Annotated in this window: 94 protein-coding genes (2 of these 94 running past the window's edge); 49 read left to right on the top strand and 45 right to left on the bottom strand. The window is 43.0% G+C overall.

The window, feature by feature from the left end:
* Positions 1-1,639, bottom strand: the 5' portion of a protein-coding gene (gene glnE / locus IPZ60_RS09435; RefSeq protein WP_194197537.1) for a bifunctional [glutamate--ammonia ligase]-adenylyl-L-tyrosine phosphorylase/[glutamate--ammonia-ligase] adenylyltransferase. It extends 1,229 nt beyond the left edge of the window; only the first 1,639 of its 2,868 coding nucleotides appear in the window; it begins with the start codon at positions 1,637-1,639; its stop codon lies beyond the left edge, outside the window.
* 217 nt (positions 1,640-1,856) lie between these two features.
* On the opposite strand from glnE, the gene tusD reads away from it, so the two are divergent.
* The 4 genes from tusD (at position 1,857) to IPZ60_RS09415 (ending at position 3,399) form a co-directional block, all read left to right on the top strand.
* Positions 1,857-2,273: a sulfurtransferase complex subunit TusD gene (gene tusD, locus IPZ60_RS09430; protein ID WP_194197536.1), complete on the top strand. Its 417-nt coding sequence runs from the start codon at positions 1,857-1,859 to the stop codon at positions 2,271-2,273.
* A gap of 88 nt (positions 2,274-2,361) precedes the next feature.
* On the top strand, positions 2,362-2,685 hold the full coding sequence (locus IPZ60_RS09425; RefSeq protein ID WP_194197535.1) for a hypothetical protein: 324 nt from the start codon (positions 2,362-2,364) through the stop codon (positions 2,683-2,685).
* 22 nt (positions 2,686-2,707) lie between these two features.
* Positions 2,708-3,037 carry a hypothetical protein gene (locus IPZ60_RS09420; protein WP_110922924.1) on the top strand — a complete coding sequence of 110 codons (330 nt, stop codon included), beginning with the start codon at positions 2,708-2,710 and terminating at the stop codon, positions 3,035-3,037.
* 29 nt (positions 3,038-3,066) lie between these two features.
* Positions 3,067-3,399, top strand: coding sequence for a TusE/DsrC/DsvC family sulfur relay protein (locus tag IPZ60_RS09415; protein ID WP_227669323.1), 333 nt, complete (start codon positions 3,067-3,069; stop codon positions 3,397-3,399).
* Positions 3,400-3,595: 196 nt separating this feature from the next.
* On the opposite strand, the gene IPZ60_RS09410 is transcribed toward IPZ60_RS09415, so the two are convergent.
* Positions 3,596-4,168 carry a tRNA (cytidine(34)-2'-O)-methyltransferase gene (locus tag IPZ60_RS09410; RefSeq protein WP_194197533.1) on the bottom strand — a complete coding sequence of 191 codons (573 nt, stop codon included), beginning with the start codon at positions 4,166-4,168 and terminating at the stop codon, positions 3,596-3,598.
* 260 nt (positions 4,169-4,428) lie between these two features.
* Between IPZ60_RS09410 and IPZ60_RS09405 the strand changes: the two genes are divergently transcribed.
* On the top strand, positions 4,429-4,569 hold the full coding sequence (locus IPZ60_RS09405) for an entericidin A/B family lipoprotein (protein ID WP_068035587.1): 141 nt from the start codon (positions 4,429-4,431) through the stop codon (positions 4,567-4,569).
* 108 nt (positions 4,570-4,677) lie between these two features.
* On the opposite strand, the gene hemW is transcribed toward IPZ60_RS09405, so the two are convergent.
* The gene (gene hemW / locus IPZ60_RS09400; protein WP_194197532.1) at positions 4,678-6,006 is read right to left on the bottom strand and encodes a radical SAM family heme chaperone HemW; all 1,329 of its coding nucleotides are present in this window, start codon (positions 6,004-6,006) and stop codon (positions 4,678-4,680) included.
* Between the two features lie 236 nt (positions 6,007-6,242).
* On the opposite strand from hemW, the gene IPZ60_RS09395 reads away from it, so the two are divergent.
* From IPZ60_RS09395 to accC, 4 genes are all read left to right on the top strand, one after another.
* Positions 6,243-6,716 (top strand): EVE domain-containing protein, encoded by a 474-nt coding sequence (locus tag IPZ60_RS09395; RefSeq protein ID WP_194197531.1) that lies wholly within the window; start codon positions 6,243-6,245, stop codon positions 6,714-6,716.
* Positions 6,717-7,066: 350 nt separating this feature from the next.
* The gene (locus IPZ60_RS09390) at positions 7,067-8,434 is read left to right on the top strand and encodes an MATE family efflux transporter (protein WP_194197530.1); all 1,368 of its coding nucleotides are present in this window, start codon (positions 7,067-7,069) and stop codon (positions 8,432-8,434) included.
* 358 nt (positions 8,435-8,792) lie between these two features.
* Entirely contained in the window at positions 8,793-9,221 is a 429-nt protein-coding gene (gene accB, locus IPZ60_RS09385) for an acetyl-CoA carboxylase biotin carboxyl carrier protein (protein ID WP_110922931.1), read from the top strand.
* 156 nt (positions 9,222-9,377) lie between these two features.
* Positions 9,378-10,739 (top strand): acetyl-CoA carboxylase biotin carboxylase subunit, encoded by a 1,362-nt coding sequence (gene accC / locus IPZ60_RS09380; RefSeq protein WP_110922932.1) that lies wholly within the window; start codon positions 9,378-9,380, stop codon positions 10,737-10,739.
* A 172-nt stretch (positions 10,740-10,911) separates the two neighbouring features.
* Here the strand turns inward: accC and IPZ60_RS09375 are convergent, their stop codons facing one another.
* Both IPZ60_RS09375 and leuA read right to left on the bottom strand, forming a co-directional pair.
* Positions 10,912-11,532 carry a hypothetical protein gene (locus IPZ60_RS09375; protein WP_194197529.1) on the bottom strand — a complete coding sequence of 207 codons (621 nt, stop codon included), beginning with the start codon at positions 11,530-11,532 and terminating at the stop codon, positions 10,912-10,914.
* Between the two features lie 361 nt (positions 11,533-11,893).
* Complete coding sequence (gene leuA / locus IPZ60_RS09370) at positions 11,894-13,681, bottom strand: 2-isopropylmalate synthase (RefSeq protein WP_194197528.1); 1,788 nt, start codon at positions 13,679-13,681, stop codon at positions 11,894-11,896.
* A 217-nt stretch (positions 13,682-13,898) separates the two neighbouring features.
* Here leuA and IPZ60_RS09365 point away from each other — a divergent pair, with 217 nt between their 5' ends.
* Positions 13,899-14,387 (top strand): Lrp/AsnC family transcriptional regulator, encoded by a 489-nt coding sequence (locus IPZ60_RS09365; protein WP_194197527.1) that lies wholly within the window; start codon positions 13,899-13,901, stop codon positions 14,385-14,387.
* Between the two features lie 177 nt (positions 14,388-14,564).
* On the opposite strand, the gene IPZ60_RS09360 is transcribed toward IPZ60_RS09365, so the two are convergent.
* The 4 genes from IPZ60_RS09360 to IPZ60_RS09345 all read right to left on the bottom strand — a co-directional run bounded on the left by IPZ60_RS09360 (position 14,565) and on the right by IPZ60_RS09345 (position 19,691).
* Positions 14,565-15,878 (bottom strand): AarF/ABC1/UbiB kinase family protein, encoded by a 1,314-nt coding sequence (locus IPZ60_RS09360; RefSeq protein WP_194197526.1) that lies wholly within the window; start codon positions 15,876-15,878, stop codon positions 14,565-14,567.
* Positions 15,879-15,968: 90 nt separating this feature from the next.
* Complete coding sequence (locus tag IPZ60_RS09355; RefSeq protein ID WP_194197525.1) at positions 15,969-16,763, bottom strand: HesA/MoeB/ThiF family protein; 795 nt, start codon at positions 16,761-16,763, stop codon at positions 15,969-15,971.
* A gap of 53 nt (positions 16,764-16,816) precedes the next feature.
* Positions 16,817-17,713, bottom strand: coding sequence for a peptide chain release factor N(5)-glutamine methyltransferase (gene prmC, locus IPZ60_RS09350; protein ID WP_194197524.1), 897 nt, complete (start codon positions 17,711-17,713; stop codon positions 16,817-16,819).
* Between the two features lie 55 nt (positions 17,714-17,768).
* The gene (locus IPZ60_RS09345) at positions 17,769-19,691 is read right to left on the bottom strand and encodes an MFS transporter (RefSeq protein ID WP_194197523.1); all 1,923 of its coding nucleotides are present in this window, start codon (positions 19,689-19,691) and stop codon (positions 17,769-17,771) included.
* 801 nt (positions 19,692-20,492) lie between these two features.
* Here IPZ60_RS09345 and katG point away from each other — a divergent pair.
* Positions 20,493-22,670 (top strand): catalase/peroxidase HPI, encoded by a 2,178-nt coding sequence (katG, locus tag IPZ60_RS09340; RefSeq protein WP_194197619.1) that lies wholly within the window; start codon positions 20,493-20,495, stop codon positions 22,668-22,670.
* Positions 22,671-23,008: 338 nt separating this feature from the next.
* Positions 23,009-23,938, top strand: a complete 930-nt coding sequence (locus IPZ60_RS09335; RefSeq protein WP_194197522.1) for a LysR substrate-binding domain-containing protein — start codon at positions 23,009-23,011, stop codon at positions 23,936-23,938.
* A gap of 175 nt (positions 23,939-24,113) precedes the next feature.
* On the opposite strand, the gene IPZ60_RS09330 is transcribed toward IPZ60_RS09335, so the two are convergent.
* Together IPZ60_RS09330 and IPZ60_RS09325 are read right to left on the bottom strand one after the other, a co-directional pair.
* On the bottom strand, positions 24,114-24,947 hold the full coding sequence (locus IPZ60_RS09330; protein ID WP_194197521.1) for a hypothetical protein: 834 nt from the start codon (positions 24,945-24,947) through the stop codon (positions 24,114-24,116).
* Positions 24,944-26,635, bottom strand: a complete 1,692-nt coding sequence (locus tag IPZ60_RS09325; protein WP_194197520.1) for a zinc ribbon domain-containing protein — start codon at positions 26,633-26,635, stop codon at positions 24,944-24,946. Before IPZ60_RS09325 ends, IPZ60_RS09330 begins: the two co-directional genes overlap by 4 nt.
* 435 nt (positions 26,636-27,070) lie before the next feature.
* Here IPZ60_RS09325 and IPZ60_RS09320 point away from each other — a divergent pair, with 435 nt between their 5' ends.
* Complete coding sequence (locus IPZ60_RS09320) at positions 27,071-28,072, top strand: LLM class flavin-dependent oxidoreductase (RefSeq protein WP_194197519.1); 1,002 nt, start codon at positions 27,071-27,073, stop codon at positions 28,070-28,072.
* Positions 28,073-28,120: 48 nt separating this feature from the next.
* Positions 28,121-28,273 (top strand): hypothetical protein, encoded by a 153-nt coding sequence (locus IPZ60_RS09315; RefSeq protein ID WP_194197518.1) that lies wholly within the window; start codon positions 28,121-28,123, stop codon positions 28,271-28,273.
* Positions 28,274-28,379: 106 nt separating this feature from the next.
* On the opposite strand, the gene IPZ60_RS09310 is transcribed toward IPZ60_RS09315, so the two are convergent.
* The 6 genes from IPZ60_RS09310 to ispF all read right to left on the bottom strand — a co-directional run bounded on the left by IPZ60_RS09310 (position 28,380) and on the right by ispF (position 34,703).
* Complete coding sequence (locus tag IPZ60_RS09310; protein WP_194197517.1) at positions 28,380-29,411, bottom strand: ornithine cyclodeaminase family protein; 1,032 nt, start codon at positions 29,409-29,411, stop codon at positions 28,380-28,382.
* Between the two features lie 67 nt (positions 29,412-29,478).
* On the bottom strand, positions 29,479-30,438 hold the full coding sequence (locus IPZ60_RS09305) for an AEC family transporter (protein WP_194197516.1): 960 nt from the start codon (positions 30,436-30,438) through the stop codon (positions 29,479-29,481).
* A 259-nt stretch (positions 30,439-30,697) separates the two neighbouring features.
* Positions 30,698-32,593, bottom strand: a complete 1,896-nt coding sequence (gene mnmG, locus IPZ60_RS09300; protein WP_194197515.1) for a tRNA uridine-5-carboxymethylaminomethyl(34) synthesis enzyme MnmG — start codon at positions 32,591-32,593, stop codon at positions 30,698-30,700.
* A gap of 328 nt (positions 32,594-32,921) precedes the next feature.
* Complete coding sequence (locus IPZ60_RS09295; protein WP_194197514.1) at positions 32,922-33,452, bottom strand: hypothetical protein; 531 nt, start codon at positions 33,450-33,452, stop codon at positions 32,922-32,924.
* 276 nt (positions 33,453-33,728) lie between these two features.
* Entirely contained in the window at positions 33,729-34,079 is a 351-nt protein-coding gene (gene grxD, locus IPZ60_RS09290; RefSeq protein ID WP_110922946.1) for a Grx4 family monothiol glutaredoxin, read from the bottom strand.
* A 123-nt stretch (positions 34,080-34,202) separates the two neighbouring features.
* The gene (gene ispF / locus IPZ60_RS09285) at positions 34,203-34,703 is read right to left on the bottom strand and encodes a 2-C-methyl-D-erythritol 2,4-cyclodiphosphate synthase (RefSeq protein ID WP_194197513.1); all 501 of its coding nucleotides are present in this window, start codon (positions 34,701-34,703) and stop codon (positions 34,203-34,205) included.
* Positions 34,704-34,989: 286 nt separating this feature from the next.
* On the opposite strand from ispF, the gene mnmA reads away from it, so the two are divergent.
* From mnmA to IPZ60_RS09270, 3 genes are all read left to right on the top strand, one after another.
* Entirely contained in the window at positions 34,990-36,216 is a 1,227-nt protein-coding gene (gene mnmA, locus IPZ60_RS09280; RefSeq protein ID WP_194197512.1) for a tRNA 2-thiouridine(34) synthase MnmA, read from the top strand.
* Between the two features lie 112 nt (positions 36,217-36,328).
* Positions 36,329-37,732: an adenylosuccinate lyase gene (purB, locus tag IPZ60_RS09275; protein WP_194197511.1), complete on the top strand. Its 1,404-nt coding sequence runs from the start codon at positions 36,329-36,331 to the stop codon at positions 37,730-37,732.
* Between the two features lie 40 nt (positions 37,733-37,772).
* A complete protein-coding gene (locus IPZ60_RS09270) occupies positions 37,773-38,411 on the top strand; it encodes a DUF2238 domain-containing protein (protein ID WP_194197510.1) in 639 nt (212 codons plus the stop codon).
* A gap of 25 nt (positions 38,412-38,436) precedes the next feature.
* Here the strand turns inward: IPZ60_RS09270 and IPZ60_RS09265 are convergent, their stop codons facing one another.
* Positions 38,437-38,622, bottom strand: a complete 186-nt coding sequence (locus IPZ60_RS09265) for an NF038104 family lipoprotein (RefSeq protein ID WP_194197509.1) — start codon at positions 38,620-38,622, stop codon at positions 38,437-38,439.
* 148 nt (positions 38,623-38,770) lie between these two features.
* On the opposite strand from IPZ60_RS09265, the gene IPZ60_RS09260 reads away from it, so the two are divergent.
* Positions 38,771-39,943 (top strand): cupin domain-containing protein, encoded by a 1,173-nt coding sequence (locus tag IPZ60_RS09260; protein ID WP_194197508.1) that lies wholly within the window; start codon positions 38,771-38,773, stop codon positions 39,941-39,943.
* A 211-nt stretch (positions 39,944-40,154) separates the two neighbouring features.
* Here the strand turns inward: IPZ60_RS09260 and guaD are convergent, their stop codons facing one another.
* The 8 genes from guaD to IPZ60_RS09220 form a co-directional block, all read right to left on the bottom strand.
* Positions 40,155-41,597 carry a guanine deaminase gene (gene guaD, locus IPZ60_RS09255; protein WP_194197507.1) on the bottom strand — a complete coding sequence of 481 codons (1,443 nt, stop codon included), beginning with the start codon at positions 41,595-41,597 and terminating at the stop codon, positions 40,155-40,157.
* Positions 41,598-41,825: 228 nt separating this feature from the next.
* Positions 41,826-42,911, bottom strand: coding sequence for an XdhC family protein (locus IPZ60_RS09250; protein ID WP_320108729.1), 1,086 nt, complete (start codon positions 42,909-42,911; stop codon positions 41,826-41,828).
* Positions 42,904-45,474, bottom strand: coding sequence for a xanthine dehydrogenase molybdopterin binding subunit (xdhB, locus tag IPZ60_RS09245; protein WP_194197506.1), 2,571 nt, complete (start codon positions 45,472-45,474; stop codon positions 42,904-42,906). The genes IPZ60_RS09250 and xdhB overlap by 8 nt, the downstream gene beginning before the upstream one ends.
* 223 nt (positions 45,475-45,697) lie before the next feature.
* Entirely contained in the window at positions 45,698-47,326 is a 1,629-nt protein-coding gene (locus tag IPZ60_RS09240) for a xanthine dehydrogenase small subunit (RefSeq protein WP_194197505.1), read from the bottom strand.
* Between the two features lie 148 nt (positions 47,327-47,474).
* Complete coding sequence (locus tag IPZ60_RS09235) at positions 47,475-48,836, bottom strand: nucleobase:cation symporter-2 family protein (protein WP_320108728.1); 1,362 nt, start codon at positions 48,834-48,836, stop codon at positions 47,475-47,477.
* A gap of 361 nt (positions 48,837-49,197) precedes the next feature.
* Positions 49,198-49,887, bottom strand: a complete 690-nt coding sequence (locus IPZ60_RS09230; protein ID WP_194197503.1) for a 1-pyrroline-5-carboxylate dehydrogenase — start codon at positions 49,885-49,887, stop codon at positions 49,198-49,200.
* An 11-nt stretch (positions 49,888-49,898) separates the two neighbouring features.
* Positions 49,899-53,150 (bottom strand): bifunctional proline dehydrogenase/L-glutamate gamma-semialdehyde dehydrogenase PutA, encoded by a 3,252-nt coding sequence (gene putA / locus IPZ60_RS09225; RefSeq protein ID WP_194197502.1) that lies wholly within the window; start codon positions 53,148-53,150, stop codon positions 49,899-49,901.
* Between the two features lie 787 nt (positions 53,151-53,937).
* A complete protein-coding gene (locus IPZ60_RS09220) occupies positions 53,938-55,233 on the bottom strand; it encodes an NCS2 family permease (RefSeq protein ID WP_194197501.1) in 1,296 nt (431 codons plus the stop codon).
* A gap of 487 nt (positions 55,234-55,720) precedes the next feature.
* Here IPZ60_RS09220 and tolQ point away from each other — a divergent pair, with 487 nt between their 5' ends.
* The 4 genes from tolQ to IPZ60_RS09200 all read left to right on the top strand — a co-directional run bounded on the left by tolQ (position 55,721) and on the right by IPZ60_RS09200 (position 59,405).
* The gene (gene tolQ, locus IPZ60_RS09215) at positions 55,721-56,434 is read left to right on the top strand and encodes a protein TolQ (protein ID WP_194197500.1); all 714 of its coding nucleotides are present in this window, start codon (positions 55,721-55,723) and stop codon (positions 56,432-56,434) included.
* Between the two features lie 13 nt (positions 56,435-56,447).
* Positions 56,448-56,906 (top strand): protein TolR, encoded by a 459-nt coding sequence (tolR, locus tag IPZ60_RS09210; RefSeq protein ID WP_194197499.1) that lies wholly within the window; start codon positions 56,448-56,450, stop codon positions 56,904-56,906.
* Positions 56,907-56,978: 72 nt separating this feature from the next.
* Positions 56,979-57,962 (top strand): cell envelope integrity protein TolA, encoded by a 984-nt coding sequence (locus IPZ60_RS09205; RefSeq protein WP_227669313.1) that lies wholly within the window; start codon positions 56,979-56,981, stop codon positions 57,960-57,962.
* Positions 57,963-58,103: 141 nt separating this feature from the next.
* Complete coding sequence (locus IPZ60_RS09200) at positions 58,104-59,405, top strand: translocation protein TolB (protein WP_227669312.1); 1,302 nt, start codon at positions 58,104-58,106, stop codon at positions 59,403-59,405.
* Between the two features lie 434 nt (positions 59,406-59,839).
* Here the strand turns inward: IPZ60_RS09200 and IPZ60_RS09195 are convergent, their stop codons facing one another.
* A complete protein-coding gene (locus tag IPZ60_RS09195; protein ID WP_194197498.1) occupies positions 59,840-60,451 on the bottom strand; it encodes a flavodoxin family protein in 612 nt (203 codons plus the stop codon).
* A 490-nt stretch (positions 60,452-60,941) separates the two neighbouring features.
* On the opposite strand from IPZ60_RS09195, the gene IPZ60_RS09190 reads away from it, so the two are divergent.
* Positions 60,942-62,198, top strand: coding sequence for a YeeE/YedE family protein (locus tag IPZ60_RS09190; protein WP_194197497.1), 1,257 nt, complete (start codon positions 60,942-60,944; stop codon positions 62,196-62,198).
* Positions 62,199-62,331: 133 nt separating this feature from the next.
* On the opposite strand, the gene IPZ60_RS09185 is transcribed toward IPZ60_RS09190, so the two are convergent.
* Both IPZ60_RS09185 and IPZ60_RS09180 read right to left on the bottom strand, forming a co-directional pair.
* Positions 62,332-63,243, bottom strand: coding sequence for a polyphenol oxidase family protein (locus IPZ60_RS09185; RefSeq protein WP_194197496.1), 912 nt, complete (start codon positions 63,241-63,243; stop codon positions 62,332-62,334).
* 223 nt (positions 63,244-63,466) lie between these two features.
* Positions 63,467-64,711: an RluA family pseudouridine synthase gene (locus tag IPZ60_RS09180; RefSeq protein ID WP_227669311.1), complete on the bottom strand. Its 1,245-nt coding sequence runs from the start codon at positions 64,709-64,711 to the stop codon at positions 63,467-63,469.
* Between the two features lie 820 nt (positions 64,712-65,531).
* On the opposite strand from IPZ60_RS09180, the gene IPZ60_RS09175 reads away from it, so the two are divergent.
* The 15 genes from IPZ60_RS09175 to yfaE all read left to right on the top strand — a co-directional run bounded on the left by IPZ60_RS09175 (position 65,532) and on the right by yfaE (position 81,922).
* Positions 65,532-66,623 carry an outer membrane protein assembly factor BamD gene (locus IPZ60_RS09175; RefSeq protein WP_194197495.1) on the top strand — a complete coding sequence of 364 codons (1,092 nt, stop codon included), beginning with the start codon at positions 65,532-65,534 and terminating at the stop codon, positions 66,621-66,623.
* A gap of 206 nt (positions 66,624-66,829) precedes the next feature.
* A complete protein-coding gene (locus IPZ60_RS09170; protein ID WP_194197494.1) occupies positions 66,830-68,989 on the top strand; it encodes a DNA primase in 2,160 nt (719 codons plus the stop codon).
* A gap of 505 nt (positions 68,990-69,494) precedes the next feature.
* Positions 69,495-71,414: an RNA polymerase sigma factor RpoD gene (gene rpoD, locus IPZ60_RS09165; RefSeq protein ID WP_194197493.1), complete on the top strand. Its 1,920-nt coding sequence runs from the start codon at positions 69,495-69,497 to the stop codon at positions 71,412-71,414.
* Positions 71,415-71,738: 324 nt separating this feature from the next.
* Positions 71,739-72,182 (top strand): MarR family winged helix-turn-helix transcriptional regulator, encoded by a 444-nt coding sequence (locus tag IPZ60_RS09160; protein WP_227669310.1) that lies wholly within the window; start codon positions 71,739-71,741, stop codon positions 72,180-72,182.
* 16 nt (positions 72,183-72,198) lie between these two features.
* Complete coding sequence (locus IPZ60_RS09155) at positions 72,199-72,993, top strand: siderophore-interacting protein (protein WP_194197492.1); 795 nt, start codon at positions 72,199-72,201, stop codon at positions 72,991-72,993.
* 33 nt (positions 72,994-73,026) lie between these two features.
* Entirely contained in the window at positions 73,027-73,527 is a 501-nt protein-coding gene (locus IPZ60_RS09150) for a DUF2798 domain-containing protein (RefSeq protein ID WP_194197491.1), read from the top strand.
* A gap of 273 nt (positions 73,528-73,800) precedes the next feature.
* Positions 73,801-74,727 carry a bestrophin family protein gene (locus tag IPZ60_RS09145; RefSeq protein WP_194197490.1) on the top strand — a complete coding sequence of 309 codons (927 nt, stop codon included), beginning with the start codon at positions 73,801-73,803 and terminating at the stop codon, positions 74,725-74,727.
* Positions 74,728-74,883: 156 nt separating this feature from the next.
* A complete protein-coding gene (locus IPZ60_RS09140; RefSeq protein ID WP_370463026.1) occupies positions 74,884-75,270 on the top strand; it encodes a YbeD family protein in 387 nt (128 codons plus the stop codon).
* A 528-nt stretch (positions 75,271-75,798) separates the two neighbouring features.
* The gene (nrdA, locus tag IPZ60_RS09135) at positions 75,799-78,075 is read left to right on the top strand and encodes a class 1a ribonucleoside-diphosphate reductase subunit alpha (RefSeq protein WP_194197489.1); all 2,277 of its coding nucleotides are present in this window, start codon (positions 75,799-75,801) and stop codon (positions 78,073-78,075) included.
* Between the two features lie 372 nt (positions 78,076-78,447).
* Positions 78,448-78,675, top strand: a complete 228-nt coding sequence (locus IPZ60_RS09130) for a hypothetical protein (RefSeq protein ID WP_194197488.1) — start codon at positions 78,448-78,450, stop codon at positions 78,673-78,675.
* Positions 78,676-78,762: 87 nt separating this feature from the next.
* On the top strand, positions 78,763-79,674 hold the full coding sequence (locus IPZ60_RS09125) for a hypothetical protein (protein ID WP_194197487.1): 912 nt from the start codon (positions 78,763-78,765) through the stop codon (positions 79,672-79,674).
* A 7-nt stretch (positions 79,675-79,681) separates the two neighbouring features.
* On the top strand, positions 79,682-79,921 hold the full coding sequence (locus IPZ60_RS09120; RefSeq protein ID WP_194197486.1) for a hypothetical protein: 240 nt from the start codon (positions 79,682-79,684) through the stop codon (positions 79,919-79,921).
* A gap of 34 nt (positions 79,922-79,955) precedes the next feature.
* Entirely contained in the window at positions 79,956-80,327 is a 372-nt protein-coding gene (locus IPZ60_RS09115; protein WP_194197485.1) for a hypothetical protein, read from the top strand.
* 67 nt (positions 80,328-80,394) lie between these two features.
* Positions 80,395-81,528 (top strand): class Ia ribonucleoside-diphosphate reductase subunit beta, encoded by a 1,134-nt coding sequence (nrdB, locus tag IPZ60_RS09110; RefSeq protein WP_110922984.1) that lies wholly within the window; start codon positions 80,395-80,397, stop codon positions 81,526-81,528.
* A gap of 127 nt (positions 81,529-81,655) precedes the next feature.
* Entirely contained in the window at positions 81,656-81,922 is a 267-nt protein-coding gene (gene yfaE, locus IPZ60_RS09105; protein ID WP_110922985.1) for a class I ribonucleotide reductase maintenance protein YfaE, read from the top strand.
* A gap of 99 nt (positions 81,923-82,021) precedes the next feature.
* Here yfaE and IPZ60_RS09100 read toward each other — a convergent pair whose 3' ends face one another.
* The gene (locus tag IPZ60_RS09100; protein ID WP_194197484.1) at positions 82,022-83,341 is read right to left on the bottom strand and encodes a S1C family serine protease; all 1,320 of its coding nucleotides are present in this window, start codon (positions 83,339-83,341) and stop codon (positions 82,022-82,024) included.
* A 309-nt stretch (positions 83,342-83,650) separates the two neighbouring features.
* Here IPZ60_RS09100 and IPZ60_RS09095 point away from each other — a divergent pair, with 309 nt between their 5' ends.
* A complete protein-coding gene (locus IPZ60_RS09095) occupies positions 83,651-84,475 on the top strand; it encodes a Nif3-like dinuclear metal center hexameric protein (RefSeq protein ID WP_194197483.1) in 825 nt (274 codons plus the stop codon).
* 1,020 nt (positions 84,476-85,495) lie between these two features.
* Positions 85,496-86,704 (top strand): transglycosylase SLT domain-containing protein, encoded by a 1,209-nt coding sequence (locus IPZ60_RS09090; protein ID WP_194197482.1) that lies wholly within the window; start codon positions 85,496-85,498, stop codon positions 86,702-86,704.
* A gap of 147 nt (positions 86,705-86,851) precedes the next feature.
* Here the strand turns inward: IPZ60_RS09090 and IPZ60_RS09085 are convergent, their stop codons facing one another.
* From IPZ60_RS09085 to IPZ60_RS09075, 3 genes are all read right to left on the bottom strand, one after another.
* The gene (locus tag IPZ60_RS09085) at positions 86,852-89,836 is read right to left on the bottom strand and encodes a LysM peptidoglycan-binding domain-containing protein (RefSeq protein WP_194197481.1); all 2,985 of its coding nucleotides are present in this window, start codon (positions 89,834-89,836) and stop codon (positions 86,852-86,854) included.
* Between the two features lie 386 nt (positions 89,837-90,222).
* Positions 90,223-90,717 (bottom strand): hypothetical protein, encoded by a 495-nt coding sequence (locus IPZ60_RS09080; RefSeq protein ID WP_194197480.1) that lies wholly within the window; start codon positions 90,715-90,717, stop codon positions 90,223-90,225.
* A gap of 538 nt (positions 90,718-91,255) precedes the next feature.
* Positions 91,256-92,407, bottom strand: coding sequence for a hemolysin family protein (locus tag IPZ60_RS09075; protein WP_370463028.1), 1,152 nt, complete (start codon positions 92,405-92,407; stop codon positions 91,256-91,258).
* Between the two features lie 710 nt (positions 92,408-93,117).
* Between IPZ60_RS09075 and yajC the strand changes: the two genes are divergently transcribed.
* The 6 genes from yajC to IPZ60_RS09045 all read left to right on the top strand — a co-directional run bounded on the left by yajC (position 93,118) and on the right by IPZ60_RS09045 (position 99,833).
* On the top strand, positions 93,118-93,444 hold the full coding sequence (gene yajC / locus IPZ60_RS09070) for a preprotein translocase subunit YajC (protein WP_110922992.1): 327 nt from the start codon (positions 93,118-93,120) through the stop codon (positions 93,442-93,444).
* A 319-nt stretch (positions 93,445-93,763) separates the two neighbouring features.
* On the top strand, positions 93,764-95,641 hold the full coding sequence (gene secD / locus IPZ60_RS09065; RefSeq protein WP_194197479.1) for a protein translocase subunit SecD: 1,878 nt from the start codon (positions 93,764-93,766) through the stop codon (positions 95,639-95,641).
* 9 nt (positions 95,642-95,650) lie between these two features.
* Positions 95,651-96,910, top strand: a complete 1,260-nt coding sequence (gene secF, locus IPZ60_RS09060; RefSeq protein WP_194197478.1) for a protein translocase subunit SecF — start codon at positions 95,651-95,653, stop codon at positions 96,908-96,910.
* Between the two features lie 303 nt (positions 96,911-97,213).
* Positions 97,214-98,632, top strand: a complete 1,419-nt coding sequence (locus IPZ60_RS09055; RefSeq protein WP_194197477.1) for an MATE family efflux transporter — start codon at positions 97,214-97,216, stop codon at positions 98,630-98,632.
* Positions 98,633-98,734: 102 nt separating this feature from the next.
* Complete coding sequence (locus IPZ60_RS09050) at positions 98,735-99,484, top strand: AzlC family ABC transporter permease (protein WP_370463025.1); 750 nt, start codon at positions 98,735-98,737, stop codon at positions 99,482-99,484.
* Positions 99,474-99,833, top strand: coding sequence for an AzlD domain-containing protein (locus IPZ60_RS09045; RefSeq protein WP_194197476.1), 360 nt, complete (start codon positions 99,474-99,476; stop codon positions 99,831-99,833). Before IPZ60_RS09050 ends, IPZ60_RS09045 begins: the two co-directional genes overlap by 11 nt.
* Positions 99,834-99,968: 135 nt before the next feature.
* Here the strand turns inward: IPZ60_RS09045 and purF are convergent, their stop codons facing one another.
* The 9 genes from purF to IPZ60_RS09000 form a co-directional block, all read right to left on the bottom strand.
* A complete protein-coding gene (gene purF / locus IPZ60_RS09040) occupies positions 99,969-101,504 on the bottom strand; it encodes an amidophosphoribosyltransferase (protein ID WP_194197475.1) in 1,536 nt (511 codons plus the stop codon).
* Positions 101,505-101,829: 325 nt separating this feature from the next.
* Entirely contained in the window at positions 101,830-102,327 is a 498-nt protein-coding gene (locus IPZ60_RS09035; RefSeq protein WP_110922998.1) for a CvpA family protein, read from the bottom strand.
* Positions 102,328-102,431: 104 nt separating this feature from the next.
* Positions 102,432-103,466, bottom strand: a complete 1,035-nt coding sequence (locus IPZ60_RS09030) for a quinone-dependent dihydroorotate dehydrogenase (protein WP_110922999.1) — start codon at positions 103,464-103,466, stop codon at positions 102,432-102,434.
* Positions 103,467-103,624: 158 nt separating this feature from the next.
* Complete coding sequence (locus tag IPZ60_RS09025) at positions 103,625-104,185, bottom strand: hypothetical protein (RefSeq protein ID WP_227669309.1); 561 nt, start codon at positions 104,183-104,185, stop codon at positions 103,625-103,627.
* Between the two features lie 365 nt (positions 104,186-104,550).
* On the bottom strand, positions 104,551-105,009 hold the full coding sequence (locus tag IPZ60_RS09020) for a histidine phosphatase family protein (protein WP_194197474.1): 459 nt from the start codon (positions 105,007-105,009) through the stop codon (positions 104,551-104,553).
* 84 nt (positions 105,010-105,093) lie between these two features.
* The gene (locus tag IPZ60_RS09015) at positions 105,094-106,389 is read right to left on the bottom strand and encodes an NAD(P)H-dependent glycerol-3-phosphate dehydrogenase (RefSeq protein WP_194197473.1); all 1,296 of its coding nucleotides are present in this window, start codon (positions 106,387-106,389) and stop codon (positions 105,094-105,096) included.
* Between the two features lie 114 nt (positions 106,390-106,503).
* Positions 106,504-107,088, bottom strand: coding sequence for a nitroreductase (locus tag IPZ60_RS09010; protein WP_370463027.1), 585 nt, complete (start codon positions 107,086-107,088; stop codon positions 106,504-106,506).
* A 271-nt stretch (positions 107,089-107,359) separates the two neighbouring features.
* On the bottom strand, positions 107,360-108,460 hold the full coding sequence (gene zapE / locus IPZ60_RS09005) for a cell division protein ZapE (RefSeq protein WP_194197471.1): 1,101 nt from the start codon (positions 108,458-108,460) through the stop codon (positions 107,360-107,362).
* 128 nt (positions 108,461-108,588) lie between these two features.
* Positions 108,589-109,248: an alpha/beta hydrolase gene (locus tag IPZ60_RS09000; RefSeq protein WP_194197470.1), complete on the bottom strand. Its 660-nt coding sequence runs from the start codon at positions 109,246-109,248 to the stop codon at positions 108,589-108,591.
* 378 nt (positions 109,249-109,626) lie between these two features.
* Between IPZ60_RS09000 and IPZ60_RS08995 the strand changes: the two genes are divergently transcribed.
* The 3 genes from IPZ60_RS08995 to xseB all read left to right on the top strand — a co-directional run bounded on the left by IPZ60_RS08995 (position 109,627) and on the right by xseB (position 112,083).
* Complete coding sequence (locus tag IPZ60_RS08995) at positions 109,627-109,995, top strand: hypothetical protein (RefSeq protein WP_194197469.1); 369 nt, start codon at positions 109,627-109,629, stop codon at positions 109,993-109,995.
* A gap of 235 nt (positions 109,996-110,230) precedes the next feature.
* Positions 110,231-111,775 carry an exodeoxyribonuclease VII large subunit gene (gene xseA, locus IPZ60_RS08990; protein ID WP_194197468.1) on the top strand — a complete coding sequence of 515 codons (1,545 nt, stop codon included), beginning with the start codon at positions 110,231-110,233 and terminating at the stop codon, positions 111,773-111,775.
* Between the two features lie 62 nt (positions 111,776-111,837).
* Positions 111,838-112,083 carry an exodeoxyribonuclease VII small subunit gene (gene xseB, locus IPZ60_RS08985; protein ID WP_110923007.1) on the top strand — a complete coding sequence of 82 codons (246 nt, stop codon included), beginning with the start codon at positions 111,838-111,840 and terminating at the stop codon, positions 112,081-112,083.
* A 7-nt stretch (positions 112,084-112,090) separates the two neighbouring features.
* On the opposite strand, the gene pncB is transcribed toward xseB, so the two are convergent.
* The 3 genes from pncB to IPZ60_RS08970 all read right to left on the bottom strand — a co-directional run.
* On the bottom strand, positions 112,091-113,317 hold the full coding sequence (gene pncB, locus IPZ60_RS08980; protein ID WP_194197467.1) for a nicotinate phosphoribosyltransferase: 1,227 nt from the start codon (positions 113,315-113,317) through the stop codon (positions 112,091-112,093).
* A gap of 215 nt (positions 113,318-113,532) precedes the next feature.
* Complete coding sequence (locus IPZ60_RS08975) at positions 113,533-114,447, bottom strand: ATP-binding cassette domain-containing protein (protein ID WP_194197466.1); 915 nt, start codon at positions 114,445-114,447, stop codon at positions 113,533-113,535.
* 79 nt (positions 114,448-114,526) lie between these two features.
* Positions 114,527-115,343: the 3' end of a glycine betaine ABC transporter substrate-binding protein gene (locus IPZ60_RS08970; protein WP_194197465.1), read on the bottom strand. The gene runs 1,139 nt beyond the window's last position; 817 of the gene's 1,956 nt are visible here — the last part of the coding sequence; its start codon lies off the right edge, out of view; it ends in the stop codon at positions 114,527-114,529.

Here is a 115,343-nt window from a genome sequence, read left to right as displayed (position 1 = left end):
TGGGGTTTTCTGCGATCATCACTAAGTAGATGGAACGACGACAAATCGCTTCAAGCAACGAGATAAGACGAGGCAACGCTGTATTCGCAAGTTGCTGCTGGTCCTGATGTGCCAACAGCGCGTGGACGATGACAGGATACGCATCATCTAGACGTTCTCTGGCTTCTTCACTTAAGTTGGCAACCAATTTTGACTGCCAAAAATTATCTAATAGATCTCGATTTTTTTCCGTGAGTACGTTGTCCAGTCGTGCAATCTGCTCATCAAGATCTTTTGGCTCAAGGCTAGCATCTTCCTGATCCGGCACTTGACGTTCGGTGACCATGCGCTCGAATGGAACATTTACATTATTTCGATGCTGATTGAGCGTGTTGAGTAGCGCAGCCCAGTCCTCGAACCCAAGTGTGATAGCCAGATTATATTGCCACTGTGTATCATGTGGTAAGCGCTGGGTCTGCTGATCATTAATCGCCTGAATCGCATGTTCAAGCCGGCGCAAAAACCGATACGCGGCTTGTAATTTCTTATAGGTCTCAAGCTCCAAATATTTAAGTTTATATAGTACCTTCATCGCGTCCAAACAGGATTTAATCTGCAGCTGAGGATGTCTTCCGCCATAAATCAACTGAAACGCTTGTACGATGAACTCAATATCTCTGATACCGCCTGCACCAAGCTTAATATTGTCTAAATCTTCACGCTGTGCCACTTGGTTTTGAATGAGAGACTTCATTTCTCTTAGTGCCGAAAAAGCACTGTAGTCGACATAGTAGCGAAAAACGAATGGCCTGATGAGCGCTTGTAACTCATCATAGAATGGCTGCTCTAACTGCCCGACTACGCGGGCTTTTAGCCAAGCAAAACGTTCCCATGCGCGGCCATGTTGAGAAAAGTATTTTTGCAGCGCTGACAAATGAATAGCCAAGTCGCTACCATCTCCCCACGGACGTAGACGCATATCCACGCGAAAGACAAAACCATCAGCCGTTGTATGATCAAGCAATTTAATAATGCCTTGACCCAATCGAGTCATAAAGCGCTTGTTGTCTATGCTACGAGTACCTTTGGCCTTATCACCATTGGTTTCACCACGTGCTTGATGGACAAAAATGAGATCGATATCACTAGATAAATTTAGCTCATGGGCACCAAGTTTTCCCATAGCCATGATGGCCATATCGTCGATTTGCACATTACCTTTGGCATCAATAAAAGTTGGTTCGCCATACTGCTTGATCAGATGCTGATAGGTATAATCTTTGGCAAAAGAGATACAACCCCCTGCAAACTCAGAGAGTTCATCAGTCAACTGCTCAAGTGAGATCAGCTGTAAGGCATCTTGCCAGATCCAACGCATCATCAGTAGAGTACGCAAATCACGTAATCCTTTCATTACCTTGTCTTCATCAGCGATCTGATAGTTCTCATCCAAAGTATAGTCTTGTATCAGATCATCGATTTGCTGGCGCGTTAAGGTATGATCTAATGGGTAGCTGCGCAAAAAAGTTTGGCATGAGACCGTACGGCTCTCCCAAATTTGATAAGCAAACTCACTCGCCGTCTGCAATACTTGCAGCTGCTCTACTGTAGGCTGATTATCTGTACCATGGGTCTCGCGTGAAGGCATAGCAGGTAACATAGGTAAATAAACTCCTTACATGGAATGATAAGACTACGTGAACCTAGCGCATAATATTAGCGTTTTTTCTTACGAGGTAGTCACCGAATCTGACAACCATACTAATATATGCCAGTATTTATGATAAAACCACTTTTAATCACACTGACGCGCTTTGCTTTTGAGCGCTTTATGGTAGCATAAACACCTTTAGCATTGACGATCGACAAGAATCCTTATGACAACCATGCCTCCTTTACTTCTGATTACCGCTGATCCCAGTCATCCACTTGGCTCTCTAGCGCTACGTTATGCTCGTGCTTATCTTAAAAACACTTCCAGCAAAGAAAATGCGAATAGCAGTGAAACGTTAAATGTCTTTTTTTATGGAGATGCTGCCCATACTGCCAACCGCCTACGCTGGCAGTCCGCAGAGCAAGTTGATTTGACCAAAGAATGGCAAAACCTTGCCGAGCAGTATCAATTATCGCTACCCGTCTGCGTCAGTACTGCTCTCAGTCGCGGGATTAGTGACACGGATAATAGCTCACGCCATCAGCTAAATGGTGACAATCTTGCAACAGGATTTTCGCTGGTCGGACTGAGTGAGCTTGCGATGATGATGCAAGAAGACTGCCGCCTGATTCAATTTTGACAACGCACCGTTTTGAGATATTTTGGCTTGGAAGATATGATTGCAAAGACGACAATCATCACGCAAGTAATCAGATTAGGATTTAACCATGAAATTATTAATTCAGTTGCATACGCCGACTGAAATGGCCAGCTATGAGGGCTGCGCACTTGCGCTAACGCTAGCGACCTTTGGTCATGACGTACAATTATATTTGGATGCACCTGTTTTTGGCCTATTGATGCAGTCTGAATCGCGTTTGCATGGCATGATTCAGTCACTTGAGCTATACGACATGCCAGCAGCTTGGCTGCCTGATGATGTATTCAGTGGTTGGGTCACGGGCATGCTGCCAACAGATTTGGCATCACAACTGACGTTGATACCAGAAGTCGTTAACTCACAAGACTTTGAGCAAATACTGACCTTTTAATTGAGCAGATAGGAAGAACCAAATGGCAACGTTATATCAATTGCATAGTCCAATGGATACACTGAGACGCGGTATTGACGAGATGTCACGCACGTGGCGCACTGGTGATAGCATTTTACTGCTAGGCACTACTGTTGCCTTTATCGACTGGTTGGACGCTTATTTGGGCGATATTGAGATTGATGGTATTGCTGGTATTTATGCACTCGCCGATGATGTCGCGCAGCTGACGACCAATACGACTCTCAAGCTTAATTTAGAGGCCAAATTGAGTAGAATATTGACAGACAACGAGTGGGTCGAACTGACTCAAGACACACAATTTGATAAAGTCGTGACCATTGCCTTATGAATAATGATAACGCTACTACCCCTGCCGTAATGCCTAGTAATACTGAAGTCAGTGTTGAATTAGATCAAGATGGTCATCTGTGTGATCATACTATCTGGACACCTAATATCGCACAGCAACTGGCCGACACGTTAGACGTCCAGTTGGAAGCTGAGCATTTTCAGATTTTACAACAAGTACGGGCGTTTTTTGCTAAATTCAATCATGCGCCAGCCACGCGCCCGCTGATTAAATGGCTGCAGAAAACCTTGCCTGAGCACGATATCAGTAATCAAAAACTACAGCAGCTATTTAAGACAGGTTTGGTCGCCCGCCATGTCAATCGTCTATCAGGCCTACCGAAGCCACCCAATTGTTTGTAATGGATGACTAACCACCATATCAAGTCACTCTGAACGTCGTTCTGAACAAAGCTACCTACCAAAAACACCTACTACTGGGGTGATTTTTTTCGCTTACTATGTTTGTTGCAAACAAAATCTGTTAAAAACTCATTCCTCTGTCCATAAAAGCACATTATAAAAGGAAGAGGTCCAACTATAATCAGCAAAAACAACGCTATTTAGGATCATATACCGTCAAGGTCTCATAACCGACACTACGTCCTTCATCACCAGCGAAGCCTTGCTGGCGCCATATCTCATATAGACATATCGCAACGCTGTTGGATAGGTTCAGACTGCGCGAATCAGCTAGCATAGGCAATCTTAACCAATTATCAGCACCAATATCTTCGCGTATATCATCTGCCAGACCTGCCGTTTCAGAACCAAATACCAATGCAATATTAGGCATCTGCTTAGGTATATGCGCGCCCTCTAAATTTTCACTAGTTTGTAGACCATTAAAGTCATAATCATAAAATGGTTTGCTCAACTTGGTAGTCAATGCTGTAACCACATGGCAATCAGCGACATTCAATGCCTCTCTTGCTGCTGTCCAGTCCTCATGTACTTGCAGATGTGCATATTCATGATAATCCAAACCTGCACGGCGGAGCTTCTTGTCATCAAGCTCAAACCCTAAAGGTCTGACTAAATGTAGCTGTGCCCCGCTATTGGCACACAAACGAATGATATTGCCCGTATTACTGGGCATTTTAGGGGCTACCAACACAATATGGATGGTCATACTAACTCCGTCAGTGGTCGAAACTTATTATTTGTGTTTATCATCGATAAGTAATCGAAAGTTACAGTTTACTGCCAATAATTACATTTTGATACTGTGCACCGTTTTTAACTTTCACTATGATGGCTGTAACGGATAGAGAGATGGTTATTACCTATAATTATCTCTCTATCTAATTAACCTTCAGTGAGTGTTAAGCATTACGCTTGGCATCGCTGTTATTATTTTTAACACTTCATTTATTTTTTGAGGATACTATTATGAAAAAAGTAATCATCGCATCTTTGACCGCTATGTTTGTACTAACTGGTTGTAACACTTTTAAAGGTCTAGGCCAAGACGTATCAAGCGCTGGTAATGCTGTTAGTGGTAGTGCTCAAGAAGTTCAAAACAAAATCTAAGTATTAATACGTTAGATATTTAAAAGGCTTATCATTTATTTGGTAAGCCTTTTTTTATTCCTTTATTTAATGCTTATCATGCTTTTGCACTACCATTGAAATATAGTGCTATAAAAACTCTCGTAATATCTGATTGAGATAACGCTGCCCTAATTCTGTTGGCTGTAACCGCTCAGCACTGTCTATCAACAGACCTTGAGCCACGAGCTTGTCTACTGATAAGGCAATACTCTTAGCGCTTAATCCTGTTCTCTCTTGAAACAATGACCAAGCTACCCCGCCATGTAGGCGCAGCGCATTTAGCATAAACTCACTGACCAGCTCATCATTATCAATTTCTTGCCAGCCCACCATCTTTGGGGTATTTTGGCTTGCGATAGATTGCTCATTAGCCTCTAAATGCCCTACATAGTCTTTCGGCAATCGCGACTTACTAAAACGATAAATGCCAGACTTTATTAACAGCTCGCTCTTTAGTGCTTTATTCGTTTCTGCTGTTTCGCTAGCTTTGTGATGCATCGTCGCTTTATGACTAATTGTCACTTTGCCATGCGCCCCAGCCCCAATAGCCAGATAATCCCCAAATTGCCAATAGTTGACATTGTGGCGGCAGGGCTTATCTAACTCCCCTGCCCAAGCAGACACTTCATAATTGTTATAGCCCAATTGTTGCAATAGTGCTTGACCCGCTTGTTCAATATCTGCCAAATTGTCTTCGTCTGGCAAAATAGGCTGACTACGATAAAACACGGTATTGGGCTCAATCGTCAGCTGATACCAAGAGATATGTGTCGCCCCTGCATCATGCGCCATTTGAATATCATCCAATGCTTCACTCATCGTTTGCTTCGGCAGCCCATGCATCAGATCGACATTGACGCGCTCAAAGCCAGCAGCACGTGCAGCATGAATGGCAGATAGGGCTTGAGCAGGATCGTGTATGCGTCCAAGCGTGGTCAACTTATCAGCAGCAAAGCTCTGTACACCAATCGACAGACGATTGATACCGACGTCTAGGTATTGAGCAAAGGGTGCATGCTCTAGCGTGCCAGGATTGGCTTCCATGGTCACTTCTATATCATCAGCGAATGTAAAGGTATTGCGTAAGCTAGCAAATAGTCGTCGATACTGTGCAATCGGTAATAGTGATGGCGTGCCTCCGCCGATAAATATTGAACTAATATCGCGCCCTTGGGCTAGTGATTGCTGCATGCTTGCATCTAGCAGCAGTGTATCTACGTATTCGTCATACATCGATATCTGACTGTCTATCGGTAGCTCATGCGAGTTAAAGTCGCAATAGGGACATTTTTTTACACACCATGGAATATGAATATATAGTGCTAATGGAATGGCACTCACTGCTATTTCACTAACAGTAAAGTCATTAGAGGTATCAGTGTGCTGTGAATCGTTAACGATATTGATATTTGACATAAAAGGATTTATCTATAAATGCGTTGCTGCTGTCATTAGCAGAAAGTAGCGCTAGGATAACGCCTAAATTCAGTAAAAAAAAGACTCTCTTAAAGAAAATCACTTCAATAACAAAACCAGTAACAAACACTCATGTTAACTACATTCTCTTATTGGCAAAATAGCTACTATTACCATCGGTTAACGGCTGGTGACAACGCCCCTAACAAAACCATAATAATTAACTGGATAAAAATATGGCTTACTGGTTGATGAAATCTAATCCAAAGTTTTTTGGTATTGAGGACTTGCAGCGTTTGAAAACGGACCGTTGGGATGGCGTACGTAATTATCGTGCCCGCAACTTTATGCGCGATGACATGAAAGTCGGTGACCAAGTTATTTTTTATCATTCTAGCGCCAAACCATCAGGTGTGGCTGGCATCATGACGATTAGCAAAGCGGGCTACCCTGATCCAACCCAGTTTCATCCTGAACATCGCCATTACGATCCTATTGCCACCGAAGATGAGCCACGCTGGTATATGGTAGATGTCAAATTTGAGCATGCCTTTACTGATGTCATACCACTACTAGATCTTAAGTTTTTGCCAGCGCTTGAAGATTCATTGTTACTTAAAAAAGGCTGTCAGCAGTTGACGGTTATTCCGCTAGAGCCAAAGCATTGGCAAGCGATTATGGACATAGCAGAGACACTGGATCTAATATAAAAGCGCATACTTTCCTTTCTTTATAGTTGTCTTGTATCCACCGTCAATGCGCGCCTCTGAAACATTGACATTATAGCCTAGCTTCTTTACCATCTTATTTATTTATGACCTGTCAATCCACCCTTTGGATTGACGGGTTATTTTTATTTTAGTGCCGTCACTTTTTTTCATACTCTATCTATCTACTTATGCAACATTATAGGCTTGCTCATATTATTTATCGGAGTATTATCGTCGGCACTATTCTTATCTAATTGTTTCGTCTTATCTCCCTGTCTCGCTATTAGTTTATTGATGGCAGGTTTTGCTCGTTCTTAATAAATACCGTAAAGAATAAAAAGTTGCTCACTATGGTTTTCCCATTATCCTTTAGAGATTTTAAAAGCTACAGCTTACGCTTAGGTGTGCTCGCGCTACCTATCTTGATTACTCAATTTTGCCAAGCGGCACTTGGCGTAGTCGACGCCATTATGGCAGGTCAAGTCTCTGCGCTCGATTTGGCGGCTGTTGCCGTTGGTTCTGGCATTTGGCTACCGTTATTTTTATTAGCCACTGGTATCTTGATTGCTACCACACCTCTCATTGGTGAGGCAATCGGTCAAAACAAGCATGACCAAGTACCTCATATCACACAACAATCCTTATGGACTGCTGGTGTCATTGGTATTATTGGCTTTATTGTGGTTAATTTGGCCCCAAACGTACTTGGAATCATGGGGGTACCTGAAAACATCCAGCCAATCGCCACGCAGTATTTGCATGGTGTCTCGTTTGGTTTCCCTGCACTAGCTGTCTATGCCGTCCTACGCAGTTATTGCGAAGCGCTTGGACGACCTGAGCCTGTCACCGTCATTAGTATCATTGGTCTACTGGCAGATATTCCGCTTAACTATATTTTTATTCATGGTTTATTCGGCATGCCTGAGATGGGCGGCGCAGGCTGCGGTGTCGCGACGGCCTTAGTATTATGGATAAATGTACTGCTACTTGCCGCTTATACCAGCTTCACTAAGCGACAACAGTTTGCCAGCACACGTTTTTTTTATGGTTTTGCCAGTCCTAATCGTGAACAGATCAAAAAACTACTGAAATTGGGCATTCCGATTGGTATCTCGATATTTTTTGAAGCCAGCTTATTTAGCTTAGGTGCCCTAGTTATCAGTCCCTTAGGTGAGATAGCAACAGCATCGCATCAAGTAGCATTGGCGGTAACCTCACAGCTATTTATGATACCCATATCAGTCGCCATGGCGCTGACTATTATGATATCCAATCGTTTCGGCGAAAAAAACCTAATGGCATTACGACAAGTACAAGCCACAGGGCTGATTTGGACCGTATTGATTGCCATTACTTGTATGATTGGAATCTGGCTATTTAGACCACAACTGGCAGCAGCATTTACTGACAATCCAGTGGTCAGAGCACAAGCTATGCACTTGCTCATCTTTGCACTGGCTTATCAGTTATTTGATGGCTGGCAAGTCAACATTGCTGGTATATTGCGCGGCATGCAAGACACGACCATACCAATGTGGGTCACGCTCTTCTGCTATTGGCTAGTTGCTCTACCGCTCGGTATTTACTTGGTACGTTTCACTGACGTTGGCGCCCAAGGGTTTTGGATGGCATTAATCACAGGGTTGTTTTTATCGTCTATTCTACTGACTCTGCGACTACGCTATCAACAGAGACGCTTAACGGCAAAGTGGGCTTAATAGACTATCTAAACCATGTTTATCTAACATATAGTTGCTCCAAACAATTTCGATACAAGGAAGCCGAGTGCAAGCGATACATTAGTATGGCTAATGAGAATGGCGATGTAGCGGATTTATATGGATTTAACTATAGTATCTGGTAACCATCACTGGCGCTATATGGTTACATAGACTATGATAAATCATTGAGCATTTCTTACGCATAACATATGCGTACGTCATAATATGTAAAAAATCTCAGTTAACAACTGTACATCGATTGCTCATTGACGTGAATATAGGTATCATTAGCAATTATCTGCACAATATTTAGTTACACTATTTCTCGAATTTAGTACAAGGCAAAATTAAAACTATGGATATTGAAAAAATACGCACTCTGATCGCACTCATGGAAGAAAGTGAACTGGTTAATTTAGAAATCAGCTCAGACGACGAACACATTAGTTTGACTCGTCACTATGATGCCCCTGCACCAACGATGATGGCTGCTCCTACTGCGAGCGCGGCTCCCATTGCTGCCGAAGCAAAACCAGCTGTAAAAGCCGGTAGCGTTGAGACATCACCAATGGTTGGCGTTTACTATTCAGCTCCTAGCCCTAATGACCCACCTTTCATTAAGGTTGGACAAAAGGTACAGGCGGGTGACACACTCGGTATCATTGAAGCCATGAAAATCATGAATCCGCTTGAAGCAACTCAAAGTGGCGTCATTGACGAAATCTTAGTCGACAACTCTGAAGTAGTACAGTTTGGCCAACCTATCGTACGCTACAAAGCATAACGATAACTTTCGCCACACTTTATCTCATTATGATTGAGACCTCGTTACCCTTTGGCATCTGAATTTAAGTTATAGTGCATTGACTATAATAGCTTAGGTTCATGATGCCAAAATAGCGACTCTATCAATGACTGCCGCTTCGACAAGGATGACCCCATGATAAAAAAACTGCTCATCGCCAATAGAGGTGAGATTGCCCTACGTATCGTTCGAGCTTGTAAAGCTCTTGGAATAGAGACCGTAGGTGTCTACTCCACGGCTGATGCTAACTTGATGCACCTGCGTTTTGTTGATGAGGCAATCTGTATTGGCAAACCTAATGCCAATCAAAGCTATCTTGATATCAATACTATTCTAACTGCTGCTGAAATCACTGGTGCCGATGCCATTCATCCTGGTTATGGCTTTTTATCAGAGAATGCTGAATTCGCTGAACAAGTTGAAGAAGCTGGTTTGACTTTTGTTGGTCCTAATGCTGATCATATCCGCTTAATGGGTAATAAAGTTTCTGCTATCAATGCCATGAAAAAAGCGGGTGTGCCTACCGTACCTGGTTCTGTTGGTGCTGTGACACTACATAACGCTGAAGAACAAGCACGCAATATCGGCTTTCCCCTATTGATCAAAGCAGCTTCTGGCGGCGGTGGTCGCGGTATGCGTGTCGTTGAACGCTTTGAAGAAGTGATCGGACAAGTACAAGCTGCCAAACAAGAAGCTGAGCTATGGTTTGGTGATGATACGGTCTATATGGAACGCTATCTACAAAACCCACGCCACGTAGAAGTACAGGTACTTGGTGACGGTAACGGTAACGCTATCCATCTATATGACCGTGATTGCTCATTACAACGTCGTCATCAAAAAGTACTGGAAGAAGCCCCTGCACCAGATATCCCTGACGACGTACGCGAGCCTATTTTAAGAGCCTGTGTCAAAGCATGCGAGCTCGTAAAATATCGCGGCGCGGGAACTTTTGAGTTTTTATTTGAAAACAACGAGTTCTTCTTTATTGAAATGAATACTCGTGTACAGGTTGAACATCCTGTGACCGAAATGATTACTGGCATTGATGTGGTCGTTGAGCAGCTTAAGATTGCAGCTGGTTATGGGTTGTCTTATCGTCAAAGCGAAATTGAAATCCAAGGCCACGCGATTGAATGTCGTATTAATGCTGAAGATGCTGCGACCTTTGTGCCTTGTCCTGGTACCGTTAGCCAATTGTTTGCGCCAAGTGGCTCAGGTGTGCGTTTTGACTCGCACCTATACCCTGGATATGAGATACCGACCTATTATGATTCATTGATCGGTAAGCTTATTTGCCATGGCCAAACACGTCAGCAAGCAATATCTAAAACGTTGCATGCACTCGATGAATTAGTGATTGAAGGTATCAAAACCAATATACCGCTACATCGTGATGTGATTTTGGCAGATGATAACTTTGTTCATGAAGCGCAAAATATTCATTATCTCGAAAGAGAGCTTTTGACTGCGAATAAAGAAAAAGCCAAGTCATAAGTTATTCAACTGACTCATAACCTAAAAAACCGCTATCTAAATAGATAGCGGTTTTTTTATTTGTACAAGTAATAGAGTTAGGTAAAGCGCTTGATGCTAGATAGCTATACTTTAATGCATATAGCCATATGTAGAAATCGATGAGCGGTGGTAGATGATAAACACCTGTTCTCTATGGCAACACTTTATGAAAATTCATAAAACATTCCTTTCCTTCAGGATCTGCACACCACTGCATCTGATTACCATCGTGATTCAAAAAAGCAATCAATGCTTCGCCAGTCTGGTCAACTTGATTACCAGAGCAGTCTATTTCATTATTATCAGAGACCGTTCTAATAGCAATGACTGGTAGCCCTTCCTCTCGGTGCGTGACCAAATAACGACTGTAAGTTCGCTCTTTACCGCTCACTGCCCACATCTCATTGTCAGCCCCAAAATTATACAGCTCGCGGCACTGATTTGGCTTTTTCGCAGATGCGCTCAATGTTGTATTCATATTAGGCTTGATATCAAAAACACGATTTTCACTTTGCGAGAAAATACCGCCCTCTATACTAGCCATTACTTTAGGCTCGGTACTTTCCGCCTGTTGGGAAGATTTCAGCGTATCTTGCTCCGCTTTGGCTTCTTTTGTCATCGTAATTGGACTATCTAAGTCGATCTCCCATTGTCCTGCAATAGCTGGACTAATATGGGTAGTAATGGTCGGCTTAGTGATAATTTCACCATTTGCTGGCACTGAAGCCAGAATAGATGCCAATGTCACTGAAGCAAAGGATAGAGGTTCCATGATTAACCTTATGTTTATATTAATATAATAATAGGTACTATATACATTAGCGTAAGTCTTAGACACCAAAAACACAAGTAATATTATGCTATTGGTCTTAGCACGCTAAGCAGTTCAAATATAGACTGTGTTGCGGTAGCACCCTCTAAAATGGCTTTTCTTTTTCTTATACAAAAAAATAACACCATCACTTCACTTGCTATAAGCAAGAAGCGATGATGTTATTTGCTATAGTCAATCCTCTATAAGTTGGATACGGTGTTAGTCTCGCTTAGTCTACTACTAGTAGCACTTTCACTCGCCTTCCTTGTATCCAAGTTATATTGAACAGACTATATCTCAAACTTAATTTTTTCTGATATTAAGCAGTAGTCACAGTGCCAAGTGCTTGAGCAAAGGCTGATAATGCACCTTTTAGCATGGCTGACACGGTGCTACTACAAGTACCGATACCTGAGTAAACCTCACCATCGACATTTAGCTGAATATAAGCTGCTGCGTTGGCATTGGTTTTGTTATCACGATTGGTGTCATCGTCGATGCCATCACCGCTATTGTGCTGCGGATTGATCGCATGTTCAGCATAATTGATAACATGTATCGACTTGCCTGTATGCTGAGCAAGACCATCGATGAATGATGACAATGGACCGTTACCTGTACCATCAATATTGATGGTTTCACCATTCATTTGTACTTGACCGTCAAAGCACACTTCACCCGCTTTATTATTGACACTATAATCTAATAGCTCAAACTCACCTTGCTGTAGATAGGTGTTTTCAAACGCCTGTAAAATCTCGTCATTTTGTAATTCACGTGCTGCACTTTCAGCTTGCTTTTGTACCACACCGCTAAAGTCAATTTGCATCCAACGCGGTAAGTTAAAGCCATAATTACGCTGCAAGATATAAGCGACTCCGCCTTTACCCGACTGACTGTTGATACGTACCACGTCTTGATAGCTACGACCAATATGCGCCGGATCAATCGGCAAATAAGCCACATCCCACACATTATCTGTTTCGTCTTGATGCTTTTCATTATAATCGAGAGATTTTTTGATGGCATCTTGATGCGAGCCACTGAAAGCAGTGAATACTAGCTCACCAACATAAGGATGACGTGGATGCAAAGGCAAATTATTACATTCGCTAACGACCTGAACGATTTCACTCATATTACTAAAATCAAGATTTGGATCGATACCTTGGCTAAACAAGTTCATCGCCATGACCATAATATCCATGTTACCGGTACGCTCACCATTACCCAATAACGTACCCTCAATACGATCCGCACCAGCCAATACACCAAGCTCAGCAGCAGCAACCGCACAGCCTCGGTCATTATGCGTATGCAAGCTGACAATCACATGCTCACGCTGGGCAAGATGACGGCAGAAATACTCAACTTGATCAGCAAAAACGTTAGGCATAGATGCTTCAACCGTCGCTGGTAAGTTAAAGATTACTTCCTGGCCATGTTGCGGTTGCCATACGTCACAGACTGCATCACAGACTTCTACTGCATACTCAGTCTCTGTTTGGCTAAAGCTTTCTGGTGAATACTGAAAGACCCACTCTGTCTCAGGATATTTCGCGGCATATTGCTGCAATAGCTTGGCACCCGTAATAGCAATTTCTTTAATCTCGGCTTTGTCTTTGCCATAGACTTTTTCACGTTGAATGCGGCATGTTGAGTTATACACGTGGACAACAGCACGCTTCGCACCTTTTAATGATTCAAAGGTACGAGCAATCAAATGCTCACGAGCTTGTACCAAAACTTGCAAAGTCACATCATCAGGCACATGGTTTTCTTCGATAAGTTTACGAGCAAAATCGAACTCAACTTGCGCAGCTGATGGAAAACCAATTTCAATCTCTTTAAAACCCACATCGACTAGAGTCTCAAAAAAGCGCATTTTTTGTTCGATAGTCATCGGATCAATCAGTGCTTGGTTACCATCACGCAGATCCACACTTGCCCATATCGGTGATTTCTCAATTGTCTTGCTCGGCCAAGTACGATCTAGCAACGATGGTGCAAATGCAAATGGACGATACTTTTTATAATCAAACGCGGCATTTTTGGGTGTAACCTTTGCAGTCGTAGCGGCTACAGTGCGTGTGGCTTGGTCAGACATAATCAATCCTTAGAAAGTATGGGAATTTATATTTGAGCTAAATGGCTGATGACTAGGTCAATCTTTCTCATACGAGATAACCAATGTTTATGTCATTATAATATCAAAGTTTGCAAGATAGAAATCGGCTTTATTTTATATAATTTTAGGTTTTTTTAGTGGAAAAGTTTACATTGATAAGTATAATTAGATGAATTCACTAATAAGGTCATAAATTATGCCAAGTAGCCCTTTCGATAGCACCTTTTTGGCTGATATAGATGAGACCGATAGACAATTATTACGCTTATTACAGACTCAGGCACGCATGAGCATCACAGAGCTTGCTGAACACGTAAACCTTTCAGCCACGCCTTGTGCTCGCCGTATCAAACGCTTAGAAGATGCTGGCGTTATCACTGGCTACTACACCAAAACAGATGCGCAAAAGCTTGGCTACCCGCTGGCCGTGTTCATTGCTATCAGTATGGATCGTCATACTGCCGAGCGTTTTGAACAGTTTGAATCCAAAATACAGAGCTTCGATGAAGTCATTAGCTGCAGTATTGTCACAGGGCGTTCTGAAGACTATCTCATTAAAGTCAGAGTACGTGACATGGCGCATTATGAAGAGTTTTTATTGCATAGATTGAATCGTATCGAAGGCGTCGCCCAAGTACATACCAGTTTTGAGTTGCGAGAAGTGTTTAGTCGTAGCGTGGTGTAAACAACTGCTGCTAAATTCGTGAGTGAGTACACCAAGTACAGGAAAGAAAAGCTTTTAGAGGGCGTAATCATGACAGAGCTGATTTTCGGCAATGACCACAAAGCCCTCTGTATCAGAGGATGCAAATGATATTGAACGTATTGAAAGCATAGCGGTTGTATAGAACTGAGCAATGCCTTATGCTTGCCCTAACATTTGCACACGCTGATCGCTAAACATGTCCATATCCGGCGCAAGTGTACGCATAAACCGATCAAAATATAGCATCTGCTTGGTCAATAAGGCAAAATCACGTGGGAAATGAATACCATGACGCTTACCTACTTCCACAATCTCAAGCATCATTTGATTCAGCTCATCGGCTTGTTCTTTACTATTAAAAGGTACGCCACTCGTAAATGCTCTGTCCTCTGCCATGATGGTTTTCATCATACGCTGTAGATCATCACCTAGTGCCACCACATCGACCTGATTGCCACCATGCGTCATCTCCATATCAATCATATGACGCGCCATTGCTTGATAGTCACTGTCTTGCATGGCTTGCATCATACCCATACACGCCCGCCAGCTTTCTGCTTTTAGCTTACCAACGATGCCAAAATCTAAAAACCCAATGCGGCCATCAGTCAATAGCATCAAATTGCCCGCATGTAAATCAGCATGAAAACTATTGCACAGCATTAGACTGGCAAACCATGTGTTCAACGTATCTGCCATAACTTGCGCAGGATCAGCACAGTATTGACGCATGAGTGATTCATCGACCATAGAGACACCATACAAGCGACTCATGGTCAGGACACGCTTAGTGGTCAACGCTTCATATACGGTCGGAGCCACCACACGAGTATTGCCTGATACGGCTAAAAACTGCTGAAAATCGCGGATATTCTGTGCCTCAGCGATAAAATCTGTCTCTGCTAACATACGCAGACGAATCTCATCGATAATTGGCGCAATACTAGCAAACTTCATCGATGGCATAAGGATTTCAAGTAATTTGGTTACGCCATGCAATACGCCCAAATCCGTCTGCATAATCGTCTCAACGTTAGGCTTTTGCACCTTTAACACCACTTCATCGCCATTATGCAATCGTGCGGCATGCACTTGGGCAATAGACGCTGAAGCCAATGGCTCTGAGTCGATATGGGCAAACTTGTCATCCAGCGTCATGCCGTCAGTAGCCAACTCTTCTTTTAGTACCTGCTCGATATAAGCATAAGACAAGGGCGTGGTTTGATCTAAGCAGCTTTGAAAGGCTTTTACGTACTCACGTGGAAATAAAGACGGCGTGCTAGCGATGAATTGGCCAATCTTGATATAAGTCGTACCCAATTGCTCGAACGTTTCTTTTAATAGCATCGCGTCGGGCTTTTCCCCTCTCGCGACTCTAAGCGCTGACAGGCCAGCGACACTCGCCGTTTGGCGAACACGATTGACAACATTGAACGTATGTTTTAATAAATGCGGACGGTGAATTTTCATAAGAAACAACTATGGTCATAAAAAGGATGTGGGAAAATAGACGGTAATATATGCAGATAAACCAAGTAGCCACTAATTCATATCTATTGATTAATGACTGCTACAGACAGGACACTCTGCATCTTGGCGATAGCCCATTAGCCGTTGTTGCATTTGGCTACCATCCCATATGAGCAGCTTATTTGTCAGTGGATTTTTGGTTAATCCAAGGTATTGTAGAGCAGCGTTGGCTTGCAAATTCCCCATAATCGCAGTCGTGCTAGCAAGCACACCTGAGTTGGCACAAGTACGCTCATCAGACTCTGTATCGCTCACCACTGAACCAAACACGCAATGATAGCAGCCAGTGTTTAACTGTGGCTCATACAAAGCTAACTGCCCTTGCATCGCAATTGCCGAAGCAGACAATAATGGAATCTGATAACGCACACTAATACGATTGATCATATCACGTGTGGCAAAATTATCAGTACAGTCTAAGAGCAAATCAGGCTTACCGGTCGCTATATCAAGTAATTCATAAGCATTGTCTTCATTCAATCGTGCCACTGTACCGCGAGCAGTAATTAAAGCATTGGTCTTCTCTAACATCTGCGCCGCTGCTATCGCTTTAGGCTTACCGATATCTTCAGGTAAAAACAATGTCTGGCGCTGTAAGTTACTGGCCTCAATCTCATCATCATCAATGAGATGAATGTACCCAAGTCCTGCACGCACTAGCGTCTCAGAAGCAGGACAACCTAGACCGCCTGCGCCTATCATGACCACACGAGACGACTTCAAGCGTATCTGAGCATCGATATCCCAGCCATCGAGTAATATCTGCCTTGCATAACGCAGTAGATCTTCATCTGATAGCTGTGCTGTCTCTAATGAATGTGCCATATTTATTACCAAAATCTATGAGTGAAGCAGTCTGTCAACACAGAATCTGCTTATTAAATTTGCCCTAGCGTCACACGGTCATTATTACCGTAGTCTTTTACCGTATGAACAGACTCAAAGCCATTATCCAAAAACAACTGTCTAACCTGTGCTCCTTGATCGAAGCCATGTTCAATCGCTAACAATCCCCCTGCACGCAAGTATTGCGAAGCCGTCTGGACGATATCCTCTATATCAGCCAGTCCATGATTGGGGGCACTTAACGCGCTAATAGGTTCAGCGACTAAACGAGCCAAGTGCTCATCTTCCTCATCAATATAAGGAGGATTGGACACAATGACATCGAATCGCTGACTGTCATCAGTAGGTAGACTGTCATACCAACTGCTTTGTATAAACTCAATATCAGCGACGTCATTGATAGCCGCGTTATGCTCAGCTACTTTCAGCGCCTCTAATGACAAATCAACCGCAACCACTTGCCAGCTATCAGGTGTATGACCAATATTTTTTGACTTTAATTCATGCGCTAGGCTGATCGCGATACAGCCTGACCCTGTACCCAAATCAAGCAAGCGCTTTGGTTGACTATCATCTGTACACTTTGATTGAGTGTCTATCCAACTTAATACTTGCTCAATCAATACCTCAGTATCAGGTCTAGGAATCAACGTATGCTCATTGACAGTAAACGTCAGCGACCAAAACTCCTGTTGACCCGTCAAATATGCAAGCGGTATTCCCGCCTGCATCTTGGCCACACCTGTATTAAACTGCTCAAATTCGCTGTCTGTTAGCTGATAATCTTCATCAGTAATTAGCGCTATCGCAGGTTTATCAACGACATGCAACAGCCAATCTGTGAACCAAAATGACGGTAGCTTGCTGTTTACAGCCTCATTCATCAATTGCTGAATGTGCTGCTTCATCTGATGAATGGATACTGTCATAGATAGCTCTTAAAAATAGTGTGCGTGGGGAATAAGATAAAACCAGATGCAGCCACTACTCCGTAGCACGTGGTGGTTCTTTGGTATCGGACAGACTTGGATTAGACTTAGTTAATTTATCCCCTATACCATTACTACTGTTTCCATCACTGTTGTCATCAGCATCGCCATAAATGTCATCGTTGTCTCCAATGACGATATGCTTATCGACATAGTAAATCAGTGCCAGAATCGGAATACCTATCGCAAAGGTAAAAATGAAGAAAAATGGATAGCCCATATTATCGACGATAGCACCCGAATATCCGCCCATGACTTTAGGAATCAACGTCATGAGTGATGAGAAAATAGCGTACTGTACTGCTGTAAAACGTATGGAGGTCAACGCTGATAAGAAAGCAATAAACACCGCACTGGCCAGTCCTGCTGCTAAGTTATCAAATATGACCGCAACATACATAAACGGCAAACTGCCTGGATTGTAAGTGAGTAGCACAAATAACAAATTGGTCACACACGCCAGAATTGCGCCAATCATCATGGCATGCATCATACGGAAACGCTGTGCTAATAGCCCACCCAAGAACCCACCCGCAATCGCCATAATCACGCCGACGAGCTTTACTGCGTTGGCGATATCAGTCTTACTAAAACCCATGTCCTGATAAAAGACGTTGGAGATCACGCCCGCCACAATATCTGAAATACGGTATAAACCAATGAGTGCCAATAATAAAAACGCCTTTTTACCATAGCGTCTAAAGAAATCTAAAATTGGCTCAACCCAAGTGGCCATCGCCACTTCTTTTTTGACCAACCCTACTTGTACGAGTGCATAACCTGCCGCCATTGCCACACCCAAGCTTATCAGCAGATGTAATGTTTCTACAAAAAAGCTAGAAAACGCGCCTTCGAACTCTGGAAATAACGGACCAATCAAGACATAAGCCATAACGAACGCGACGACAGAGAATACAAACAGCAATACCAATCTTACGTAATCTTCGCGAGTTTCAGCAACCAATGGGGCTTTATTAATAATTTTAGGTTGGTTGATAATAAAGTACAGCAGTAATAAAGGCGCACAAGCGACCAAGGCCAAAAAGTAAAATTTAATCGCTGGCATGGCTATTAACGGTATCATCGCTATGGTACTGCTAAATACTTTATTGACCAAAATATTGATTAGATATATCAAACTAAAAATCAATCCCGGTATTAGTAGTAAACCAGAATAAATCAGAAATACCTTAAGATTGCTCTTCTGCTTTTTGTATTGTACCGTCTCAGCCGTTGGCTCATAGCTGGCAAACGTGGTTAATACCCCTAGCGTCATGACGCCTGCCATGATGTAGTAAGTATTACGCCATGCCTCATAACTATAAAAAGTCTCATTCGAGCCAAAAAAGTCAGCCAAATATAAAGCGCCTGCCCCAGCGACAATCATACCGATGCGATAGCCTGATACGTAGATAGAAGATAAAATCGACTGCATCGATGGCGGTGCCAATTCAATGCGGTAAGCATCAATCACGATATCTTGTGTGGCAGAAGAGAAGCCCAACAGCACCGCAGCCCCTGCCATGTAGACTAAAACGTCTTCACTAACAGGGTTTACATTTGCCATCAAAAAGATAGCCAATATGATAAGTAGCTGCGATACCACCATCCAACTACGGCGTCGGCCCAACCACTTGGTCAGAAATGGCACAGGGAGCGCATCGATTAATGGTGCCCATATAAACTTAAACGAATAGCCAAGTGCGGCCCAACTAAACATAGTCACGACGCTACGATCAATGCCAGCTTCTCTTAACCATAAGGACAAGCTTGAGAAAATAAGCAGTATGGGAATACCCGCTGAAAAGCCCAAAAACAACATGATAATGACACGGGGGTCTAAATAAGCTTTTGCAGCCTCTCCCCATGATTTTTTGACAGCCAGTTGATTGGGTGGCACAGATTTGACAGCAGACATAATAACTCACCAACAATTCAGACAAAGAACACAACCGTGCACAATTTTTATCAATCTTTAGAATAAGTTACAAATGAAAGGATCGATAAAAATTGCTCTACGTTGCACCAATATTACGATTACAACAAAATTCAGTTATGGTACTTGAGAACCTTTATTTTGACTAGATGTTTTTACATTAACTTATGGCTCGTAGCCTTTGTACAGTAGACTATCTTTCTAAGTAGTAACGCAAATGGTAGTAATATTTCAATAGGGTTGGTTTGGCTTTCTTTTTTCTTACTATCACCCCTTTTTAAAGGGTTCTAATAATGGCATTATCAATGGGCAACATGTAATAGATGGGCAATATATAAACAAAAATGGAATGGATGCCTGCTTGGTAGGTTTACCGTATGTTCAAATAGCCATTACTAAACCGATAGTAATGAGCGGTGGTACTAACAACGATTTTAATAAACAAAACATCAAGCTTTTTATGATTAATAATTTAAAACATATGATTCTTATATATTAGTTTTATAAATCTACTAAGTTTGGTTATGCTCTTTACATAAACAACGGTTACCAAGATTAACGGTTTGTTCTTTTCGATTATCATAACCCAGGAGTAATACCATGTCTGACTCAACCAATACTTCAACTGACAATAAGAACACAGCAGATACTAGCGGCTGTCCTGTAGATCATAAAGCCAGCAATACTGTATCAACCAATACCACCTATGATCAAGGCGATGGTCAAGGCCCAACGATCCATAGCGAAAACGTTGATAACTCGCACGAGCCTCAGCGTCCTAGTATGGGTGGCTGCCCAGTTATGCATCAAGCACATACTACCACTTCATCTGCTGCGACAGATTGGTGGCCAAACGCGCTTAATCTAGATATCTTACATCAGCAAGATTACAAAACTGACCCAATGGGTGCAGATTTTGATTATGCTGAAGCATTCAAACAGCTAGACTTAGAAGCAGTCAAAACTGATCTGAAAAACCTAATGACAGAATCACAAGAATGGTGGCCAGCAGATTGGGGACACTATGGTGGATTGATGATTCGTATGGCTTGGCATTCGGCTGGTACGTATCGCCGTGCTGATGGCCGTGGTGGTTCTAATACGGGTAATCAACGCTTTGCCCCTCTAAACAGCTGGCCGGACAACGTCAACTTGGACAAAGCACGTCGTCTGTTGTGGCCAGTCAAGAAAAAATACGGCAATAAACTGTCTTGGGCAGACTTGATGATCCTAGCAGGTAACATGGCTTATGAGTCTATGGGCTTTAAGACCTTAGGTTTTGCTGGTGGACGCGCTGATATCTGGCATCCAGAAAAAGATATCTATTGGGGTTCTGAGCGTGAGTGGCTTGCCGCTACCAAAAACCGTTACGACAATGATGAAGCGCGCGAATCTTTAGAGAATCCTTTAGCCGCTGTTCAAATGGGCTTGATCTACGTCAACCCAGAAGGCGTTGATGGTAATCCTGATCCAATCAAAACTGCACAAGACATCCGTACTACGTTTGGTCGTATGTCGATGAATGATGAAGAGACGGTTGCCTTGACAGCGGGTGGTCACACCGTTGGTAAGTGTCATGGTAATGGTGATGCCAGTCTGTTAGAAGATGAGCCAGAAGGCGCTGATATCAAAGAGCAAGGCCTAGGCTGGCGCAACCCTAAAGGCACAGGTAATGCTGGCGATACAGTTTCAAGTGGTATCGAGGGCGCATGGACCACGAATCCAACCGAATGGAACTATGAGTATTTTGACCTACTGCTCAATCATGAGTGGGCATTAACGAAGAGCCCAGCGGGTGCGTGGCAATGGGAGCCAGTCGATATTAAAGAAGAAGATCGTCCTTTAGATGCGCATGACCCAAGTGTACGCCATAACCCAATCATGACTGATGCTGATATGGCCATGATTAAAGATCCTATCTATCGTGAAATTTCAGAGAATTTCCACAATAACCCAGAGTACTTCGACGAGGTGTTTGCAAGAGCTTGGTTTAAACTAACCCATCGCGATTTGGGACCGAAATCTCGCTACTTAGGTGCAGATGTACCATCAGAAGACTTCACATGGCAGGATCCAATTCCAGAAGGTAATGCTGATCTGAATACTGATGATATCGATCGCCTAAAAGCACAGATATTGGACAGTGGTATTGATCATCGCGAGCTTATTATTACCGCATGGGACAGCGCTCGTACCTTCCGTGCTTCAGATTATCGTGGCGGTGCCAATGGTGCACGCATTCGTTTAGCGCCGCAAAAAGACTGGTTGGGTAATGAGCCTGAGCAATTAGCACGTGTACTTGCAGCACTTACGACTATTCAAACGAACTTTGATAAAGAAGTAAGCATAGCAGATCTAATCGTATTGGCTGGTAATACCGCCATTGAAAAATCCGCAGCGAGTGCAGGTGTTGAGATTACAGTACCATTCAATGCCGGTCGCGGTGATGCTAGCGACGAGATGACTGAAGCAGAAAGCTTCTCTGATCTCGAACCGTTACATGATGGCTATCGCAACTGGATCAAAGGCAGCTACGTGGTCTCTCCTGAAGAGATGCTATTAGACCGTACACAGCTAATGGGTTTGACGGCTCCTGAAATGGTAGTATTGATCGGTGGCATGCGTGTACTTGATACCAACTATGCTCAAAGCCAGCAAGGCGTTTTCACTGAGCGTGCGGGTACGCTTAGCAATGACTTCTTCGTGAACTTGACTGACATGAGCTACACTTGGAATCCTATTAAGACGGATAACAATGAAGCCACGACACTATACGAATTGCGTGAGCGCTCTACTGGCAACGTGAAATGGCAAGCCAGCCGTGTCGACCTCGTGTTTGGCTCTAACTCTATCTTACGCGCTTATGCTGAGCTCTACGCACAAGATGATAACTTAGAGAAGTTCGTTAAAGACTTTGTAAATGCTTGGAACAAAGTCATGAATGCGGATCGTTTTAGCTAAGACTCACTGAAGGTAACATCATTATTTAAGTTGTAAACTAAGACAGTCATCGAAAGGTGGCTGTTTTTTTATGTTTGTATCATATTGTCTTAGGGTATGCCCTCATTTCAAGGGTCAACAACTCGCTGACAAAAGACGGTATAAATACTTTTAGAGACTCTAAAAAATCTCCAATACACCTTATTTATATTTATATTCCAAAAAAATATAAATAGATAACTATTTAGTATATACAAGAATAACCACTTTGTTTTACACTGTTCTCTTACTATATATTGATACATTTTTATTTTATGTATACGGACAGGGTTTGTATATTTATATAACAGGACTAAGTTATGGCAATCGATGTAGTGGTCAATCAGCGACATTTACAGATTCAGCTCAAGCAGCTGGAAACAGTATGGCATACAGTGATTAATGGCTATAATTTAAGTCAAGCAGCGACCGTACTACATACCAGCCAATCCAGTCTGTCGAAGCATATTGCAGCGCTCGAAAATCAGCTAAAGACTGAAGTTTTTGTGCGTCAAGGCAAACGCCTGACAGGTCTTACGACTATGGGCACAGCGCTCATGCCTCACATTGAGTCTATCTTCGCTGAAATTCGTACCATTGAAAATCTTAGTCTTGATTTTAATAACCCAAATATCGGCACATTGACCATTGCCACCACTCACACACAAGCACGCTATGTATTGCCGCAAGTGGTGAAAGAATTTAAAGAGCGTTTTCCTAAGGTCAATCTAATCCTACAGCAGGCAGATCCAGAGACCATCGCCCAAATGGTCATTCGTGGGCAGGCTGATATTGGTATCGCAACCGAGTCTTTGCTACACAATAACTATTTACGTTGTTATCGTTATTATGATTGGACGCATCGAGTCATTGTGCCAAGCGACCATGAACTTGCCAATCAAGAGTCTATTGATTTGCCGACTCTGGCTAGCTATCCGATCGTAACCTATCATGGTGGCTTTACTGGACGTGGTGCGATTGATAAAACCTTTGATGAAGCAGGATTAGAGCCAGATATCGTGCTAGCAGCACTTGATGCTGATGTTATTAGCACGTATGTTGGTCTTGGTTTAGGCATTGGTATTATCGCCGAGATGGCGTTTGAACCGAGTCATTATCAGAACTTGACCGCGATACCAGTGGATCATTTCGGTCGCTTTACCAGTTGGATGGCAGTACGTGACGATGCTGAAATTCGCCAATATGGACGTGCTTTTATGGAGTTATGCCAAAAGCAGTTTAGTCATTAGAATAAAGACTCTATCGTTCTCACTTACCCATAATTGGAAAAATAGCGAGAACGTCGAATTTGGTCATCATGTATTACTAATATTAATTGGCTAGTATGAGTATGATATCAAAAATATCTTTCTTGAAGTATAAAAAGTATACTCATGAATGATTTGGATCGCAGCAGAAACTTGGTCATGATGCGTGAGTTCTAGCTATTTGATTTCTTGCTTTTACTTGCGTAAGAGAATCACTGATTAACCCATTCCGTTGATCAAACTCAGAAAAAAATAGACTCCATACCTTTTTGAATAGAGTATTTGTATTTTGTCCTCGATAAGCAGGTGTTCTAGGCCATTCATGCAACCATTTAGTCGCAATGTTTATAAACAACTCTAGATTAACTGCACATATAAGGGCCGTACATACCTCTGCAGCTTCTTGAAGCTCCGAATAACCAACCTCTATTTTTAAAGAATTTCTAGAGCTTGGAAGTTCTAAGTTTACCGCATTCTTCCCTGCTAGCAAGCCAGCACTGTGTACAATTGCATGCCTTAACTCACATAGCTTTCCAAACTCTTCAAGAGGAGTAGAAATTTGGTTAACACCTGTAACTTTTATACCAACTAAATCTAAAAGATTTTTCTTTACTACCTTTGGATCAGAAAATGAGGTGTTTTCGAAAGCCCCTTTTTCCATTTCACCAAAACCAATCCAAGCTGTAGCTAAATTTAAAGTTTTTGACGCGCTTCCTTGTTTTGCTTTAGGACAAATAGTAATAACTCCAGCCAAAACCTCACGAAAATAATTCTCCGTCAAAGAGATCAAACCAACTAAAACAAGTGATGGTATTGACGGGTTTACAGTTGCATATTCAGGGGTAACAGCTCTCAACAGTTTATTTCTTTCTATATAAAAACTATCAATAGGAGAGTTAGAAACTGTACAAATATCAACGTAATTGGTTATATCTCTAATTGTTACCGTAGAAGCACATGCACTTACTGACTTTTTCCAATCAATAGTCATGATATATACTCTTCTGCTAACTGATAAATCTTAGTAGCCCAATGATTCGCAATCTGCGGAACTGATCGAAGCTCCTTATGGCCAATATCATGTAAAATGTCACGTATAAGTTTAATTCCTGAATTTGATTTAATAGCCTTTATTCTAATATCAGTTAGTGGAAGTACATCAATTTTCTCATTTACCAGTTCTTCATAAATTGAAGCGGCTTTCAAAGGTGAGCCACAATTGGAACAAAACCTTGCCTCATCATTACTCCTTTCTTCGCCACATTTTTGACATGCAGGCATTTTGAGCTTGAGTGCTGGTCCATCCTCTGGTATCAAGTAGTTAGATTGAGTTCTAGTAAACTCATGAGCATTACGACTTCTCAAAGCGATGGCAATATCATCAGTCTTAGTCGCTTTAGAGGTAAGAATAGCATTGTTATCAATAAGAGCCGCTAAATTAATAATATAGATCTCAAAGACGCCTTTTTCTCCCCTACTAACTTGACCTTTATGACTAGCCAAACCTGCATATTGAAAAAAACCTAATATTTTCTTTAAATCAGAACTTAATTCTTTTTTAATTGCTATAGAAATACTCTTTTTTTCTACTGCTTTGTCTTTATTATATGCTTTTATCAAATCAATAATTTTGTTAAACACATCATTTCCCTCTTCTACGTAATTGATATATGTAGGCAGTTTTTTCTCGAGTGAAGTATATACTGCAAGAGTGCTTTTATTACTTTCTTTAACTTGCTTAAGTAATTTAGCTCGATTAAAGGAAATATCGTATTTAATTAAATTTTCGATTGTTTCTTCAAAATAAAAGCTTCTGACCATATTCAATAATATTCTTGGTATTCCAAAGGCTGCATAACACATTATTGTCAATAATGACTGTTCTTTAGTTAGTGCTTCATAGACCTCTCTTGGTAACCTCCTAGAAAGCATTGTGGTCATGAACCACATATAGTCTTCACCTTCCGGATTTACCCATGCATTGATTTCTTCTGCATCATGACCGACATTGAAAGTTGGAGGAAAATTTGTAACTCCTGGGTATATTGCTGCTTTCGGTGAAATTCTTCGACTTTTTATTTTTCTGAAAAATTCAAAAAAATCATGTTGCTGCTCTGGTGAAAATGCATGTGCTGCATCATCTAAAAGAATGACGCATCTAGGTTTATTTGTTAACAACATAACGTGGTTGATATCATCTTCTAAATTATATGTAGTTATTTCAATCTTTTCTTTTTCTGCTTTAGCTATCTCTCCTAACTCCAATAGCCCTAAGATTTTCTTTGCAAAGTCCAACTCGACACTCAAGTTTGATTGACTTACAAACCCTAAATCCTTAAGGCTACTATAAATACCCTCATATATTTTCAAATACATCCACTGAGAAAACCAAAAACCGCCATTAGCCTTACTCTTATAGACTGGTTCCAACTTTAATGAAGATTTAAAGTTTACATATATAGGAAAAGCTCCATTAGCTCCTTTTTTCGAAAGCTTGTTATAAGCTTTAAGCATGAGCGTAGTTTTCCCACATCCTCGAGGACCAGTTAATAACTTTGCACCTGATTGTGTCAGTTTTTTTATAATATCATCTTCATTTGGATGATCGCTTGACCATTCGATAAAGTCAGCAGGTTGAATGTATTCAGCTTGCTCAATAAAAACACCACTATTTTCCATGACAATATTTCCAATATTTCTACTTTTGTTTGTAGCTCATTAGCTTAATATTTAATTATACATCATCATGAAATATATAATTTAGAGTAATTTCTTTTCTTTATTTCATTAAAAATATCATGTTAGCATATCGATATTTAGAAATTATGGAATAGCTTCAATACCATCTTACTTTATTCGACCGCACCCTCGTCACTAGATAAGGGTGCGGTTTGCTTTCCATACTGCCATTTCTGTTAAAAACTTACTCTCAATCTTCTCCTCTTGTATTCATATCACATTATTAAGATTTGTTATCGTCTCCATCTCTGACCTTTATATTCAGTAGAACTGCCCCATCATGTTAAGGGTCAAGCACTCAACGTTTTTTATAAGCAGCCTATAAGACTGTCAGAAAAACGATGAATGCTTTTAAACCGACCAAACAGGTGATTTATGAGTAAAACCATTCCCTTATCTTTTTTAGACCTCGCACCCGTACCTCAAGGCAAAACCATCGCTGAAGGTATTGCCCAGACCGTTGACACCGCACAGCAAGCAGAAAAATTCGGTCTGAACCGTTACTGGATGGCAGAGCATCACAATATGCCCGGTATTGCTAGCGCAGCAACTTCAGTACTATTGGCCCATATCGGTAGCCAAACCAAGCGTATACGTATCGGTGCAGGCGGCGTCATGCTACCCAACCATGCGCCGCTCGTCATCGCTGAACAATTCGGCACTTTGCAAGCATTGTATGGCGATCGCATAGATTTGGGCTTAGGCCGTGCCCCCGGTACTGATGGCGCGACTTTTCAGGCATTACGCCGACAAATGAAAGATGCGGAGCGCTTCCCGCAAGACGTACAAGAACTGATGTACTTCTTAGGCAATGATACAGACGGTAGTGCCGTGCAAGCATTCCCTGGAGCAAAATCAAACATCCCTATTTGGATACTAGGCTCGTCTCTCTTTGGCGCGACGCTGGCTGCACATTTTGGGCTGCCTTATGTATTTGCCTCTCACTTTGCCCCGCAAATGCTTGAACAAGCGATTACCGCTTATCGTGAGCAGTTCAAGCCATCCGCTTATTTAGATAAGCCTTATGTCATGCTAGCCGCCAACTTGTTACTGGCAGATGATGATGCGACCGCACAGTATCACTTTACCTCAGCACAGCAAAGCTTTGTACGCTTGCGCCGTGGTGAAACAGGTCAAATGCCAAAGCCTACTCACGATATGGATAGCATCTGGAGTCAAGCAGAAAAAATGATGGTAGATAATGCATTGTCAGTATCGTTCATCGGCTCTGTCGAAACCGTCAAACCAAAACTTGCTGCGTTCCTCGCAAAATATGAACCAGATGAGCTGATTGTGACTGCTAACATCTATGATCAGGCAGCTCGTTTGCGTTCACTTGAACTTACATCTGAGCTAAACTTGTTTACTTTACAATGATATAGGACAATTGCATAATTATTGATAAACCCTAATAAGACAAGTGCTATGGAAACTTCTACTTTGATTGGTTCATCGATATTTTTGTATATTATCGCGTTTATCGCCGTGATGGTCGTTGGCGGTTATTTGACGTACCGCACCAGCCCGAAACGCAAACAGCGTCGAGAAGATAAACGTAATAAAGACAATTTGAATTAGACCGTATCCTCATAAAAAAAGCCCCCTTCTCTTATTTGAAAAGGGGGCTTATTTAATTTCACTATCCGTCATAGAATAATTTATTGGGTTTCAACGACAAGCAGTTTTACCAATCTACTGAAGAACCAAGACTCTGTTGTTGGGCTTGTTTTGCCACGTATAGCGCAACTGCCGCATCGAAACTGGCGGCACCAACCGATTTAAATAGTGTAATACCTTTATCGCTCTTAGCAACGCCTTCTTTTAATTTTGCGGTAACCAACGCTTGCAAATCACCGCTCAGATCATCCCATACCCACGTACAGTCATCGCTGTCATGCGCTTGAATTAAGTCACCCGCTTCGTGATGGCTGCCAGCCAAATCATCCACGATGACCATCTTACTATTAGCGATAACATCATTACTTATCTCTTTCATCGAAGGCTGATAGGCCCCGACTGCATTGATATGTACTTCAGATTTTATTTGAGCAATGCTAAATAAACCTTCAGTGGCACGAGTTGCTACATTAATAATATCTGCGTCACGGACGGCGTCGTCTAACGCTTCGCAGACCTGAATATCTACATTCCATTGGGCATAATCACGCGCAAAACGCGTTTTAAACTGCTGCGCTCCTTCATGATTTCTATTCCATAAATACACTGTCTCAATCTCTGGACGTACCGTTAGCACCGCATGCAATTGCTCATAAGCCATGCCGCCGCAACCAACCACTGCGACACTCTGGCAATTGGCTTTTGCCATATACTTGGTCGCGATACCTGACAATGCGGCGGTACGTACCTGCGTAATATAGATGCCGTCCATAACTGCTAGTATAGCGCCAGTATCGTTATTTGATACGGTAACAATAGCTGTGGTCGTTGGCATATCGCGACTGGGATTATCAGGGCAAATAGTCACTAACTTTACGACCGTGTATTCGTTCTCACCATCATACATCGTGGCTGGCATAGATAGATGTGATCCTGAACGATGACTATCAGAATCAGTAAAGGTGCTTATCACCAAACGCTCAGGAGATTTGATCCAATTAGGATGTGCTGCTTGCTGATGTAACAATGTCTCAATTGCATCAATGGCTGCCTGCATATTAAGGTGTTCCGTCACGACTGCTTTATTTAACAATTGCACTTTTAATGCTCCTACTTATGGATTTATTATTTAACTCGTGTGTCATCTTATAGCGCCCAAACAGAGCTTACATCATACCCAATCCGCGTAAAGTTGCCGCGCCAATTGCCATGCCAAACATACCAACGACGGTGGTAAACGCTAGAATATTGGCCGCGAGTATGTCATTGCCACCCATCGCTTTTGCCATCACGTAACTGGCGGCGGCGGTTGGGGATGCCACCATCAAAAATAGCACGCCCATGTGTACACTAGATAGACCAAATGCCAAGCCAATGGCGATAGCAACGATTGGCGCAATGACGATACGTCCTATACTGGCCTGCATAGACAACCCTGACGGATGCAACATGGACTTCATGTCGATGCTCGCACCTGCGCAAATAAGTGCTAATGGCAAGGCTACTGCTGCCAATAAGTCGCCGGTCGTATGAATGACACCAGTGATAGGCGGCAATGGCAGCGCTTTATAAACAAAAGCACTGACCAATGCTAGAATCAGTGGATTGGTCAATAGTTTTTTGACTATCATAATGCTGCGACTGAACCACGTATCATCCACACTTTTAGACACACGACTAAGGGTAATCACGGCTAAGATATTAAATAATATCGTGACGACTCCCATGTAGACGGCCCCAATACTCAAACCTCGCTCTCCATAAGCGTTGGCAACCGTGGCTAACCCTATAATCGCCATATTACTACGGAACACACCTTGCACAAATACGCCTTGGTCAGCAGGTTTGCTCACAAAGTACTTGGCGTAGATTTCCGCTCCAATAAATAAGAGGAACGTCACTAAGATACCAGCGATAATCAGTGTGATTTGCTTGGCATAATCGACATCACTGTCGACCACACTGAAAAATAGCAAACAAGGTAAGCAGTAATTAAAGACAAAACTAGAAGCTTGATCGATAAATATCTTACTCGCTTCGCCACGTCTTTGCATAAAAAAACCCAACCACATTAAGGCAAGGTTGGGTAAGACGATAGTAATAGCAAATACAATAGCATCAATCATAAATAGGCTCAATTCGGTGACAAGCCCATCATAATATGGACATCAGCGACATAAATTTACAAGTAGTAAGAGGATTTTCTGACCTAGTATAGAGACAAAGTAGCAAGTAAGACAAGGTCACATGCTCCTTTCTTTATAAACCAACTGTAATTATAACAAACAAAAGCCCATAACGAAATGTCGTTACGGGCTTTTGCTTATTGTAAGTACTTTGTTATGAAAGGCTTTGTTAGGCTATCATCAAAAATTAATGCGGCTATTATGAATCTAGCGCAGCCTTCGCTTTTTTCTGTTTTTTAACCGTCATGGCTAACAATTGAATGGCGGCAGGTGTAACCCCACTCACTCGTCCAGCTTGGGCTAAAGTCGAAGGACGGACTTGCGTGAGTTTTTGTACAATCTCATTTGAGAGTCCAGATACCACACTATAATCAAAGTCCATCGGTAGCGCGGTATTCTCTAGACGCTTCATCTGATCGATGTCTTCTTGCTGGCGATCGATATAGCCTGCATATTTAACAGAAATCTCTATCTGTTCGCCTACTTGTGTATCGACCTGCGAATCAGTAATAGCAGCAATATCAGCAAAATGTATCTGCGGACGCTTGAGCAAATCAAAGGCTGTCGCTTCTTTGCTAAGCACCTCTCCTGTTTGGTCTGTTACTTTTTTGCCTAGCGCATTAGCAGGGGTTGCCCACATGTCTTTTAGACGTGAAGTCTCTGTCGTAATCGCTTCCATTTTTTCTTGATAAGCCTGCCAGCGCACATCATCGACCAAGCCAAGCTTACGACCCGTTTCAGTCAAGCGTTGATCCGCATTGTCTTCACGTAATAGCAAGCGATATTCTGCGCGGCTCGTAAACATACGATACGGCTCAGTCGTACCATGGGTAATCAAATCGTCAACCAACACGCCAAGATACGCTTCATCACGGCGCGGTGTCCACACATCAAACTCACTGTTATTAGTGGTCACCAATGCGGCGTTTGTACCTGCCAATAAACCCTGTACGCCCGCTTCTTCATAGCCTGTCGTACCATTGATCTGACCAGCAAAGTACAAGCGATCGATAGACTTAGTTTCTAGCGTTGGCTTTAGGTTTTGCGGATCAAAGTAGTCATACTCAATCGCATAACCTGGACGGGTAATATGGGCGTTTTCTAACCCTTTCATACTATGAATAAAGTCTAACTGCACATCGAACGGCAAACTGGTTGAGATACCATTTGGATATAGCTCATGCGTGGTCAGACCTTCTGGCTCGATAAATATCTGATGGCTGTCTTTATCCGCAAAGCGGTGAATCTTGTCTTCAATCGATGGGCAATAACGTGGGCCCACGCCTTCGATTTTTCCAGAGAACATCGGCGAACGATCTAAATTCTCACGGATGATGTCATGGGTACGCGCATTGGTATGCGTGATATAGCAATTGACCTGCTCTGGATGCATAGACACATCACCCATATAACTCATCACTGGCAGCGGTGTATCACCCGGCTGTACGGTCATCACACTAAAGTCAACGCTACGAGCATCGATACGTGCTGGCGTACCTGTCTTTAGACGACCAACTGGCAATTTAAGCTCACGCAAACGATCTGCCAACTTGATAGATGGCTGATCCCCTGCACGACCACCGTTTGAGTTCTCTAAACCGATATGGATCACACCGCCCAAGAAAGTCCCTGAGGTCAGTACCACTGTTTCAGTCTTAAAGATAATACCTGTCGAGGTTACCACTGCTGTCGCGCGGCCATTTTCGACCAAAATATCATCAGCGGCTTGCTGGAATAAATCAAGGTTTGGCTGGTTTTCTAGCGTATGACGGATAGAGGCTTTATAAAGAATACGATCCGCTTGCGCACGTGTGGCACGAACGGCAGCACCTTTACGGCTGTTCAATACGCGGAACTGGATACCAGCTTTGTCTGTTGCTAGCGCCATCGCACCACCCAACGCATCAATCTCACGCACCAGATGTGATTTACCGATACCACCAATCGCAGGATTACAGCTCATCTGCCCGAGTGTCTCAATGTTATGCGTCAACAGCAAGGTCTGCGCGCCCATACGTGCGGCCGCTAAAGCAGCTTCTGTGCCAGCATGACCGCCACCGATTACTATCACGTCGTAATGTTTTGGGTATTGCATATATGCCTCACTTGACTCATAACGCTGCCGATAGCTCTATTCTATTATCAAACAATGTGATGATAAAACAGTATAGCAATCAGCAAATAAACGTCAGTCGGATTTTAAAAAGTTAACGACTCAGATAAGTCGTTCGTAGTTGGTTAGGGTGTGTTCTCATTTTGAAAATGGTGATAAAAATGAGATAAATTGCAGCCTGTCTAGGTGCTCTCTTTCAGATTGAGGACACGCCCTAGATAACCCATCATTATAACAATTTTTTGATGCTTAAAAAACGTCATAGCAAAAACTATTCACATTAAGTGTTAAGCATCGTCGAACTTAATAACTAATTGCCCGGGCTCAGCGGTACGATCTGATCGAATTGACCACTAGACAGCATATGATGGCTACCATAACCTTCTGGATTGATCTGTAGATACGCATTCATCTGACCAATCGCATCGCCGTCATCACTGGCTAAGATCTGCTCTTTAATCAGTTCGACAGGCGGTAATAATAAGTTTTTAAGCAATGCCAAGCGCTGTTGGTTATCACCTTTATTGGCCACTAACTCAATCAGTTGGCGCGCATCAATTGGTAGATCTGGTGTGTTTTGTGCCAGTAATGCCAAATGATAAGCACCTGCCGTATCTTGATCGGCGACAATGCGCTGTTCGATAGCAACATACGTCGCTTCTGTCGCGCCGCCTGCCACACTAAGCTGATGGATACATTTCAGTGCTGAGTTGGACTCACTACTGGCAATTTCGATGATACGTGTCGATTCATTTTTTAAATGCTCGCGGCGTTTTTCTATTGCCGCTTGCTCAGCAGATACCGGTTCGGCCAATTGTTGTTCTGTTGGTTGATTACTCATAATATTCTCTCACTATTTATGTTTTTATAATATTTGCTGTTGAGCCATATATGGGGTCAAGACTGACAAAAACAATAAAAGCCCGAGCGACCACTTAAGGACTGACTCGAGCTTTTATTCTTAAAACTTATCAGCTTGATATAGTCGATTCAATTTAAAAGTAGTACAAGGCAACCAAGTGTAGATGTATATGTGATACTTCAAGCGAGGTTAACGCTGTAATACTTTTATAGTGGAATGGCTATAATAAAAAAGCTTGGATAAGTGTTTTTAGCATTAAGCAGCTGGGCTGTTTGCTTCAACCAATGGCTTTAGCTCACCTGATTGATACATCTGCAAGATGATGTCTGATCCACCCATCAACTCACCGTCAATCCATAATTGTGGAAACGTTGGCCAGTTCGCCACTTTTGGTAAAGTTGCACGAATTTCTGGGTTTTCTAAAATATTTACAAAGGCAAATGGGCGACCGATTTGAGTAAGAACTTCAATCGATTTAGCAGAAAAGCCACACTGTGGGAATTGCGGCGTGCCTTTCATATAAATAATAACTTTATTGTCACGGATTTGATCACGGATCAATTGTTCAACGTCGTTTGCAGCAGTGTTTGGGGTTTGCTCAGTCATAAAAGCTCCTATTGATAAAGCGGTTCATTGAAAACAGTAATTAATATTACAAAATAATTGAGTAAAGAGACGGCTGATATATGGGGCAATCAACACGATATTACAAGTATGATTATATATCGGTTAAACATCAACTCTATGAGGCACTAATAATACCACGGCATTTGCCATGATGCCCTCTTGACGACCTGTAAACCCTAACTTTTCAGTCGTGGTGGCTTTCACACTGATATTACTGATATCTGTTTGCAAATCACTGGCGATATTTTCACGCATTGCCTGACTGTGCGGCGCCAGCTTTGGACGTTCGCACATCACAGTAATATCCGCATTGCCTAACCGATATCCTGCCTCTTGTACTTTGCCATAGACGTAGCGTAACAAGACTCGCGAATCCAAACCCGCATGTGCCGCATCGGTATCAGGGAAATGCTGACCGATATCACCAAGCGCTAGTGCGCCAAGCAGTGCATCAGCGAGCGCATGTAACACCACATCACCGTCAGAATGTGCAAGCAAACTGTGAGTATGCTCAATGGGCACGCCTGCTAATATGACATATTGCTGCTGCTGACCATTATTATGGAAAGCATGAACATCGATACCTTGTCCAATTTTTATCATTAGTATTCCAAATAAAATAAAGGCGATTAAAATAATTTAAAACTACTATCTGAATTTTCAAAGCAGTTTTACGAGCAGTAAGATGCCATAGGTCGCCACCAGTTTCAATTAACTGGTATAATATGACGCTTATTTTATCATAATACCAAATCTGAAAGATGAGATGACAATGTCAATGTCAATGTCAATGTGGTCAACTTACTAAATCTATTAACTTTAGTAAACAGCACCAGCTTATATGGTCATGTCAAATTTTGAATTAAGGTATAAATAGTTGAGCCGTCTTATGTCAGCCATCCCAAATACATCAAGCATACCCGTTTCTGATTCTTTCAGCGCCCAGCGTACTTTGACGCTTGCCGATATTGATAATCCTAGCACCAAGCATGTGATTGTCGGTATGTCAGGTGGTGTTGATTCTTCTGTATCTGCCGTCCTACTCCAACAAGCAGGGTTTAAGGTAGAAGGCCTGTTTATGAAGAACTGGGAAGAAGATGACGGTACGGAATACTGTACGGCGATGGATGATTTGGCAGACGCTCAAGCCGTGTGTGACAAAATTGGTATGAAGCTGCACACGGCCAACTTTGCCATGGAATACTGGGATCGTGTTTTTGAGCACTTTTTAGCAGAATATAAAGCGGGACGCACCCCAAACCCTGATATTTTATGCAATAAAGAAATTAAGTTTAAAGCTTTCTTAGACTATGCCTTGACTCTGGGCGCTGATTACATCGCGACTGGTCACTATACGCGACGCAGTGTGAATTATACCAATGCCGATGGGGATGAAGTTGCTCAGCTCTTACGTGGTCTAGATAATAATAAAGATCAGAGTTACTTCTTACATGCTGTTGGTGGCGATAAAATTGCTAAGACATTATTTCCAGTCGGTGAGCTCGAAAAGCCAGTGGTACGTCAGATTGCAGAAGAACATGATTTAGCGACAGCCAAAAAGAAAGACTCTACGGGTATCTGCTTTATCGGTGAGCGCCGTTTCAAGGACTTTTTACAACAATACTTGCCTGCCCAAAAAGGCGACATCGTGACTGACGACGGTCATACTATCGGCACTCATGACGGCCTGATGTATTACACCTTAGGTCAGCGCGGCGGTATTGGTATTGGCGGTGTCAAAGATCGTCCTGAAGAGCCTTGGTTTGTATTGGCAAAAGATCTGGACAAAAACCGTTTGATCGTCGGTCAGGGACATGAACATCCAATGATGCTCAGCAATGAGCTGACGGCTTATAAAATGGATTGGGTCGACGGCCTGCCACCCGCAGAAGTGTTTACCACAGAGGGCCTACTCTGTATGGCAAAAGCACGCTATCGCCAACCAGACCAAGCGTGTCGTGTATTTGCGACAAGTGCTGACGGAAGCGATGTCCGTGTGGTGTTTGACGAGCCACAACGTGCCGTCACTCCGGGTCAGTCAGCCGTTTTTTATATCAATGAAGTATGTCTAGGTGGCGGCGTGATTGCCACGATTGATGCACCATGCGGCTTCTAAAAGAATTACAGCGTTACTTTCGAGAACCGCGACACCATTATTAAATTATTTTTACTGTTGTACTTAAAACGATTTATTTCACTACAATCACTGACTAAGCTAAAGGATATCTATGACCACCTCTTTTTCTGCCTTGACAGCCCTTTCTCCAATCGACGGTCGCTACGCGTCTAAAGCCGACAGTTTACGTCCTTATTTATCTGAATTCGGTCTGATCAAAGCTCGCGTCACCGTTGAGATTCGCTGGTTGCAGTCATTGGCTGATAATAGTGCTATCGGCGAGTTGGCAGCGTTTGATGAGGCAACGAATGCTTTTTTAAATGCTATCGTTGATGACTTTAGTGAAGCAGATGCACAAGCCATCAAAGACATCGAAGCCACGACCAATCACGATGTAAAAGCCGTTGAATACTTTATTAAAGACAAATTCCGTGGTCAGAATGCACTCATTGATTCACTAGAATTCATCCACTTTGCTTGTACCAGCGAAGACATCAACAACTTATCTTATGCTTTGATGCTGAAAGACAGCCGCGAAATTGTGGTTGCTAAAATGCAGCAAGTGACCGATAGCATCGTTGATTTGGCCATTACTCACGCCGAGCAGCCTATGTTGTCGCGTACACATGGCCAGACCGCTAGCCCAACGACCCTTGGTAAAGAAATGGCAAACGTGGCCTATCGCCTAGCCCGCCAAATCAAACAAATTGGTCAAGTTGAACTATTGGGTAAAATTAATGGCGCGGTTGGTAATTATAACGCTCATTTCTCAGCTTATCCTGATGTTGATTGGCAGTCACATGCCGAAACCTTCATTGATGAGCGTCTTGAGCTAACGTTTAATCCTTACACCACTCAGATTGAGCCACATGATTATATCGCTGAGCTATTTGATGCTGTCAAACGCTTCAATACTATCTTAATCGATTTTAACCGTGATATTTGGCAATATATCAGCTTAGGCTATTTTAAACAGCGTCTAAAAGACGGGGAAGTTGGTTCTTCTACCATGCCACATAAAGTCAACCCGATTGATTTTGAAAACTCAGAAGGTAACTTGGGCGTTGCAAATGCTATGTTGGCACATTTGGGCGAAAAACTGCCTATCTCACGTATGCAACGTGACTTATCAGATTCTACCGTATTGCGTAATATCGGTGTTGGTTTGGCACAAAGCATGATTGCTTTTGACGCTTGCTTGAAAGGTGTTGGTAAGCTTGAATTGAATGCACAGCGTTTGAATGACGACTTAAACAATGCACAAGAAGTATTGGCTGAGCCGATTCAAACCGTGATGCGTCGCTACCGTGTGGAAAACCCATATGAGAAGCTTAAAGCATTGACCCGTGGTAACGCCATGACTCGCGAAGCCATGCTAACGTTTGTCGAAAGCGATGAATTGTCTGCCGTGAGCGATGCTGATAAAGCACGCCTACGTGACATGACACCAGCGACTTATATTGGTAATGCCACTGAGCAAGCCCTTACCATTAAAGATTGGATTGCCAAGCTTTAATTGGCTGCTATTAATAGCTAGCAAAAAATAAGCGGGCAAAATGCAGCGAAATTTTATATCTGTGCTTGTCAGTACCATTGCAGTATTCATCGTAATGGTGCTAGCAAGTATTGAGCCTCTAGAATGGTCAAACTACCTACTACATCAGTTGGGTACCTTGATTTTTTTAGGGTTGATGCTACTAGCCTACCACTATTGGCATATTAGCTCACGCTCCTATGTCCTCGCTTCAATATTTCTATTCATTCATATTATCGGTGCACGTTATCTATACTCATATGTGCCCTATGATGATTGGACACAGCTCATATTTGGCGTCAGCTTAAACGATTTGTTTGGTTGGCAGCGAAATATGTATGACAGGCTCGTACATTTTAGCTATGGGCTTTTGCTACTCAGTGCGATGGTTGAGAGCTCAAAATTCATCTTTAAGATATCATCCATCAAACTTTTGATAGCGATTGCACTAATGATTAATATGTCATCAAGCCTGCTCTATGAGCTATTAGAATGGGGAATTGCAACCACCTTATCGCCAGAAGCAGCAGAAGCTTATAACGGTCAGCAAGGTGATGTTTGGGATGCCCACAAAGACATGGCATTAGCACTACTCGGTGGGCTAATCGCTGCGGTGATTACTCTATTTCAAACTCGTCACGATAATGTCGTAATCAAGTAGCCGGAAACAACAGCCGAACAATAAACTAATCATCTTTTTTTTCGTCATCACTATCGCCCGGTATGATGGCTTTACCCACTGCAACCGTACCTTTTACCACGCCTTTAGTGGTTTTATAAGCGATTTTTGCAGGCACTGTCACAAGCTTGTGTACACAGCCTTGTATCAAAAACACACTAGCGATAATGACAATAAAATGTAACTTTTTCATAAATTTTCTACCATTGATTGTATGCTCTGATAGTTAATCATTATTAGCCATCAGATAGGTGATAATAATAAACCATTACAACCTTCCTATAAAGCAATCATCACTATTATTCTTATACTTATTCTTATCTAAAGACACGGATTCACCAATGACTTCTATACCTTTATGTTTACCAGCTTCTATCACTGCTGAACAGTTCCTAGCAGAATACTGGCAAAAAAAACCGCTTCTCATTAAGCAAGGCTTGCCACAACTCATTGGCATGTTTGAGCCTGATGACATGCTAGGCTTAGCCCTAGAAGAAGAGGCATCAGCGCGCCTACTAACCCAGTCCGCAACCAAGACCGAAGGCCAAGCACAGTGGCAACTCAAAAAAAGCCCGCTGACTGAAGCTGATTTTGATAACTTGCCCGAGCAATGGACGGCGCTCGTACAAAATCTAGAGCAATGGTCACCTGAGCTTGGTCAACTGTGGCAAGCTTTTGACTTTATACCTCAGTGGCAGCGCGATGACATTATGGTCTCGTATGCGCCAAAAGGTGGCTCCGTGGGCAAACACTATGATGATTATGATGTGTTTTTGGCACAAGGTTACGGTCACCGCCGTTGGCAGCTAGGCAAGTTCTGTGATAAAAGCACAGAGTTCGTCGCCGATGAGCCAATCAGACTTTTTGACGATATGGGCGAGATTATATTTGATGAGATATTAGAAGCTGGCGATGTGCTGTACGTACCACCTAAATTATCGCACTTTGGCGTTGCACAAGATGACTGTTTGACGTTTTCTTTTGGCTGCCGTCGCCCAAACTTGATGCAAATCATCGATAATATGGCTGATATCGCAACCAACGACAGCGATTTATTTATACCGATGATACTGCCACAAGCGCTACAAGCATCAGGTGAGCTACAAGCTGATAGTATCCAAGCGATTAAAAACCAACTGTTGCAAATGCTACAATCTGATCGTGGTGATGACATGATTCGCCAAGCAGTGTCTGAAGTGGTTAGCAAGCGTCAATATGATGCACTCGTACCAGAAGAAACTTTAGATACAGACGAGCTGATGCAAGCCTTGGCTGAAGGGGCAACACTGCAAGCTGACTATAACAACCGCTTGATCTACAGCCAAACTGATGATGGCATCATACTATATGCGAACGGTCAGCGTATTGATGGGCTAGATGATGTGTCAACGACGGTGTTGATACGCTTGGCCAGTGGCGAGCATTTAACAAATCAAGATATCACGGATATTGACCCAGATGAATTAAGTGAATGGTTAGAAAACGGCTGGGTTTGGATTAATTATCCTGAATAATGTGCTAATGCTGGCATTTAACTAAAGCTTAAACAGGATTCATAGCGAAACATGCTCAGTGTCTATTTACAAAGTAACTTTAGTAAAATAGACACTGGGTGCTATTCAAATAAAGGCTATTCAAATAAGAGCATCTAAACGATGTCGTTTGAAGCATCATACTGTGTTAAACAACACCATATTTTTATCACTTATTCTACAAACACTTATCCTATAAAGTCGTAGATCTCTTATAGCGACTCACGCCAGCGATAACAGTCTGCTCAATCACTCTATCATCGCCTAGCATCATCAACACAAACAACTGCTCTTCAAGTGACTTGGTCTGTGTCATACGACGCTCAAGCAACTCCGTACCGCCCATATTTATCACGACAAAATCAGCTTCTTTGTTTGGCATGAAATTGCCAATTTTATCATCCAACAATAACGACTGCGCATTACCCAGCGTAATCTGATATAACCCTTGATGGGCTGATAGTGATTTCTTCTGTAATTGCTGAACCTTATAAGCTTCTGATAAAGTCGTCAGCATCGATAAACTAGTACCCGCCCCCACATCAGTCGCGATACTTACACCGGTATAACTCAAGGTTTTGGACAAATCGAACAGACCACTACCCAAAAACAAGTTAGAGGTTGGACAGTGCGCTATTTGAGTACCCGTATCACGTAACACTTCATACTCTGAGGTTTCAAGGTAAATACCATGTGCCAATGTGGTTCGTCTGCCCAATAAGCCCATATCATGATAAACATCTAGATAGCCTTTGTGATTGGGATAAAGCTCACGTACAAATACCACTTCATCAAGGTTTTCGGCCAGATGTGTTTGCAGATAAACACTATCGTAACTGCGGTATAGCTCACCCGTCATTTGCAATTGTTTTGGCGTCGATGTAATCGCAAACCTTGGGGTTATTGCCACATGTTGACGTCCACGCTCATGCCATTTATCAATGATATTTTGTGCATCTCGGATGCCCTGCTCAGTAGGCACACACAGGTTTTCAGGCGCATTTTGATCCATCAGCACATTACCAGTAATCATGCGTGTGTTCAGTCGAATGCTTTCAGTAAAGAAAGCCTCTACCGATTGCGGATGACTGGTCGAAAACACCAATGCACTCGTTGTACCGTTGGCCAACAACTGGTTTAAAAAGAATCGGGCGGTATCATGGGCAACTTTTGGATTACCAAAATTTGCCTCGGTGACAAAAGTATAATTATTGAGCCAATCAAGCAACTGCTCTCCAAAAGCAGCAATCATGTCTATCTGTGGGTAATGCACATGAGTATCGATAAAACCTGGCATGATGATATTATGCTTACAATTATGAATCTGTACTGATGCTTTGCTTTCATGCTTACTCTCATTGCCATACTGCGACATCATTGAGGCACAATTCCCGTAATCCACAACTAGACCTGTTGTATCATCGACTACGAGTGCACCGTCTGCAATATACTCAGGATAAACGTTCACGTCTGCGATGACAGGTAATAGTGAGATACTGCTATCCAGCTCTATGGTATTTAGATACTGGGCATTGTCTGAATCTTTTGCCGCAGCCTCCAATTCTTTTGATCGGATAGCAAGGTCATCTTCGGTAAGATAATGCAGTAATTGAGCTTGATAAATATGTATGGCCATAAAAAATCTCACATTAATGGATCAGCACTTTGGCACAAGATTAGGCCATGTTAAGCACTCAAACATGACGAGCATATTTTGAACACAAAGTGACTGAGTGCAGCCTATATATCGTTATGGCGTACAAAGATAAAAGACGAAAGTAATGTCTGAAAATAGAAAGTTGAACCGTAAAGTTGAACCGTAATGCAAAGTTTATAGGTCAATATCAGTTATGACCTATGACATTTATGCACGATGATAAAGCTGCAAAACTTGAGCAGCGATAGATACAGCAACGGCCATAGGCTCTTTGCCACCAATCTCAAGTCCTATTGGCATGGTTAGCTTGGCAATCGATTGCTCACTATAGCCGCGCTGAAGCAAACGCGCTCTAAAACGATTTTCTTTGGTTTTTGAGCTGATACAACCAAGATAAGGCATAGATTGTAATGCTCTATCGTCAGTATTGGCCTCATGAGCATCGGCATTTATATCTATAGAAGCATCCAATGCAGCACGCACCAAGTCAAAATCAAGACTATGATCATGAGTCATGACTAATATAAAATACTGAGCCCCTTTGTTGGCGGCTGCATTCCGGTGGCTGTTTGCAATGAATGGGCGTACAAAGTCCACAGGGTCTTCCTCGATATGTGGACGAATATGCGCAGGCAATTGATAAGTGACTTGGTCATCTATAGCATCAGCATCCTGCGTCACATAACGCTCGAACATTTCAGCACGGCTATCCACCCAATCCACCTGACAAGGTAAATCGGCAAGTATGGTCATTAGTGCCGCTGCGACATGCCCTCCCCCAAAAACTAACAATGACATGGGCGGTGTCACATTAAAACATTCAAACATGACGGTGACACTACCACCGCAGCACTGTGCTAACTTAGCGCCCAATGGATAATGTTTGGTATAAACAGCGTCACGGCGCACTGCCTTGGCTTTTTCAGACTTACCTTCTCTTGATGATTTGGAGCCTTTTGAATCATTTGTATCTGACTCACCTTTGAGTAGCTTCCTAGCAGTTATCGTCACATCATGCTCGAGACTACCGCCGCCCAAGGTATCACAGCAGTCATCAAGCGTTACAATCATTTTAGATTGCAACTCTCGAGGCGCTGAACCATTGACAGCAACGACAGTGGCCAAAATATGTGCGATACCCTGCTGCTGATATCGTGCCAGCCCATCATACCAACGCATCGAATGTATCAAGGGCATCGAGTGTACAGCTGAGCACGATAACATTTGTGGCTCAGATACGTGTGGCTCGGATGCTTGTGATGCTGGTGTTTGTGGCGCTGATAGATTACTCACCGTGCGCAGGACCCCTAGCCGTTGATACATTTGGATCTTTTATCGCCTCGGGCTGATCGTCGAATAACTGGCCTTCAGTTTCTGTCGGATTGATATCTTTGCCATGAGGTACTTGCTGCGGCTGTACGCGATCATCATCGATACCGTAATTATCTTTAACTGACGTTAAGCTCTCAATAGTGTCCATATCTACTTTATCAGCAATCTCCCACGCTTGACCTTGCATGCGCATCACAGATTTTAGTACAGCCTCTGGCGTCGCTGGCATGGTCAACTCTGGATTTTTCTTATAATCACCTAAGCTTGCGATTGCATTGTTAATCGCACACCAAACGCTGGCAGCCAACATAAATGGTGGCTCACCCACCGCTTTAGAATTATAAATTGTCTGCTCTTCATTCTTACGATCGAACAGTTTCACGCTCCACTGTTTTGGTAAGTCATGAGCCGTTGGAATCTTATAGCTAGCCGCGCTATTGGAAGCGAGTTTGCCCGTCTTATCCCAAATCAGTTCTTCCGCCGTCAGCCAGCCCATCCCTTGAACGAAGCCACCTTCGATCTGACCAATATCAATATCTGGATTAATGGATTGACCAACATCATGCAAGATATCGCAGCGCAGTACTTTATACTCACCCGTTAAGATATCAATCTCGACTTCTGAACACGATGCACCCAAGGCAAAGTAGAAGAATGGACGACCCCATGCTTTTGAGCGATCATAAAAAATCTTCGGGGTTTTATAATAACCAGTCGAAGACAAACTAATACGATGCTGGTAAGCCAGCAATGTTAATTCAGCAAAAGTAAGCGTGGCTTTATCGGAAATATAGACATGATTATTCTCAAACCTAATGTCCTTTGCAACAACTTCAAAATGCTCAGCAGCAAACTCAACCAAGCGCTCTTTAATGGTAATACAGGCATTTTGTGCCGCTTTACCATTAATATCTGTACCCGATGAAGCTGCTGTTGGTGAGGTGTTCGGCACTTTGTCTGTACGTGTCGCCGTTACTTTTACAGTGTCCAAATCTACATCGAATTCATTGGCAACAATTTGGGCAATCTTGACATATAGCCCTTGCCCCATCTCAGTACCACCATGGTTGATCTGGATAGTACCGTCGGTATAGATATGTACCAGCGCCCCTGCTTGATTCAAATGCTGTACGGTAAACGAGATACCGAATTTGACAGGAGTCAATGCAAGGCCTAAGCGCTTATCACTGCCCTCGGCTTCTGCTTTTTTATTGGCCTCTGTAACCTGCTGACGACGTTTATCGTACTCGTTGTCATCAGCCAGCGATTTCATAATCGTGGCCAAATCAAAATGCTCAATCGGCTGTCCATAATGGGTGCTCTGACCATCTTTATATAAGTTCGTTAATCGTACTTGTAGCGGGTCTTTTCCCAATGTATAGGCGATATGATCCATCATATATTCAGCCGTTAGTAACCCTTGCGGACCACCAAAACCTCGATATGCCGTGTTAGAAACGGTGTGTGTCTTACAGCGATGACCTGCTATCTGTGCCGCTGGATAGTAGTAGGCATTATCACAATGGAACATCGCACGATCGACGATAGCATCAGACAAATCAGGCGAATAACCACACAGTCCTGATAATTGCATATCTACGCCAATTATTTGACCTGCATCATCGACACCAACATCATATCGGTTAGCAAACTCGTGGCGCTTACCCGTCACTACCATGTCATCCTGACGGTCTAAACGTATACTTACTGGCACATTATGGCGTTTGGCCACGATACCGCACAGACAAGCCCAAGCAGCGGCTTGCGTTTCTTTACCACCGAAACCACCACCCATTCGACGTACGACGGTAGTCACTGCATGAAAAGGCAGATCGACTACTTCAGCAACGAGCTGCTGTACTTCGCTAGGATGCTGCGAGGAAGTGTAAACCTCCAGACCACCATCATCACAAGGCACCACATATGACACCTGACCTTCGAGATAAAAATGCTCTTGCCCTAGCATATGAATATGGCCTGCAATACGAGTAGACGCAGATTCAAGTGCTACTTGAGCATCCCCGCGCGTCATGAAATGGCTCGGACGCACAAACTGCTCTTGATTTAATGCGTCTTCAATAGTCAATATCGCTGGTAATGGCTCATATTCTATAACTGCTTTGAGCGTGGCTTTTTTGGCCGCGCGATGGCTAGTAGCAACGACGGCAAACAGTGTCTGACCCACATACTCTGTAATCTTATCCACCATCAGCGGATCGCCATCAAAGACAGGGCCGATATCAGTTTTAGCCGGTATGTCCTCAAAGGTAATAACATCTATTACCCCATCGGCTGCTTTCACCATGTCCAGATCCATGCTCAATACACGTGCATGCGCATGAGTGCTCTTGCCGATGGCTAAATGCAAAGTACCTTGGGGCTTTAGCATATCATCGACATAAGTGGCAGTGCCCATCACATGACTGATCGCACTATCATGCTTTGCGCTAGTACCGATTTTGTTTTTAGGTGGACGTACACGACGAATACTGTAGCTGTCAAATAATGAAGAATGATGGCTCATGATGGGGCTCTCTTATATTTTTGGTCAAACCTGTATGTTCGGCTTCTAGCGTTTTGACGGTATGATAAAAGCTATGTTGCGAACGGCTCTATTGAAAGTTAAGTCAGACGCTAAACTTAATAATGTTACTGTCAAAGGCACTGTCGCAAAATCACAACGGTTATAAATATCTATATTTGGGGCAAAGGAAGTTTAGAGCCATTTTAGATATTCACTGTCTCTATCAAGCGCTTATCGTTTGCAGCTCTGTTACCAGTTGCTTACCACACTTAATGAGCAGTCGTTGCACCACATGCATACGATACTCTCGACTCGCTCTCACATCTGTCATTGGTGATACATCCATTGGTAGCATTTGTGCAGCCTTCTCAAAACTAGCTACCGTCAAAGGCTGTCCAATCAATGCTTGCTGAGATTTTGTCGCTAACAGAGGAATAGCCGCCATACCACCCAGCCCAAATTTGGCATCTTCGATGGTCATACTATCTGCTGAGATATCCAGTCTCGCCGCCAGTAGACAGGCAGAAATATCATCTTCATAACGCTTACTAATTTTATGAATGTATAGATATTGGTTGTCTTGCAGAAGTGGTATGTGAATAGCGACCACATAGCTGCCTGCACGTAGCTTGGTTTTTTTATAATCTAAAAAGAATGCTGATAAAGGTATCGTCTCATCAGTGTAAGATGCCTGAGACTCGTCAGTATGATTGGCCGTATCACAATGACGTAAATGAACCTGCGCATCTAATGCCAACAGAATCGGTGGTAAATCGCCAATCGGTGAGGCATTAGCAATATTGCCACCGATAGTGCCCATATTCCGAATTTGTGGTGAAGCAATACGTTCAAATAGCGCAGCAAATGTAGGAAAATACTGCTCAAGCACAGGCAGCATTTTTTTATAACTCATACCAGCGCCGAGTATCAGTGATTTTGTAGATGCTGATGCTACGTTTTGCTTATCATCTGATAGCGCATTGTCATTGGCATCCACCACTGACCAAGATTTTAGCTCATCAATCGCAGACAGTTGCACAATCACTTCATGATCGACCAAATGCTGCGTCACACTCAAGCCCAAATCAGTCCCGCCTGCCCAAATAGTCGCCTTCGGATTGGCCGCTAGTACTTGATTCAGTGCATCAATTGACTGTGGCATAAATAACTGCCGCGAGTCTTGCGTCAATGCGGCTTCGATAGCATTATCCTTCGGTGGAACAGACGCTTTGCTAGTTGCCATCGCATCGGTAGCTAGCGCTATCGTGAGATCTTTCGCTGCTGTCTGCGCTTCGTCGCGCTGCTGACCAATATTACCCATGGCCAGACCAGCTTCGATAATAGGACGATAACCCGTACAGCGACACAGATTTCCCGATATTGAAGCGACAATATCATCATAGCTGAGCTCATCTATCGTCGCATCCTGCACTTTTTGCAGACGATGGTTTTCATAAACGCTGGCAAGCGACATCACAAACCCAGGCGTACAAAATCCACACTGCGAACCGTGACAGTCAACCATCGCTTGTTGCGCTGGGTGTAATGAGGCGCGATCTGGATGATGCTCAGGATTGTCCGCGAGATAAGCCGCTGTCATTAGATGATGACCATCCATCAGTGACAGCAAAGTAATGCAGGAGTTTAGAGTATGAAAAGGCGTATTAGAACGTTCGCTATCATCTATAGCCAATCGTTGCGCCATGACGGTACAGGCACCGCAGTCACCACTACCACAGCCCTCTTTAGTATCGGTCTGTCGTTCGTGCAAGCGTAAATACTCAAGTACCGTTGTATTCGGATTGAGGTGGGTTATCTCATGGTGCTTTCCGTTCAGATAGAAACTAATCATAGCAATACTCGGCTAAAAAATTGGGCTTTATAAAATTAGGCGGCTCAGATAAACCGCTAACATCTGCTAAATGGCTCAAAACAATCAATCTATATTTAATACATATCACATAATAATAGTGCTTAATAAAGGATGAACTATATTTTTATTATATATCAGCGTCCTGAGTATCCACTGGTAAAAACAAACTTAATGTAATGGCTGTGATAGCACCGATTGCTACAGGTGATATCAGCACGTTACGTATCAATTCGGGCACATGTGATAACACCTCAGGCACCATAGACACACCAATACCCATTCCGACAGAGGTCGCGACAATCAACATATCGCGACGGTCGAGCTTGGCGGTCGACAATACCTTGATACCTGCCACTGCTACTGTGCCAAACATTACTAGCGTTGCACCACCTAGTACTGGCTGAGGCATGGTTTGCAATAGCGCGCCAAAGATCGGGAACATCCCAATAATAATCATAAGAGCGGCAATATAAATCCCGACATGGCGGCTGGCGACTCCGGTAAGTGCTATAACGCCATTGTTTTGGCTAAAGGTCGTCGATGGCATACTGTTTAAAGTCGCAGCAATCATAGAGTTCACGCCATCTGCCAATACCCCACCTTGAATTCGATTGAGATAGACAGGTCCTGTGACAGGCTCTTTTGACACCACTGCATTCGCCGTTAGATCGCCTGTCGTCTCAAGAGCGCTTACACAATATAAAATAGCTAATGGAATAAAGGCAGCAATATCAAATTGAAAACCAAATCTAAAGGGTATAGGAACCGTCACGAACCCAACATTGCTCAATGAAGAAAAATCCAACCTGCCCATAAAAAAGGCAGCTAACATACCTAGTACTAAAGCAATGACAATCGAGGAAAGTCTTAACAAGGGATTTTTTGAGCGGTTAAAGGCAATCACCGATACCAGTACAACCATACCCAGAAACAGGTTCTGTAAGCTACCAAAATCTTCAGCACCAAAGCCACCTGCAATATCAGTCATGGCTACTTCGATCAATGGAACACCAATGAGAATAATAATAGTACCAGTGACAACGGGCGTAAATATTCTTTTTAATTTATGAATAAAACGACTTAGTACAACTTCGACAAAGGCGGCGCAAAAACTAACCCCAAAGATAGTGGCCAAAATATCTTCTGGTGAACCACCCCGCCCTTTTACAATCAAGCCAGCAGAGATAATCGCTGTCAAAAAAGCAAAGCTGGTCCCTTGCAAACTTAACATACCCGCACCTACAGGGCCTATTTTTTTACATTGAATATAAGTGCCAATACCAGAGGATATGAGAGCACAGCTAATCAAATAAGGGACATACTCACCCAAGCCTAAGGTGCCAGCGACAATCAAAGTAGGTGTAACAATAGCAACGATACTGGCCAATAGATGTTGTAAAGCCGCGAAGCTTGCTGGCCAAAAACTAGGATTGTCATTGAGCTGATACATCAACTCGTTGTTTTTCTGAGACTCTACAGAGTTAGGCACTATCAATCTTCCTTGATTCATATATTTTTAAGTTTACTAACAGTCCCTAGTAGCAGGTGTCGGCAGCCTCATTAATAATTTTGGTCTAAGCGATTTGGTGTTAGTGATAACATCACTTTGAAAGATGACCATTTGGTCAGGTTTTATGATAATAGCACTACTGTTGTTTGCCGACAAGCGCTAAAATATCGTTCATAAGATTTTAACTAGTCACCACCTGAAATATGAAATACTTGAAAATCAGTCACAAAAAAACGGTTAATGCCTATTTCCAAAAGCTTTTAGGCCCTTAAAAATAAACATTAACCGTTATTGGAACGATGCTAAGTAGTGTCTTTCTACCTAGCACATTTCATTTTTCTTATGTCCCAAGCTCAAGTAAACTCGCATTACCACCGATAGCGGTGGTATTGATTGTTTTAACACGCTCAGTGACAAAACGATGCAGATAATCAGGCGTTAGCATCTCTGACAAACCTTCCATATCCGTCACGCTGATCACCTGCGTCAAAATACCATCAGTATTAGCCAGTTCTTGGCTGATTGTCTGTGCATCAGCTCGGCTACCAGACACTGCCACTTGTGCAAGACGATCGATATGCAACAAAGTAATGGTCTGTGAGTCATTAGCAACGCTCAATACATCTTCGCTGATGCCTGTTTCATAAAGCACTTTTGCCGCCTCGATGCACATCTCATCTTGGCTTGGGCCATGCAGTATGACTTCATTGCCTGTCAATAACGCTGCTATTAACTGCCCTAACACTGCCATTGCTCTAGCAGACTCACCGCCCACAACCATCGTCTTACCACGGCCAGTGACGTACAAGTCGTTTGACTCACCAGTGGCACCAACCATACGATGCATCTCATCCAGACTAGGTGCTGCACTCAATAGATGATTGAATAAGCGCTTGGCTTTGTTGGCATCACCAGTTAACAGCGCCAGCTTTGGAATGGCCGCCTGTAGATAGGTTGCACGATTCACTGCGCCCAGTAATCTCCAAGACTCACAGACCTGTGCATGATTTTTTTTGAATTCAGTCGCCATGATGCTACTCCTTATGCAAGTTCTGTTTGAGTGGTGGTTTGGGCTTGGCTATTGCTAGCCTCGATATCAGTCGCCGGCTCTGAGATTAGCTGCATGAGGCGTGATACGTAGTGTGGACCACCCGCTTTAGGGCCAGTACCAGACAGACCACAGCCACCAAATGGCTGAACGTTGACCACGGCACCAATCTGGTTACGGTTAATATAGGTATTACCGACAAACGCGCGACGCTCGATGTTCTCAGTGGTGGTTTCGATACGACTGTGGATACCCAAAGTCAAACCAAAACCTGTTGCATTAATCGCATCAATCAGCTTGTTCAAATCACGAGCTTGGTAACGCAATACATGCAAGATTGGGCCAAAGTGCTCACCGCCGATGACATCGATGCTTTTCACTTCAATCGCTGTTGGTAGTACAAACGTAGACTCATCTTGGCTCACGACTGAGGTTGAGCTCATTGGCGTTTGTGCCAAAATCGTCGCGGTTGGCTCTGCTGCCATACGCGCGATATGTGCCTCTAGACCTTGCTTGGCATCCGCATCAATTACTGGGCCCACATCGGTGGCAGCATACAGTGGATTGCCAACAGATAGTTCTGCCATGTTACCTTGTAGTAGTTCAATCAAATCATCTGCCATCTCTTCTTGCACACACAAGATACGGCAAGCTGAACAACGTTGACCCGCTGAACCAAACGCTGATAATACGGCGTCTCTAACAACCTGCTCTGGCAATGCCGTTGAATCAACGATCATCGCGTTCTGACCACCCGTTTCTGCAATAAATACTGGCAGCTCACCACTGGTTTGGGCATGGTCGTTTAGGCTTTGATTGATACGCTGCGCGGTCTGAGTAGAGCCGGTAAATATCACACCTGCGATATTGTCAGCTGCCGTCAATGCGCCGCCCACATCACCTGCACCAGTGACCAATTGCAGTGCCGCTGCTGGAATACCTGCTTGATACATTAACTGTGCACCAAAATGAGCGATCAAACTGGTTTGTTCAGCAGGTTTGGCCACTACCGTGTTACCTGCAGCTAGTGCCGCCACGATTTGACCTGTGTAGATTGCCAATGGGAAGTTCCATGGACTGATACACACAAAAGTACCACGTGCTTTATAGACTTGGCGTGCTTGTTTACCAGATAAATCGGTAAACTCATAAGCAGTCGCTTCTAAACGCTCGGCTTCATCTGCATAAAAACGACAGAAATCAACTGCTTCTTTGATCTCATCAATACCATCTTGCAGAGTTTTACCTGCTTCGACTTGGCACAATGCCATCAATTCAGCATAGTTCTCTTCATATAACTCTGCAATCTTACGCAAAATCTCAGCACGCTTTGCAGCTGATACGTTTTGCCACTCGTTTTGACCAGCAACAGCCGCATCGATGGCTTGGCGAGCCAATTGAGCGTTGGCGTATTTGACTTCACCAGCGCTAACTTCATGGTTCCAAGGTGCATGTACTGTCTGAGCATCCAGCTGATGCGTTGTGCCATCGACTTCGTAATCATTAATGGCTTTGCCATTGATGATAGGTGTCGCTGACCAAGCCTTGTCTAAGTAGCTATCGATAGCCGCTGTAAACGGAGCCCACTGCGAATCAATAAAGATATTAGGACCAAAACTGGCACGACGTTCGCCATAGATTCCTGATGGCAATGGGATATCTGGATTGTTCAACGCGGCATTGGCTAGCAGCTTGTCATATGGATGCACAGTCAGCTTATCGATAGGATAAGACTTGTCTAGTAACTGATGGACAAACGAGCTATTTGCGCCGTTCTCAAGCAAACGACGTACCAAGTACGGCAGCAAGTCTTTGTGCGCGCCGACTGGTGCATAAATACGTACAGGAATCTTATACGCATCTAAAATATGATCGTAAAGCGCATCACCCATGCCATGCAAACGCTGGAACTCAAAGTCTCTGTGCGCGCTCATCGTAATGATTGACGCAAGTGTGTGAGCGTTATGCGTTGCAAACTGTGGCCAGATTAGCCCGCGCAAATGATCTGATAATAAGAAACGGGCACAAGCGAGATAGGCGGTATCCGTGCCTTCTTTACGAGTCCAAACAGGATAGCCTGATAGACCTTTTTGCTGAGCCAGTTTGATCTCTGTATCCCAATAAGCGCCTTTAACTAAGCGTACTGGGATGCGGTCGCCTACTTCACTTGAGAGACAAGCCAACCAAGCGAGGACTGCGATAGCGCGTTTAGAGTAACCCTGTACAACGATACCCAAACCATCCCAGCCAGCCGTCAAGTTATCACGGTATAGAGACTCAAACAGTTTTAGAGAAATCTCAAGACGATCCGCTTCTTCAGCATCAATACTCAGATCAACATTGACCTCACGTGCCGCTTCGATGAGCAACATGCAGCGTTGACGCAGCAGTCCCATGACTTGCGTTTCTTGCGTGGCTTCATAGCGAGGATGCAGTGCTGATAATTTGATAGATACTGATGGCTTTGGCATGCCGTCTTTGACTTTAATGCTCGCAGTGGCTTTGATGGCATGCAGGTAGTCGTTGAAGTATTTTTCAGCATCTCTGTGCGTGATGGCCGCTTCACCTAGCATATCGAATGAATAGGTGTAACCTCTGTTGCGATACGGTTGGCTATTTTTATTGGCGTCTTCAATGGTTTCGCCCAATACGAACTGATGACCCATGATACGCATGGCTTTTTGCATCGCACTACGAATGACAGGCTCGCCCATCTTTTTGGTCATACGGTCTAAAAAGCCTGACGCTGTCGTGCTGCTATCGATGCTCACGACGCGGCCCGTCATCATCATGCCCCAAGTGGAAGCATTGACCATAAAGCCGTTGTCATTTTTGATGTGCTTTTTCCAATCAGCCACACTCATTTTGTCATGAATCAGCGCATCAGCCGTATAGTTATCTGGCACACGAATCAAGGCTTCTGCCAAGCTCATGAGCAAGATACCTTCTTGGGTATCAAGGCTATACTCAAGCAACAATGAATCGACCATTTTGACGGCTTTGCCGTCATTACGCACATGCTCGACCAATTTACGCGTTTGCTCAGCAGCAGCATCGCGCTCTTCATCACTAGGTTTGGCAAGCGGTAACAGCTCAGACAACCAACGCACTTCATCCACACTATATAGCGGTGAGATACGGGTATGTAGCGTTTCTAATGACTGGGTAAGATATGCCGGCTTCAGCAAATCAACAGCAGAAAACAAGATAGGCTCTTGCGGGGTAAACTGGTCTACTGGGTTCATAATAACTCCATAACTATCGTTTAAAAACCATAATAAATGGTGCTTTAGGAAGTCTGATCGTCCTGTGTGACGGCTCACAACCGCTATTAAACTGAATAGTGGTTATTAACGGATACTCACAGTAATAATCAAAAGACCAAACGGCGCCATCACAAAACTAAAAATCCAGCAGAGGCTGGAGACGGTTAAGTAGGTCGTTCGACTGTTAAACGGGCTACGCTAACAATACAAAGGCAACAACGCAAAGCTAAGCGGCATTAGTGCCTTCTTCTTGTTAGTAGTGAAAGGAGTATGATGGTCAGATACCAGTTTATCGAAACGACATACGGTCGCTTTAATAAATACCAATCTATCATCTTAGCTGACGCTAATTCACTGTAAGAAAAACCTCTACGGCGTTGATTGAGGTGATGCGCTTAACGTGATTATAATATCATGAAAAAAAAATTCAAACTAACGATTTTTCTCATTTCTATCAATAAATAAGCCCTTAAATAACAATAACTTATATAGATTTTTTCAGCCATGACGCTTTGGTTACGTTTTTTTGTTTACTATTGCCGATTGATTGTCATTACAGCGCCAGATATCAGTATCAAAAATACTAGCGTATGCCTTCAATTCACTCGATAGTCATCTCAATGGGCTAACACTCGGTATAAAAGTCTCGGTATAACAGTTATATCAAAAAAAACCCTCCTTATCTATGTCAGATAAGGAGGGTTTTTATTGCAGGCTAAGCTAAAACTGTATCGTTTAGCAAAGACTGCTGACTGGCTTTAAACCGTTAAACGAAAACAATTTTTGCCAATAGTACGAAAGTCAATATCCATACTGGAATGCTAATGTCAGAAAACTTACCCGTCAATGCTTTGGTCGCCGTATAAGTGATGAAACCAAGTGCGATACCATCTGCGATAGAGTAAGTCAGTGGGGTAAATAGTAATACGACAACGACTGGCGCTGCTTGAGTCAAGTCAGACCACTCTACGTCTTTTAGAGTGCCTAACATCAATACCGCCACATAAAATATCGCGCCTGCTGTTGCATAAGCAGGAATCATACTGGCTAATGGCGCAAAGAATATACTAAGCAAAAATAGCACGCCGACAGTCACAGCGACCAATCCAGTACGACCACCTGCAGCAATACCTGAAACGCTTTCGATATAACTGGTTGTCGATGACGTACCAAGTAAAGTCCCTGCTACTGTCGCAGTAGAATCTGCAAACATCGCTTTACCCATGTTCTTAACTTTACCATCTTTATCTACCAAGCCTGCCTGTTGAGTAGTTGCAATCAACGTACCAGCTGTATCGAATAAATCGACGAATAAGAAAGCAAAGATAACGCTGATCATACTCACATCAAACGCGCCAGCAATATCAAGCTGCATAAATGTAGGTACAATCGATGGCGGTGCAGAGACAATACCAGTGAAATGCGTATTGCCAGTCAATAAGCTGACCAAAGCCACAAGCAAGATACCAATAGTCACCGCACCAGGAACTTTCTTATAGGACAAAGCGAGAATAACAATAAACCCAACAGCAGCCATCGCCGGTCCAAAGCTTGTCATATCACCTAAGCCAACCAACGTAGCGTCATGATTGACAATGACGCCTGAGCTTTGTAATGCAATGAACGCTAGAAATGCACCAATACCAGCGACCACGCCCTGCTTGAGCGACACGGGTATAGAATTGATGATCATTTCGCGAATTTTGAACAGACTCAACAGTACAAAGATACAACCAGACAAGAACACCGCGCCAAGCGCAACTTGCCATGTGTACCCCATACCAAGTACCACGCCGTAAGTAAAGAAGGCGTTAAGACCCATGCCAGGAGCCTGAGCAACAGGTAAACGAGCATAAAGCCCCATGATCAAACACCCGATTGCTGCTGCCAAACAAGTAGCAACAAACACAGCGCCTTTATCCATGCCAGCATCTGCTAGCACGTTGGGGTTAACAAAGATAATATAGGCCATCGTTAAAAAAGTGGTCAAGCCAGCAAGAATTTCAGTTCTTACCGTGGTGTTTTCACCGTTAATCCCAAAATAGCGTTCGATTGCATTCATAAGTGTCGCGCCCAGCTTGCTAGTGAAAGAACAAATTTATTAATGCCTAAAGTAAACACAACATCAGCAGAAAAATCGTGATGTCATCTTTAGAAAGGCAGCAGTAACGAAGTGTAACATTCTAGAGAAATTACACTATAAATTCAATCACTACCAGTACCCGAGGCGTACAAACACGATTTCTCCTGCTACTTGGAAATCATATTTAGACAGGATTTTAGGTAAATAAAACATATTCTCAGGATATCTACTGATAGGTGCACCAAAAGAATTTACCTTTTAAATAAAACAACATAGCTGAACATTCATTAATTATTTGGTATTTAACACTTTATTAAATGACCTTTCCTTCATTTAGCAGTACACTAGGCGGTTAATATAAGTGTGCAGAATTATTGCTCCACCATGTTTTTATGTTATCGAATACCATATTTGGCCTGCGTATTGCACCATGCCAGCTCTTGTCAATTATCCGTGAGTTCATTACATGCCTGAGTCATTAAATATTATTGATCTTATTACCCAAGCCAGTCTATTGGTGCAGATTGTGATGGCACTATTATTATTAGCGTCTTTATTCAGTTGGGTCATTATTTTTCGTATGAGTGCGCGGCTTGGTACAGCTCAAAGTTTCGATCAACAGTTTGAAACTTGGTTTTGGTCAGGTGAAGATTTAGCCAAACTATATCAAGGTGTGCAAGGCTCGCCTGAACGCCAAGGATTGGAGCAGATTTTTTATGTTGGGTTTTCAGAATACCTAAGAATGCATAAAAAGCGCCAGCCTAAAGATGACATTATAGATGGTGTTGAGCGTAAGCTAAGAGTCGGGCTAGGACGTCAACAGCAACTACTCGAGTCAGGGCTAACAACGCTAGCAAGCATCGGATCAGTGGCGCCTTATATCGGATTGTTTGGTACGGTCTGGGGTATTATGAATGCCTTTTTAGGATTATCGCAGACAGAACAGGCCACCCTAGCCTCTGTTGCACCTGGTATCGCCGAAGCCTTAATCGCCACTGCCATGGGCCTGTTTGCAGCGATTCCTGCTGTGCTGGCTTACAATCACTTTACGGCAAAATCCAGCCGCTTATATGACTCGCGGGCACTGTTCTGTGACGAGATGACTGGCATGCTCCAACGTGAGACCAGTGCAGCAAACCCTATCAGCAGAGAAACGCAATCTACCACCAGTCAAGCATAAGGACGATGAAGCCATGAAGCAAAGTCCCTATCGCCGTGAAAAAAAAGCGCTAAATGCGGAGATGAATGTCGTTCCTTACATTGACGTGATGCTGGTGTTACTGGTCATATTTATGGTGACTGCGCCGATGTTGATTACGGGTGTTGATGTCGATCTGCCAAAAGAGCAAACCAATACCATGAGCCAAAGCCAGCTACCAGTGATTGTTTCTTTAACCGGTAGTGGAGAGATTTTTATCAGTTATGAAAGTAATGTCGACTTGCCAGTGAGCGAGCCTGAACTGATTAACACCTTATCTAATTTGCAGACTCAAAACAGTGATTCCGGAGCGCAGCCAGTACAAGTGATGATAAATGCCGACCAAAATAATCAATACGGTGCCATCATGACGCTAATGGCGACGTTACAACAAGCCGGTATTCAAAAGGTAGGACTACTAACAGGCGCTCCTCTACCCACGCCTTCACTGTAATCAACAGATTAATAAGCACCACATTCGATCAAGCTTATAATAGAATCGTAGTCAACCCAATGAACCACGTTCATGAGTATAAATATTATGCATAATGCTCCTGCCGTCTATGTGCCTACCCAACCTGAAGGCAATGGGCTGACCTTGCCTACGTTACTCAGTTTACTCGCACATGGCCTTGTGATTGGCCTGCTCGTTTATAACTATCAACACACTGAAGTAGACATGACTGGTAGTCTCGAAACGGTCATGGTGTCACCTGAGCAACTGGCTGATATGCAAGGTCAAATACTGGCCAATCGTGCTGCCGCGCAAGCAGCCAGTGCGAATAGTAGTGCAGCGGCATTCACGCAAGCAGATGCGTCTGACAGTAATGATGCCAGTCAAAACAGCACCCAATCAAGCTCACAACAAGTACCTAATTTTAGCCGCCCCGATGATACTACTGGCCGACCCTTACTGATGAGCGAAGAGCATCATCAGCGATTACTTGAACAAAATAGAGAGTATGAGCAGCGGATGGCTGAATGGGCAGAGGAATTAGATGAATCAGTGACAGAAAAGCACGATGCGATTGAGCAAGACAAAAGAGATGAGCAAGTAGAAGAGCAACAAAGGCTCCAAGAGTATCGTAATAAGCCAAATGACTCTCTCAAAATCAATCGCCCCACTGCTACTGATAAGAATATAAAAATTAATGCAGGTAGCTCAGGCAAAGCATTCAGCTTATCAGAAGATGGACAGCCGACCATATCTGGAAGTACGCCCAGTCAGTCTGGTAGCCCAACTCGTTCTGCAAGTGACAGCGAAGTCAAATCATTGATTAGAAAGAACTTTTCATCACCAGAAGGTGCTAAGGGGAAAACTGCCTTAACGATTCTGACTATTACAGTCAATAGCAGTGGAGTCATAACCAGTGTCAGCACTTCTGGAGACGACCCTCTCATGAATAAGGCAGTAGAAAACGCAGCTTGGGACACAAAGAAATTACCAATTGGACCTGACGATCCTAAGTATCCTACTTTTAGAATAGAATATATTGGTTCCACCAAATAAAATATCATATACAGCTATAAACAAATTAATTGATAAAAAGCCTTTATAAATAGTTTTGCTTTGTCATATATTTATAGACATGAATACTCATTTCTTAATTTTAAAAATATCAAACCTCATTATTTATTTTAGGAGAATAACTTGTACAATCATATTTATAAAAAGAAGCTTGCCACCATATGTGTTAGCGCATCGTTCTTAATTGTTTCTACTAACTTATTAGCTAAAGAAATAGTTGTATTACAAGAAAATTATGAAATTCCTATTCAACAAAACCAAGTCGCTTTCGTTCCCTTCGCCGGTGACACCGTCATGTCTCCTATTATCTCAAATGACTTAGGTAAAACTGAGCTAAAAGTGACTAGCGAAAATTTGCCACAGCAACCGCGTAGTAGCAGCGAGTTGGCAGGTACACTACCCGTATGGCAAAGTATCGGTATTCCTTACCTAGTCGTCGGTAGCAGCAGTACCAATCGCGGTAAAGTGACAACCAACTATGAAGTCATTGAAGTAAAGTCAGGGCGGATACTAGCAGGCAAACAAAGTCTAACCGCTAATAACGATAAAGAAAGTATGCGTTATGCTGGGCACGTCATCGCAGATAAGGTATATGAGTTGATTACTGGGACGCCAGGTGATTTTTCAGGACGTATTGCTTATATTGAAGAGGAATTAAGCGGTAAAAATAAAGTCTCACGCCTAAAAATCATGGATGCTGATGGTGAAAATGCGAGAACACTTGCTGAAGTCAAAGGGTCTATCTTTTCACCCGCTTGGTCACCAGACGGCAAACGCATTGCTTACTCTGTACAACGTGATCAGTCGTATCAAGTCATCTACGTACAAAACGTTGATGGCGGCGGCGCAACCCCATTAACGCCCTTCTCTGGTAGTAACTTGAGTCCATCATTCTCACCAGATGGCAGCAAAATATTATTCTCTAGCAGCTTTGAAGGCAGTGCTGATATTTATGAGATAAGTGCCAGTGGCGGTCAACCTAAAAGACTCACTAGCTGGTCAAGCAGCGAAGTACAGCCAAGCTATGCGCCTGATGGTCAATCTTTTGTGTTCGTCAGTGACCGCGCAGGTTTCAATAAGCCACAAATCTATCGTTATGAGTTTGGCTCAGGACGTACTACGAAGCTCTCAAATAGCGGTTATGCGACTAGCCCACAGTTCAATAGTGATGGTTCACAAATTGCCTTTTTAAATGGCTCATCAGCCGCTATCATGAATAGCAATGGCGCAATAACGGCTAATTTTGGCAATACGGGCATTGATGAAGCACCGAGCTTTTCGCCTAACGGTAAGCGTGTGGTGTATGCATCAAAACAGGGTAGTAAAGGTATTATTACAATAAAATCACTAAATGGTGGTGAGACGTTTGGCAAGTCTGGACAAGGTACTATTCGCTCACCAGTATGGTCAGCCAGTCCAAAATAACGGTTCTTCTCCAGTAACTTTATGGCTTGATAAGTCCGTAACCAAAAAAGCACTCGATAATATTATCGGGCGCTTTTTTTGTACTATTGAGCATATTATCAAGTGATAGCATGAGCTAAAATTCAAACTTATAGCTTGATAATATAAAAATCAACCAACCGTTGGACTAAACATTCTTATTTAACGTAAGTATTCTTAATTCTTATATACTCGAACCCTACCGAGACACTACTATGAAGTCCCTCATTCTTACCAGCCTGATTACAGCAGTAACACTATTGACGGGTTGTCAGTCGTTCCAGTTTGTTGATAGTCCGATTCCTGTCACATCAAATTTGACTCAATCGAATGACCAGTAACAGAACTGAGAGACACAAAAAAAGCAGACTATAAAGTCTGCTTTTTTTATTCAGGTTACGCTCGATAAAGTCGCTTTAACTCTGTGTATTGGCTGGCTGATGCTTGATAATGGTTTTAGCCAAATGATCACCAAACCAAATAGCAGTGTCGATATCTCCAGATCCTGGTGTTTCTTCAGGTGGGCCATCGAGCGACTGCGTCATTAAGCCTAGGAAACTGGATAAACGGTTTAGGTCGTGAGTTTCATGACCTGTCGGCATCAATGGTAGTCCAATCCAATTCATCCCATGCTGCATCGCATATAGAGAAATCTGCTGTAATACCGCAAGTTTATCACCGCTTAATCCGCCAGAATTAGCAAAAGCTGCTGCCCACTTCCCTTCCCACTTACGGTGATACCAACGCTTTGAGGTTTCATCCATAAAAGTCTTAAATTCAGCCGTGACGCTACCCATGTATACAGCACTACCAAATACCAGCAGATCTGCTTGATCTAAAAATTCCCAATCCACTTCATGGACATCTACTGCCTTGGCTTGCGATTCTGGTAGCTGCTGACGGGCACCTGTCACTATGGCCTCAGCCACACGCTTGGTATGACCATAATTACTGTGATAAATAACCGCGATAGATAGATTATTAGCTTGGTTAGTGACAGTTGAAGCAGACGATATAGATGTAGTCATACGGGCTCTAGTAATGAATGAATTGATGAATAATGAGTGGCTAAATAATAGTAACGTTTAGAATTTTCTGAGTAATTACAGCCATTATAGCCTGTAATCATATCGTTAGTACCGGATAGCTATCATTAATGACGCTATCGTCAGGTGCAAGGATAATCACACTGCTTATTAACAGATTGTCATAGAGTAGCAATATTCAGCGAATTATCAACTCACTTATGTAAATCGAAACTTTGTCCAATGTTATGTAGCACACCTTGTGCGTATTAGATAAAACAAAATAATCGTTAATAATTAAATTTATTTATTCCATATACGCATATGTTAATTCCAGCTTTTCTTTCAGGCTTGTTTCTATTTTTACCGTAATAGGATTATGATGTAGCGCTTATTCCTAAGTTACTCATAAATACAGTTAATGAATTAAAAAAATCATAAGAAAGCTATAAAGAAATCACAATCAAACCTATAAGCAGAGGAGACTACTACTGTGACAACGTTAAGAGTTCAACCCGTAAACGAGGCGCAAGATCCAATCGTAAGAGACAGTCTTCGCTTAAATGATCCACAAAAGATGCTGGTAGCAGGCGGCGCCATTGTGGGTTTTCTCATGCTGGTCTATTTGCTAGATACGCAACATATTTCGCAGTCACTACTGCTTGGCATTGGCTTATTATTAGGCTATACCCTTTTTCATGCCCGCTTCGGTTTTACCTCTGCATTTAGACGGTTGATGTCGGTCGGTAATGGGCAAGCGATGCGCTCACACATGCTGATGCTGGCCATTGCCGTGACACTGTTTGCCCCTATTTTAGCCTTTGGTACAACTATTTTTGGTGGACCGGTCGCAGGTTATGTTGCGCCAATCGGTGTTAGCCTCTTCGTTGGCGCATTCGTCTTCGGCATTGGCATGCAGCTTGGTGGCGGCTGTGCTTCTGGTACGCTTTACGCAGTCGGTGGCGGCCGCTCAGTGATGTTCATTACCTTTATATTCTTTATCGTTGGTGCCACTATTGGCGCTTACCATCTACCATTTTGGACAGAAGAGCTGCCAAGCTTTGAGCCGTTTTCTTTGGCCACCTCTACAGGTCTTGGTTACAGCGGTGCTTGGATGGTCTCTTTGGCACTTTTTGCTATAATCGCATGGATAACCTTGGTCGTTGAAAAAAGAACCAAAGCCCCTAAAATGGCGCCTGTGCCTTCTGAAAAAGGTTGGAAACGTATCTTTCGTGGTTCTTGGCCGTTATTTGCAGCCGCGATCGTACTTGGCGTACTAAATGCGCTAACACTAGCAACACGTGGTCAGCCTTGGGGTATCACTTCCGCATTTTCATTATGGGGATCTAAAATTGCGAGCGCTTTTGGGGTTGATGTTGCGAGTTGGGGCTATTGGCAAGGCGCAAACGCAGCAGCGCTAAATGCGTCTATATTTGCTGATTCAACGACGGTACTAAACATCGGTATCATCATCGGTGCTTTCATTGCGTCAGCGGCTGGCGGTTTATTCAAATTTACGACCATTACTAAAGGTAATTTTGCGGCGTCCGTGATTGGTGGTTTGATGATGGGCTATGGCGCACGTCTAGCATTTGGCTGTAATATCGGTGCTTATTTTGGCGGTATCGCTTCTTTTAGCTTACATGGCTATATCTGGGGCATACTTGCAATGGCTGGCACGTTCTTAGCACTATATTTACGTCCTTTATTTGGCTTGTCAGTGCCAAAGTCTAGCGACTCGGTGTGTTAATAAAAATAGTGGTGATTGAATAAAAAAACAGCAGGTTAAAATTAACCTGCTGTTTTTTGTTATATAGAGTATATTGTATTAATCAGACAACACTCATTTAGCTATCACTACTCATTTAGCTATCACTACTTTTCTAGCCATCACGACTCTGTGCATTCCGAGCAATCACTAATGCCATACGACCTGTAGCTGGTTGCTGCAGGTGTGTCTGGCGGCGATACGAGTAATAACGGCTATCAGCATAACTACAGTCAACTGGCAAGTCAGTAATGACCGTCATGCCAGCAGTCTCTAATTGCATAGCAGCAAGCTTCGGTAGATCTAACTTAATTTTGTCATCGTGAGATGGTATAGAAAATAATGTCACAAAATCATCGAGCTGTGTCTCTGACAAGGTTTGGTTCTCTTTGCAACCTGCTAATAGCTTGTCACGGACGTCTGTATTTACCTCATAATTCGCCTGACTAATACAGACGCCTATCCAAGCTTTAATCGGCATCGTGTTATCAAACCTATTCACTGTCTTTTTGATAACACCGCAAGCCAAGCCTTGCCAGCCTGCATGAATCGCGGCTATCTGTCCTGTCGCCGGTTGGTACAAGACGATAGGCACACAATCAGCCGTCATTATGGCAAGTCCGTTACCTTGCTGCTTACTAACCATCGCATCAGCTGCTACGGGTGTCATACTTAACATGGTGGCATCGACATCGTGAACGTTATTACCATGGACTTGACTGACCCAGTGCAAGCGTTTAATCGGCACGTATTGAAAGCGCTTTGATGCTGATGCTAAAAAGCTTTCATTGATGCCAGACAGTAGACACATACGATTGTGCAATACCTTTGCCGCGTCATCATTGACATGTAAGCCTAAATTTAGATCACCATAATTCGCCTGACCTACTTGAAAATCTGCTGTCTGTTCTGCAGATTGACTGGTTGAGTCAAGCTCATTGAGCACATCGGTCAAAAAAGCCGCCGTTTGAAAAACAGCGATATCATCAGTTTGCGCTAGCAATGTCATAGGAAGCTTATCAATCATGACTGAGACCTACCATCTTAATGAATCATGTATATGAGGCTGACAATATTTCAATACTTGGTTTTATAGTTAGCTCTATAGCTTATATAACGTAGATAATAAAGAGTCAGATTTATATCAGGCTAGCGTCGTCTACAAGGTGTAGTACTTTCACTCGCCTGTCTAACCTCTTCTAAACCATATTGAACACACCATATTTTATACATCTGCTCTGAATAATTGCTTACTCAGCATCATAACCATCACTAAGCACGGCTATGAGTTGTTGCATATCTTCAGGCAGCGGCGTGTTGACTTCCATATCTTCACCTGTCGTTGGATGTACAAAACCTAGCGTATAAGCATGCAAGGCTTGGCGCGGGAAGTTATTAATCGTTTGACGCTGTGCTTCTGTGAGACCGGATCGCAACTGACGACGGCCACCATAGACGCGGTCACCCACTATCGGATAGGTAATGTGGCTTAAATGCACACGAATCTGGTGAGTACGACCCGTCTCCAGTCCTACATCTAATAGACAGTAGTTACCATTAAGCGGTGTCACATTTAATAGATGAGTAACTGCCTCACGTCCTGCTGTCATCACAGTCATTTTGGTACGTTGATTGCGGTGACGACCGATTGGTGCGTCAATATGACGATGGCGCGTTAGGCTTGCTTTATCACCTGCCACCACACATTGATAGTGGCGATAGACTGACTTGTCTTTTAGTTGCTCCATCAGTGCCATCTGCGCAGGTTTGGTTTTGCCGATAAGCAACAGTCCAGAGGTGTCTTTATCAATCCGATGCACCAGACCTGCACGTGGCAAATGGTGCTGCTGCGGATAATGATACAGTAACGCATTGACCAAAGTACCTGTCTGATTGCCAGCACCAGGATGCACGACCATGCCAACAGGTTTGTTGATAACCAATACGTCGTCATCTTCATAGACGACATCGATGTCTATATTTTCTGGTTGGTCTTCACTATGCTGCTCTAACGTCGTTGATAGATGCAACACATCATCAGCTTTGACACGAACCTTTGGTTTTTGCACACTACCGTTATAGAGTAAGCTACCGTCAGTTATCCAGCCTTGTATCTGCACACGCGAGAAGTCTTTGAATGCTAGCGAGGCAACCTTATCGATACGCAGACCTGACTGATCTTCTGTGACAGTATGGGTCAACTCTATCGCTACTGGAACAGCTGAACCCGAAACTGAAGGTTCATCATCATCGCTATCGTCAATGTCGCTATCATCAATATCACCATCATCGATGTCATCTGCATCACTATCTGGTCGCATCACTTCTTCTGAAATCGCATCATCATGCAATTGCTCATCAGGCGCTGGCTGATTGTCGTCAAGTAACTCACTATTTTTTAAAACGTCATTTGTCATCGGTGACTCTTGTGCTGATGAATCAGTATCTAACGATTGATTCGGTGGTAAATGGGTGGTTATAGCATTATTATTCATAATAAATTGATACATAGCAAAGCGCCGAACCTCATTCTGTCAGGCAACTTTTTAAAAATTTTACAAAAAATCAGACTGCCGGTCACGTATTTATTGCTTATCATAATAGCAATCATCGTCAAAAAAATCGGCAGCAATATCGCGATAGTGTACCATGCCAAGTGCTTAAGCCCTATAGAAGCTGCTCGTTATCTGTCATTTTTGCTGATAACTTACATACACTCAATATCTCCGGTTAACTCTCTAAAATATGACATTGCTGTAATTTACTGTATATTTATCGGTATCAGCGACATTCGATATCGCTCGTGATAGCCGCTCATGCTAAAATGCCGAACTGAAATCAAATATTATGTGGCTTATTGCTAGCCGTATTGCCAGCCATCTCATAGATACTAGCACTAATAGATACTAGCACTATAAATACTGCGGCATAAGCACTGAGGCTCGCCAACCATGACCTGACTCAGATCTTGCAAAAAAACCTGAGTCAGACCATGGTCGAATATCCAATACGATAGATTGCACATATCGAAAAAATAGACGAAGCAAACGTTATTCTATAAAGTATGACTATGTTTTGCTGTATGCTATTGCACTGAATTAAAAAATAACGTTTTTATTAGGGTCTGTTAAGCCCATACACCATTACAATAAACTGCATTCAATAAAAACCATGTTGATGGTGAGGCTGCTCGACGATGAGTATGCTTGATACTAGACAGTTAGCGGATGCCTCAAAGCATCGTTTTTTATTATTAACCTTTTATGTAGCATAATAGCGCTGCTGTTATTATGCGCCTCGTGTCGGAGAAGAAGTATGCAAGCTGTTGGCAATACGTTTATCAAACTGTCCTCAATAACCTTACTTACGCTAAGTGTAAGCCTAGTCGGTTGTCAAACTTTCAAAAACTTGACCGGCGGCGCTGACGTCGATGCGGTAGAAACCGCTCAAAAATCAGAGCAAAGTTATTATAACGATGCCATCGAACAGCTTGATAAGAGCCACCACACACAAGCTATCGAAGAATTGACCAACTTACGTACCTTTTACCCTACTGGGCAATATGCTGAACAAGCACTACTCGATATGATGTACGCACAATATGAAGGCGGTAAATATGAAATGGCAGCGTCAAGCGCTGAACAGTTCATTCGTCTATACCCTTCTAATCCACAAGTAAGCTACGCCTACTATGTGCGCGGTGTGGCAAACATGCAAGGATCCTCAGAAGGCTTAAAACTGTTCAAAATGAACCAAGCCGAACGTGATACTGCTTATTTGCGTATTGCTTTTGCCAATTTCCAAGAGCTGGTTAATAAATACCCAAACAGCCCTTATACACCAGATGCTGCACAGCGCATGACTTTCATTTACAATCAGTTTGCTGAAAGCGAAATGAGTGCTGCCAATTGGTACATCGAGCGCGAAGCTTATGTCGCTGCTGCCAACCGTGCTAAATGGGTATTCCAGTACTATCCACTCAGTGAATCCATTCCAAAAGCCCTTGCCACGCTAGCTTATAGCAACGAAAAATTGGGTCTAACGGATTTGGCAAATGAGTACAAAACCCTATTACAGATTAACTATCCAAGCTGGTTAACCAGTGATGGCAGTGTGAAGCTAGAGACCAAACGTGACAGCACTTGGCTGAACAAAATCACCTTTGGTAAGCTTGGTCGTTCAAGCGTAGACGATGAGTCAGTAGCGTCAGGCAACTACAATGGTGCAACCAAAACACAGATGATTCGTAATGCTAGCCAGCTAAGATTGCCTAGCGCAAATGCTGCTTCTGCCAATGCACCAGCAAGTAATGCTGCTCCTGCACGTGGTACAAATGGCAATCCGCAAAACAGTCAGCCACCACGCGGCATCACCCAACCAAACCAAGATGCACCTATCATCCCATAATCTGTCAATCCATAGTCTTTTCAACCACATTCTGTCAATGTGAATAATGAATGACTTAGAAGCTGTCTCATAAGAAATAAGGCCAACGCTCATGTTGGCCTTATTTTTCTGTTTTTATTTATCTAATACTTTATCTACTATCAGCTATTACTACTCGCTGATTTTGGATGCCCAACATAATTGACCTATGGTAAACTGTTTTTTGTATGAGCATTCCTAACCATATCCTTGAGCAACTAAATAGCCAAGCTGACTTAGTCAGTATTATTGGGCGTCATACTACGCTTAAACGAGCGGGTGGTGAGTTTAAGGGTTGCTGCCCTTTCCATGGTGAAAAATCTCCTTCATTTTATGTCAATCCACAAAAAAACATCTACCACTGTTTTGGCTGTGGTGTCGGTGGTAATGCCATCAGTTTTTTTCGTGATTATGAAAACCTCACCTTTATAGAAGCGGTCAACGAGCTGTCCAAGCAAACTGGCATCGAAGTTCCCAAAGAAGAGCAGCAAAACGTCAGCTATCAGCGTAGCACACCCAAACCTGCTGTTCCTGAAACTACTGCACCTAAATCAAGCGCACCGCCATCTGTGCCTAACCCAGCTATCGATCAAAGCAACTTAAGTCAAAACAGCACAAACCAAGGCGGTGTAGAACAAAGCCATGTAGTGCAGGCAAGTTATGATGATGCTCATAGCTACGACGATTATCCACCGCTAGATGCTTATGACTCTGCGCCTTACCCAACCGATAGTTATGATTCAGAGTATCAAGACGATACGAGCTATCCGCCAGCTTGGCTCAGCGATAGTGATGAGATAACCAATCTACACGGTATGGATAATAATACTGATGCAGATGGCAATCTATACGATCTGCTAGAGCAAATTCAGCAGTTTTATCAGCACAGTCTGACGACCCACCCTCATGCCAAACATTACTTTTTATCGCGTGGTATCACTGAAGACATCTTTGAAACGTTTGGTTTAGGCTATGCACCGTTTGGTTGGCAGCATCTTGAACATCAGTTTCCGCAGGATATTGAAGGACTCAAAGCCTTAGGCTTAGTACGCCAGTCAGAATCTGGACGCGATTATGATCTACTACGTGATCGAGTTATTTTCCCGATTCGAGACAATCAAGGTCGAACGATTGGCTTCGGTGGACGAGCATTAGACGACGAAGTAAAGCCTAAATATATCAACTCGTCCGACTCGCCCGTTTTTCATAAGCAGCACGTGCTATATGGTTATTATGAATCTCGCCAGCAGCGCGCCAACGACTGGCTCGTAGTCGAAGGCTATATGGATGTCATCGCCCTTTACCAAGCGGGTATCTATGGTGCTGTTGCCTCTATGGGCACAGCGATTAATGAGAGCCAAATATCACGGCTATTGACATTAAACCCTACTCTAACCTTGAGCTTCGATGGGGATAGTGCGGGACAAAAAGCCGCTTGGCGCACGCTAGAAGTTGCGCTGCCAGTACTCGCCGATGACAAAGAACTGCGGTTTTTAACTTTGCCAAACAATCATGACCCTGATACGTTCATCAAAAGTCAGGGCGGTGATGCCATGCGTGCGCAAATCACCAATGCCATGCCTTTGTCGCAGTATATTTTTGCGTATTTAAGTGAGCGCTACGATCTGACCTTGGTAGAAGGTAAAGCCAAGCTCATGTCCCAAGTACGCGCATTAACCATGGCATTACCCAAAGGCAGTAGTTTTAAGTATTTGCTTAACAATGATGTTTATCAAAAGCTGGGCGGTAAACGCAGTCAGAATGTCGAGGCAAAAGACGCCCTGCTAGATTTTGATGGTGACATGACCATCAGTCAGCAGTTGCAGCTGTGCTTTTTGTTCCAACCACGCGCACTACTTGAAGATCCCATTGAATCGATTTGGCAACAGGCAGGTATCAGTGATTTACAGTTGCCTGCGCATATCAAACAAAAAGCTGCGAGTGATACCCTTCGCCCACTTGCTTGGGAAGATCTGCAAGACACCGACTTGCTGGATATCGTCAGTACGATTAAGCGTTGCTTAAGGTATCTACCAACAGACGCTAACGCAGCAGCGCACTTTATATTGTCTAATGTACAACCGATGACCCAAGAGACACTCAGCCGTAGCTGGAGTGGGTTTTATAAAACCTTGACGGCAAGAAATATTTTAAGCCTTGATGAGTTGGTCGAAAACTTAGTCATGCAATTGCTCAAGCTACATTTGCAAAAAAAGATGCAGGATCTGATCAAAAACCCTGATCACATTAAGTTGGCGATTGTCCGTAAGCAATCCCAGTTATTAAATGACTGGCTACGTGCTCAGCAAGCCGAGCAGTCAGCACAAATGACCACGGTTAAATCTTGACGTTGACCTTCATTTTTGATGAATAAAAGATCAACCCTTTAAAAATATAGTGGCTGCCCCCACTACTAATGATTATGCCGAGTAGTCAAAACCGAATCTAAAAGAATGTTAAACATTCAACTGATAAAAAATAATCAGTAGAAAATGATCGGTAAGTCTCACTGTCTCGTGCTTGATTACTGTGGTCTGTGTTAAACTATGCGGCTGTATATTTGCAGCATTGCTTAGCGAACTATCATAAGCATGCATCGTCAGGCACAAATTTTAGGTATTATTTTTGAGTAGCAGTTTTAAATGAATGCTATTTTGAAGTCTTTTTTAATGTTTAGCTGTTTTTCAGCATTGTTATTGTAGTGTTTTGAGCCTTTATTCATATCCACTCATTTTTGATATTATTGACAACCTCTACGCCATATTTTGATCAATCGACTGATAAGATCAACGCACCCAGCCAGCGATAGCGCGTCACGATATAAAAATGTCCGATGCAAGTAAGCGAGTATTTATGAACGATAAGTCAGTTTCTAAGTCCACATCTCAACTGGCCACCTTAATCCAAATGGGTAAAGAGCAAGGTTATCTAACCTATGCTGAGGTGAATGACCAACTGCCCGACTCTATTACCGAAAGCGATCAGATCGAAGATATTGTGCAAATGCTAACCGACGTTGGTATCAAAATCTTTGAGTCTGCCCCTGATGCCGATGACATCTTGATGAACGATGATTCAAGTGATGATGACATGGCAGCAGATGAGGCAGCGGCAGTATTAGCCTCTGTTGAGACTGAGCCTGGTCGCACCACTGACCCAGTACGTATGTACATGCGTGAAATGGGTACGGTTGATCTACTGACCCGTGAAGGTGAGATTTCCATTGCTAAGCGTATCGAAGAAGGTATTCGTGACGTACAGCATGCCATGTCTTACTGGCCTGGTACGGTACAGTTCGTCCTTGACGAGTATCAAAAAGTACAAGATGGCGACAAAAAACTCTCTGATGTAATCACTGGTTTCTTAGATCCTGAAACCGAAGCAGACAAAATCGCTGCTCAAGAAGCAAAAGAAGCGGCGAAAGAAGAAAGAGAGCGTATCAAAGAAGAGAAAGAAAACCCGCCACCAGTCAAGCCAAAAGCCAGTGCAAAAGCCGCACTTGACGATGACGATGAAGACGAAGATGGTGATGAAGAAGAAGCCGAAGAAGAAACCAGCGGTATCGATCCAGAAGAAGTACGCCTGCGTCTAGAAGAGATCGAAAACTTATTCATCAAAGCCAAGCAAGCCCTAATTGATTATGGCCGTGGTAGTGTACAAGCAGATACTGCTTATGCCCTACTTGCAGAACGCTTTATGATGCTGAAGCTGAACAACCGCTTGTCAGATCAAGTCATGGCCATCATGCATGATGTCTATGATGATGTGCGTAAGCAAGAGCGTCAAATCATGCGTTTGGTGATTCGCCGTGGTCGCATGCCGCGTGAAGAGTTCCGTAAAACCTTCCCCAGCAATGAAACCAATGTTGATTGGCTCATTGAGCGTATAAGCGGCAAGCCTGCCTTTGCTGCTACGTTAGAGAAAGTCACTGATGACGTGATCTTATTACAACGTAAGATTCGTGATTACGAACAAAAGCTCGAGATGAAAATTCACGACATGAAAGACGTGGCACGCCGTATGGCTGTCGGTGAAGCAAAAGCTCGCCGTGCTAAGAAAGAAATGGTCGAAGCCAACCTACGTCTGGTTATCTCTATCGCGAAGAAATACACCAACCGTGGTCTACAGTTCTTGGATCTGATTCAAGAAGGTAACATCGGTTTGATGAAAGCCGTTGATAAATTTGAATATCGCCGTGGTTATAAATTCTCGACCTATGCGACATGGTGGATTCGTCAGGCAATCACCCGCTCTATCGCTGACCAAGCGCGCACCATCCGTATTCCTGTGCATATGATTGAGACGATCAACAAGATAAACCGTGTCTCACGTCAGTTGCTACAAGAAATGGGCCGCGAGCCAACGCCTGAGGAATTAGGCGAACGCTTAGAGATGGACGAAGTCAAAGTCCGTAAAGTGCTTAAGATTGCCAAAGAGCCTATCTCTATGGAAACCCCTATCGGTGATGATGAAGACTCACACCTAGGTGATTTCATCGAAGATGGTACGATCTCAAGCCCTGTCGATGATGCGACGGCTGCTGGTCTACAAGAAGCCACTCGTGATGTACTGGGCAACCTGACTGAGCGTGAAGCACGTGTCCTAAAAATGCGTTTCGGTATCGATATGCCTACTGACCATACTCTTGAAGAAGTCGGTAAGCAGTTCGATGTAACGCGTGAGCGTATTCGTCAGATTGAGGCAAAAGCACTACGTAAATTGCGTCATCCATCACGCTCTGAGCATTTGCGTTCTTTCCTTGAAAATGACTAAATTTTTAAGAAAATACTGAGCCTAGCTCATAGTTTTTAAATAGTTAGAAAAATAAAAAAGCCGAGTATATCTCGGCTTTTTTGTGCCTGTTCGTTAATGATAGACTTTCTCAATCACAAATTTCGTTAATTATAGAGCTCTTTAATCACAAAGCCCTCTATCCCTCTTTTCTGTCCTCCTTATCACGCATGCCTACTATGCCGCTTTCTTATCTAACAATATCTAATCATAGGCAGAATGCTACTTTCAAAAACCACTTTATAGTTGACACTATCAACCTTATTCTATATAGTTGCTTCTATCAACTATATTAAGGGTTCATTTATGTCGGATAATTCATTGAGCGAAACGCTACATCAATTAATGCATACCTATACCACTCTATTATTAGAAGGCATTCGGCAGCAAGGTGTGGATTTGTCCGTGACAAATATCCGAACGCTAAAGGGGGTTTGTTATAACCCAAAGAGCACGGCACTGTCCATCTCTAAGCACATGCAACGAGACAAAGCGCAAATCACTCGTGCCTTAAATGACCTGTTAGCGGCTGAGCTAATTCTTAAGACGGACAACCCACTGGACGGTCGTAGCCAATTACTACAGCTGACGCCCAAAGGCGAGGAAATTATGGCAAAGCTTGATGTGGCAGAGGAATGGGCCAAAGGGCAACTGACTCAAGATTTGAGCCCTGTCGATCTTGCCCTGTTCTTTCGCGTTAGTCGCACCATGATAGACAACGTCAACAATAATAAGATTACTGATAAATAAGCAAAGGTGAAATGATATGAGCAATATAATAAATCAAAAACCCGTACGAGAAATCATGACCGTTGCCCATAAGCAAATGATTACCCCGCACTATATTCGTATATACCTGACAGGTCAGACCGAGACGATCGCCAATATTGCCACCATGACAGTAGGCGCCAACAATAAAGTACTCATCCCTAGTGACAAGACACAGCCTCTCGACTTAGAGGACAAATCTACTTTCATTATCCGTACTTATACGCATCGTGGTGCCGATGTCGAAAAACAACAGATATGGATTGATTTTGTCGCTCATGGTGATGAAGCCCCTGCCTCAGGTTGGGCAACTCATGCTCAAGTTGGCGACGAGATTGGTATCTTAATGAAGCCAAAAAATAAAGCGCTTTGCCCCGATGCAGATAATTTTCTGCTGGTTGGGGATGCCACTGCCATACCCGTACTCGGCTCGATACTAGAAACCTTACCTGAGAACGCAACAGGTCACTGTATCATCGAAGTTCATGGTGCAGAAGACGAGCAAGAACTGCCTACTCTAGCCAACATCACCATGACATGGCTACATAACCCGCATCCTATGCAAGGCAGTCAGCTAGTCGATAAGGTAAAGTCTCTTACGTTACCAAATGCTGAACAAAGCCGTTTCGCTTATATCGCTAGCGAGTTTTCATCGGTTAAAGCCCTTCGTCATTACTTAAAGGTCGAGCAACAGTGGTCAAAGGATGAACTATATGCTTTTTCCTATTGGAAAGCAGGCGTAGCTGAGGACCAGTCTGTAAGCGATAGACAAGCAGAGAAAAACACCGACTAATTAAACGCTCTTTATGATGATAGGAAAATAACTATGGCTCCAAATACTGTGCCAGCAAATACCGAGACTTTGCTCATTGGTGGCACTAAAAAAACACCGTTGCTCTATAAAGTGTTATTAATACTGACCATGATGACGGTCATAGGTGGTCTATTAACAGGTGTAATGACCTACATGAATGTCGGATACTCCAATACATTTTTTCACGATTGGTCTAGAGCGTTACTAGCCGCGTTTGCGATAATGCCAATTGGCTTATTACTGATGGGTCTGGTCACGAAATTTATTAATCACAGGCTGCCTAATACCAAAGCATACAAACGCAATCTCATCACAGGCGTATTGATGGCTTGTATCATGGAGTCTATGTTGGCCTTTAGCACCGCGGCGAAGACGATTGGTTTTGCCGATCAAGCTGCCTTTTTAAATGGTTGGCTAGAAGGGTTTTTGATCGCCTTACCAGTAGGATTGACACTAATGGTCATTATGTCCATGACCATCAAGCCCAAAATTGAGGCCTTTTTGAAAAGTTAAATATCTGAATGTTTAACAGACCCTAAAGAATCTAGCCACAATAAAAAATCAATTAGGGCGTGTTGAATACTCAACACGCCCTAATCATATGAGCAACCTTGTATTTCATAGCATTTAGCGATGTGTATCACTTTTTTAAATGATATCCGATATGTAATCAACCGTAAAAAGTCTTAAATTTTAATAACGCTATTGTATAATGCCCAGCTTCAATACTTAACAGCATATAGTCAAGTCCATATAAATCCGCTACATCGTCGCTAGGGAGCCAACATGATTGTCCGGCAAACACCAAACGCCCTTAAGATATTTCTTACCCTGCGTGGATCAGTCATTCCGAAAGTCTATCCGCAAATTTTACTTATCGCCATTCTCAGTACACTCATAACGATTGTGCAACATTGGTATCCTGACTCTTTTCCTTATTATGGTATGGCCCCTTTTACCCTGCTAGGGATCGCATTGTCATTGTTTCTAGGGTTTCGGAACAATGCCAGCTACCAACGTTGGTGGGAAGCACGAGGGCTATGGGGTCAACTGGTCTATGACTCTCGCAGCTTTGCCCGCCAAGTGCTTTCATTTGTAGATGATGACACCGAAGCTGGCCGCGATGCCCAACGTTCGATGATTCATCTGACAATCGCCTTTTCTCACGCTGTGCGCCATCGGCTGCGCGGTACGTCTCCTTGGCAAGATGTCGACCCTTTTGTAGCAGCGACCTATCATGACAGTATGCGTCAATCGAGGAACCTACCTAATTATCTGATGCGCCTCTTAGGTAAGCAGCTTGGTGATGTGCGTCGTCAACAGTTATCATCGGAACTTATGGTACAAAACATGGACGAGCGCTTGACGTCTATGACGATTGTATTGGCAGCCTGCGAGCGTATTCATTACACACCACTACCGTTTGCTTACATGTTGCTAGTGCATCGTACGACTTACCTGTATTGTATTACGCTGCCTTTTGGCTTGGTGGCCTCGCTTGGTTGGGCGACTCCCCTCATCTGTGCTGTCATTGCGTATACCTTTTTCGGTTTAGATGCCCTTAGTGAAGAGCTAGAGGAGCCATTTGGTTTTGCGTCTAATCAACTGCCACTTATGGCATTGTCACGCACGATTGAAATCAACTTATTAGAAGCGATGGGAGAGACAGACCTACCGCCTGAGATCGCACCTATCAACAGTTATTTGCAGTAGCTGTTTGCGACAGAGAGTGATAATAAGGTGGTGGCGTTCCCTATCAAAGTAATTGCCGTGACCCATCACTTGAATAATAGGCTTAGTGCCACTATAAATGGGCAATAAAGTTCTTAAGTTAATAGCTCACATTTTAATAAAAGCGAGGCACACATCATGAGTGATGATTCAAAAGACACTGATAATCAAAACAGCACCAACCAAAACGCCAAAGACGTCACGATGACGGACATGACACCCAATGAAGGCGTCTTAAAAGGCAAAAGAACCGACATTCAAAATCCAGATCTTTGGGATTTTCCGATGAACTACCCATTGAGCATCATTGGTCATGAAGGCGAGCATGAGGGCTTGCTTAATGAAGTGAAGCTAATCCTCGGTAGCCAGTTCCCTGATTTTGATTTGGCCTCTATAGAAGTTAAACCATCTAAAACGGGTCGCTTCCATTCAGCACGCGTCAATTTATACCTCACAGACGCCGATCAAGTGAATACACTTTATGCGTCATTGGACAATGCCAAAACAGTTCGCATGGTCGTATAAACAGGTAATGGGTATTTAGAAAAAAAACAACCCCTTTTCCGTCTAAATCGTCACTCATATGGGTGGCGATTTTTTGTGGTTTGGTGTACAATCTGCGCCCGCATTATTGCCAGTACGATCACTATTATCAGTCGACAATAACCGATAAAATAAAAATCAAACCGTCACGATATTTTTACAAAAAATTTATAATGAGCGCATTTGCGTCTAACCCTTATCCCATCGTCCTTTGCCAAAATTTAGGCGGCTGACAACCTTGTAGCAACATAGTTTTATTCTAAAATCAATATAGTATTTTGAAAATTTTCCCGCTATATTGTGCCTACCAATTAACAAACACGCTATATGTAGTACTCAGTGATTTTAATCGTCACTACGAGTATTGGGTATTTTTTGCCTAAAAAAAGAGCAGCTAACGCCAGCAGTTACCATGTTTAGATAGCGTGTTTAAATAAGCAGTACGATAAAAAACGTTGAGCGGGCTTTACCGTTTGACGAATAATATAAGCAACCAAAATAGAGGCCAGCATGACACATATCGACAAAATCAAAGTGACCAAACGTGACGGACGATTAGAACTTATTGATTTAGATAAAATTCATAAGGTAATCGAGTGGGCAGCTCACAATTTGGATAATGTGTCGGTATCACAAGTTGAGCTAAAATCGCACATCCAGTTTTATGAAGGCATCAAAACTCGTGATATCCACGAAACGATCATCAAGTCTGCTGCTGACCTTATCTCTGAAACCACGCCTGATTATCAATATCTAGCAGCGCGTTTGGCTATCTTCCATTTACGTAAGATTGCTTATAACAAATTCACGCCTCCGCATTTGTATGATCATGTCAAAACGCTAACTGATGCTGGCAAATATGATGAGCATATCCTAGCTGACTATAGCCGTGCTGAATTTGATGAGTTAGAAGAATACCTTGATCATTGGCGCGATATGAATCTTGCTTATGCCGCTGTTGAGCAAATGGCAGGCAAATACCTTGTCCAAGACCGCGTGAGCAAGACTGTATTTGAAAGCCCTCAGTTCTTGTACATGCTGGTTGGTATGTGCTTGTTCAGCCGTTATGAGAAGTCAGAGCGTATGAACTATGTGAAGCGCTTCTATGATGCGACCTCACAATTCAAAATCTCACTACCGACGCCTATCATGTCTGGTGTGCGTACCCCATCGCGTCAGTTTAGCTCGTGCGTATTGATCGAATGTGGTGATAGCCTAGACTCTATCAACGCGACCACTAGCGCCATCGTACGCTATGTGTCACAGCGTGCTGGTATCGGCATCAACGCTGGTCGTATCCGTGCCCTTGGTAGCCCTATCCGTGGCGGCGAAGCACAGCATACTGGCTGTATCCCATTCTATAAATTGTTCCAAACTGCGGTGAAATGCTGCTCACAAGGTGGCGTCCGTGGCGGTGCTGCGACCCTATTCTACCCACTATGGCATTTAGAAGTTGAGTCATTACTGGTACTCAAAAACAACCGCGGCGTCGAAGACAACCGTGTCCGTCACATGGATTACGGCGTCCAGTTAAACAAAACCATGTACACGCGCCTCATCAAAGGTCAAGACATCTCGCTATTCTCACCAGGTGACACCCCTGGCTTGTATGATGCGTTCTTTGAAGATCAAGACAAATTCGAAGAGTTATACACCAAGTACGAAAATGACCCTGCTATTCGCAGCCGTCAAATCCCAGCAGCAGACTTGTTCAGCCTGATGATGCAAGAGCGCGCCAGTACGGGTCGTATCTATATCCAAAACGTCGATCATTGCAACACGCATAGCCCATTTGACGCGACGGTTGCGCCGATTCGCCAGTCAAACCTATGTATGGAAATCGCGCTACCGACCAAGCCACTAGATAACATCAATGACGAAGAAGGCGAAATCGCCCTTTGTACGCTATCAGCGGTGAACTTGGGTAAAGTCGAAAACGTCAGCGATATCGAAGAGCCAGCCGAGCTAATCGTCCGTGCGCTTGATGCCCTGCTCGACTATCAAGACTATCCAGTCAAAGCCGCCCAAAACGGCAGCATGCGTCGCCGTACGCTCGGTGTGGGCGTGATTAACTATGCTTATTACCTTGCGAAGAATGGCGTACGCTATTCAGACGACTCAGCACTGGGTCTAACGCATCAGACGTTTGAAGCATTGCAATTCTATCTCTTGAAAGCGTCAAACAAATTGGCAAAAGAGCAAGGCGCATGCCCTGCGTTCAACGAGACGACGTACTCACAAGGTATCTTGCCGATTGATACGTACAAAGCCGACTTGGATAAAATCTGCCAAGAGCCGCTACATCTCGATTGGGAGACGCTACGTGGCGAGATCACTGAACACGGTCTACGCAACTCTACCCTAACTGCATTGATGCCGTCTGAGACCTCTAGTCAGATCGCCAACGCAACCAACGGTATCGAGCCACCACGCGGTCTGGTCTCTATCAAAGCGTCAAAAGACGGCATCCTAAAGCAAGTCGTGCCTGAAATTACGACGCTAAAAGATCAGTACGAACTACTATGGCAAATGCCAAACAATGACGGTTACCTAAAGCTGGTCGCGGTCATGCAGAAGTTCGTCGATCAAAGTATCTCTGCCAATACCAACTACGATCCAGTTCGTTATGCAGGTGGCCGTGTACCGATGAAGATATTGCTAAAAGACTTGCTAAACGCTTATAAGATGGGTGTGAAGACGTTGTACTACCATAACACTCGTGATGGTGCGAACGATGCCCAAGCGGATATGGAAGATGATTGTGCTGGCGGTGCATGTAAGATTTGAGAAACGTTAAAAAATTGCACTGCAATTTTAGGTTCGCAAGAGAAATTCTTTAAATAGAATTTCTGATGGATGGCGGGGTTAGTTTAAGCTCGTTATCCATCACTATTATATAGTTGAAGTTTTTTAAAATTTGTTTGGTACTACAAGTATCAGGCAATAAAAATGGCAAAGACGATTTCTCATCTTTGCCATTGGAGATATTAAATATTGGCGTATTTAATATCAGGGAGTTAAGACTATCGACTTCCAAAAGTGGTAAGCAAATAGAATAACTTTCCGTTGTAAGGCAGCTATTCTAATTTAAAACTTACCCCTTGTCCAAATAAACCGTGAATTGATAGTCGCAAATGTTTCAGCTCAGGAGAAGTGAGCATGGAGAAATATCGTGATATCGATGGTAACTCTGGTATAAGCGCATATGAGGTCGGTGACGATTTTATAATTGTGCGTTTTAAGAAAGGTGGTATGTATCTGTATAACTATTCAATAACTGGTTCTAATCATGTTAACAAAATGATAGAGCTAGCTAGAATAGGAAATGGACTTAACGGATACATAAACTTAAACATTGAACACGCTAGTGCTAGAAAAATAGCATAGGTGTTTGGTATGACCTCAATGGTTTAGTGTTAGGGTGCTTCCACGCTTTGACACTATTAAGTATAGGTTGCTAAGAGGGATAAGAATTTGACGATACTAGTTAATGAAAAACACTATGTGAAAATTAACGATTGGCAAGATATTTCTAAAATGAGTGGGTATACCGACTCTTTAGATCCTACAAAGGAAAAGCTGAAAAGAGTTATCAATAAGTATACGTTTCCGACCAAAGGAAAATGTGGGCTCTCAAACTGTGGCACAGCTCATAATAATGGGTATATTGTCGAAACTGACACAGGCAAGCTAACAAACGTAGGACATATATGTGGTAAAAATCACTTTGGTGTTATCTTCCAAACTTTAGAAAAAAGCTTCAACAGAGAGTATAGAGATAGACAAGCGAAAGAAAAAATAGCAAGCTTCAAGGGTAATTCAAGCCAATACCTTGAAAAAGTAGTAGCTATAGAAAATATGTATGGAAAGATTGGTCATATTCATAAGCTACAGCAGTTTTTTACTCATGCTTCAAGAGGCTGTCCCTCATTTATCCTTGAGATGATTAAGCTTATGGTAAAAAACAGAAACTCTACTATTTATAAGACTATAAAGCTTAGCAAAGAAGAATATGAAACCTTAAAGACTAGTGGAGTAAAAGCACCGTCAAGGTATAAAGAGATACCTATAGGCACTATTGATGGCTTAGCATTTTTATATCATGAGAATAATCTGAGAGTGTATGCTGAGGGCTTCAAAAACCCTTTGGATGAGCTATTGAACCTAAATGTTAGTTCTTTAAGTAGCAGTCAACTTGATAGATGGTCTAAGAGAATCGGTGAGTTTGACCGTACAATTAATCAAACCCATGAGATAATGATAGACAGTAAAATATTTCTTGATAGGAGAAATATTTTAAAATTTAGAAAGTTAATACCTGATGACGATACGCAATTTATATATCTTATAAAAATCCTAAAAGACCAGTTTGACATTAAAATCTAGTTGTAGGATGCGCCCAGCGCACCCTACAAATTACATCCAAGCGGAAGAGTCGTTAAGAAAAAAGAAAGACGCTCTAATATGGTCGTTTAGCCGCGACTATAGCGATATCCTGCTGACGACGATGGCGATGCAGACTGTGGCTGAACGCAGTATCGAGGTAACAGGAATGCGGTCAGACACGATAGACTGCACGCCAGCGGCAAAGCAGATACAAGCGGTAGGCGGGATTGGCTACTGTTATAATTAAAACATATAGATAGAACTAAAACGACGGAGGTCATGTGCAATATACCGCAATCATCAAAGACGGTGGTTTGTTTATCCCAAACGTATTTTCAGACCTGAACGATGGTGGCTCACATATCGTACAAGTCGAGGTTGATATTGCAGAGGTGCGTCAGCAGTTAGGTGCAAACGTCGCACCAAAGGCAGCCGTCACCAAAAAAAACGTGGCAAAAGCAGCCAAAAAACCAGTACCAAGAGCGGCTAAAAAAGACTCAAAAAGACTATCGGAAGATGCTGACGTGAGTACCCTACGCAAAAGCGCACTCGATGAATTAGAAGCACTAGATGATAGTGAGCTGAGTGAGATATTCAAAGCCTATATGAACGATGGACAAGAGTCGTCACAGATATCGTTAGAAAACTTGTAATACAATCAAATGAAAGCCAGTCACAACTATATAAATCAATAACCGTATCAATTATAAAGGCAGTCTCATGACCTACTCGATTTTTTCACAGACACCAAACAATGCGCTAAAAGAGCCGATGTTCTTTGGTAATCCAGTCAACGTAGCGCGCTATGACCAACAAAAGCACCCTATCTTTGAGCAATTGATTGAAAAGCAACTGTCGTTCTTTTGGCGTCCAGAAGAAGTTGATGTGTCAAAAGATCGTATGGACTTTGGCAACCTGTCCTCGCATGAGCAGCATATATTTTTGAGTAACCTCAAATACCAGACCCTACTCGACTCTATCCAAGGTCGTAGCCCAAACGTGGTGCTACTGCCGCTTGTGTCTATCCCTGAGCTAGAGACTTGGATTGAGACATGGTCATTCTCTGAGACCATTCACTCACGCAGCTATACTCATATCATTCGTAATATCGTCAATGATCCAAACATCATCTTTGATGACATCATGCAAAATGAGCACATCTTAGAGCGTGCCTCTGACATTGCTCAGTATTACGATGATCTGTACCGCAACTCGCAACTATATAGCTTGTACGGTGCTGGTACGCATAACGTCAATGGCGAGGAAGTCACTGTCGATTTGCGATCACTGAAAAAGCAGATGTATCTGTGTATCGTCGCGGTCAACGTCTTAGAAGCCATTCGCTTCTATGTATCATTTGCCTGCTCGTTTGCCTTTGCCGAGCGTAAGCTGATGGAAGGTAATGCCAAAATCATTAAGCTGATTGCTCGTGACGAAGCGCTGCATTTGACTGGTACGCAGCATATGCTAAACCTCATGCGCAACGGTCGTGACGATCCTGAGATGGTCGAGATTGCCGCAGAGTGCTACGAAGAAAGCATTGAAATATTCCGCAAGGCTGCCGAGCAAGAAAAAGAATGGGCAGGCTATCTGTTCAAAGATGGCTCGATGATTGGTCTGAATAAAGACATTCTGTGCCAATACATCGAATTCATCACCAACTTGCGTATGGAAGCGGTTGGCCTGCCAGCCGTGTTCCCGAACTCGAAATCAAACCCGATTCCATGGATCAATACATGGTTGTCGTCTGACAATGTGCAAGTGGCTCCGCAAGAGACAGAAATCAGCTCTTACTTGGTCGGTCAAATTGACTCTGACTTATCAGATAGCGACTTTGATGATTTTGAATTATAAGAGCTTTGAACTGTAACGTTTGAGCTATAAAATTTGAGCTGTAATAGCTTTACGCTTTAATAGTGTTTTACGTTTCGATGGCTGTAGGATATAGCAGCAAGATAGTCAAATCCAAATAGGATGAATTATGACGTGGGTAATGACCAGTAAGCAGCAGTTTTACTTGCATGACGATGAGAGTCTGCTCGATGGACTGCTGCGCACCGGACATGAGGTTAATTATCAATGCCGCGAGGGCTATTGTGGGAGTTGCCGAGTCAAACGTATCGCTAGCTCACATACGGTCGACTATCCATTTGAGCCACTCGCCATGATTGACGAGGATGAGATATTGCCCTGCTGTTGCCGTGTGCAAGGCGTTATCCATATCAATCATGAGCCTATCGTAAAGTAGAAAAAACAAATAAAAAGCGCGCTATCTATATAAGATAGTGCGCTTTTTTTATACTAATACCTCATTGCTATGCGAGGTGATGACAGATGTGAAAATCAACTACTGAGGAGCACCATCGTTTTCAAACAGTTTTAGCAGCTCTTCACGCATACGGTCACGCTCTGCTTCCGACATCATTGGAACGTTCTGCTGTTCGCTTTGGAGATCAGGTTGAGCAAAGCTCTCAGCTTGTACAGAAGCAGGAAGCGCAACAGGCTCTTGCTCTGGACGCACTTCTAGCGAGATGGTGACCTGCTTGTTATTACCATTACGCAATATCTGTGCATCAAGCTGTGTATCAGGAGACTTACGAGCGACATATTGGATCAACGTGTTGGCATCTGTCATCTCAATGCCATCAATGGTCAAGATAATATCACCCACTCGTAGACCACTCTTCGCAGCTGGGCTTTTGTCAATGACGTTTAACACTTCTACGCCCGTTGATGTCTCTAACTGCGTTGGGTCACGTAGCTGTGATTGTATCTCGATACCCAACCAACCTCGACTGACCTTACCGTCTTTAATCAAGGCATTCATGACTTGCTCTACGATAGAGGTAGGAATGGCAAAACCGATACCGAGAGAGCCACCAGACTGTGAAAAAATCACGGTATTGATACCAACCAACTCACCGCGAGCATCCACTAGCGCGCCACCTGAGTTACCAGGGTTGATAGCAGCATCCGTCTGAATGAAGTCTTCAAACTTATTCACACCCAATCCGGTACGACCTGTCGCTGAGATGATACCTTGGGTCACAGTCTGACCCACACCGAACGGATTACCAATCGCCAATGCCAAATCACCCACACGAATAGGATCTTCACGGAATCCTAACGGCGTCAACCCTGTCATATCGACTTTAATCACGGCCAAATCACTGTCTGGATCGGTACCCACCACTCTAGCGCGGCTCTTGCGACCATCATTAAAGGCAACCGTAATCTCATCGGCTTTTTCGACGACATGGGCATTGGTCACGATATAGCCGTCTTCTGACACAATCACACCAGAGCCTAAGTTGGTATTGCCTTGCTCTGCTGATTGCCCACCATGATACTCAAAAAACCGGCGCAGCACAGGGTCATCCATATAAGGATGCTCTGCCACGGTCTGTGTGGTATAGATATTGACGACCGACTGTGATGCACGGGCGACCGCATTATGGTAAGAGGAGATAGGCGCTGGCGTATCTGCAACAGGTTCTGACGCTTGCTGCTCAGCCGCTGAGGTTCTCGGTGGCTCCCACTTAGCCTCTGTCGTCGATTTCATACTCGTAAACAACCAGATAAACGCTGCCAGCACTAGCAGCAATAAGACCCAAGGTAACCATTTTAATAAAGAAGTCTTGTTATTGGTGTTCCGGGATGACGACATATACAACCTCTATAAATTTAATACAAAAAAATGATGATAAGTAATGAGTGAATACTGCCGCTGGTTTGATTCTTTTTATTTAATACTAAAACCAGTATTGATGCCATGCTCTAGTGAGACGCTATCAATCAGTACAGCTCACGCCTATAAATTATAACCGCCAACCATACCAAATGGTAACGTATCGTGTACCATTTCAGTTAGTAGCTTTGTCTACTCTTTTACAACGCCATGTTAAAATGGTCATTATAAAAAACTATGGATTATTTGCAATCACTTGACCGATTGTGACAACGATAAGGGCATACCATGACGACTATCAATACCTCGACAGAATCAGCCAACACTACCATAACAGTAGAGGCGCTAACGCAGTTTTGTGACGACTATTTGTCAGCCAATGCGTTTAAAGATTATGCACCCAATGGCTTACAAGTGGATGGTGGACGACCTATCCAGCGCATCGTCACTGGTGTGACCGCTTGTGAAGCGTTGATTGATGCGGCTATCGCCGATAATGCCGATGCAATTATGGTACATCATGGTTACTTCTGGAAAGGCGAACCTGCCACCATCACAGGTATGAAAGGTCGACGTATTCGCAAATTGATGCAACATGGCATCTCTATGATTGGCTATCACTTACCGCTAGATGCCCATCCTATCGTTGGCAATAATGCCATGCTCGCTGAGATACTAGATCTGACCATCACTGGGCCACTCTATCCTGCTGAATCTCACCCAGTTGGCAATATTACCACTTGTATACCGCAAAGCGCCGATGATCTCATCACAAAGATTGCTCAAGCATTAGGACGCACGCCACTACATATCGCAGCTGAGTATCATAAAGACTCATCTTCTAAAACAAGTAATAGGTTGATAGAACGTGTCGGTATCTGCACAGGTGGCGCACAAGATATGATCGAACAAGCCGCATTAATGGGCTGTGACGCATTTATCTCTGGTGAAATCTCTGAGCGCACCACCCACATCGCACGTGAGCTTGGGATTGATTATTTTGCCTGCGGACATCACGCAACAGAACGAGGCGGCATTCAAGCATTGGGTAAGGTAGTATCTCAAGAATTTGGCGTGCCTGTAACCTTTATTGATATCGACAATCCTGCTTAGACCTCAGTTTAAAACCTATTGAAACCTAAGTTATTACCTATAAATTCAGAGTTCTTTGTGAGAATTGAAAGGTAAAGCGATTATTTCAATTCTCACAATCAATGAATTTCATCTCAACTCATGCACCAAAAAGGGTGATTTTTCTGACCGTCTGTAGCCCTATTGTTAAGTTTTATCACTAATTTCTTAACTATACTTGAATAATCGGATGAATATCCGCATATTATTACTTGAAGAAAGAACGTCTTGTCATGAGACTTCCCATTTATTACAGCTTCCGGTTATGGCGCTTAAATGATGGTAAATATCTAAAACCTCATTGTTCTATATCATAAATGAGCAGATATGGTTCAGCCAAAATACATTTTTATGGCTGACTACTCCTGAATTTTAGCGTTGCAATAATGGTTTAGCGATACCTGATTGATAGCTTATTTCGATAGATATTCTATTCACTATCAAACAGACTTATCCACTGACCTTTACTGCTGAACAAAATATTTGAGCTGTTATTTACTCTACTACAAACCATTTAAAGAGTAGATAGCGACTGATTTAACGTAGAAAAAGTTGGATACTAAGATTTATTGGTATTCTTTCTATTTTCGCGTTTTTGTTTCAATAACTTATTTCATGACCTTACCTATGTTTAATACATAGTTGTTTTAGTATTAGCCTTATCTGTTCACCGTTGAAGGAATCATTTGATTTATACCCTTCTCGGTGTTGTGCGTTTTTGTCATTTAGATTGATGCGTTAATAGTAATATTTTAGCCCTTAATGCATCCACTCATTCTGCCAACAGATAATTAGCCAATAAAAAACGATACCGCTCCTGCTAACAAAGCAGCTATTGGCAGTATTGTTACTAAAGGCACTGTTATTAAACAAGTAATCTCACGCTTATACTATTAAAAAGCGTGAGATTGTTTAAATGTGACATCGATGCATGCCTCTATTATTAGTATGCACACATGAACATTTTACGGTAAGCAGGATGGCTAAAATCAGGAGACATCCATGCAGCGTATTACTTATCGTGTAAAAGTATCTGCGCAAGGGGCCAAACGCCGTATTTCTTATTTACTGCGTCCATCTAAACGCCTACTGAACACTAAAAGTAACATCGTTTCATCCGTTACCCCAACGACATCGGCCCATTTTGCCAAAACAAAAAAATTGGTGCAGTTGTCTAGTATTGCCCTTCTCTCTTTACCTGCTGAGAGTCTGACTATCATGGGTTCGCCAGTGCCAGCCTATGACAATGTCATGCTACAGAACACTTTAACCATTGCTGCTGTCCCAGGCGACAGCACTTATTTTGCAACTGATGGCTTTCAACATGGTTTCGGCTTTGACTTGGTACGTACCTATGCTGACGAGCTAGGCGTCGATGTCAATCTAAAAGCTTATGCCAACGAAGAAGCCGCACTAAAAGCTCTAAGATCAGGCGAAGCAGATATGGCGCTGACAACGGCCAGTACCAAGCTAAAAAGTAGCTTTAATCTGTCGTCGATTAACGTTAGCTGCGGTTATGATACCAGCTTGACTAAAAATGGTTTACATCCAAAAGTCAGCTGGACGTTCAACTCATCCAACGACCCGCTATCAGAAAAAGCCAGTTACTTTTTATGTGACAGTATCAAGCTGCAAAACACGCAAAAGCTTGCGGCCTTTTACAATCAAAACTTGCTAAAAGATGCCTATAGTCAGGACCATTTCCAAAAGACGCTAACTGAAAAGTTACCAGACTATCAGTCTTCGTTTGAAGAGCAAGCACGCAACTATAATCACGACTGGGAACTGTTGGTAGCCATGGGCTATCAAGAGTCACATCTGGATGCGAATGCAGTGTCACCAACCGGTGTACGTGGTCTAATGATGCTGACCAATAATACGGCCAAAGCAATGGGCGTATCAGATCGTGTTGATCCATACCAAAGTATCGGTGGCGGTGCGCGTTATTTAGAGCAAATGAAAGATGACTTCGCCGATGTGCCAAAATCTGATCGTATTTGGTTTGCGCTGGCAGGCTACAATATGGGACCTAATGCAGTAAAAAGCATTCAGCGTACCTTACAAGCGCAAGGTGTCAATGATAAAAGTTGGGCCAATGTCTATGCATACCTCGCTGAAAACAGAGCGTCTAATAGCCGCTACGGTCAAGCGATGCATTATGTGAGTAATATCAGAAGCTACCTTGAGACGATCAAGACGCAAACAGTCTGATTATCTTTGTCAGCTGAGATAGCCACAATAACTTTGCAATAAAAAAGCTGCTCTTATTATAAGAGCAGCTTTTTTGTGGCTAATAATATACTTTCAAGCAACTTGCTTTCAAAATGCTTGTGCTTATTTTTAACCATCAGCCATTTCTTAGCGGTTAGGCACTGTCAAACGCTGACCACGCTGTAGCATAGTGTCTGCTGCGATATTGTTCATATCTGCTAGCTCCTGCGTAGATACGCCATATTTGCGTGCTAAGCCAATCAAGCTATCTCCTGACCCAACCGTATAGCTTACTGTGGCTTTTGGTACTTTGAGTGACTGTCCACGTTGCAACTGTGCATTGGTCGCTATATTGTTTGTCGCAGCCAAGTCCTCTACCGAAACACCAAATTGACGTGCTAAAGCAATCAGACCATCACCTGATTTTACTTTATAGCTTTCCGTGTTGCTCAGCGTCTTACCACTGCTGCTCGCGGTGCTAGTGCTACTACTCGTAGCGCTACTGCTTTGACTACTAGACGCACTGGCGACACTACCATTAGCAGGAATGGTAATAGTACGACCGAGTATAAGATTAGAGTTGGTGTTCAATTTGTTCGCTGATGCCAAATCACTTAAGCCAATATTGTAACGTTTGGCCACACCCGTCAAGGTATCACCGGACTTTACTTTATAGCTGACAGCTTTATCGTTTAACTGACGATCAACCAGTTCTTTAGAAGCTGGTACTTTGATGGTTTGACCGCGTTGTAAGCGAGCTTTTGCATCAAAATTACTGTTTACCGCAGCAAGATCTGCGGCACTAACGCCAAGGTCATTGGCAATCCCGATTAAGGTTTCACCAGATTTAACTTTATAGTTAGTGGTTGCCACTGAGCTTGAACTGCTTTGGCTACTAGCGCTGCTGCTAGTGCTAGTAGACGCCGAACTAAAATCAACGCTCGCTGGCACTTTAAGTGTTTGACCAACATACAATGAGCTTGTGGTACTGATGCCATTTAGACTGGCTAAGGTATCAGTCGATACATTGAATTGACGCGACAATGCAATCAGGCCATCACCTGCTTTTACTTTATAGTTTTTAGTCGCAGTGCTTGATTTGGTCGGTTTGGTAGAAGGCGCTGCAGATGTAGTTGCAGGCGCAGTCACTTTACCTGGTATCAGCCATAGTTTTTGACCTCTACGTAGATCAGAACGGCTGCTCAGATTATTATAGGTTGCGAGCTGAGTGACTGATAAACCAAAGCGATTGGCCGTACCAATCAGCGTATCACCACTTTGTACTGTATAACTTTCTGGCTGGCTATCTGTTGTACTACTCGCACTGCTTATTGGCTCGATGCTTTTTGCATTGTATAGGTACAAAGTGCTACCCGATAGCAAACTAGCGCTAGCATCTATTTGGTTCCATTCTGCGATATCACGCCAGCTCACACCAGCACGACTGGCAATGTTAGACAACGTATCACCACGTTTGACGGTATAAGTGGTACGCGTGCCTTGTGGTTTTGGTTTACTTGCCGACGTCTGTGCAAAACTAAGCTTTTTCTCTGTACCACTGGCTTCTAGAATCGATTGCTGCGTTTGAACTGCTGATAGATTGATATTTCCATCAGCATTGATGACGTTTGTTTCCGATGTGCTACTACGGATTTGATTGGCAATAAAATCACGCTCTGCATTGCTTAGCGGTGGCTCTTGGACAATCGTGTTGTTTTGCGTAATTTGCGCAGAGGTGGTTGGTAGACTGTTGCTACTCTTAAGCTCAGCATTGATTTTATTGGTCTCTGCAACGCTTAGTGGTGGCTCAGTACGTGCTGGCGTATTACCATATGAAGAGCTGCTGGTTGGTGTGACTGACGGCGAGATATAACTGGTCGTCTGCTGTGGCACACTCGCGCTAGCCGCATAATCAGCCAATGCGCTGCCGGTAGATGGCAATGAAGAGCCACTATACGGCTTATTGTTATAGCTTGGTGTAGTAGTCGTCGTACTTGGCGTATTTGCTGCTGCCAGTACGTTACCAGTACCGTTACCTCTTAGCGTGCTCAATTTGGCATCAGTCGTTAGGCTAACATCATTAGGAATGATAACGCGCTGCGGACCTGAAGAATCAACTCGTCCAGAGGTAAGTGCTGTATTCAACTTTTCTAGCTCGTCGTAAGTCACACCTGTCAATTGTGCTACTTCAGATAAGCTGACACCATAATTCACTGGTACACTACGGAAATGCTGACGGTTAGCAATGGCTGGTAGGTATACACCATACTGCTCAGGCTTAGCGACGATTTCGGCCACTGCCAAGAATCGTGGCACATAATTCATCGTTTCAGTAGGCAGTCTGAGTGACCAATAGTCCGTAGGTAAGCCTTGAGCTCTATTGGCATCAATGGCTTTTTGAACACGGCCAGGGCCAGCGTTATAGGCGGCCAATGCCAATTCCCAACTGCCAAACTGATTATGTAGCGCGGTCAAGAAATCATAAGCAGCACGAGTCGATTCGATAACATCACGGCGGCCGTCATAAGTACTGCTTTGGTTTAAACCATAAATACGACCAGTACTTGGAATGAACTGCCATAAACCTGCGGCGGCTGCACTACTCGTACCACTTGGATCGTAGGAGCTCTCAATTACTGGTAATAATGCAAGCTCAGTTGGAATATTGCGGCGCTCAGCTTCTCTTACCGTATGATAAATATAACGACTGGCACGCGCAGTTAGACGGTTTAAGTAATCCTGTCTACTAGTAAACCAGCTCTTTTGTCCTTCGATACGCTGATTGTAAGTCGGTTGGCCACCATTCATGCGATAACCAGCACGCAGACGATTCCACAAGTCACCATATTGCTGAATAGCAAGCTGATTGCCCTCTACCATTGTCATGTCAGAGGCTTCTAATAAGTCTGCCAATTCGTCCAAGCTATCTGCATCCAAATACGCAGTTGAGTAATCAGTACTCGTGGTAGCAGTCTGGTTGGCAGCAGGCTTAGTAATAACCGATGAGCTATTGGTCGCACCATTGTTTTTTACCGTCGACGTATTGCTACACGCACTGATAAGCAAAGTCGAGACGGCAAGCGTTAATGGCAACGCAATAAATGAGCGAGAGGTTGATAGCACAGTAGACATGATATTAAGAGTTTCCTAACGACAAGAAGTGATGAGATAGAATTGCTTGATAGTATAATATGCAATATAAAGCAAAGACCAGTTAATATAAAAAGATAATAGTCATAAGTTGAGTCGACATCTAGATTGGTCTACTAAGGCGCCAGATTATTTCGTCCATGCAGACAATCGTGTGAACAACCAACATCGTACGGGATCAGTAGGCTTCAATAGATAATGATTGTCTTTTTAGTAGATAGTAACTAGCTTTTTGAATAAAGCAGATTTTTAAATAAACCAGTTCAATACCAAATTGATGTTAATGACTGAATGGTTCATATAACGTGTAATCAATACTGAATCGCTAGAGCATGTCCTTAATTTTAGAACCTGCTCTAATGAGTTGGCTAGTTAATCGTTATTTGTGATACCGCACGTAGTAGTACTGCATTGCCAGTTGATAGCGTCAAAGTCACTCTAGATGTGGTGACGAACGAGACAGTTTGACCATCTTTTACCCAACTTTCGTTAGTGGTGACATTGGCTTTGGCCTGCTCGCCTGTAATGACAATGTTGTCTACGGAGATGTCATAACGATAGTTAGAGGTATCATTCCAGCTATTTTGTAGCAGTTTCAAATAAGCATCTTTGTCCAAGCTAGTAGACTTGCCCTTTCTAGATAACGAAATCAGTGCATCATCAGAGACGAGACGAGCAACCTGACTGACATTTCGGCTATTTGCTGATGACTTCATTGCTGAGGCGTAATTTTGCACCAACGCTTCGGTCATGGGCGCTGCTTGCGCACTGATACTTACGGTACTTGCAACAGCCACTACAGCAGCCACGCCTGCGCCTTTGATTAATAGCGCCAAAAGCCCTTTTCCCCATAATCGTTTCATGATAATCCTTAGCAATACAGTTTCCGTTGTTGTCATATAGTGACGACTAACGTGTTTCTATCATTTGATTCAACATATCGCTCAGCTACGCAATAGTAAACTAAGCAAATGCTGTTGGCTCTCATGCTTTGGTTTGATAGTGATACTTTTTAGATAATGATATTTTTTAAATAATGATACTTCTTAGCTGACGAGACTTTTTACATCGTAATAATCTTTAGCTAGATAGCGATACCTTTCAATAACTGTCTTTATCATCACCATATTTCTAATAGTCATGATAGCGTTGTTGTATCATAGAGTGAGACTATCATTCAATTCTCACAGCTATGTGACACGCTGTGTAATTATTGCGAATATAAATACAGGCAAAGTGATCATCGTTAGCATACCAGTAGCATCATACTCTACACTTTTGTAATAAGTGTGCAAGTAGGCAGCAGTGAAGACTGAGTCATACTCTTCAAACTACGCTTCAGTCTTCACTTCAGCTTTAACCTGCTACCTGTCAATCGATACTAAATCTGACAACGTTATCTTAGAGCCTAGTGTCTGTACTATTATTATCATAGCGTTCATCATCACTGAGCTTCATACCCAGACGCTCTACTCTTCTGTCCATCATTTGTCGAGCCAGTGCCTGCATGTCTTCAACGCGATCTATCTCATCCACAATCTCTAGACCCAATAAAGTCTCAAACACGTCTTCTAAAGTGACCAGACCTTTAACTTCACCATATTCACCGACAGTAATTGCGATATGAATACGGTTCTTTAGCATGAGCTCTAATAAATCAAACAGTTTCATTTTGGAGAATACAAAAGTAATTTCGCGCTTAAACTGAGTCAATGGCTTATCTACAGCGTGATTCACTTTTGCTAACAACATATCTGTTTTTAATACAAAGCCAGTGACATTATCTAAGTCACCATCATAAATCGGTAGCCGTGAAAAAGTCAGCTTTGGGCGATCAACCAATAGCTCAGCAACCGTTTTGTTTTCTTCAAACGCGAGCATTACCGAACGCGGTGTCATAATATCTTCGACTTTAATGGCACCAAATGCCAGTAAGTTACGAATAATACGTGATTCTAAAGGATCAATTTGCCCTGACTCTTCACCGATACTCGCAAGTGCCGCAAACTCACGACGGCTAAATGCTTGAGGTTCTTTGCCACGCACCAGTAATTTTGTCAAACGCTCTGAGACCCAAATGAGTGGGTACAACAGCAAGATAATACCGCGGACAAAATAAGCGACGATACCGCTCAACTGACGCCAATATACCGTACCTAACGTCTTTGGAATAATCTCAGACAAGAATAAGATAGCCAATGTCATGATGGCAGAGAACAGACCAAACCATGCGCTACCAAAGACAATCGTTGCCTGAGCACCAGCACCGATAGAACCTAATGTATGAGCGACTGTGTTCAATGTCAAAATAGCTGCCAACGATTGGTCGATATTATCAACCTTTAACCGTCTGAGCATATTTGCTTTTTTTGGATTGGTTTCTTGAACGTCAGCGATATAGGAGGGTGTCATGCTGAGTAATGCGGATTCTGCCAAGGAACAAACAAACGAGATACCAATGGCCACAACCACAAAGAATATCAATAACAAAATATTGAGAGCTGTAGGATCTGCTGAAGCATCAGCAGCAAATGCTGGGTAAGGTAGTAGCATTGCGAGTAACGCTAATAGCCCAAAAACAGGCTTCATACTTCTAAGACGCGCAAAATAGTGCAGCGTCGGAGGAGGTTTAGCTGACGCTTCTTTATAAGCGCGCGGACGACATAAACGAGGTACAAACATAAAAGTGGTGAACAAGTTGGGTAACCTAAACAGAAAAGAGAAAAAGGAATTTTAAGCAAACAGCAGCAGATATAGAGAGCACATTACAGTACCAAATTAAAAGTACATAGTAGTATCTGCTAACACTTTCTAGATAGCTACTTAAAGCTAACTTCATACTGCATAGTAGGCTTAATGACATTCCAATAAATAGTGGGCTAAATACAGCCAATTATTGCCATTTGATAGTAGCACTGATGCTGATATTTCACAATAAGTCGCTTTTTTTAAGTCTTTGCTTTTTGATACCTTGTATTACGCTACTATTGCCTAATATCCACTAAATATCTGAAATTTGCTATAATCGCAGCACTTTTTCATCACTTACCGCATTGCAGCAGAAATAACTTACGTGTTGTATTAGAAATACTATGATCAGAAATACTGTTATTAAAAATATGGTCACTAGAAGTTATGACTGTTAGCTTGACGATTACCTTAAGAAAAACGTGCTCAGGCTATGATTAACAGTTACCAAGTCTGGGATTTTTTGTTACTATGCGTTTAATTTTATTATTATCCATGACTTACTGAGAGAAATTATGTTCTTATTCATTCAAGCTGCCCATGCTGCCGAAACTGCTGGTGCTGCGTCACTATTTGGTCAGATTCTACTGCCTGTTGCTTTTTTTGCGATTTTTTACTTCTTGGTTATTCGCCCGCAGTCTAAGCGCACCAAAGAGCATCGTGCAATGGTCAATGCTTTGAGCGTTGGTAGCGAAATCATTTTTGCTGGTGGCTTAATGGGTCGCATCAAAAACCTAGAAGGCGACTACGCAGTGGTTAGCTTAAATAATAATACTGATATCAAAGTACAACGTGCTTCTGTTATCTCAGTATTGCCTGCTGGCACTATCGAAAGCATTTAATCATCAATCGTTTTTATGAATGATTGTATGATGGTCGTATCATCAGTAGATGTTATGACTAAAAATGACCGTACATTATTTACGGTCATTTTTCGCTATAAAGAAATGAGACAAAGCAGTCTTGTAGATTGCTAGATAGTCTACATTTACTCTATTGAGTAGGTTGTTTTTATTTTTTGTTTTACTATCACCGCGGATGATCGCAACGGTATATGATGATGGCTTTTATACGCAGCATTAAACCATTGCTATCGCTAACTTCCCATCTGCTAACTTGTGGCCTACGTCGCCAGTTGTTTATCAACTTAAAGAAGTGATTATGCAATATCCCGCTTGGAAATACTTACTTATTACCGTCGTGATACTCATTGCCGGTCTATATGCTGCCCCTAACCTCTATCCTGACGAGCCCGCTGTGCAGATTACGAGTGCTGCTGCAGGTACACAGCTGTCTGAAGAGATCTTAACGCAGTCGCAAAGCTTACTCAAAGACGCCGGTCTGAATAACCATGATGGTACATTTGAGGGCAATAGTGCGCTGGTTCGTCTTGACAACTCAGTCGATCAGCTAAAGGCGCAAGAAGTGCTACGTCAAAACTTGGGTGAAAACTATGTGGTCGCTCTCAACTTAGCACAGACAACACCGCAGTGGCTACGTGACATCGGCGCAAAACCGATGAAGCTTGGTCTTGATTTACGTGGTGGTGTGCGCTTTGTACTCGAAGTCGATATGGACAAGGCACTTGAGCAGCGTCTGACCGGTGCTAGTAGCGACATGCGTCGCGAGCTACGTGCTGAACGCATTGCAGTCAAAGGTATCAAGACCGAAGATCAAAGCGTGGTACTACATTTCGCTGATACAGATACTCGTAACCGTGCACAGAACATCCTACAAGGATCGATGGGTACCACCTTTAGCTTGCAGTCTTCTATTGATGATCAAGGTCCTGCATTACTCTTATCGTATAACGATGCGACACTTGATGAAATCAATAGTTATGCCGTCAACCAAAACTTGACGACGCTACGTAACCGTATTGCCGAGCTTGGTGTTACTGAAGCCCTAGTGCAATCACAAGGTGCCAATCGTATCGTCGTAGAATTGCCAGGTGTACAGGATACTGCAGAAGCAAAACGTGTGCTTGGACGTACTGCAAACCTTGAATTCCGTATGGTGGCAGAAGATGCCGACAACTATACAGGTGGCATTCCTCCAGCGGGTACCGAAGCGTTCCCGTTTGAAACACTAGATGGCCCACCTGTATTGCTCGAACGTCAAGCGATTGTCAGCGGCGATAAAGTGACCAATGCTCAAACTGGCTTGGATGAAAGCGGTTTACCTGAAGTAAGTATTACGTTGGATAGTGCTGGCGGCAAGCTCATGCAGAACGCCACTCGTACCGCTGTTGGTAAACAGATGGCTGTATTGTTCATTGAAAACAAGCAAAGAATCACCTATGAAGAAGACCCAGTAACTGGCGAGACTGAAGAAATACGCACGCCTTATGCTGAAACCAAAGTCATCAACCGTGCCAATATTCAAGCGGTTCTAGGATCCTCTTTCCGTATTACTGGACTAGACAGCAGTGCTGAAGCCGCTGAGCTTGCACTACTACTACGTTCAGGAGCATTGGCGGCACCGATGTACTTTGTAGAAGAGCGCACCATTGGTCCTTCACTGGGTCAAGAGAACATTGAAAAAGGTCTATTCTCTACGCAAGTCGGCTATCTACTAGTCTTTGCGTTTATGATTATCTTCTATCGTCTGTTTGGTGTCATCGCTAACGTAGCACTAGCAGTCAACGTGATTATTATCATCTCTATCATGTCAATCCTAGGCTCATCACTTACCCTACCCGGTATTGCTGGTATTGTCTTGACCATTGGTATGGCAGTTGATGCAAACGTGCTGATCTTTGAGCGAATACGTGAAGAGATTGCAAACGGAGTACGGCCGAAGTCCGCTATCGTGGCAGGTTTTGACCGTGCTTTTAGTAGTATTTTCGATGCCAACATTACAACTTTATTGGTCGCATTTATCTTATTTGCGATTGGTACTGGTCCGATTAAAGGCTTTGCGATCACGCTAGCTATTGGTATTATCAGCTCGCTGTTTACGGCTATTCTGGTCACACGTGCGCTGGTACAAGTTGCTTATGGCAAGCGTAAATCCATCAAACGTCTGAGCATCGGTTAGGAGAACATTATGGCTATCGAGAATAAAAATCCTCTAGAACAGCAGAATAGTCCAGATCGAAATGGTTCAGGCGGCTCAAATGGCGATGGAAACAATGCAAGCACGCGCCGCCGTAACAAACCACGCCGTGATGGTAAAGGTAGCAATACTAAGACCAATAACCCTACCACCGCTCAATCGAGTCACAGTAAAACTCGTCGCGGTGGTAAGGGTGCTGGCAAAGACAGTCAAACACTGGCCACTCAAGCAACTGATCCTAACCTAACAACAGGTGATGCGGCAGATGATGCGGCAGCACAAGCTGAAGGTGGTATCAAAGCCATTGGCAACCAGCGTATCATTCCTTTTATGAAGATAGAAAAGCCGATGGCAATTTTATCTTTATTGATGGTCATTGGTAGTATCATTGCTATCGCCGTAAACGGTCTGAACTTAGGACTTGATTTTACGGGCGGCGTCTCAGCAGATGTGCGTTATGAGCAGTCTGTTGAACAAGTTGATGTTGTCAATGCCCTAGCCGATAACGGTTTCGATGATGCCGTTGTACAGTATTTAGGAACATCACAAGAGCTTCTGATACGCTTACCGCCTCAGTCTGATAATGTTGATGGACTAAATACCAGTCTGACCAAAGCATTGACCTTGGCTGATAATAGCGTTGAAATCAGTAACGTCAATATTATCGGTAGTCAGGTCGGTAGCGAAGTCTATTTAAACTCAGTGATGTCGTTAGCACTAGCATTAGCTTGTATGCTTGGTTATGTTGCCTTACGTTTCCAATTTAAATTATCCCTTGGTGCAGTCATGTCGTTATTTCATGACGCGGTTGTCACTATTGGTGTGTTTGCCCTATTTGGCTTTCCATTCGACTTAACTGTGTTGGCAGCTATTTTGGCATTGATTGGTTACTCGTTGAACGATACCATTGTTGTCTATGACCGTATTCGTGAGAATTTCCGTCGTGTTCGCGGTATCACACCGCGTCAGACTATCGACTTGTCTTTGACAGAGACGCTGCGCCGTACGATTATGACCATCTCAACGGTATTGTTAGTAGTATTAGCAATGCTATTCTTAGGTGGTGATGGTCTATACTGGTTCTCAGTTGCCCTCTTCATCGGTCTAATTGCTGGTACTTACTCATCAACTTATATCGCAAGTTCGATTCCGTTACGTATGGGTCTGTCTCGTGATGACTTTGTCGTAAAAGTAAAACCAGAGTTTGAAGAAGAAATCGTTACTTTTAACGATCCAAAAATGTTTGAATAAATGTTTAATGCTATTCAATCATAATGGTAGCTAACTAAAATGTTATAGTCAGTCCAACATGATTTAGATACAGACAGGCTCGTGAAAGTACTAACAATAGACTGAGCGAGCCTGATATCTTATTTAATTTATATAAGTTTGACTATAAAGTCTGCCATAAATAACAGTAGTAACGTTTAAATCAAAGCACCTGACTCATGAATAATGAGTCTAGGTGCTTTTGTCTTTGTAGCTGTGTTTGTCATAAATAGCAAATATGCTACGCTCAATCCTTGTTGGGTTTTAAGTATAAACGAGCCAAAAATGACTACTCCCATATCTAGTCCAATGCCGCCCATCGATACCCGTTATACGCGTATTATTGCCATCGCTTTACCAGTATTATTGGCCAATCTTGCCATGCCGCTGCAAAGCGTGATCGATACAGCGATCGTCGGTAATATGAATGATACGGCTAAACTTGCTGGTATGGGACTCGCGATACAGTTGTTGTCGTTGTTGCTCGTCAGTTTTAACTTTTTACAATACGCATCGTCCGGACTGTCAGCACAAGCAATGGGGCAACTGGCCAATCATACCACCAGTGCTACAGATGGTACGGCAACGTCAGTCAATACAGCACCCTCTCCACTACTGTCTATCTTACAACGTGCTTTACTACTGGCATTTGGTATCGGTGCTATCTTGCTATTGGCAAAACCATGGTTGATAGATTTTGGTTTACAGGCGCTATCAGCCAATCCAGATAGTGGACGTGCTGCACAGACTTACTTAGATGTTAGGTTTTGGGGCGTGATTGCTGAGCTGATGAACTTTGCATTTATTGGTTGGTTTGCTGGGCAAGGTAAAACTCGCTATATGCTATATCAGCAAGGTTTTATTGCCATACTCAATATCGTCCTAACCTTGTTTTTTGTCTTTACGATGAAAATGGGTTTGGCCGGTGTGGCGTTAGGTACGACCATTGCCTTTTGGTTTGGGGTGTTATTAGCACTGTGGTTAAGTCGTCATCATCTGCAAATATCTTGGCGGGCTTTGTTTACTGCTGATAAGCAATACTTCACTAAAGAGCGCATACTTAGGCTATTCTCACTAAATAAAGACATATTCATTCGTACGATCATCTTGACCTTGAGTTTTGCTTGGATCACTCGTCTTTCTGCTCAAAGCGGTGATGTCATACTAGCGGCCAATGCTATTTTACTCCAAGTCCTGAGTATCTCAGCCTTTGCCCTTGATGGTGTTGCGGTATCTGCTGAGACGTTAAGTGGTCAAGCGGCTGGGCGCAGAGATTGGCCACGTTTTCGCATTATTATTAAGCGCACAGGTATTGTCAGTTACGGGCTTGCCATCGCCTTGAGTGCTATATGGTGGCTTGCAATGCCAACATATTTAGGGTTTATGACCAACATCGAAACAGTTTTTACATTGGCATATCACTACCATCTTTATGCAGTACTACTGCCCCTTGTCGGGGTCGGTGCCTATTGGTTAGATGGTATATTTTTTGGCTTAACGGCTGGTCATGTGATCCGTAATGCCGCTCTGATACTTGCCGTTATATTTTTTCCACTCAGCTGGTTTCTCTATCAGCAGTGGGACATGACTGGTATTTGGTTAAGTGTATGGTGCTTATTATTGCTTAGGCTAATTATTTTAGGTGGCTTCCTGTACCACGCGCATCAAACAGATAGCTACGAAAAGCTACAGCCTGAACCTTAATGCTATTCTCAACTATATGGTATTGAATAACGTATTTTTATAAAGTGTTTGTAATATAGTCGGTTCAATATAATTTGGACAAAAAGACAATTAGGATATTCTGTGACTACTCGTTCAAAAGAATTGCATCAGCCATATAAAATGAGCTATGACTGGGCTGAAGGCTTCAAAAAAAGTTTGCCCGTAGCAATGGGCTACTTACCTGCAGGGATTGCCTTTGGTGTACTTGCGCAAGTCGCTGGTATCCCTGTGTGGGCTATCATCATGCTCAGTATCGTATTATATGCTGGCGCTGCACAATATGCGTGCTTACCCATGTTGAGTTCTGGTTTACCGATTGGTAATATCGCGACGAATATTGCGGCTATCAATTTACGCCATGTATTCTATGGTATGCCATTATTGCAATATTTACCAAAAAACAAACTTGCCAAAACCTATTGCCTGTTTGCGCTGACTGACGAAACGTTTTCATTGATGACCAGCTTGCCCAATGAGTCGCGACAGTCCTTGATACTACCAGTCAGTCTCTTTAACCAAAGTTGGTGGGTGCTGGCCAGTACGATTGGCATCATGATTGGTAGTACGCTCAGCGACTTGGTTCCTCACTTGGATTTCGCCTTGGTTTGCTTGTTTGCTATTTTGGCTTATGAGCAGTTTCAAAGTATCAAACGCTACTTCCCAATTGGCATTGCCGTAGTCTCTCTAGCAGCAGCCTCTTTATTTACGAGTAACTGGTTACTATTGGTCGCGATTACTATTTGTATGTTGCTGATTTTAGCACGTGGATTTTGGGTGCAGCGAGGCATGGAAGAAAAAAGCAACATGGCAGGAGAAACTGATGACCAGTAGTTATCTTATTTTCGCGACTTTTGCGATGGCCGCGGTTACCTTTATCACGCGCGCCCTGCCTTCTTTAATACCCAGAAAACTGTTAGACACACCTTGGTTGCATCGATTGAATGAGAGCTTGCCGCTATCTGTCATGGTATTGCTCATTTTAACCAGCCTCTCTTATCAAGATCTGTCTGCGACCACGACTTTAAATAGTGCTGAGTTACATCTATTGATGGCACAAATTGGTGCCTTACTTTTAGTCTTACTTATATACCATATCAGCCGTCAATTATTGGTCAGCATGATTGTCGGTATTGCTGCTATTAATGGCTTGTTGTGGGTATTTACTAACTTTCTAGGCTAAAAATATTAGCTAGAATTCAGTGCCAAGCAAAGCGTTAAATAATATTTTGAACATAAAAAAGGCTGGATTCTATTGAGAATCCAGCCTTTTTTTAAGCGTACTGTATAGAGCTAGCTAATTAAGAAGGGTTGCTTCTTAAAGCTCTTCAACACCCATCATATCGACTGGGGTATCAGCCACTATTTGCACACCTTTTTTACCTGTCTTAGCCGTGTCATTGCGCTGCTCTTGTAAATGATCAAGATAGGCTTCATTAATTTGCCCAGTGATGTAGCAACCATTGAATACAGCACAATCAAAGCCTTCAACTTTGCTATGCTTAGTATCTTTTACCGCATCAATCAAGTCATCCAAGTCTTGGAAAATCAATCGATCAGCACCAATGATTTCACGTACTTCTTCGACTGTGTGACCTGAGGCAATAAGCTCACTACGTACTGGCATATCGATACCATACACGTTTGGATACTTAACCGGTGGCGCAGCACTCGCAAAAAACACCTTATTGGCACCAGCGTCTCGAGCCATTTGAATGATTTCATGACATGTCGTCCCACGAACGATAGAGTCATCAACCAATAGTACGTTTTTACCTTTGAACTCTAACGGCACAGCGCTAAGTTTCTGGCGAACAGATTTTTTGCGTTGTTGCTGACCTGGCATGATGAAGGTACGACCGATATAGCGGTTTTTCATAAACCCTTCACGGTACTTAACATTCATCTTAAGTGCCAACTCCATCGCGGAAGTACGCGAGGTATCTGGAATAGGAATAACCACATCGATATCGTGATCTTCACCCCATTCAGCCATGATTTTATCTGCCAGTTTTTCACCCATACGTAAGCGGGCTTTATAAACTGAGATATTGTCCATGATTGAATCTGGACGAGCAAAATAGACATACTCAAATATACATGGTGTATATTCTTTTTGCTCTACGCACTGATGGGTATGTATTTTATGATCGAGATCAATAAAGATAGCTTCGCCTGGTTTGACATCACGAATGATCGTAAATCCAGATCCTGTCAATGCGACTGACTCTGAAGCGACCATATACTCAGTGCCACCGTTTGGTGCCATACGCTTACCATAGATAAGCGGACGGATGCCGTTGGGGTCACGAAACGCGAGTAAACCATGACCAGTAATAAGGGCAACAACACCATAAGCACCTTCCACACGGCCATAAACAGACGTGACTGCTTCAAAAATATCAGCAGGCGTTGCTTTTGTTTTACCCAAATTCTGCATTTCATGGGCCAGTACGTTCAAGAGTACTTCAGAATCTGAATCAGTATTAAGATGGCGGCGATCTTCGATGTACAAAGACTTGGCCAAGCTCTCAGCATTGGTCAAGTTACCATTATGCGCAAGGGTAATACCATAAGGTGAGTTGACATAAAATGGTTGAGCTTCAGCACTGCTTGACGTGCCTGCCGTTGGGTAACGAACGTGACCGATACCGAACTTACCAACCAGTTTCATCATATGACGATTCATAAATACGTCACGTACCATGCCATTCTCTTTACGTAGATAGAGTCGTCCATCTTGCAAAGTGACAATACCTGCTGCATCTTGCCCGCGATGCTGTAGCATCGTCAAACCGTCATAAAGTATCTGATTGACTGGTTCGTGAGCTGCAACTCCAATGACTCCACACATAATAGCTATATCCTATTTTGATCCATACATTAGTACTACAATAACGGCAAAAAATTAGACGGCACATTATCAAAAATGCGTGCTGTCACTCACCGTCGACCTTATGATATTTACGAAACATTTAACAAGCATTTATCTTTTTGGTTTTCAAAACATAAGCATCCATAAGTCACTGATGCTGATTTATGAGCCTTAACTGCTATCAAAAATTATTTTTTCAAGAATGAATGTCGAATACGATGTTATTGATGTTATAAAAGCTTGAATGGTAAAAAAGACATGATAAAAATCATAGTGTTAAGTCTTAGAAATATAATCGACTATATTATGACTGGTTGACTTGATCCCAAGCCATGCCAAGCACGTCTGATACCAATGCTTTACCCATCGGTGCATAAGGCATTAGCTCTGGTGCGAGCACTGAGGTTTGCCATTGTGGCATCTGGACCAATAGCGGCGCACTGACACTCAGAACCACTAAGACCATCAATACATTTTTAGCCGCACCAAGGACGCCGCCTGCCATCTTATCAACGATATCCAGACGTAAAGTCTTGAGCACCCCTGAAAATACAAATGCCACTGTATGCATGATGGCTAATATCACAATCACCACTAATAGAAATGCCATTGCCATCTGTAAGACAGGGTTTTCTACGATACCTGCTAATTGAGGCGACACAACACCCGCCAGACGCGTAGCAGCGACTAGCGCAATCAACCAACCGACCAAACCAATGGCTGTTTTAATCAACCCTACTTGAAAGCCGCGCCACAAGCCAACCAAGACAACGATAGCAATCACAATATCCAGACCACTCATTTTCTATGCCTCATACCCTATGGTATTTTTATCAAGTATTTACTTAAGTGTTTATGACAAGGTTAATTTTTGAACATTCAATTTGTAATGAATTAGTGGACAGATTAGCTTTCCATGGCATCGTAATAGCCACCGATTGCCTGAATACAAGACTGTACCAACCCAGGTCCACGATAGATAAGACCTGTATAGAGCTGTACCATGTCTGCACCGGCCTGAATCTTCTTGACGGCTTTGGCACCGCTGTCGATACCACCGACACCGATTAATGCGACTTTACCATCCAACTGATCAGAAAACTGTTGTAAAATCTGAGTACTAATATGGCTCACTGGACGACCAGATAGGCCACCCATTTGATCACCATCACGTAAGTCTTCTACGCCGACACGGCTCAAAGTCGTATTGGTCGCAATCAAACCATCAATCTCAAAATCTATCAGCTGCTGTGAGATATAATCCACTTGAAGAGGCTCTAAATCAGGAGCAACTTTCAGTACCAATGGCACATAAAAACCATATTCGGTCGCCAATTGGCTATGACGATTTTTGATGGTATCTAAAAGCTGAGTTAGTGCTTCACCACTTTGCAGATCACGTAAGTTTTTGGTATTTGGCGAAGAGATGTTTACGGTAATATAAGAGGCATGCGGATAAGCACGCTCTAGACAATAGACGTAATCATCTGCTGCCTGCTCTACTGGTGTATCGGCATTTTTACCGATATTAATACCGATGTTGCCTTTGTATTTGCAACGTTTGACATTTTCGATCAAATAATCGACACCTTGGTTATTAAAACCCATACGGTTAATAATGGCATCTGCTTGCTTTATTCTAAACAATCTTGGCTTGTCGTTACCTACCTGTGGCCTTGGTGTGACCGTTCCGACTTCTATAAAACCAAATCCTAACTCAGCTAAGGCATCAATATAGTCACCGTTCTTATCCAATCCTGCAGCTAAGCCTACTGGATTAGAAAACTGTAAACCCATACAGTCTGTTGGCTGCATCGACTGACCATACACCAAACCTAAAACACGCGCTTTATGAGCTTTATCCAATAAGGACAATGTCATCTCGTGGGCGTGCTCGGGATCCATCTTAAAGAAAAAAGGACGAAGTAAGGCATAAGACATAGTAATGACAGATCCTGCTAAAAAGAAATGGTGAATAAAAAGTGCGAATGAAATCAAGCGCTGCGATTATATCAGCTTAACAGAAATAAGAGCAAAATTTCATGCGGTAAATTTCTATATTAAAACCATAGCCTATATAGATAGAGATTAATTACTTATCAAGGCACAGGACGCCCATCGGTTAGTGCTATCCAGCCACGAACGATACGATATAGATGCCATACAAAGGTAAATACCATAATTAAAGAACCAAATGCGGCTAACAGTAACGAGCCAATAGCGATATGATCACTATCAGCCAACATGCTGATACCAAAGCCACCCAAAGCAAAAGTTATAATCATGATGCCAATGACAAACAAAACAATGCTGTACCAAAAAGTCTTAATTTGCCAATCAAAATGTGTGGCTAACCATGTTCCATCAGCATCACGACGCTTGGCATAGTTCATCACAATCGGCACAATCCACAATAAACCAGCGGTAAAGTAGCTAATCACATATAAAAAATAAGTAATGTGGTTATATGTGGTGAGAGAACGGCGCTTATCGTTATTCATACTGTCGCTCATCGTATTACCTTGTCTTTGCTGAGAAACACCATAATCAGAACGCTCATCATTAAACCTAGCCCCACCTGATTCATGATGGCTGTTATCAGCAGTTTTCGTCTGTTTTTGCAAATGCTCATCAGAATTGTGATTAAGGGAAGGATCCATAGTAAATTTCCATAATTAACAGTAACTAATCACTATTTGATGGGAGCAGATGAGCTGTTTTTCAATAAGTCTCATGATAAACAGTGATTTGAGAGCAATGTGCTCATAAACTCTGTTGGAATATACCGCATGCTCATAGAACATACTGGTATGAAATGGTGGGTACTTGTGCCTGAATTGGCTTATTTACTCTAACTTCTTTTAAGAGTCTTTGATAGATATTGCTTTGCGTATCGGCTTTATGATCATCATGGACGACTGCCATAAACAGAAGTTTTTTGACCTTTCATATGTTACGGCCTAATGGGAAACATGGCACCAATGGTTTATTAATTAGCCTTAAAAAAGCAAATGAGTAAAGAGCCTTAGTAAGGCTGCTTAGGTACAAAGCGATCAACCTCAGTTGCCATCCCCATCATCACAAACTCCATCTCAAACACTCTGGCTTCTGTCAAAGAAAACGACTCAGGATAATCACCTGTGAGTAGACCAGCGATATAAGCAACGATAGACATATGACACACGACGACCAAACACTCAGCTTCAATATTAGCTAAATCTATGAGAGCCTGACGCGCATCATCAGAAGGAGTAATGTTTTTTAATACGACCGATGGTACTGTAGATGCTCTCGACTGAAATTCAGCTAGTGTCTGCTGCGCTCTGTCGTAAGGGCTGACGACAAAGTAATCGGGATTGTAATGAGTCGTCACATACTCTGCCGTTTGTATGGCTTGCTGTTGACCAAAATTCGTTAACTGGCGCGCGCTGTCTGGGCGCGATTCATCTTCTGCTTGACCATGACGAACAAGTATAATTTTCATAACCTTCCTTTATGCATTGTCATGATGACGTTATTTTTAGAATAATCACTCTTGAAACAACGTCATCATTTAACATTGGGGTTTTTACTTACTGTCAGTATCGCCACTTTCATCATCAGTGCTGTCGCTTGACGTCTTCATTTGTGCGGTAAGCGCCGCATTGCTGTGGTCATGTGCCATGACAAATTCGACATCACTGCGGAACCCTGCTTCCATTAGATGTAACGCCACACCCAATGCTGCTTTATCTTCATAAATAACTGCATAAAGCGCATGCGTAATAGGCATGTAAATGCCATCTTTGGTGGCTTTCTCATGCACTTGCTGAATGGTGTTGACCCCTTCAGCTGTCTGACCGAGTTTTTTCACCGCTGCATCGATGCTCATACCACGGCCAAGCATATTACCGATACGGTAATTACGACTCAACTCTGAGCTACAAGTGGCGTATAAATCACCAACGCCAGACAATCCTAAAAACGTTAGTGGATTCGCACCCGCTTCCACGCCAAAGCGACTCATTTCTGCTAAGGCACGGGTCAGTATCATTGCTTTGGTGTTTTCGCCGACATCGTAGGCTGCTGCCATACCCATTGCAATCGCATAGATATTTTTGAGTGCACCGCCTAGCTCCACACCTTTGACATCATCACTAGCAAATACCCGAAAGAATGCACTATGTAGCGCGGCTTGTACTGCATGGCGTAATGGCTCAGACTCACTAGCAATCACCGTAGCAGACGGCATGTTCTTCATGATTTCTATCGCAAGGTTTGGCCCTGACATGACGCCAAAATTCACTTCTGGCAAAACCTCTTTAATAATGTCACTCATCATTGCAAAGGTGTCTTTTTCCATTCCTTTGGTCAATGACACAATAGACTGTCCACTAATAAATGGCGCAATACTTTTTAAGGTTTCACGAAATGCCAAACCTGGCACAGCAATAAAAATGATGTCTTTGTCTTTAACTGATGCTGCCAAATCATGGCTGTATTTGAGGCGATCATCAAGCTTATAACCTGGTAAGTATTTTTTATTGGTTTGGGTTTTTGCCATCGCTTTTACAGTACGTTTGTTACGTACCCATAGTGTGGTATCACAGCCATTGCGTGCCGCCAAATTTGCCATTGCCGTACCAAAACTGCCACCACCTAAAAATGCCAAACGCAGCTTGGTAGGATTACTGTGAATATCCGCCATGTTTTTTGCCACTGCGGACTCTACCGCACTAGGATTCAGCTTTTTACGGCCAATACCTGATTTGGTTGCACGCTCGATGATACCTGCCAGCAGACTGTTTTGCTTTTCTGGCGTATTCTTATCTGTTTCGCTATTTTCGTGACTGGTTTTTTTATGGCTATTATTGGGGCTGGTCATATTCTTTTATCCATGTTGACTGACTTATTATTAATAGAACGTATCATGACTTAGGCATTTTGGGTGATGAGGCTATCTGGCTTTTTTGGCTAATATGGATGAGGCTCAGAGTCACTATGACTCAAACCGCACCAGCGACTCAATATCAATGGCTTTACGTGGTGCCTCGTCTTTCGGACTGGTACCAGTATAAACAAAAGCCGTGACATAATCATCTGGACCGACATCAAAGTAGGCTTTGACAGCTGGTTCGTTACACAACAATCCAGTACGCCATACGGTACTGAATCCTTGGGCTTTTAACGCCAAAATAAGATTTTGAACAGCAGCACCAGCACTTAGCATTTGCTCAAAAGGAGGAACTTTTTTGTGTTCTTGTATTTTAGTAACGACAGTAATAATCATAGGCGCACGTAAAGGCATATTATGAGCTTTTTCGAGGTCTTTTTTAGACAGTTCTTCTCCTTCTTGCACCGCTTTCGCTTGGGTAGCTTCTGCTAAAGCGTTACCTAGCTCATGACGAGCATCGCCTTCAGTGACGATGAAACGCCATGGTTGGAGCTTCTTATGATCTGGTGCTGTTGCCGCACATTCAATCGCTGTTTCGACCTGGGCATGCGTGGGTGCTGGTGCATCCAGATTCCCCATACTACGTCGTGAATTGATCCAGCCAATCATCTCTTTACTAGTAATTGGCATACTGTCAGTGGTTACGTCTTTGATAGACAGTTTTTTATCATTGTTATCAGATGTCGTCATTATCGTTCCTTACTTATTATTATTTTTCGTTCAGAAAACTCATACTTTTATTTGCACTTAATACTGTCAGGCAGTGCTCAATACCGAACGAATCCATGTCAGCCAGTATTGAGTGGTGTGATTGGGAAATATTAAATATCATGGCTTAGATACTAGTGCTTAAATGTTATTGCTTAGATGATACGGCTATAAGAAGGCCTCAACTGTACAGCTAGGCAGCAACTTCTACACGATGCTCCATACGCAAATAATCTTCCGATTGCATCTCAAGCAAGCGCGAGCGTGTTCTCTCAATCTCAAACGCTAGCTTTTCTCCTTGGTACAAATCCAAGATAGACTGTTCTGCTCGCACCAAGAGTTTTACACGGCGATCATAAAATTCATCGACCAAGTAGATAAAACGGCGCGTCGGATCACGTAAGTCATCATCTAATGCTGGCACGGCATTGACCAATACTGTATTGAACTGCTTAGCGATTTCAATAAAATCAGATGCCGAACGTGGTTCCATACACAAATGACGGAAATCGCAAAACAAAATATCTTCGGTGCGAGCATTGATTCGGATTTCACGACCGTTGATAGTAATCGGCTCATTACTGATTTTCTGATTATTAGACAAGCTGGCAAAACGGTTGGCTAACCAGTGATGGTTGGCTTTGGTCATGGGCGACTCATATAGCTCTGCCTGTTGTAAAACACGCAAACGATAGTCAATACCAGAGTCGATATTCATCACTGTGGTATGGCGTTCAACTTCAGCAATAGCTGGCATAAAACGGTCACGATGCAAGCCATCTTTATACAGCCCTGATGGCTCAATATTCGAGGTAGCAACCAACGTGATACCACGGTTGAACAGCATAGTGAACAAATCGCCCAAAATCATGGCATCAGAGACGTTGGATACAAAGAATTCATCAAAACAAATGATGACTGCCTCTTCATAGATAATATCAGCCACTTTCTCTAATGGGTCACTCTCGCCTTGTAGCTTGTGTAGCTCTTGATGCACACGCTGCATAAAGTGATGGAAATGCAGACGCATCTTGCGGTCAATGGTCAATGAATCATAGAACATATCCATCATCCATGTTTTACCACGACCTACACCGCCCCACATATATAGGCCTGTGGGTGCTACAGGCTTGGCTTTCAAAAAGCTAAAAAAACTTTTCTTTTGTGGCACACTATTGATGAGCTGATGATGTATCTCATCAAGATAGCTCATGGCCTTGAATTGTTGCTCATCTTGAGTAAACTCATCTGTACTGACGGCTTGCTCGTAACGTTGCAATGGAGATAAACTCATAATACGACTCATCATTAGAGAAAATAAATAGTAAGGTAATAATTAGTTCTGCGTAAACTCATCAAAATGGGGCGACCAAAGCTCATGAATTAATAGCGGACTTCATATCAATTGATAATGGCTAATGGCTATGCATTACTATCAGAGGTATGCTTTTCTAATAGGCCCTTTAACTCTGACAAGCGTCCGTGAAAAAAGTGACCTGCCCCGTCCACGATGCTTACAGGAATACCCAGTCGATCAGCAAATTCCTGCATATTATCAGGGTCGATGACTTCATCCGCATTGCCATAAATCTCAAAGGTTTTATCAGCAGGCAAGCTAATGTCACTACTGTCATTTTTTTCAACCGACGGTGCGATCAACGCAACGTTTGACACTTCAAAGTCATTTAGCCCCCATATATGGGATGCCTCGATTACTTGCTCAGCCACACGCGCTGTCACATAACCACCAAAAGAAAAGCCACCAAGCCATAACTTTCGTGCATTGGTCTGCTCAGCAATCCATTGTAGCACGGTCATTGCATCCACCACTTCCCCTTCAGCATAATCATGCTCACCAGTGGACTGCCCTACGCCGCGAAAGTTAAAACGCACGACATGCATCCCATTGTCACGGGCAAAACGATACATGGTCGTGACTACTTTGTTGTTCATTGTACCGTCAAATAGCGGATTTGGATGGCAAAGTAGTGCCACGGTATCGGTGTTTGGATCGTTAGGGTTACCTTGTTGCCATAGTGCGTCAACTTCTAGCACGCCAGCAGGAGCAGGAATTAATTGCATAAAATTACTTATTAATTAAGAGTGAATGGCTCAATTATCCTAGATATGGTTTTTATTTCAAGTGATTTGCTGTGACCAAGGACGGCTTTTTTAAATTTTTGACGAATGAGGAATGGCTAGCATCGGCTGTATCCATAATATCAGGGTATATGCTCATTTTAAAAGTGGTGATAAAAACGAGATAGATTATAGCCAAACAGAGAAAGTAGTTATGAAATGTCCCCGCAATACAGAACACAAGAACCGCCTAGACAGCCAAGAGTCGAATAGGTTAGATTCATAAGAGTTATAGAGCAAAACATTAGTTGATATATTGCTCACACAATATCTACTTAACATTGATATTTATGTTCGACTGACAGGGATTGAAAACCACTTATGAATACTTCTAATAAAACTGCTACCTTGACCGCGACTATGGCTGCGGCACTCGCCTTGAGTGCTTGCCAAAGTACACCTTCGTCACCCGTCATACAGCGCGCCAACTCTATTTATGAGACCACTGGCATCGCAGAGACCAAAGTAAAAGCACAGCAAAATGCGATAGACAGCGCGCAAAAAACCTGCCAAAGCAAGCAAGTCATTATTGTCGATGATACAGTGACTTATAACGGCATTTTAGATGAACGTACTGGCCGTATGGTTGGACAAGTGGGTGCGGTCGTCGGGTCAATTTTTGGCACAGGCTCACCAGAGTTGTCACGTGATGACGACTACGAATATATGATTAATTTCCGCTGCCAATAAAGTCAGCATCATCAAAAAATAATTACTATTTAGTATTTGGCCAGTAATTCTGCGATAAGATTAATATATTATTCTTATCGCAGAATTACTGGCTTCTCTTTTTGTGTGTACGCTTTTGGGGTAAACTACCCTATCTAACACACAACAGCTTCTAGTCAATCTAATAAACAATCTGTCTATAAAAAATCAATAAACAACTTGCTTTTAAGCTTTCATCATCTTCGGTCTACTATTTATGCGCAAACCCAATCTTTCAAGTATCAAACAAGCGAAAGTGATAACGCCTGCTAAAGATTTGGCGACTTTAGAGGCCGAACTGGCTGAGCAAGAAAACAACCTTGAGGTCAACTTAGAAGATACCGTATTGCGTCTGAGCGACTACTTATCAGCGGTTGATATGGTGATCAAACAGACCTTTAATCACCGCGTATGGGTAAAAGCAGAGATTCGTAACCTGTCTAGCAAAGGCGGACATTATTACTTTGAACTGGCAGAGAAAGACGATGACGGTAAAGTTATTGCCAGCTGCCGTGGCAATCTTTGGCGATTTAAAGCGGCACGTGTCTTAGCAAAGTTTGAGCGCGCAACGGGTATGCCACTCGATCGTGATTTGACGGTTTTATTAAAAGTATCAGCAGGTTTCCATGCGCAATATGGCTTCTCACTCACTATTGAAGACATCGACCCTAGCTATACTCTAGGTGATCTGGCACGACAATATGCGGAGATGGTCGACCGTCTAACAGGCGAAGGCTTATTGCATCTCAATCAGCAACTGCCTGTCCCGTTTGATATAGAGCATGTCCTTGTCATTGCGCCTGAAAAAGCCGCTGGGCTAGGAGATTTTCAAGCAGATGCTGATCGCTTAGCAAGTACGGGTGCTTGTCACTTCCATTACCATAACGCCACGTTTCAAGGTAACCATGCACCTGCGGAGATTCGTCAAGCCATCGTCAGTGCTCAACAGCAATTTTACGACACGTATCAGCGTTTGCCAGATTTATTAGTCATTATTCGCGGCGGCGGTGCCGTTGGTGATTTGGCCTATCTCAATGATTATGAGCTGGCCGCTCTAGTCGCTGAGCAGCCGATGCCTGTATGGGTGGGTATTGGGCATGAACGTGACAAAGTCATATTAGATGAAGTCGCGCATACTAGCTTTGACACGCCCTCAAAAGTCATCGCTGCGATTAGCAGTCATTTGGCGCAACTGGTCTCTCAGACACTACAATATCAAGCGCAAATCAAGCAAGCCGCTCAGCGTCAACTGAATACTGCCGAGCAGCAAACATCACGACAGTTGAGTCAAATACAGTCACAAACGATTGGACAGCTAACGTCCCTGAGAAAAGACAGTGATTATGCATGGCGCAATATTCAGCAAAGCGCACAGCGCCAAGTAAAGCAAGCCATCAGACTGACAAGCGAGCTGCGTGTACAAATACAAACCTCTGCCGAACAGCAGTTAATAACGGCTGCTACTTATAGTCAAAATCATCAGAAATCTGTTATGCAGAGTGCTCAGCAACAAGTCGTACAAGCGCAACGTGACAGTGAGCATCTACGTGACATTGTGCTACTGCATCGACCATCTCGTGTGCTTAAGCAAGGCTACACCATGCTGACTGATATAAAAGAAAAACAGATACTGACCAGTAGTACCCAGCTATCTCCTGAGCAAACTGTATATATCGTCCTAAAAGACGGCAAGGCAAAAGCGCAGATTATTGATGTCAATACGAATCAAAAAGCGTCGAAAACCTCAGACATTCCAACTTAACGACATAATAATATCTAACGATTACCCATCTATTTATCTTACCTTTAAAATTAGGAAGCTTTATGACTACCCCTACTCGTCGACGTAAAAAAGCCGCCCCAAAAACCTTTAAGGCGGCTTATGATATTTTAAAAACCAATGCGGCTGAATTACAGCAGCAAGACGAGCCTGACATTGATAATCTAATGACAACGGTTGAAGAATCCATTGCGGCTTATCGCGTTTGCGAGACCCGCATCAATGCGGTACAACAAGCACTAGATGCAGCCTTTGCTGAAGACGTGAAATCTGATGAAGTAGACAGCTAAGTTACACTTACTCCGGTTCATCCACCTCAAAGACTTGGCGAAGATAGGCAAGATACGTGTCATTATTGATCATGGTCTTGCCTGGGCTATCAGAGAGTTTGGCCACTGGTTGCCCGTTACATTCAACCAATTTGAGCACAATATTAATCGGAGTAAGACTCATATCATTGGTGAGATTTGTGCCAATACCAAAGCTGGTTCTAATGCGATCCTTAAAGTATTGATGCAATTCCCACGCTTTATCAAGATCCAAACCATCACTAAAGGTGAGTATTTTAGTCTTCGGATCTATCTTTAACTTCTCATAATGAGCAATCGCTTTATCACCCCAGACATAGGGATCACCACTATCATGACGCAGACCGTCAAATAGCTTGGCAAAATATAAATCAAAATCCCTTAAGAATGCATCCATCCCAACGACATCGGTCAATGCAATACCCAAATCACCACGATACTCATGTACCCATGCTTCAAGCGCTGCTTTTTGTGAATCACGCAAACGCACATCTAGTGCCTGAAATGCCTGCATAAACTCATGCGCCATGGTACCGATTGGTGTCATACCTAATTTCTTTGCTAGATACACATTGGATGTGCCGCTGACGATTTTTGGTTCTGCTTGATATAACGTCTGCACCACATGCGCTTGCCACGCCTTGCTAAACCGTCTACGAGTACCGAAATCCGCGACAATAAATGGTGGTGTATCACCGTTTTCTTTCGTCTGCTCTACTGCATATTGATGCAACAGTTCGACTTTTTCATCTAGTCTACGCTGACCTTCTTCAATGACGCTGGCATTTGATAATGCATCAAAATATAGTTCATTTACAATGGCTAAGACGAATACTTCAAAAAACATCGCTTGAATCATTGGCCCTTCAATATCAACAAACAAGCGACCTTCATCATCGGTACTGACAGTGATAAAACGACGTTTGAGTTTAAACAGCTCTAGATAATCAACGAAATCTGAACGCATAAAGCGTAAACTGCGCAAGTAGTCCAACTCGTCTTCTAAAAATCGCAGCTCGCATAAACTGTCTAGCTGCCTCTCTAGCTGTTCTTTAATATCAGCCAGTGGATAGACAGTATCTTCATTATTACGGCAGCGAAAGCGGTAAACACCATGCGTCTGTGGAAACTGATGCAGCATAGCTTGTAGCATCGTAAATTTATACAAATCGTTATCAAGTAACGAGGTAATAATAGGTGTATAGGTAGCGGTCATGCTATGGCCTTAAAAAACACAAAAATAAGAAATAAACGCCACCTAACACTCAAAGCGACATCATATGCGGACAATAAATTAGAGGTTCTCATCCATGACGAATCCTCAATAAGCCGTCAAGTATAACGAAGTTTACCGCTTATTTCAGAGTTCGCGATCAATTGCAGCAGAATTACTACGATTACTCACATCTTCCATGCAAATATCGTATAAACCTAAACCTGTCGATAAATATTAGACACGCTTTGTGCTTTAGCACGCACAAACTGTGCGACATAATCATCTGCTGGATTGTGGCGTAAATCATTGGGCGTGCCCGTTTGCACTAAGCGTCCACCATTTAAGATACTGATACGCTGTCCTACTTTAATCGCTTCATCTATGTCATGAGTGATAAAGACAATGGTCTTGTGTAGCCGCTCTTGTAGCTCAAGTAGTTGGTCCTGCAATTGAGCACGAATGAGTGGGTCAAGTGCAGAGAACGCCTCATCCATCAGTAAGATTGGATTGTCAGTTGCCAAAGCACGTGCCAGACCCACACGCTGCTGCATGCCCCCTGACAACTCATCCGGATAGCTATGCTCTAAATTAGGTAGCCCAACCTCATTTAGCCAATACCGTGCAACCTCGTGGCGATCTTTGGTACTCATTTTTCGCACACGTAAACCGTAAGCGACGTTTTGCATAACCGTCATATGCGGCACTAGCCCAAAGTGTTGAAAGACCATACTGACAGTTTGCTGGCGATAGTGTTGCAGCTCCTTATCATTCAGCTCTAACACATTGATAGCCGCAGATGGTTTTTGAGTAGCAGCAAGTGCATCGTCATCTGTGATAGTAGTCTGCGCATCGATACTCGTATCGACCCATATCTTGCCACTGGTTGGATCGATTAAGCGATTGATATGCCGTATCAAGGTTGATTTGCCAGAGCCTGACAGCCCCATAATACAGTGTAGCTCGCCCGCTTTAACGTCTAAATTAATATCATATAGCCCAACCGAATAGCCCGTTTGCTGCTTTACCGCAGCACTATCCATACCTTCAGCCAATAATGCCATCACAGACTTTGCTTGCGTACTGCTGGCATTGTAAATCTTACTAATATTTTCTAGCCGGATATGATTCATCGTGGTTCTCGCTATTGGTATTTTTTATTATTTTCTCTTTAAATATTGATCGTCATTACCTATATGATTGGACAGACTACTAACCAATGGATTTTCTACTCGCGTCAATCGTTTTTTGACGGGCACGCTTGCCTTGACCAAATGCCTGCGTAATACGGTCTATAATAATAGCCACGATGACAATCGCCGTACCGGCTTGTAAGCCTTGACCGATATTAAGGGTTTGAATAGATTGCAACACATCTTCGCCAAGACCAGGCGCGCCAATCATAGAAGCAAGCACCACCATGGATAGCGACATCATTACCGCTTGATTGACGCCTGCCATAATGCTAGGTAATGCTTGTGGCAATTTAATCCAGATGAGTAGCTGCAAATGTGTGCTACCAAATGAACGCCCCGCCTCTACCATCTCATGATTGACTTGCGTAATCCCTAATGTCGTCAGACGAATCAATGGTGGCAGTGCATAAATAATGGTGGCAAACAATGCTGGCACTTTACCGATCCCAAATAGCATGAGCACTGGTATGAGATAAACAAAGCTTGGCATGGTCTGCATGACATCCAGTATCGGTGTCACAACCTTGCGCAGCAGCTGACTGCCTGCCATCGCAATGCCAATAGGAATACCAATTATCACTGTGACCAGTACTGATACGATGAGCAGTGCAAAAGTATCAATCAATGCACCCCATAGTCCAAATGCACCAATCAAAAATAGCCCTGCACCGCATGCCAGCGCAAACCAAACCTTGCGCACACCAAACCAGCCCAACACTGTGACAAGCGCAATAATCAGCCATGGTGGAATGACCGTTAATAGGCGCTCAATGGGTAGCAATAAATAGGTTAATGCCATCGTACTGATGCTACGAAATACGTCACCGTAATTT

Source organism: Psychrobacter sp. NG25, from assembly GCF_015234355.1.
Lineage (GTDB): Bacteria > Pseudomonadota > Gammaproteobacteria > Pseudomonadales > Moraxellaceae > Psychrobacter.
The sequence above is the reverse complement of the archived record's forward strand: the minus strand, read 5'-3'. Positions and strand labels throughout refer to the sequence as shown.

Coding starts and splice junctions, on each gene's coding strand:
- IPZ60_RS09030 (WP_110922999.1), bottom strand. CDS start 103,466: ATGTCTTATGCCTTACTTCGTCCTTTTTTCTTTAAGATGGATCCCGAG.
- grxD (WP_110922946.1), bottom strand. CDS start 34,079: ATGACTGAGCAAACCCCAAACACTGCTGCAAACGACGTTGAACAATTG.
- IPZ60_RS09230 (WP_194197503.1), bottom strand. CDS start 49,887: ATGGCGACTGAATTCAAAAAAAATCATGCACAGGTCTGTGAGTCTTGG.
- IPZ60_RS09375 (WP_194197529.1), bottom strand. CDS start 11,532: ATGGAACCTCTATCCTTTGCTTCAGTGACATTGGCATCTATTCTGGCT.
- IPZ60_RS09090 (WP_194197482.1), top strand. CDS start 85,496: ATGCAGCGTATTACTTATCGTGTAAAAGTATCTGCGCAAGGGGCCAAA.
- purB (WP_194197511.1), top strand. CDS start 36,329: ATGACCACCTCTTTTTCTGCCTTGACAGCCCTTTCTCCAATCGACGGT.
- purF (WP_194197475.1), bottom strand. CDS start 101,504: ATGTGTGGAGTCATTGGAGTTGCAGCTCACGAACCAGTCAATCAGATA.
- IPZ60_RS09205 (WP_227669313.1), top strand. CDS start 56,979: ATGAGTATAAATATTATGCATAATGCTCCTGCCGTCTATGTGCCTACC.
- katG (WP_194197619.1), top strand. CDS start 20,493: ATGGGTGGCTGCCCAGTTATGCATCAAGCACATACTACCACTTCATCT.
- ispF (WP_194197513.1), bottom strand. CDS start 34,703: ATGATAAAAATTGGACAAGGTATCGATGTTCATGCTTTCCATAATAAT.
- IPZ60_RS09145 (WP_194197490.1), top strand. CDS start 73,801: ATGATTGTCCGGCAAACACCAAACGCCCTTAAGATATTTCTTACCCTG.
- IPZ60_RS09095 (WP_194197483.1), top strand. CDS start 83,651: ATGACGACTATCAATACCTCGACAGAATCAGCCAACACTACCATAACA.
- IPZ60_RS09420 (WP_110922924.1), top strand. CDS start 2,708: ATGGCAACGTTATATCAATTGCATAGTCCAATGGATACACTGAGACGC.
- IPZ60_RS09345 (WP_194197523.1), bottom strand. CDS start 19,691: ATGTCTGCTGTCAAATCTGTGCCACCCAATCAACTGGCTGTCAAAAAA.
- IPZ60_RS09295 (WP_194197514.1), bottom strand. CDS start 33,452: ATGAGTAATCAACCAACAGAACAACAATTGGCCGAACCGGTATCTGCT.
- IPZ60_RS09305 (WP_194197516.1), bottom strand. CDS start 30,438: ATGATTGATGCTATTGTATTTGCTATTACTATCGTCTTACCCAACCTT.
- IPZ60_RS09045 (WP_194197476.1), top strand. CDS start 99,474: ATGACCAGTAGTTATCTTATTTTCGCGACTTTTGCGATGGCCGCGGTT.
- secF (WP_194197478.1), top strand. CDS start 95,651: ATGGCTATCGAGAATAAAAATCCTCTAGAACAGCAGAATAGTCCAGAT.
- IPZ60_RS09075 (WP_370463028.1), bottom strand. CDS start 92,407: ATGCTACTACCTTACCCAGCATTTGCTGCTGATGCTTCAGCAGATCCT.
- IPZ60_RS09155 (WP_194197492.1), top strand. CDS start 72,199: ATGAGCAATATAATAAATCAAAAACCCGTACGAGAAATCATGACCGTT.
- IPZ60_RS09195 (WP_194197498.1), bottom strand. CDS start 60,451: ATGACTACATCTATATCGTCTGCTTCAACTGTCACTAACCAAGCTAAT.
- putA (WP_194197502.1), bottom strand. CDS start 53,150: ATGAACCCAGTAGACCAGTTTACCCCGCAAGAGCCTATCTTGTTTTCT.
- IPZ60_RS09140 (WP_370463026.1), top strand. CDS start 74,884: ATGAGTGATGATTCAAAAGACACTGATAATCAAAACAGCACCAACCAA.
- nrdB (WP_110922984.1), top strand. CDS start 80,395: ATGACCTACTCGATTTTTTCACAGACACCAAACAATGCGCTAAAAGAG.
- IPZ60_RS09265 (WP_194197509.1), bottom strand. CDS start 38,622: ATGAAAAAGTTACATTTTATTGTCATTATCGCTAGTGTGTTTTTGATA.
- IPZ60_RS09010 (WP_370463027.1), bottom strand. CDS start 107,088: ATGCCAATTACTAGTAAAGAGATGATTGGCTGGATCAATTCACGACGT.
- secD (WP_194197479.1), top strand. CDS start 93,764: ATGCAATATCCCGCTTGGAAATACTTACTTATTACCGTCGTGATACTC.
- yfaE (WP_110922985.1), top strand. CDS start 81,656: ATGACGTGGGTAATGACCAGTAAGCAGCAGTTTTACTTGCATGACGAT.
- IPZ60_RS09035 (WP_110922998.1), bottom strand. CDS start 102,327: ATGAGTGGTCTGGATATTGTGATTGCTATCGTTGTCTTGGTTGGCTTG.
- IPZ60_RS09015 (WP_194197473.1), bottom strand. CDS start 106,389: ATGACCAGCCCCAATAATAGCCATAAAAAAACCAGTCACGAAAATAGC.
- prmC (WP_194197524.1), bottom strand. CDS start 17,713: ATGACAGTATCCATTCATCAGATGAAGCAGCACATTCAGCAATTGATG.
- IPZ60_RS09325 (WP_194197520.1), bottom strand. CDS start 26,635: ATGGAAAATAGTGGTGTTTTTATTGAGCAAGCTGAATACATTCAACCT.
- rpoD (WP_194197493.1), top strand. CDS start 69,495: ATGAACGATAAGTCAGTTTCTAAGTCCACATCTCAACTGGCCACCTTA.
- IPZ60_RS09335 (WP_194197522.1), top strand. CDS start 23,009: ATGGCAATCGATGTAGTGGTCAATCAGCGACATTTACAGATTCAGCTC.
- IPZ60_RS09175 (WP_194197495.1), top strand. CDS start 65,532: ATGCAAGCTGTTGGCAATACGTTTATCAAACTGTCCTCAATAACCTTA.
- IPZ60_RS09390 (WP_194197530.1), top strand. CDS start 7,067: ATGGTTTTCCCATTATCCTTTAGAGATTTTAAAAGCTACAGCTTACGC.
- IPZ60_RS09160 (WP_227669310.1), top strand. CDS start 71,739: ATGTCGGATAATTCATTGAGCGAAACGCTACATCAATTAATGCATACC.
- pncB (WP_194197467.1), bottom strand. CDS start 113,317: ATGACCGCTACCTATACACCTATTATTACCTCGTTACTTGATAACGAT.
- IPZ60_RS09410 (WP_194197533.1), bottom strand. CDS start 4,168: ATGACCATCCATATTGTGTTGGTAGCCCCTAAAATGCCCAGTAATACG.
- IPZ60_RS09180 (WP_227669311.1), bottom strand. CDS start 64,711: ATGAATAATAATGCTATAACCACCCATTTACCACCGAATCAATCGTTA.
- IPZ60_RS09415 (WP_227669323.1), top strand. CDS start 3,067: ATGCCTAGTAATACTGAAGTCAGTGTTGAATTAGATCAAGATGGTCAT.
- hemW (WP_194197532.1), bottom strand. CDS start 6,006: ATGTCAAATATCAATATCGTTAACGATTCACAGCACACTGATACCTCT.
- IPZ60_RS09330 (WP_194197521.1), bottom strand. CDS start 24,947: ATGACTATTGATTGGAAAAAGTCAGTAAGTGCATGTGCTTCTACGGTA.
- IPZ60_RS09365 (WP_194197527.1), top strand. CDS start 13,899: ATGCCAAGTAGCCCTTTCGATAGCACCTTTTTGGCTGATATAGATGAG.
- IPZ60_RS09320 (WP_194197519.1), top strand. CDS start 27,071: ATGAGTAAAACCATTCCCTTATCTTTTTTAGACCTCGCACCCGTACCT.
- tolQ (WP_194197500.1), top strand. CDS start 55,721: ATGCCTGAGTCATTAAATATTATTGATCTTATTACCCAAGCCAGTCTA.
- accC (WP_110922932.1), top strand. CDS start 9,378: ATGATAAAAAAACTGCTCATCGCCAATAGAGGTGAGATTGCCCTACGT.
- IPZ60_RS09355 (WP_194197525.1), bottom strand. CDS start 16,763: ATGGCACATTCATTAGAGACAGCACAGCTATCAGATGAAGATCTACTG.
- leuA (WP_194197528.1), bottom strand. CDS start 13,681: ATGTCTGACCAAGCCACACGCACTGTAGCCGCTACGACTGCAAAGGTT.
- IPZ60_RS09395 (WP_194197531.1), top strand. CDS start 6,243: ATGGCTTACTGGTTGATGAAATCTAATCCAAAGTTTTTTGGTATTGAG.
- IPZ60_RS09220 (WP_194197501.1), bottom strand. CDS start 55,233: ATGAATGCAATCGAACGCTATTTTGGGATTAACGGTGAAAACACCACG.
- IPZ60_RS09150 (WP_194197491.1), top strand. CDS start 73,027: ATGGCTCCAAATACTGTGCCAGCAAATACCGAGACTTTGCTCATTGGT.
- IPZ60_RS09240 (WP_194197505.1), bottom strand. CDS start 47,326: ATGATTAGTTTCTATCTGAACGGAAAGCACCATGAGATAACCCACCTC.
- accB (WP_110922931.1), top strand. CDS start 8,793: ATGGATATTGAAAAAATACGCACTCTGATCGCACTCATGGAAGAAAGT.
- guaD (WP_194197507.1), bottom strand. CDS start 41,597: ATGGCCATACATATTTATCAAGCTCAATTACTGCATTATCTTACCGAA.
- IPZ60_RS09055 (WP_194197477.1), top strand. CDS start 97,214: ATGACTACTCCCATATCTAGTCCAATGCCGCCCATCGATACCCGTTAT.
- IPZ60_RS09000 (WP_194197470.1), bottom strand. CDS start 109,248: ATGCAATTAATTCCTGCTCCTGCTGGCGTGCTAGAAGTTGACGCACTA.
- IPZ60_RS09360 (WP_194197526.1), bottom strand. CDS start 15,878: ATGAAAATTCACCGTCCGCATTTATTAAAACATACGTTCAATGTTGTC.
- IPZ60_RS08995 (WP_194197469.1), top strand. CDS start 109,627: ATGAATACTTCTAATAAAACTGCTACCTTGACCGCGACTATGGCTGCG.
- IPZ60_RS09185 (WP_194197496.1), bottom strand. CDS start 63,243: ATGATTGATAAGCTTCCTATGACATTGCTAGCGCAAACTGATGATATC.
- yajC (WP_110922992.1), top strand. CDS start 93,118: ATGTTCTTATTCATTCAAGCTGCCCATGCTGCCGAAACTGCTGGTGCT.
- nrdA (WP_194197489.1), top strand. CDS start 75,799: ATGACACATATCGACAAAATCAAAGTGACCAAACGTGACGGACGATTA.
- IPZ60_RS09100 (WP_194197484.1), bottom strand. CDS start 83,341: ATGTCGTCATCCCGGAACACCAATAACAAGACTTCTTTATTAAAATGG.
- IPZ60_RS09315 (WP_194197518.1), top strand. CDS start 28,121: ATGGAAACTTCTACTTTGATTGGTTCATCGATATTTTTGTATATTATC.
- IPZ60_RS09405 (WP_068035587.1), top strand. CDS start 4,429: ATGAAAAAAGTAATCATCGCATCTTTGACCGCTATGTTTGTACTAACT.
- IPZ60_RS09025 (WP_227669309.1), bottom strand. CDS start 104,185: ATGGATCCTTCCCTTAATCACAATTCTGATGAGCATTTGCAAAAACAG.
- xseB (WP_110923007.1), top strand. CDS start 111,838: ATGACTACCCCTACTCGTCGACGTAAAAAAGCCGCCCCAAAAACCTTT.
- xseA (WP_194197468.1), top strand. CDS start 110,231: ATGCGCAAACCCAATCTTTCAAGTATCAAACAAGCGAAAGTGATAACG.
- IPZ60_RS09260 (WP_194197508.1), top strand. CDS start 38,771: ATGACTTCTATACCTTTATGTTTACCAGCTTCTATCACTGCTGAACAG.
- zapE (WP_194197471.1), bottom strand. CDS start 108,460: ATGAGTTTATCTCCATTGCAACGTTACGAGCAAGCCGTCAGTACAGAT.
- IPZ60_RS09270 (WP_194197510.1), top strand. CDS start 37,773: ATGCAGCGAAATTTTATATCTGTGCTTGTCAGTACCATTGCAGTATTC.
- tolR (WP_194197499.1), top strand. CDS start 56,448: ATGAAGCAAAGTCCCTATCGCCGTGAAAAAAAAGCGCTAAATGCGGAG.
- IPZ60_RS09080 (WP_194197480.1), bottom strand. CDS start 90,717: ATGAAACGATTATGGGGAAAAGGGCTTTTGGCGCTATTAATCAAAGGC.
- IPZ60_RS09170 (WP_194197494.1), top strand. CDS start 66,830: ATGAGCATTCCTAACCATATCCTTGAGCAACTAAATAGCCAAGCTGAC.
- mnmG (WP_194197515.1), bottom strand. CDS start 32,593: ATGCAATACCCAAAACATTACGACGTGATAGTAATCGGTGGCGGTCAT.
- IPZ60_RS09130 (WP_194197488.1), top strand. CDS start 78,448: ATGGAGAAATATCGTGATATCGATGGTAACTCTGGTATAAGCGCATAT.
- tusD (WP_194197536.1), top strand. CDS start 1,857: ATGACAACCATGCCTCCTTTACTTCTGATTACCGCTGATCCCAGTCAT.
- IPZ60_RS09085 (WP_194197481.1), bottom strand. CDS start 89,836: ATGTCTACTGTGCTATCAACCTCTCGCTCATTTATTGCGTTGCCATTA.
- xdhB (WP_194197506.1), bottom strand. CDS start 45,474: ATGAGCCATCATTCTTCATTATTTGACAGCTACAGTATTCGTCGTGTA.
- mnmA (WP_194197512.1), top strand. CDS start 34,990: ATGTCAGCCATCCCAAATACATCAAGCATACCCGTTTCTGATTCTTTC.
- IPZ60_RS08975 (WP_194197466.1), bottom strand. CDS start 114,447: ATGAATCATATCCGGCTAGAAAATATTAGTAAGATTTACAATGCCAGC.
- IPZ60_RS09120 (WP_194197486.1), top strand. CDS start 79,682: ATGCGCCCAGCGCACCCTACAAATTACATCCAAGCGGAAGAGTCGTTA.
- IPZ60_RS09425 (WP_194197535.1), top strand. CDS start 2,362: ATGAAATTATTAATTCAGTTGCATACGCCGACTGAAATGGCCAGCTAT.
- IPZ60_RS09020 (WP_194197474.1), bottom strand. CDS start 105,009: ATGAAAATTATACTTGTTCGTCATGGTCAAGCAGAAGATGAATCGCGC.